Raw genomic sequence first — 102,744 nt, 5'->3', positions numbered from 1 at the left:
AAGCTAAGCCTTTCAGCGCCGATGGTACTGCAGGGGGGACCCTGTGGGAGAGTAGGACGCCGCCGAACAAATTTTGAAAAAGCCTCGTCCCGAGTTGAAGTAATTCAACTCGGGACGAGGCTTTTTTGCGTTTAGGGTCAGGGGTATGCGCTATGACCTGGTCATCTTCGACAACGATGGCGTCCTCGTCGACAGCGAGCCCCTGTCGAACACCATCCTGGCCGGCTATCTCACCGAGCTCGGGCACCCCACTTCGTACGAGGAATCGATACGCGACTACATGGGCTCGGCGATGCACCGTATTCACGACATCGTCCTGGAGCGGACCGGGCGGCGGCTGCCGGAGGACTTCGACGAGGTTTTTCACCGGCGGGTCTTCGCGGCTTTTGAGCGGGAGTTGCAGCCGGTGCCGGGAGCGACGGACGTCTTGGAGAAGCTGGCCGCGGACGGCATTCGGTACTGCGTCGGTTCGTCCGGGAGTCATGAGCGGATCCGGGTGGGGCACCGGACGACGGGGCTGGACCGGTGGTTCGCGCCGGAGCGGGTCTTCTCCTCGCAGGACGTGGGGCGGGGGAAGCCGGCGCCGGATCTCTTTCTGCACGCGGCGCGTGAGATGGGTGTGGCGCCCGAGCGGTGTGCGGTGGTCGAGGACAGCCCGCTGGGGGTGCAGGCGGCGGTTGCCGCGGGGATGGACGTCTACGGCTACACGGCGATGACGCCGGCGGCGAAGCTGGCGGAGGCCGGAGCGACCGCGCTGTTCGGCGGGATGGCGGAGCTGCCGGATCTGCTGTGACGCGGCATCACCCGCCGGACATAGGTCGGAATTGATGGTGTGATCCATCTACCCAGCGGTAGCCGGGAGTTCTACGCTGAGCGGCCATGACGGCCCCTCTGGCACCGGGAGCGCAGCTGCGGCACGGCCGGGTTTCGCTCGCCCTCAGCTTCTTCGTCCAGGGTGCGGTCTTCGCCCTCCTCGTGACACGCATACCGGCGATCCAGGACCGGTACGGGATTTCGGACGGGCTGCTGCCGGTGTTCCTGGCGGCGGTGCCGGTGCTGGCCGGCGTCGGCAGCATCGTCATCGAGCAGCTGGTGAAGCGGGTGCGGCCGAGCCGGGTGCTGCGGTGCGTACAGCCGGTGGTGTGTCTGGCGTTGCTGGCCGTCGGGTCGGTCGGGTCGATGACGCAGGTGGCCGTGGCGCTGGCGGCGTTCGGGCTGGCGGTGGGGGCACTGGACGCCTCGATGAACATGCTCGGGGTGAGTCTGCAGCGCGCGTACGGGCGGAGCATCATGCTCGGCTTCCACGCCGCGTACAGCCTCGGCGGCATCGTGGGGGCGTCGCTGGCCTGGGCGGGGGCGCACTGGGGGCTGTCGTTGGGAGTGCTGTACGGGCCCGTGGTGGCGGTGCTGGTGCCGTTGGCGGTGGTCGTGGGCCGATGGTTCGTGGACCAGCGGAACGTGGCCGGGCCCGGGAAGCCGGAGCTCGCGCAGCCGGCGGAGGCCATGCCCGGCGGCCCCGGCACCCCAGGCGCCCCCGCCGCAACCTCCGTATCCCCAGCTCCCGCGGCCTCTGCCGTGCCGGTCACTCCCGTCGCGATGCGGCTGCTGTTGCCGTTGTGTCTGGTGATGGCGTTCGCCTATATAGGCGACTCGACGGTGTCCAACTGGAGCGCCAAGTATCTGCAGGACGTCCTGGGGAGTTCCGAGCAGCTCGCCACGGTGCCGTACAACGTCTACATGGTCACCACGTTGCTCGGGCGGGCGGTGGGGGACCTGGGGGTGCGGCGCTTCGGTGCGGTTCCGGTGGTGCGGTGCGGGACGGTGGTGGCGGCGGGCGGCTTCGCGGTGGTGGCCGCGGCGCCGGGGGCCTGGGCGGGCATGGCGGGGTTCACGCTGCTGGGGCTGGGGCTGTGTGTGATCGTGCCGCAGACGTTCGCGGCGGCCGGGCGGTACGCGTACGACAGTCAGGGCGCCGGGGCTTCGGACATGGCCGTCGCGCGGCTGAACATCTTCAATTACGTGGGCTTTCTGATCGGTTCTCCGTTGGTGGGGGCGCTGGGCGACGCCTGGAGCTATCGGGGGGCGATGCTGGTGCCGATGGCGCTGGTGCTGGTGACGCTCGTGTATGCCCGCTCGTTCGGTGCGCCGCGGGCCGGATACGGTGACAGGCATGAGCGGCCGCGCACAGCTGATGTGGGATGAGGCAGTAACGGGCTACAACTTCGGGCCCGGGCACCCGATGGACCCGGTCAGGCTCGCGCTGACCATGCGTCTGGTCGAGGCGTTCGAGCTGGACCGTGGGCCGTTGGAGGTGGTCGCGGCCAAGCCGGCCGGGGACTCCACGCTGCGGCTGGTGCACCGCCCGGACTACATCGAGGCGGTCCGCCGGGCGTCGGCGGATCCGGCCGCCGCGGACCTCTCGTACGGGCTGGGGACGGCCGACGATCCGGCGTTCGCGGGTATGCACGAGGTGTCCGCGCTGATCGCCGGGCAGTCGGTCGGCGCCGCGGAGGCGGTCTGGCGTGGTGACGCGGTGCACGCCGTGAACTTCGCCGGCGGGCTGCACCACGGGATGCCGGGCGGCGCGTCCGGATTCTGCATCTACAACGACGCGTCGCTGGCGATCGCCCGGCTGCTGGAGCTGGGCGCCGAGCGGATCGCGTACGTCGATGTGGACGTCCACCACGGCGATGGTGTGCAGGCGGCCTTCTGGGACGATCCGCGGGTCCTGACGATCTCGCTGCACGAGCATCCGCGGACGCTGTTCCCGCAGACCGGCTGGCCGGAGGAGACCGGCGGGGAGGGCGCGGCCGGCAGTGCGGTGAACGTGGCGCTGCCCGCCGGGACCGGGGACGAGGGCTGGCTGCGGGCCTTCCACGCCGTGGTGCCGGAGCTGCTGGGCGCGTTCCGCCCGCAGGTGCTGGTGACGCAGCACGGCGCCGACACGCACTTCGAGGACCCGCTGGCGCACCTCGCGGTGAGCCTGGACGCCCAGCGGGCGGTGGCCGAGTCCTGTCACTCGCTGGCGCACGAGCACGCGGACGGGCGGTGGGTCGCGCTCGGAGGCGGCGGCTATGCCGTGGTGGACGTGGTGCCGCGCAGCTGGACGCATCTGACGGCGATCGCGGCCGGGCGGCCGATCGAGCCGACCACCCCGGTGCCGGAGTCCTGGCGGCACGAAGTGTTCCGGCGGACGCGCCAGTTGGCGCCGCAGCGGATGACGGACGGCCGGACGCCGCGGTGGCGGGATTTCCTGGACGGCGGTTACGACCCGGCCGACCGGCTGGACCAGGCGGTGCTGGCCACCCGGCGGGCGGTCTTCCCGGCACACGGTCTGCTGCCGTAGCGGAGGCCGACGGAACGGGCCGGCGGGCGGATGCGCCCGGATGTGTGACTACCCGTCGGTTGGGGCATCGACCGGCCGGCCAACGGGTGAGCATGGGCGGCGTGTTGGCCACCGGGGAGCTGCGGGCGCATTTGGTCGGGGCGCGGCTGGCGGGGACGATCGCGACGACCCGGGAGCAGAGCCTGGGGCGCTACCGGCTCTTCGCGGCGCGCGATCCCCGGGTGCTGCTGGGGCTGGACCCTGAACGGGAGTGGCCGCTCAGTGCACTCCTGCGACTGATGGGACAGAAGTGCGGTGTTTCGGCCGATCCCGCGCACATTTCCGGCCCGGACGTGATCGATCCGGATCGTACGATCGCGGCGCTCGACCGGTTCGCCGACCGGATCGGCGTCGCCGCGGGCCGGGCGGAGCCGGTGCTGCTGGGCACCGGACATCCGCAGGCGTTACTGGAGTTCTACGCCGGCCTCGCAGACGCCCTCTCGGCGGCGGGCTGCCCCGTCCTCACCCCGGCGTATGGCGTCCGTGTCGACATAGCGACCCGGTTCGGCGTACGTACCCGGGCCCTGGGCTACGTACGGGGAGTCGCGATGTTGCGAGAGACCGGCGTGCGGGGCGCGTCCGGGGCGGGGGGCGTACACACCCATTCGCCGCTGCCGGTACGGACCGTTCTGGCGGCCGCCGCGGACGCCGGAGGGCCGCTTCCCGGGCTGGTGATCGGGGACCACGGATGGGCCTGCGGGGCAGGTCAGCTGGGTATTGAGGCGATCGCGCTGGCGGATTCGGACGACCCGGCTCCGTTCGTCGGACAGGCCGAGGGACGGCTCTCGGAGGTGGTGCCGCTCGACGATGCCGTCCCGGCCGCGTCCTACCGGCCGCTCATGCGGTACGTCCTGAAACGTGTCGGTCTGTCATATTAGGCGGCTGTTCGCTGCTCCTCTTCCCCACTCGCATCACCCGCCCCTAATCTGGGGAGTGAGCGCATAGCGACGAAGAGTCACCGGAGGGGAAGCCGGTGACCGTCTTATGCGGAAGGTGCAGGTGTGTTCATGGCTGCTGACCAGAGGCCTCTGAACGAGGTCGTGTTCCTTACGGTGGCGGAAGTCGCCACGGTGATGCGAGTGTCCAAGATGACCGTGTACCGCTTGGTGCACAGCGGTCATCTGCCCGCGATTCGGGTGGGGAGGTCGTTCCGGGTTCCGGAGCAGGCGGTGCACGACTACCTCCGGGAGTCCTACGTGGGGGTGGAATCGGCCTGACGGACACCCTCGCCGACCCTCGGATTACGCCGTTCGCCCGGCGCCGGGTAGGCTGGCCCGATGTAGGTAGTGTGGGCTCGGACGCCCCGCACCGAGTGATTCGAAGTGAGCGAGGGTAGTCGTGGGCTCTGTTATCAAGAAGCGGCGCAAGCGGATGGCCAAGAAGAAGCACCGCAAGCTGCTCAAGCGCACCCGTGTTCAGCGTCGTAACAAGAAGTAAGCGACGCTGATCGCGATTTCGCAGCCCCCCATCGCCTTGGTGCGGTCGGGGGCTGCGGCGCGTTGTGGGCCGTATGGACGGTGGTGGGACGGAAATGTCGTCGTGGGCATCCCGTGGTCATCACTGCGCAACACCGACCCGATAGCGTTGACCGCACAGCTGGGCTACGCGCAGGTCGCGGCGGGAAGGTAGGGCTGATCTTGGGCAAGGTCGTGCTCGTCACGGGAGTCGCACGGCAGCTGGGCGGCAGATTCGTCCGCCGGATCCGGCGCGATCCGGACGTCGAGCGGGTGATCGGGGTCGACGCGGTGGCACCCGAGCACCATCTGGGCGGCGCCGAATTCCTCAGGGCCGACATCCGGCACCCGGCGATCGCCAGGGTCCTGGCCGAAACCCGCGTCGACACCGTGGTCCATATGGACATCAACGGGACGCCGTTGGGCAAGCGCGGCGGCCGCGCCTCGGTGAAGGAAACCAACGTCATCGGGACGATGCAGCTGCTGGGCGCCTGCCAGAAGGCCCCGACCGTCGAGCGCGTGGTCATCAAGTCCAGCACCAGCGTCTACGGCTCCGCGCCCCGCGATCCGGCCGTCTTCACCGAGACCACCACCCCGAAGTCGCTGCCCAGCGGAGGCTTCGCCAAGGACATCGTCGAGGTCGAAGGGTACGTCCGCGGCTTCGCCCGGCGCCGGCCCGACGTGGCCGTCTGCATCCTGCGGTTCGCCAACATCCTCGGGCCGTGCGCGGATTCCCCGCTCGCCGAGTACTTCTCGCTGCCCGTCCTGCCCACCGTCCTCGGTTACGACCCGCGGCTGCAGTTCGTCCATGAGGACGACGCCCTCGACGTGCTGCGGATCGCCGCCGCCGCGCCGCGCCGCGGCACGCTCAACAGCGGCACCTTCAACATCGCCGGCGACGGCGTCCTGCTGCTCTCGCAGACCTCCCGGCGGCTCGGCCGGCCCACCCTGCCGCTCTTCCTGCCGACGGTGACCTGGGCCGGCACCGCGCTGCGGTCCGTCGGCATCACGGACTTCTCGCCGGAACAGATCCGGCTGCTCACGCACGGCAGGGTCGTCGAGACGACGCAGATGCGCGAGACACTGGGGTTCCACCCCAAGTACACGACGGCGGAGGCCTTCGCGGAATTCGCCCGCAGCCGCGGACCCGGGCTACTGCCGCCCGAGGCCCTCGCCCGCACCGTCGACCGGCTCGCCGGCGTGCTCACCGCACGCCGGACCCCGGCCCAGTGAGGAGGTCACCCACCATGGCGGACGCCAAGGTCATTCCCTTCGGCGAGGAGCCCCGGGCGCGCCGGAAGGCCCGGCGGGCCGGGCGCGGCGGGCGCGGTGCCGCGCTGGCGCCCGTACCGGAGGCCCGGACCGAGCACCCGCCGGCGGCACCCCCGCCGCCCCGGCCGCGGTCCCTGGACGAGCGGATCGCGGGCGGACTGGCGTTCCTGCGCCGCCGGATCACCGGCGACTACGAGGTCGACGACTTCGGCTACGACGAGGAGCTGACCGACCAGGTCCTGATGTCGCTGCTGCGGCCCTTCGCCGAGAAGTACTTCCGGGTCGAGGTCAAGGGCATCGAGAACATCCCCGCGGACGGCGGGGCGCTGGTCGTCGCCAACCACTCCGGGACGCTGCCGCTGGACGGCCTGATGCTGCAGGTCGCGGTGCACGACAACCACCCGGCGCAGCGTCACCTGCGGCTGCTGGCGGCCGATTTGGTGTTCGTGCTGCCGGTGATAAACGAGCTGGCGCGCAAGGCGGGGCACACCCTCGCCTGTGCGGAGGACGCCCAGCGGCTGCTGGAGCGCGGCGAGATCGTCGGGGTGATGCCGGAGGGCTTCAAGGGCATCGGCAAGCCCTTCGCGGACCGCTACAAGCTGCAGCGCTTCGGGCGGGGCGGCTTCGTCTCGACGGCGCTGAAGGCCGGGGTGCCGATCGTGCCGTGCTCGATCGTGGGCGCCGAGGAGATCTACCCGATGATCGGGAACGCCAAGACCCTGGCGCGGGTGCTGGGGCTGCCGTACTTCCCGATCACGCCGACGTTCCCGTGGCTGGGCCCGCTGGGCGCGGTGCCGCTGCCGACGAAGTGGACGATCCAGTTCGGCGAGCCGATCGCGACCGACGGCTATCCGCCGGAGGCGGCGGACGACCCGATGCTGATGTTCAACCTCACCGACCAGGTGCGTGAAACGATTCAGCACACCCTCTACAAGCTGCTGGTGCAGCGGCGTTCGGTGTTTTTCTGAGCTTGGGCAAGCTGCTGGTGCGGCGTGGCGTTACTTCGGGAGGTCCTGGCCGTCGATGCCCAGGCCGGGCAGCAGGCCCGGGAGCAGCGGGGGCAGGGTGACGTCGGGATGGCCGCCGGGGTGGCCTCCCGTGCGGTGGCCGGGGTCGTGCGGGGACGGGCTGCCGGCCTTGTCCTGCGGGTCGAGCAGACCGCCCGTGCTGCCGCCGAGCAGACCGTCCTCCTGGGACGGGGAGGCCGACGGGCGGGGGGCGTGCGGGCCCGCGGAGTGGCCCGTGGCGGCGGAGCCGTGGCCGGAGGGGGCCGGGCGGCCGTCGGGGCCGGAACCGGTGCCCGTGGAGGCCGGGGTGTTGCGCGGGTGGCTCTTGCCGTCGGGGGCCTGCGGCAGCAGCGAACGGAGCGGACCGACCTCTTGGTCTATGGCGTCGAAGACCGAGCTGACCTGGTCGCGAACGTCCATGAGCTGCACCGGGAGCTTGTCGCGCAGCTGCGACCACGTGCTGCGGTGGGACCGGGTGAAGGAGTTCAGCGCCTGGATGGGGCCGAGCGAGCCGTCCCGCTCGTACGCCGCGTGCAGCAGGCGGTGCCCTTCGCCCGCGTCGTGCTTCACCCCGGACAGGGCGCGGCGGACCTCACCGAGCGACTCGTGGTCGAGGTCGGAGACCCGGGCCCGCTCCATCAGGCGGCGCGCCTCGAACATGCGCGTGGACGCCTGGTCGAGGTAGAGCCGGCCGCGGTCGGAGTCGTCGTCGGCCATGTCGAGCTTGAGGTCCTCCATGCCCCGCTTGAGGCCGTAGAGGGAGTCACCGGGCAGGGCGTCGGAGCTGGCCGCGGCGACCCCGGTGAAGGCTCCGGCCGCGACGCCGACGGTCAGTCCGCCGGCGGCCAGCCCTTTGGAGAGCCGGGAGCGCGGCCGCAGCCGGCCGATCGATTTGTCGGCGCGGTGCGCGCCCTTGTGTTCGCGCTGCTCGGGCACCCTGGCACCCTCGGACGGAGTGCCTTCGGCGAAGGCGGACTCCATCGCGGCGAGGAGCTGGGCGCGCTGGACAGTCTTGACCTCGGCGGCCATCTCCGGCCGTGGAAGCCTCCCGAGACCGTCGGCGACCGCCAACAGCCGTGCCTCGCCCGGCGCCTGTGCCGGATTGTCGACCTGTTCCTCGGCCGCCGTGCCCTTGAGGACCTGCTCCTCCAGGGTCTGGGCGAAGGCGTTGGCCCGCCGGTGCACCGAGACATTCGCGATCACGGGCGGCACCTCCTCTCATCATCCCGCTCGACTCCCCGGACTGGCTTTGACTATCCAGACGGGCCGGACGGTTGCACACCGATGTCCGCGGCCACTCGATCGAGTGAGAGGCAGCGGGCATGGCGTGACCGCATGGAGCCTGCACTCCGCACAACGAGCGGCGCGGCACTCGGGTTACGCACTCACGATGATCTGACCGACCGGGCACGGCCGATCACCAGGCGTGAGCATGGTGCGGCGCGCGGAGGGGCGGAGAAGCACGGAAGAGGGGGGTGGTCAGCGGGCGTCTTCGGGGAGGAGGCGCGCGAGGGTGCGGACGGCGCGGTACTGGAGGGTCTTGATGGCGCCCTCGTTCTTGCCCATGACGCGGGCGGTCTCGGCGACCGAGAGGCCCTGCAGGAACCGCAGCGTGACGCATTCCTGCTGTTGGGGGTTGAGCTTGCGTACCGCCTCCAGGAGGGCGGCGTTGGAGAGGGACTCGAGGACCGACTCCTCGGGGCTGCGCTCGACCTCGTTGGCGTCGAGCATCTCTCCGGTGGTGACTTCCAGGCGGAAGCGCGAGGACTTGAAGTGGTCGGCGACGAGGTTGCGGGCGATGGTCACCAGCCAGGCGCCGAAATCACGGCCCTGCCAGGTGAAGGTGCCGATGCGGCGCAGGGCGCGCAGGAACGTCTCACTGGTGAGGTCCTCGGCCGTGGCGCGGCCGCCCACGCGGTAGTAGATGTAGCGGTAGACGGTGTCGGCGTACTGGTCGTAGAGGCGGCCGAAGGCCTCGGCCTCGCCGGCCTGGGCGCGTTCGACGAGGTCCATCATGCGACGGCTGTCGCTGTCGGCGGGTCGACGGGCGGTGGTCGTGCCGGCGCCCGCGCGGCGGGTTCTGCCGGCGGCCTTGCCGACCGCAGCGCTCCCGTCGGCCAGGGCGTAGCAGGGTCCGGCGGCGGGGACGGCTGAGGCGAATGCGGGGACGGCGTACGCGGTGGGGACGAAACTGCGCAGGTGGTCGACGAGTGTCGTACGCAGCGTAGCCAGGCCCGAGGCGTCAACCCCGACGTGTGGGTACACGGGACTCCCAGAGGCAGAGCTTCCATCACGTGCAGTGCGGGACCGTTCACTCGTCGTAGGGACGTGTGGGTTCCGGATTGCGTCTGAGGAGAATAACGCTTCGTACAGGCAGCGCTACACCCAGTTGCTCAAATCATCGATTACTTACGGTCCGTGGTGGATTGGTGACGGATCAAGTATCGAATACTGAGCAACTATTGATCGGAAGGGAACGCAATCTGCCTGGTTGGAGGGCGTGTTGTGGTTGTCCCGCGGCAAGGGGACTGACCGGGAGCCCGTGGGGGTAGGGAGTGTGGATGGCCCGCCGCGCCGACGGGCGATCAGCCCTGGTCAGCGGCGGCGGCGCTGGAGCGCGACCGCGGCCGCGGCACCGCCCGCGAGGGCGCCCACTCCGGCCGCCGCGGGGATGCCGATCTTGGCCGCCTTGCGGCCGGTGCGGTAGTCGCGCAGCCGCCATCCGTGTGCCCGGGCGTGCTTGCGCAGTCGGCTGTCCGGGTTGATGGCGTACGGGTGACCGACCAGCGACAGCATCGGGATGTCGTTGGCGGAGTCGCTGTAGGCGGCGCAGTGCGACAGGTCCAGGCCCTCGGCGGCGGCCAGCGCGCGGACCGCCTCGGCCTTGGCCGGGCCGTGCAGCGGCTCGCCGACCAGCTTGCCCGTGTAGATCCCGCCCACGGACTCGGCGACGGTGCCCAGTGCGCCGGTCAGGCCCAGCCGGCGGGCGATGATCGTCGCGGTCTCCACCGGGGCGGCGGTCACCAGCCAGACCTTCTGGCCGGCGTCGAGGTGCGCCTGGGCCAGCGCGCGGGTGCCCGGCCAGACGCGTTCGGCCATGTACTCGTCGTAGATCTCCTCGCCGATGGACATCAGCTCGGAGACGCGGTGGCCCTGGACGATGGACAGCGCGCTGTTGCGGACGTCCGCCATGTGCTCGGGGTTCTCCGAGCCGGCCAGCCGGAAGTAGATCTGCTGCCAGGCGAAACGGGCCAGGTCGCGCTTGTGGAAGAAGTGCCGCTTGTACAGGCCGCGGCCGAAGTGGAACAGCGCGGCACCCTGCATGACGGTGTTGTCGAGGTCGAAGAAGGCGGCGGCCGCGGTGTCCCCGACGACCGGGAACTCCGGTTCGGCCGGGGCCTCCTCGACGGCCTGGGCCTCCTCGACCTCCTGCGAGGTCTTCCGGGCGGCCTCGGCGGCGGCCTCGCCGGCCAGCACGCTGCGGGCGGTGGCGGGGCGTCGGCGGCGGGGGATCCAGCCCAGGTCGAAGAGCGCCCCGGAGGGCATCCAGCCGGATCGGCGAGCGGGCGAGGGGCGGGCGGCCATGGCGCTAGCGTAGCCAGTTTGTTCGGTGCTTCCGGTTACGGGCGCGTGTCCGGTGGGCCGGGAGCCGTCGACGGTCGCATTACGGCCGACTCGCGGGCGGGCCCGGCCGCCCCGGGGGCGGCTCAGGCGCCCAGGGCCGTCCGCAGCCGCTGCGGGTCGACCCGCCAGAAGTCGTGCTGGGCGCCGTCGATCAGGACGACCGGAATCTGCTCCCAGTACTTGCGGTGCAGTTCGGCGTCCTCGGTGATGTCCTTCTTCTCCCAGGACGCTCCGGTCTCGGCGCAGACCTTCTCGATCACCGCTTGGGCGTCGTCGCAGAGGTGGCAGCCGGGCTTGCCGACGAGGGTGACCAGCCGGTCGGCGGGGCGCTTGCGGGGGCTGCGGCTGAACAAGGGGGCCATGGAGCCATTGTGCCGGGTCGGCGGGGAGGCGAGGGGGCGGCGGGACGGGGGCCGGGCGGGCCGGGGTCGCTTACCATCGATGGACGATTTGTAGGTTTCCGGGGGGATAGCGACAAGGAGTGCACGCGCGTGTCCCCGTCGGTGCTGCCGTGTTGTGCGGGTGGCGCGAGTGAACGGTGTGACGTGGGAGTTGGTTCCACGGAGGGCCGGAAAGGGCGCGTGACCCCCATCACTTTGGCCGGACAAAGCGGACACCATCTTTGTGCACGCGTTCACAAAGACATAGCCTGCAGTAGACAGGGCGGTCGGGTTCCATACGGTCGCCCGCAGCCCCGCTCTACCCGCAGGAGCACCGTGGCAACTGGCCGAACTCACCGACCGGCGACCCGAAGCCGAGGCATCCCCGAGGCCACCGTCGCCCGGCTTCCGTTGTATCTGCGCGCACTGACCGCGCTCTCCGAGCGCTCGGTGCCCACGGTCTCGTCCGAGGAACTCGCGGCCGCGGCGGGGGTCAACTCCGCCAAGCTCCGCAAGGACTTCTCCTACCTCGGCTCCTACGGGACCCGCGGCGTGGGCTACGACGTGGAGTACCTCGTCTACCAGATCTCGCGCGAGCTGGGCCTGACCCAGGACTGGCCGGTCGTCATCGTCGGTATCGGTAACCTCGGCGCCGCCCTCGCCAACTACGGCGGCTTCGCCTCCCGCGGGTTCCGCGTCGCCGCGCTGATCGACGCGGACCCGGCCATGGCCGGCAAGCCGGTCGCCGGCATCGCGGTCCAGCACACCGACGAGCTGGAGCACATCATCGAGAGCAACGGCGTCTCGATCGGCGTGATCGCCACGCCGGCCGGCGCCGCCCAGCAGGTCTGCGACCGCCTGGTCGCGGCCGGCGTCACCTCGATCCTCAACTTCGCGCCGACCGTGCTGACCGTCCCCGACGGGGTCGACGTCCGCAAGGTCGACCTGTCGATAGAACTGCAGATCCTCGCCTTCCACGAGCAGCGCAAGGCCGGCGAGGAAACCCCCGAGGGCGGCGCCCCGGCCACCTCCGGCCGTGCCGCCGCCGTCGCGGCCGCGGCCGAAGCCGCCGCCGCGGCCGACCGCAAGGGACCGGACGGGGACGTGCCCGCCGTGATGCCGGCATGAGTCTCCTGGTCGTAGGACTGAGCCACCGCAGTGCGCCGGTGAGCGTGCTGGAGCGGGCCGCGCTCGCCCCGGAGGCGCGCGGCAAGCTGCTGCAGGACGCGGTGTCGGCCGAGCCGGTCACCGAGTCCGCGGTGCTGTCCACCTGCAACCGCATCGAGCTCTACGCCGACGTGGACAAGTTCCACGCCGGTGTCGCCGAGCTGTCCACCCTCCTGGCCCGCCACAGCGGCGTCGACCTGGAGGAGCTGACCCCCTACCTCTACGTCCACTACGAGGACCGCGCCGTCCACCACCTCTTGTCGGTGGCCTGCGGCCTGGACTCGATGGTCGTCGGCGAGGGCCAGATCCTCGGGCAGATCAAGGACGCGCTGGCCGTCGCGCAGGAACAGCACACCGCCGGACGGCTGCTCAACGACCTCTTCCAGCAGGCCCTGCGGGTCGGCAAGCGCGCCCACAGCGAGACCGGCATCGACAAGGCCGGCCAGTCGCTGGTCACCTTCGGCCTGGAGCAGCTCGCGGCCGGCCGGGACGTCGAGGGCTGGGCGCACGGCAAGCGGGCGCTGGTCATCGGCGCCGGCTCGATGTCGTCGCTGGCCGCCACCACCCTCGTCCGCAACGGCATCGGCGAGCTGGCGGTCGCCAACCGCACCGTCGAGCGCGCCGAGCGGCTGGTGGCCATCCTCACCGAGCCCGGCGGGCCCGGCGCGGCCAACAACCTGACCGCCCGCGCGGTGGCGATGTCCGGTGTCGAGGACGAGCTCGCGCTCGCCGACATCGTGGTGTCCTGTACCGGCGCGACCGGCCTGGTCCTCACGGGCGGGACGGTCGCCGCCGCCCGCGCCGGCCGCACCGCGCCGCTGGCGCTGCTCGACCTCGCCATGCCGCGCGACATCGACGCCGCGGTCCACCGCATCGAGGGCGCCCATCTCGTCGACATCGAGTCGCTCGCCGACGCCTCCGCGGACGCCCCGATGGCGGCCGACGTGGACAAGGTGCGCGGCATCGTCTCCGACGAGGTCGCCGCCTTCGGCGCCGCCCAGCGGGCCGCGCACATCACCCCCACCGTGGTCGCCCTGCGCACCATGGCCGCGGACGTCGTCACGAGCGAGATCGCCCGGCTCGACGGCCGCCTCCCCGACCTGGACGACAAGCAGCGCGCCGAGATCACCCAGACCGTGCGCCGCGTCGTCGACAAGCTCCTGCACGCGCCCACCGTGCGGGTCAAGCAGCTCGCCAGCGAACCCGGCGGCGCCGGGTACGCGGACGCGCTGCGCGAACTCTTCGATCTCGACCCCCAGACTGTCGCCGCCGTCAGCCGGGCCGATACCCGCGGCGGCAGTCATGAAGTACGGGAGCGGGCATGAAAGACAGCACCAACAGACCACTGCGGCTGGGCACGCGCCGCAGTGCGCTCGCCATGGCCCAGTCCGGGCAGGTCGCCGAGGCGGTGCGCGAGCTCACCGGCCGCCCCGTCGAGCTGGTGGAGATCACCACGTACGGCGACACCTCCCGCGAGCACCTCGCGCAGATCGGCGGCACCGGCGTCTTCGTCTCCGCGCTGCGCGACGCGCTGCTCGACGGGGACATCGACTTCGCCGTCCACTCGCTCAAGGACCTGCCCACCACGCAGCCCGAGTCGCTCGTCCTGGCCGCGATCCCCGTACGGGAAGACCCCCGTGACGCGCTGATCGCCCGGGACCGGCTCACCTTCGAGGAGCTCACCGCCGACCCGGACCGCGTCGCCCGCATCGGCACCGGCTCCCCCCGGCGGATGGCGCAGCTCAACGCGTGGGCCCGCGCGCTGGGCCGGCACATCGAGACGGTGCCGATACGCGGGAACATCGACACCCGCATCGGTTTCGTCGAGAAGGGCGAACTGGACGCGGTCGTGCTGGCCGCGGCCGGCCTCACCCGCATCGGCCGGATCGACGAGGCGGCGCAGCTGCTGTCGCCCGACGTGGTTCTGCCCGCCCCCGGCCAGGGGGCACTGGCGATCGAGTGCAGGGCCGGGCACACCGCCCAGGACGCTGCCCTCGTCGCCACGCTCGCCGAGCTCGACGACCCGGACACCCGGGCCGCCGTGACCGCCGAGCGTTCCCTGCTCGCCGCCCTGGAGGCCGGCTGTTCCGCACCCGTCGGGGCGCTGGCCGACCTTTCCCCGAGCTCTCGACTTCGGTCGAGCAGGGGAGGCTCCCAGGCTGACGAGCAGGCTGTCACCGAATTGCACCTGCGTGGTGTCGTCGGCACGACCGACGGCAGCACGCTCGTGCAACTGTCCACCACCGGGCACGTACCCGCCTCTCCCGACGTGACGTCGGTTCCGCAGCAGCTGGGCCGCGAACTCGCCGCCGAGATGCTCGCCAAGGGTGCGGCCGGTCTTATGGGGGAGCGAGCACTTTGAACCCCACCGCCCCGAACCACTCCACCTCCGGTCAGGTCACCTTCCTGGGTGCCGGGCCGGGTGACCCGGGTCTGCTGACGTTGCGTGCCGTGGAGGCGCTGGCCTCCGCGGACGTACTGATCGCCGACCCGCAGGTGCTCGACGTCGTGCGTGTGCATACCCGCGCGCAGGTGGACACACCACTGCAGGCGTCAGCTGACGAGGCGTCAATCCCCGCCGACATCCCCACCCTTAGGGACGCCGCCAATCTTGTCATGGCGGCCGCCCGGGCGGGCAAGCGGGTCGTCCGGGCGGTCACCGGCGACCCCGGTCTGGACGGGAACGTCGCCGAGGAGATGCTGGCCTGCGCCGCCGAGGGCGTCGTCTTCGAGGTGGTGCCCGGCATCGCCGCGGCCGTCGGCGTGCCCGCCTACGCCGGTGTGCCGCTGCGCGACGCCGAGGGCACCGACGTGCGCTTCGTCGACGCCCGCAGCGCCGATGACCGCTGCTGGTCGGAGCTGGGCACCAGCGACGCCACCGCGGTCGTCTCCACCACCCTCGACGCGGTGGCCGCGGCCGCCGGCGAGCTGGTCACCGCGGGCCGCAAGCCCGACACCCCGATGACCGTCACCGTCGCCGGCACCACCACCCGCCAGCGCACCTGGACCGCCACCCTCGGGTCGGTCGCCCAGGTGCTCAAGGCCGCCAAGGTGCTGCCGTCGCCGGACGGCGGCCAGCCGGTCATAGCCGTGGTCGGTGAGCGCAGTGCCGCCGCGCAGCGCGACCAGCTCTCGTGGTTCGAGTCCAAGCCGCTGTTCGGCTGGCGGGTGCTCGTACCGCGGACGAAGGAGCAGGCCGCGTCGCTCTCCGACCAGCTCGTCTCGTACGGCGCGGTGCCGCACGAGGTCCCGACCATCGCCGTCGAACCGCCGCGCACCCCGCAGCAGATGGAGCGCGCGGTCAAGGGCCTGGTCACCGGCCGCTACGAGTGGATCGCCTTCACGTCGGTCAACGCCGTCAAGGCGGTCCGTGAGAAGTTCGAGGAGTACGGGCTCGACGCCCGGGCCTTCGCGGGCATCAAGGTCGCCGCGGTGGGCGAGCAGACCGCCAAGGCGCTGGTCGCCTTCGGCGTGAAGCCCGACCTGGTCCCGTCGGGCGAGCAGTCCGCCGCCGGTCTGCTGGAGGACTGGCCGCCGTACGACCCCGTCTTCGACCCGATCGACCGGGTCTTCCTGCCGCGGGCCGACATCGCCACCGAGACCCTGGTGGCCGGCCTGATCGAGCTGGGCTGGGAGGTCGACGACGTCACCGCCTACCGGACCGTGCGGGCCTCGCCGCCGCCGGCCGAGACCCGCGAGGCGATCAAGGGCGGCGGCTTCGACGCCGTGCTCTTCACCTCCTCGTCGACCGTGCGGAACCTCGTCGGCATCGCCGGCAAGCCGCACAACGTGACCGTGATCGCCTGCATCGGCCCGGCCACCGCCAAGACGGCCGAGGAGCACGGGCTGCGCGTCGACGTGATGTCGCCGGAGCCGTCCGTGCACAAGCTGGCCGAGGCGCTCGCGGACTTCGGCGCGGCGCGCCGGGACGCCGCGATCGAGGCCGGCGACCCGGTCACCCGCCCCAGCGAGCGCCGGCCGGGCTCCCGCCGCCGGGCCCGCAGCTGACGGCGGTACGTCCGCGCTACGGCAGCGGATGAGCAGCGGTCCGACAGCGTTTCGCGCCCCGCGCCCGGTGATCCGGGCGCGGGGCGCGGCGCGTTGGGGCCCGCGGGGGGCGCCGCGGCCGCCGGGCGGCTGCCGACGATGCGTCGGCAAAGGCGGGTGCGGGTCGGGCGTAGCGTGGTGGGCATGACGAAGTACGGAAGCTTCCCCGGTGCGCGGCCGCGGCGGCTGCGCACCACCCCGGCGATGCGCCGGATGGTCGCCGAGTACCGGCTGCATCCGGCCGACTTGATCCTCCCGGCGTTCGTCCGGGAGGGCATCGGCGAGCCGGTGCCGATCTCCGCGATGCCGGGAGTCGTCCAGCACACCCGCGACACCCTCCGCAAGGCCGCCGTCGAGGCGGTGGAGGCGGGGGTCGCCGGGATCATGCTGTTCGGCGTGCCGCTGGACGAGAAGAAGGACGCCGCGGGCACCGCCGGCACCGACCCCGACGGCATCCTGCAGGTCGCCATCCGGGACGTCCGTGCCGAGGTCGGCGACGACCTGGTGATCATGTCGGACCTGTGCCTGGACGAGTACACCGACCACGGCCACTGCGGTGTCCTGGACGCCGCCGGGCGGGTCGACAACGACGCGACGCTGGAGCGCTACGCGGAGATGGCGCAGGTCCAGGCCGACGCGGGCGTCCACGTCGTGGGCCCCAGCGGCATGATGGACGGGCAGGTCGGCGTGGTCCGGGACGCCCTGGACCAGACCGGCCACGAGGACGTGTCGATCCTCGCCTACACGGCGAAGTACTCCTCGGCGTTCTACGGCCCGTTCCGCGAGGCGGTGGGCTCGTCGCTGAAGGGCGACCGCAAGACGTACCAGCAGGACCCGGCGAACCTCCGTGAGTCGCTGCGCGAGCTGGCGCTCGACCTGGACGAGGGCGCCGACATGGTCATGGTCAAGCCGGCGCTGCCCTACCTGGACGTACTGGCGAAGATCGCCGACGCGGTGGACGTGCCGGTGGCCGCGTACCAGATCTCCGGCGAGTACGCGATGGTCGAGGCGGCCGCCGAGAAGGGCTGGATCGACCGCGACAAGGCGATCCTGGAGACCCTGACGGGCATCAAGCGGGCCGGCGCGAACATGATCCTCACGTACTGGGCGACGGAGGCCGCGCGGGGCCTGTGAGGTGCCCGGCGCCTCCCCTTCCTGAGAACGAGCTCCCGCCCCGGGTTCCGGTGCGGGAGCTTTGTCTTGCTTGTCAGGTTTTGACTGCCGTAGGCGGGGCACGGACTCGATGTTGACGAAGACCGCGACTGAGCGAGGAGCGGGTCACCGTGACTGCCAAGGACACCATGCGGGCCAAGGGCGCCCAGGTCATCGGCACCATGAAGGAGGTCGTCGGCAAGGCGACCCACAACCGCAAGCTGCAGGCCGAAGGCAAGGCCGAGAAGACGGCCGGGCACGGGCTGGACGCGAAGGAGAAGGCGACGCATCGGCTGCGTAGGCATTGACCGCCCACGTACCCGACTGTCCCGCCGTCGGGGTTGCTCGCCGTTGCGCTTTGCGGCGCCTCGTACGTAGCTGTCTGTCCCGCCGCGGTGGTTGCTCGCCGTTGCGCCTGCGGCGGGCTGGGTTTGTGGTGGGTGCGGTGACGGGCCTGCGGGGCCGGTGTTGGGGACTGCTGTCGCTTTACGTCCCCAACACCGGCCCCTCCGGCCCGTCCCCTCCCGTTGGGGGGAAGGAAAAGGCCGGTGGGGGTGCATGTGATGCCTACGCACGTGCGGGTAACGGATGAGGCCTGCCGCCAGGCGTAACGGCGGGCAACAACCGCGGCGCTGCAGCCGAGTACGTGGGCGAGGCCCCTACAGGCGCTCGGGGGTGCGGATGCCCAGCAGGGCCATGCCCTGGTGGAGGGTGCGGGCCGTCAGGTCGCAGAGGAAGAGGCGGTTGGCCACCTGGTCGGGGCCGGACTCGGCCTTCAGGACCGGGCACTGGTCGTAGAAGGTGGTGAAGAGGGAGGCGAGGCCGTAGAGGTACGCGGCGACCTTGTGCGGCTCGTACGACGCGGCGGCCTCGATGACGGTCTCGCCGAACTGGTCGAGGTGCAGGCCCAGCGCCCGCTCCGCGGGTGCCAGCGCCAGCTCCGGGTGCGCCTCGGGACGCGCGTCGCCGGCCTTGCGGAAGATCGAGCGGATCCGGGCGTAGGCGTACTGGAGGTAGACGGACGTGTCGCCGTTGAGCGACACCATCTGGTCCAGGTCGAACTTGTAGTCCCGGCTCGGCGACGTCGACAGGTCCGCGTACTTCACCGCGCCGATGCCCACCTGCACACCGTTCTCGGTGATCTCCTGCTCGGTCAGGCCGATCGGCTCGCCCTTCTCCCGCACCACCGCCGTCGCCCGCTCGGTCGCCTCGTCGAGGAGGTCCTCCAGGCGGACCGTCTCGCCCGCGCGGGTCTTGAACGGCTTGCCGTCCGCGCCCAGCACCGTGCCGTAGCCCATGTTGTGCGCGGTGACGCCGTCGTTCAGCCAGCCCGCCCGGCGGGCCGTCTCGAAGACCATCCGGAAGTGGAGGGACTGGCGGACGTCGACGACGTACAGGAGCGTCGTCGCCTTCAGGTCGAAGACGCGGTTGCGGATCGCGGAGAGGTCGGAGGCCGCGTAGCCGAAGCCGCCGTCCGCCTTCTGCACGATCAGCGGCACCGGCTGGTCGTCCTTGCCGCGGATCTCGTCGAAGAAGACGACGAGCGCACCCTCGGAACGGACCGCGACACCGGACTCCTCAAGGAGCCGTGCGGTCTCGGCCATCATGTCGTTGTACGCGGACTCGCCGACGATCTCGTCGTCGCGGATCTCCATGTCCAGCTTCTCGAAGACCGAGTAGAAGTAGACCTTCGACTCGTCCACGAACCGCTGCCACAGGGCGAGGGTCTCCTTGTCACCGGACTGGAGGGCGACGACCCGCTTTCGGGCCCGCTCCTTGAACTCCTCGTCGGAGTCGAAGACCGCGCGCGAGGCCTTGTAGACCCGGTTGAGGTTGCTCATCGCCTGCTCGCCGTCGACGTCGGCCGCCGGGGCCAGCTCGCCGGGGTTCTCGATCAGGTACTGGATGAGCATGCCGAACTGGGTGCCCCAGTCGCCGATGTGGTGCCGGCCGATCGTCCGCTCGCCGGTGAAGTCCAGCATGTGGCGCAGCGCGTCGCCGATGACCGCCGAGCGCAGGTGCCCGACGTGCATCTCTTTCGCCACGTTCGGCTGGGCGTAGTCGATGACGGTGAGGCCCGGGTTGTCCTTCAGGGGCACGCCGAGCCGGTCGCCGTCGGCGGCGCGGGCGGCGAGCGTCTCGGTGATCGCCTTGTCGGCGATCGTGATGTTCAAGAAGCCCGGTCCGGAGACCTCGACGTCCTGGAGGAGCTCGCTGTCGCCGATCGCGTCGACGACCTTGGTGGCCAGCTCCCGGGGGTTGCCCTTCAGCTTCTTCGCCAGGGCCAGCAGGCCGTTGGCCTGGAAATCGGCCCGGTCACTACGTCGCAGCAGCGGGTCCGCGGCGCCGGCCTCCGGCAGGGCTGCCGAGAGGGCGTCCGCGAGGCGCTGGTGGACCGAAGCTGCGAGGGAAGGGACCGAGGCCATGAAGCTGCGCTCTCTTCTAGACGAAGGTGTCTTTGAAGGGGAAAGGGTTTGCCACTGAGTATCCCACGGCGTTACCACTGAATTTCCGGACGGCGGGCGTCTGGGACAATGGCACCGTCAGGCTTTGTGCGTCGCGCGCGCAAGACGGCGCAGTCGAGGAAGCACCAGGAAGAGGAAGGGCCGATCGTGGCTCAGCAGAGCACCGAGACCGACTGGGTCTCCAGGTTCGCGGACGAGGTCATTGCCGAGGCGGAGCGCCGCGCCGCCGGCAAAGTGGCATCAGGTGCCTCCGCACCGGTGATCGTCTGCGCCTCGGGCCTGAGCCCCTCCGGCCCGATCCACCTCGGCAACCTCCGCGAGGTCATGACCCCGCACCTGGTCGCCGACGAGATCCGCCGTCGTGGCCACGAGGTCCGGCACCTCATCTCCTGGGACGACTACGACCGGTACCGCAAGGTCCCGGAGGGTGTCGAGGGCGTCGACAAGTCCTGGGCCGAGCACATCGGCAAGCCGCTGACCTCGGTTCCGGCGCCGGCCGGCTCGGCGTACCCGAACTGGGCGGAGCACTTCAAGGCCGCCATGACCGAGGCACTGGCCGAGCTGGGCGTCGAGTACGACGGCATCAGCCAGACCGAGCAGTACACCTCCGGCGTGTACCGCGACCAGGTCCTGCACGCGATGAAGCACCGCGCGGACATCGACGCGATCCTCGCCCAGTACCGCACCAAGAAGGCCCCCGCGAAGAAGTCCCAGAAGCCCGTCGACGAGGCGGAGCTGGAGGCGGCCGAGGGGTCCGGCGCGGCCAGCGAGGACGACGGCAGCGGCGGTTCGGCGGGCTACTTCCCGTACAAGCCGTACTGCGGCCAGTGCGAGAAGGACCTCACCACCGTCACCTCGTACGGCGACGAGACCACCGAGCTGACCTACACCTGCACCGCCTGCGGCTTCGGGGAAACGGTCCGGCTGAGCGAGTTCCACCGCGGCAAGCTGGTCTGGAAGGTCGACTGGCCGATGCGCTGGGCGTACGAGGGCGTGATCTTCGAGCCGTCCGGTGTCGACCACTCCTCGCCCGGTTCGTCCTTCGTCGTCGGCGGGCAGATCGTCCGGGAGATCTTCGACGGCGCGCAGCCGATCGGCCCGATGTACGCCTTCGTCGGCATCAGCGGCATGGCCAAGATGTCCTCGTCGCGCGGCGGCGTGCCGACCCCGGGTGACGCGCTGCAGATCATGGAGGCGCCGCTGCTGCGCTGGCTGTACGCCCGCCGCAAGCCCAACCAGTCCTTCAAGATCGCCTTCGACCAGGAGATCCAGCGGCTCTACGACGAGTGGGACAAGCTGGAGGGCAAGGTCGCCGACGGCACCGCGCTGCCCGCCGACGCGGCCGCCCACTCCCGCGCGGTCCGCACCGCCGCGGGCGAGCTGCCCCGCACGCCCCGCCCGCTGCCGTACCGCACCCTCGCCTCCGTCGCGGACATCACCGCCGGCCACGACGAGCAGACCCTGCGGATCCTCGGTGAGCTGGACCCGGCCAACCCCGTCACGTCCCTGGACGAGACCCGGCCCCGGCTCGACAAGGCCGAGCACTGGATCAACACCCAGGTCCCGGCCGACCAGCGCACCATCGTCCGCGAGGAGCCGGACGCCGAGCTGCTGGCCTCGCTGGACGGCCAGGCCCGCGAATCGCTGCGGCTGCTGCTCGACGGCCTGGACGAGCACTGGTCGCTGGACGGCCTGACCACGCTCGTCTACGGCGTGCCGAAGGTCCAGGCGGGCCTGGCCCCGGACGCCAAGCCGACGCCCGAGCTGAAGGTCGCCCAGCGTGCCTTCTTCGCGCTGCTCTACCACCTGCTGGTCGGCCGGGACACCGGGCCGCGGCTGCCCACGCTGCTGCTGGCGGTCGGCGCCGACCGGGTGCGCAAGCTGCTCGGCGGCTGACGGCGCCGCCTGGTCGTAGACGCCGCGCCGGCTCTGCGACTCAAGGGTGAGAACGGGTTCGGCCCCGGGGAGGAGGATCCCCGGGGCCGAACCCGTCACGCTGGGAGCCATGAGGGGGATCATCGGCTTCATCGCCATGCTGCAAGGAGCGCTCGGCTTCATCGGCAAGACGTTCTTCGACGGTGCCTGGGGGCTGCTGGCCCACTGGTTCGACCTGCCGTCGGTTGCCTACCTCGGCCTGTTCCTGGCCGGCGCGGCGCTGGCCGTATGGGGCGACACGGACAAGAAGCGGAAGGCGGAGCGGGTGTAGGGCCGGGCGGGCTGCCTCCCCGGTCCACGCGTCCACGGGAGGTGCTCGCCCCCCGGCGCGTTACGCGATGTGCTCGTCCATGAGCTCGGCGTTGAGGCGGTCGGTGAACTGGTCCATGTAGCGGTTCAGTTCGCGCGACCGCAGACGGATCCCGTACTGCGCCTCCATGTTGGCCGCGAACGCGCCCGGCGTCGGCATGCCCTCGCCTTCGATCGAGCGCCGGAACACCTGGTAGACGTCCTCGTCGTGGGGAACCGCGGCCGGAACCTCGGCGGGCTGCGGGTCGGCCTCCGCGACGCCCTTGCCGAGCGGACGCGTTCCGCCTGCCCCGTTCGGCACCGGGACCTGCGGCGCCGGCTCGGGCTCCGCCGCGCGCGGCGCCGGCAGCGGGACCTGCTCGCCCGTCGTCACCTGCGGCTGCTCGTCGTACGGGGGCTGGGGCTCCGGGTCCGGGATGTACGTCGGGTCGTAGTCCCCCTGGTACGCCGCCTGCGGCGACGCCGCGAACCACTGGTTGGGCAGCTGCTCGTCGGGCAGCGGCTCGGTGGGCAGCTGCCCGGCCGGCTCCTGGGCCCGCGGCGCCAGAGCGGGCTTCACCGACTGCTGCGGCGCCGGCAGCAACTGCGGCTCGATGCCCGCCGCGGCGAGCCCCGCGGGAGCGGTCTCCGCCAGCGGCACCCCGTACCGCGCGAGCCGCAGCGGCATCAGGGACTCCACCGGAGCCTTGCGGCGCCAGGCACGCCCGAAGCGCGAACGCAGGCGCGCCTGGTACACCAGCCGTTCCTGCTCCAGCTTGATCACCGCGTCGTACGACCGCAGTTCCCACAGCTTCATCCGCCGCCACAACAGGAACGTCGGGATCGGCGACAACAGCCACCGCGTGATGCGCACACCCTCCATGTGCTTGTCCGCCGTGATGTCGGCGATGCGGCCGATCGCGTGCCGGGCGGCCTCGACGGCGACCACGAACAGGACCGGGATCACCGCGTGCATGCCCACGCCCAGCGGGTCGGGCCAGGCCGCCGCGCCGTTGAAGGCGATCGTCGCCGCCGTCAGCAGCCAGGCGGTCTGCCGCAGCAGCGGGAACGGGATGCGGATCCAGGTGAGGAGGAGGTCCAGGGAGAGCAGGACACAGATCCCGGCGTCGATGCCGATCGGGAACACGTAGGAGAAGTTCCCGAAGCCCTTCTTGATGGCCAACTCACGGACCGCCGAGTAGGAGCCCGTGAAGCCGATGCCTGCGATCACTGCCGCACCGGCGATGACCACACCGATGAGGATGCGGTGGGTACGAGTCAACTGCGCCGTCTTCGTCGCGGACACCCGCGGTCCCTCCCCGGCTCGGCGAAATGGCGCGCCTAGCCTGGCACACCGTCCGCCGGGCCCCGCCGGGAGGTGCCCGGAGGGGCTGGGCGGGCCGGTGGGGAACGTCAGGCCGCCGTCAGGCCGGCGTCAGATCGACGTCAGTGGTTCGCCTTGAGGGCGGCGGCGACCGCTTCCTTCGCGGCGGCCTGGGCCTTCTTCAGCAGGTCGGCGCCCTTGGGGGTGTCCGCGCCGGCCAGGCCCGCGCCGTTGTAGTTGATCGTCACGACGATGTTGGAGGCGCGGGCGACGATCGTGGTGTTCTTGAAATCGTTGCCCTCCTTCTTCACGTCGTAGGTGATCGCGGTGGCCTCGTCGCCGGTGCCGCCGGTCTGGGCGGCCTTGAGCTTCTTGGCGCCCTTGGCGGCCTTCGCGTCGCTGACCTGCTTGGTGTAGAAGTCGGTGGCGCGCTTCTCGCCGGAGCCGATGCCCGGGTCCGAGTCGTAGCGCTGGTAGCCGATGTCCAGCCAGCGGAACTGGGTGCCGTCGACGCCCTGCTCGTCGGAGCTGTTCCAGGAGCAGGTGCCGTGCGAGGCGTTGTCCGTGGACTGGCCCTGGTCGCCGGCGGCGTCCTTCACCTTGGGCAGCAGCTTCTTGATGGTGTCCTTGGAGAACGCCGAGCAGGGGTTCGGCAGCTTCTTGTACTTCGCGGGCTCCACGGTCGGTGACGGCTGGGCGGAGCGGCTGGGCGCGGCGGAGGAGGCGTCACCGGAACCGGAGTCCGAGCTGCCGCCGTCCGAGCCGGAGCAGCCGGCGACGAGCAGCACCGGGACTGCTGCGCAGGTGAGGAGGCTGGCGAGGCGCTTGGCTGAACGGTGCATGGTTCCTTCGCTGTTCGTCGTCGTGCGTCGGCGTCGTGTTGTCGGCGTCGTGCGGCGTTCGGCGTGGTCAGTCGTCGTGCGTCGTCGGTTCGCTAGAGGGCACGGTACGCGGAGCGGCGAGGTGGGTGACCGTTTCGTACCGGTGAGTACGAGGGGCGAAACGGGCATACATCTCTGTCCGGACGATCGGCCCGTCTCGCTCAACTCGGGCTATTCGGCGAGGCGGTCGGCCAGCTCATCGGCCAGCGAACGGGCCTTGTCCTGCAGTTCCTGGCTCTCCGGCAACATCGACTTGTCCGTGGACCACTGGTCGTAGGTGATCGTCACGATCACGTTCGACGTGCGAAAGACCACAGTGACGTCGCGGTGCACACCGGAGTCCGCGGTGATCAACTTGTCGTTGAGGAACGCCGCGTCCGCCAGGCCGTCGAGCACGCGCGGGGCGGTGGAGGCGCCGGCGCCCGTACTCGGGTCCGCGGTCGGCGGCGTGGTCGAGGCCGTGCTCTTGTCCCCGCTCGCGTCCCCACCAGGGCTCGCGCTCGGGTCCGCGCTCGCGTCGGTGCCGGGCTTGCCCGAGGCGCTGGCCTTTCCGGCGGGGGCCTTTGTGGGATTCTTCCCCGCGGCGGCCGCCCCGCCCTTCGCGCCCCCCGTACCCTCCGTGCCCTTCGAGCTCCCTGTGCCCTTTGTGTCCTTCGACGGGGGAGCGGTGGGGGAGGAGCCGGTGCCGCCGGACGGGATCTGTGCGGCCAGTTCCTTGCTGTCGTAGATCCCCTGCGCCTTGTCGTCATCGCTGACGGCGGCGTCGTACGAGACCACGCGCTGGATGTCGAGGCTCAGATGGCGGGTGCCGGCGTCGGTCTCGCGGGTCCAGTGGCAGCCGACCCGGCGGTCCGTGTCGTACGTGATGTCGGCCTGACCGCCGTAGAGCTTGTCGGCCTCGGCGCTGGAGAGGTGCTGGCCGTCACCGGGCAGCATGCCGCGGACGGTGCTGCGCGAGGGCAGCCCGCACGCCTCCGGGAGGGTCTGGTAGCGGCCCGGTTCGGCGGACTGGCTCGTCGCGGCGGGGTCGCCGCCCTTGGCGTCGGCGGCGTCACCGTCGGTGCCGGGGCCGCCGGTGCAGCCGGCGAGGCCGACGGCCAGCGCCGCGACGGCCACCAGCGCGGCACCGGGTGCGAACGGTTTGCGGGGCATCGTTCGCGGCTCCTTCCCTCAAGAAATGCGGTTGCCGCCGGGCGGCGGCCGATGGACACAATGTCTATCGCACGTCTTGCCGCGCACGCCGGTTCACCGTCCAAGATCAGGTATTTTGTCCGGCTTTTGCGTTTTTCAGTTTTTCGGGGGAATGAGGAAGTTATGTCGTACGTCGAGGTGCCCGGCGCCCAGGTGCCCATCCGGATGTGGACCGACCCGGCCACGGTCGAGGACGTGGCGATGCAGCAACTGCGCAACGTCGCCACCCTCCCGTGGATCAAGGGCCTGGCCGTGATGCCCGACGTGCACTACGGCAAGGGCGCCACGGTCGGTTCGGTGATCGCGATGCGCGGGGCGGTCTGCCCGGCGGCGGTCGGCGTCGACATCGGCTGCGGAATGAGCGCGGTGAAGACCTCGCTCACCGCCAACGACCTGCCCGGCGACCTGTCCCGGCTGCGCTCGAAGATCGAGCAGGCCATTCCGGTGGGCCGGGGCATGCATGACGACCCCGTCGACCCCGGCCGGCTGCACGGTTTCCCGACGGCCGGGTGGGAGGACTTCTGGGCGCGGTTCGACGGGGTGGCGGATGCCGTCAAGTTCCGTCGCGAGCGGGCCGTCAAGCAGATGGGAACGCTCGGCAGCGGCAACCACTTCCACGAGATCTGCATCGACGAGGACCAGTCCGTGTGGATCATGCTGCACTCCGGGTCGCGCAACATCGGCAAGGAACTCGCCGATCACCACATGGGCGTGGCCCAGAAACTGCCGCAGAACCAGGGCCTGGTCGACCGCGACCTCGCCGTCTTCATCGCGGACACCCCGCAGATGGCGGCGTACCGCAACGACCTCTTCTGGGCGCAGGAGTACGCCAAGCACAACCGCGAGATCATGATGGCGCTCACCCAGGACGTCGTCCGCCGGGAGTTCAAGAAGGCCAGGGTGACCTTCGGCGAGGTCATCTCCTGCCACCACAACTACGTGGCGGAGGAGCGGTACGACGGCATGGACCTGCTGGTGACCCGTAAGGGCGCGATCCGGGCCGGCGGCGGGGAGTACGGCATCATCCCCGGCTCGATGGGCACCGGCTCGTACATCGTCCGCGGCCTGGGGAACCCGGCGTCCTTCAACTCCGCCTCGCACGGCGCCGGCCGCAAGATGAGCCGGAACGCCGCCAAGAAGCGCTTCACCACGCGCGACCTGGCGGAGCAGACGCGGGGCGTGGAGTGCCGCAAGGACTCCGGGGTGATCGACGAGATCCCGGGCGCCTACAAGCCGATCGAGAAGGTCATCGAGCAGCAGCGCGACCTGGTGGAGGTCGTCGCGCACCTCAAGCAGGTGGTGTGCGTGAAGGGCTGAGGGGCTAGGGGCGGGGGCTGGCTGCCTGGTTCGATGGCTCGGTTGAGGGGCGGCGTGGCGCATGGTGCGCCACGCCGCTCTGCGTTGGGCTGCTCTTTCGTTGCGCCGCTTTGCGTTAGGCCGCTCTGTGTTGGGCTGCTCTGCGTTATGCCGCTTCGCGTTCGGCCTTACGCCGCCTGGCGTGGCGGGGCGGGGTGTGACGCGGTCCGGCTGAGCCGGCTCAGGGGGTGCGAGTGCGGTGCACCTTCGTGTTGGAAGCCTGGGCGCGGGGCCGGACCACCAGGAGGTCGATGTTGACGTGGGAGGGGCGGGTGATCGCCCAGGCGATGGTGTCGGCGACGTCCTCCGCGCTGAGCGGCTGCTCCACGCCCTCGTAGACCTTGGCGGCCTTCTCGGTGTCCCCACGGAAGCGGGTGGTGGCGAACTCGTCGGTCTTCACCATGCCCGGCGCGACCTCGATGACGCGCACCGGCTCACCGCACAGCTCAAGCCGCAGCGTCTCGGCGATCACATGCGCACCGTGCTTGGCCGCGACATATCCGCCGCCGCCCTCGTACGTGCCATGACCCGCGGTGGAGGACAGGACGACGACGGTGCCGTCCCCGGAGGCCGTGAGCCGGGGCAGCAGCGCCTGGGTCATGTGCAGCACGCCGAGCACATTGACCTCGTACATGGCGCGCCAGTCGGCGGGGTCGCCGGTGGCCACCGGTTCCGCACCGAACGCGCCACCGGCGTTGTTGACCAGGACGTCGACGGACGGCAGCTCGTCGAGCGAGGCCACGAAGGCGTCGACGGCGGCACGGTCGGTGACATCCAGCGCATGGGCCTGGGCGTTCGGCAGCTCGGCGGCGAGCGCCTCGATGCGGTCCTTCCGGCGGGCGGTGAGCACGACGCGGTAGCCGGCGGCAGCCAGCGCCCGCGCGGTCGCGGCCCCGATGCCGCTGCTCGCTCCGGTGACAACGGCGGTACGGGCCTCGGCGCTGGGCGTTCGGGCGCTACGGGTATCGGCGCTACGGGCATCGGCGGTCATGACGCTCTCCTCGGAGCCGGTGGGACGGCGGGACTGCGGGACGGCGGATCGGCGCGCGTCGGCGTGACCGTTGTGCGGTCTGGCCGCGGTCGCGGTGTGGCCAGGATATGCAGCGCCTGATCAACTGTTGATCAATTACTGGTGAGCACCTGATCAACGACTGGCCGAGCCCTGGCGGTCGGTGGGGCCGTCATGACCGTGGGCTGCCTGCCGCATGACCGGTGGGGCTGCCCGCCAGAAGTAGGGCCGGGGAGGCGAGGGGAAGCGGGGAAGCCGGGGAGCGGGGCAAGTCGTGAAGCCGTAAGAAGCCGTAAGAAGTCGGGAGAGGCGCGCGGAGACGGAGGAAGATGCGCAGGTGACCGTTCGGACGGGCCCGAACGGTCAGCGGGTCCTGGGGCCGTACATGATCACTGCCATTCCGGCCAGGCAGATCAGCGCGCCGATGACGTCCCACCGGTCGGGGCGATAGCCGTCGGCCACCATTCCCCAGGCCAGCGATCCGGCGACGAAGACCCCGCCGTACGCGGCAAGGATGCGCCCGAAGTTGGCGTCGGGCTGGAGCGTGGCCACGAAGCCGTACACCCCGAGGGCGATCACGCCGGCCCCGATCCATGCCCAGCCGCGGTGTTCGCGGATCCCCTGCCACACCAGCCACGCCCCGCCGATCTCGAACAGCGCGGCAACGACGAACAGGGCAGCGGAACGCGCGATAAGCATGCGGCGAGCGTAAGCCCGGCCGACCCCGCCGGTGCACGAGAGCCTCTCCGGAGGTGCCGTAGGCGAGCGCCTGCCAAGGCATGCCCCCCGCGGCGGCCGGCAGACCGTGACCGTCAGTGGTACATGAGAGCTTCGAGTCATGCTGATTGAACGGGCTTATCTGGACCTTCCGACGGGGACGGGGGCGGCCGAGGACGGCTGGCCGTGGACGGTGCCCTGTGTCCGGCAGCTGGCCGCCGAAGGGCTTGCCTTCCGTGCGCCCGTGACCTTCCTGGTGGGCGAGAACGGTTCGGGGAAGTCCACGCTCGCCGAGGCGCTGGCGGAAGGCTTCGGGCTGGATTCGTACGGCGGGTCGGCGGGCTACAAGTACGCCTCCTCTCGTGAGGCTTCGTTGTTGGGCGGTCTGCTGCGGTTCGATCCGACGCGGGAGGGGCGACGGATGGTGCGGGGGCCGCGGACGCGTCGCCGCGGCTTCTTCCTCCGGGCCGAAACGGCGCTGGAAGCACTGAACGGCGAGAGGAGTACCCGGCGGCTCTCCCAGGGCCCGGACGAGATGAGCCACGGCGAGAGTTTCCTGCTGGCCTTCCGCGAACGGTTCGCCGAGCGCGGCCTGTACGTGATGGACGAGCCGGAGGCGGCGCTGTCCTTCTCCTCCTGTCTGGAACTGGTCGGGCTGATGGACGAGTTGGCGCGGAGAGGCGCTCAGGTCGTGTGCGCCACCCACTCACCGCTGCTGACGGCTCTGCCCGGCGCGGAGATCGTGGAGGTCGGCGAGCACGGCATGCGGTCGGTGGAGTGGGCGGAGCTGGGCCTCGTCGATCACTGGCGGCGATACCTCAGCGACCCGCGGGCGTATCTGCGGCACGTGCTGGCATCGGGCTGAGCCGAGGCGAGCTCCCACGCCAACCGCACTCCACCGCGAACCGTGCTCTGGCGCTCGCCGCGTCCTTGCGCTCGCCGTGCTCTGGTGCCAACCGAGCTCTGAGGCTCACCGAGCTCCGATGCCCACCGCGCTCATACCCACCGAGCTCCGACGCTCGCCGCGCTCTCATGCCCACCGCGCAGCCACCCGCCCCTGCGCAGTCGTCCGCCTCCCCGCAGCCCTCGGCCCCGCTTAGCCGTTCGCCGGTGCGGCGCCGGTCCACCGTATGAGTGCGCTGCGCAGTGCCGCGGCACGTTCGGCGGGGGCCGTGGAGTCGGTGGCCCAGGCGATATAGCCGTCGGGGCGTATCAGCAGGGCGGTGCGGCGGTCGCTTTCCCAGGCGGCCGGGATGGCGCGGTCGTCGTCCGGACGCAGGCTGGTGGGCTCGTCGGCGGGGGTGACGAGGACGAACTTCCCCTGCCGCAGGAGTTCGTAGAGCCGGCCGCCGCCGGCCAGGCGGATGTCCGGGGCGCGGTGGCCGGCGAGCCGATGGGCACCCGGCCCGGCCGGGTAGCTGATGCCGATACCGGACAGCGTGCGTATCGCACGGCGGGACACCGGCCGCAGATGGTTGATGATCCGCGCGGCGACTCCCCGGACCGCACGCCCGGGAGGGGAGTGCATCAGGGCCACCCGCAGGATGGCGCCGCTGCTGCGCAGCACCGACTTGCCGACGGGATGCCGCTCGGCCTGATAGCTGTCCAGCAGGGACTCGGGGGAGTGGCCGCGTATCACGGCGGCCAGCTTCCAGCTGAGGTTGGCGGCGTCCTGAAGGCCGGTGTTCATGCCCTGACCGCCCGCGGGGGAGTGGACATGCGCGGCGTCCCCGGCGAGGAAGACCCGACCGACGCGGTACTGCGGGGCCTGGCGTTCGTCGCTGTGGAAGCGGGAGATCCAGCGGGCGTCCCGCATGCCGTAGTCCGTGCCGAGCGCGAGCCGGGTGACCTCGCGGGCCTCCTCGAGATCGGCGGGCGCGCTGTCGTCGGCCTGGCGGTGGCGGTTCCAGCCGATGACGCGGTACCAGCCGTCCCCGAACGAGCCGATCAACGCGAATGCGTCCCCCGTGGCGTTGACGGTGAAGGGGGACGGCGGCGTCTCGTCCAGCCGGACGTCGGCGAGGATCACCGAGCGGATCACGGACTTCCCGGGGAAGGGCAGGCCCACGGCCTCCCGGATCGTGCTGCGCACGCCGTCGGTGCCGACGAGGTAGGCGGCGCGGGCGCTGCCGATGCCGTGGGCGGTACGCAGCTTCACCGTCACCCCCTCCTCGTCCTGGTCGAGACCGAGCACCTCCGAGTCGTACCGGAACACCACACCGGCCTTCCGCGCCCGCCGCTCCAGCAGCCGTTCGACCTCGAACTGGGGAGTGATCAGGACGAAGGGGAAGCGGCTGGCGAGCTGGGTGGGGTCGAGAGTGGCCACCCCGAAGAGCCGGAGGCGGGGGATCGGATGGCCGCCGGCGACCAGCTCATCGGCGAGCCCCCGGGCGTCGAGCTGCTCGAGTGTGCGCGCATGGACGGCGAGGGCGCGGGTGAGGTTGCTGGTGGTGTCGGTGCGGCGTTCGAGAAGCGTGACGGACAGGCCGGCCTCGGCGAGGTCCCCGGCCAGCAGCAGTCCGGTGGGCCCGGCGCCGACGACGAGGACATCCGCGGTGTCCGTCATGTCTCCGGCATCCGTGCGGTCCGTGCCGGGGGCGAGGTGTGCGGCGCCTTCCGGGGCGTCTCTGACCTCGGCCTCCCGGGCCGTGCTGAGCCCCTGGTCCCGGGTGCCGGACTGGTCCGGTGTGCGGTTCATGGCGTCCATGGCTTCCGCCTCCTCTGCGTGCGCCTGGGCCTATGCCAACGCATGTTGGTCAACGCTTGTTGGCAACCGTAAGGCGCGTCGGCTTGGCATGTCAACAGGCGTTGGCCTACAGTTGTTGACATGCCGCACGATCGCCCTCTTACTACTGCTGAGCCCGACGCCCCCGCCGAATCTGCGGCCTCGGACACCGGCGCTGACGCCGCTGCCGGCGTCCCGTCCGCCGGTCCCGCGGACCCGCCCCGCCGGTCCGCCGCGACCCGGGCCGCGATCCTGGCCGCCGCCCGTGACCGCTTCGCCGCGGACGGCTATGAGCGCGCCACGATCCGCGCCATCGCGCGCGAAGCGGGCATCGACCCGTCGATGGTCATGCGCTACTACGGCAACAAGGCCGGTCTCTTCGCGGCCGCCTCTGAGATCGAGGTGCACGCGCCCGACCTGAGCCACGTACCGCGAGAAGAAGCCGGCGCCCGGCTCGTACGCCACTTCCTTGAGCGGTGGGAGGGCGATGAGGTGCTGACCGGCATGTTGCGCGTCGGTGCGACGAACGAAGCAGGCGCGGAGCGGATGCGCGGGGTGTTCGCCGAACAGATCAGGCCGGTGCTCACGGCGGTGTGCCCGGTCCCCGAGGAGGCCCCGAAGCGCGCGGCGTTGATCGCCTCCCAGATACTCGGCATGGCGCTGTGTCGCTACGTACTGCACCTCGCGCCGGCCGTCGCCCTCAGCAATGAGGAGGTCATCGCCTGGCTGGCGCCCACGATCCAGCGCTATCTGACGGCGGAGCAGCCGTAGGGCGGGCGGTTGCCGAGGGAGGGTGTTCAGTCCGCGGACAGCGGCCGCGGCACCCGCCCGGCGACCCGCCCCATATTTCCTTCGAAGACCTGCCGCGCCTCCGGAGTCAGCGTCCGGAGCGCCACCATCGCCGTGAGGATCACATCGCACAGCTCGCTGTGCACGTCGTCCCAGGTGTGGCTGTGACCCTTGCGCGGGTTCTGGCCGGTGGCGCCGATCACGGCCTGCGCGACCTCGCCCGCCTCCTCGGAGAGCTTCAGGATGCGCAGCAGCCGCTCCTGTTCCGGTGGCAGCGTGCTTTCGCTGTCGAGCCAGCGCACCAGGTGGTCGACGGTTTCCCAGATGGCTGACGGGGAGTCGGCCGGAGGCACGGACGAGGTGTCGACGGGCGGAGGCGTATCGGACATGGCCCGATTGTGCCCGTGTCCGGTGGCGTACGCGCCTAGTGTGGATGAACCGCCGTATGTGAAGCCCGGCATGTGCACCGCCTTAGGTGAAACGCCGACGACGAATCGCTCCGCGTACGAACTGCCGTGCACGAACTCGCCGTGCACAACGCCCGTATTGCTGCTGGCTGGTGGGAAGGGGCACGCTGCAGATGGCCGAGCACCGCACGTCCCGCGATCCGCTCCCCGAGGAGCTGGTCGATTTCTACGGCCTGGTGCCGTTGCCGCGTGAGGGCGGGCGGTTCCGGCCTACGTGGGCGGGCCCGCCCCGGTCCGACGGACGGCCCGAGGGTACGGCGATCGTGATGCTGCTGACCGCCGAGCCGGGCGACTACTGCGCCCTGCACCGGCTGCCCACCGACGAGATCTGGCACTTCTACCGGGGCGATCCGCTCACCCTCTTCCTGCTGACCGAAGGGCCCGAGGGAGACGGGCAGCCCCAGGGGACCGAGGGCTGCGGGGCGAGCACTCCGGATGGCCGCGCGGCCCGTACGGTCGTCCTCGGGCCGGACGTCCTGGGTGGGCAGCACGTTCAGTTCACCGTTCCGGCCGGGACGTGGATGGCCGCCGAGGTCGCCGACGGCGGCTCCTGGACGCTGTTCGGCTGCACGATGGCGCCCGGTTTCACCTTCGAGGACTACGAGCACGGGGACGCCGCCGAATTGGCCGCGCGGTTTCCCCGGGAGGCAGCGCGGATCGCCGCGCTGAGCCGGCCATGACAGGGGAGCGGGCCCCTTTCAGCCTGAACGGTGGTGGGGTGGCGACTACTCCCGGTGACGGCGGTGGACCGGCCGGATCCGGCCAGGCCGGCTGGGACGGCTGGGACGGTCAGGGCTGTCCGGGCTGCCCGGACAGCCCGAATAGACGGGATGGCCCGGACAGTCGGGACGGCCGGGAGGGCCTGAATGGTTCGGACGGTCACAACAGCGCGGATGGTCCGTATGGTCAGGCCAGCGCGGATGGTTCGCACGGTCAAGCCAGCGAGGATGGTCAGGGCAGCCAGGTCAACGAGAACGGCGCGGCGCACGGATTGGGCATGGCCACAGGTCAGCCCCAGCCCCAGCCGCAGCCCGATCCCCAGTCCCCTCGCCAGCCGCAGAGTGGCCCCCATCTTCATCCCAAGAGCCAGGCCCATCCTCATCCTCAGAGCCACCCCCATCCTCATCCTCAGAGCCAGCCCCAACCTCATTCCCGGAGCCGGCCCCACCTCCCCGATCTTTCGGGGCACGTGGTGCTCGTTACCGGGGCCGCGGGTGGGGTCGGGCAAGGGATTGCGGTGCGGTTCGCGGAGGCCGGCGCGGCGGTGGTGGTGCATTACCGGACCGGCGCAGAGGCGGCGCGGGCGCTGGTGGGGCGGATCGAGGACGGCGGCGGGAGCGCGCTGGCGCTGGCGGCCGATCTGGCCGTCGAGGAGGAGTGCCACCGGCTGGTGGCCGAGGCGGCCGGCTGGCGCGGGCGGCTCACCGCGCTGGTGAACAACGCCGGGGTGCAGCCGACGCAGGAGCTGGCGGGGATGTCGCTCACCGACTGGCGGGCGGTGGCGGACCTCAACGTGCACTCGGTGTTCGCCTGCACCCAGGCCGCGGTGGCCGTGATGCGGGAGGGCAGCGGCGGGTCGGTGACGCATATCGCGTCGATCGAGGCGGACCGCCCGGCGCCGCAGCACGCCCACTACTGCGCGTCCAAGGCGTCGGTGGTGATGCATGCCCGCGCTGCCGCGCTGGAGTACGGCCGGTACGGCATCCGTGTCAACAGCGTCTCGCCGGGCCTGATCGACCGGCCCGGGCTGGCCGAGGACTGGCCCGACGGAGTACGGCGCTGGCACGCGGCGGCGCCCACCGGGCGGTTGGGGCGGCCGGAGGACGTGGGCGACGCCTGTGTGTTCCTCGCCTCACCGATGGCGTCGTGGATCACCGGACAGAATCTCGTGGTGGACGGCGGAGTCTCCGCCCGTCCTACCTGGTGAGCCCCAGCGCCCTACGAGCCCTGGCCACCCACCAGCTCACCAACCGACCAGCTCAGCAACCCACCGGCTCACCAACCCACCGGCTCAGCAACCCGCCGGCCACCGGCACGTCCCGCCCCGTCCGGACGCCACCCGCACCCCGCCGAACCGTTACGCCCACGCCGAGCAACAAGCCACCGAACCGCTACGGCCACACCAAGCAGTAAGCCTGGTGCCCCGCCTCGTGGAGGCGGTGGCTGAAGTCCTGCCATTCGTGGAGGAGCTGGTAGACGGCGAAGGCGTCGCGGGGGCCGCCGCGGTCGGGGACCGTGGACCAGATGAAGGCGGCCGCGCCGACCGATTCCTCGCCGATGCCGCGCAGCGGGTCGACCACGGTCATGGGGAGCTTGACGACGGCGTAGTCGGGGTGGAGGACGACGAGTTCGAGCGGCGGAACCTTATGGAGGGGTATGCCCTCTATACCGGTGAGGACCATGGCGGCCATGGTCTCCGGCTTGATCTTGGTGAACATCCCGCCCATGCCGAGCTCGTCACCGCCGAGTTCCTCAGGGCGCATGGAGATCGGGACCCGGGCCGCCGTCGCGCCGTTGGGCGCGCCGAAGTACTTGTAGGTCACCCCCATGCGGCCGCCCCTGATGTCCCCACCCTTGATGCCTTCGGTCTCGCGCCGGTGACGGCCGCGCTGGGCGCGCCCGGAACCCCGGTCATCGGTTCCTTCGCCCAGTTCGCCACCGCGATGCATATCTCCACCCGACCACTCGCAGCCCCAGCCGCGCAACCCGATCATCGTCTCAGAGACCTCCCCCGTCACCGGCGCGCGAAACGCCCGGCCGCACGCCCCCGTGCGCCTCTGAGACCATTGCTTGCGTGACTTACTCGTCCGTCGCCCCAGTTTCGCAGACAAGCGGGGGCTGACGCCCGGTCGAAAGCGAGAGGAATCAAAAAAGGATCGAGTGGGAACCGCGCGGCGCCTTAGGTGGTCCAAGCGGGGATTCCCATGCCGTTGTCAGCCGGGGCCGTGCCCGTACGCCGCCGCCCTCCCCGTTTATGCAGGTCAGGATCACAGTGTCTTTTCCGTATGAAGCCCCTGTTTCGCAGTCGCTGTTCGAGCGCGCCTCCGTGGTGACGCCCGGTGGCGTCAATTCACCGGTGCGGGCGTTCCGCGCCGTCGGCGGTACGCCCCGTTTCATGGTGTCCGGTACCGGTCCGTACCTCACTGACGCCGACGGCCGTGAGTACGTCGACCTCGTGTGCTCGTGGGGGCCGATGATCCTCGGGCACTCGCACCCCGAGGTGATCGCGGCGGTCCAGGAGGCGGTCGCGCGCGGCACGTCCTTCGGTACGCCCGGCGCGGGCGAGGTCGAGCTGGCCGAGGAGATCGTGGCCCGGATCGAGCCGGTCGAGCAGGTGCGCCTGGTGTCGTCCGGCACCGAGGCGACGATGTCGGCGATCCGTCTGGCGCGCGGGTTCACCGGTCGCCCCAAGGTGGTCAAGTTCGCCGGCTGCTACCACGGGCACGTGGACGCGCTGCTGGCCGCGGCCGGTTCGGGCGTGGCGACCTTCGGGCTGCCCGACACGCCCGGCGTGACCGGCGCGCAGGCCGGCGACACGATCGTGCTGCCGTACAACGATCTGGAAGCGGTGCGGGCCGCGTTCGCCGCGCACCCGGGCGAGATCGCCTGTGTGATCACCGAGGCGTCGCCCGGCAACATGGGCGTGGTGCCGCCGCTGCCGGGCTTCAACCAGGGCCTCGCGGACCTGTGCTCGGCCAACGGCGCGCTGTACATCTCCGACGAGGTGATGACCGGCTTCCGCGTCAGCAAGGCCGGTTGGTACGGGATTGATGGGGTTCGTCCGGATCTGATGACCTTCGGCAAGGTCATGGGCGGTGGCTTCCCGGCGGCGGCGTTCGGCGGCCGCGCCGATGTCATGGCGCATCTTGCCCCGGCCGGCCCGGTCTACCAGGCGGGCACCCTGTCCGGGAACCCGATCGCCACCGCCGCCGGTGTCGCGCAGCTGCGGCTGCTGGACGACGCCGCGTACGAGAAGGTCGACGCGGTCTCCGCCGAGCTGCGCTCGCTGGTCGGCGGGGCGCTGGCCAAGGAGGGCGTGGCGCACCGGCTCCAGGTGGCGGGGAACATGTTCTCCGTCTTCTTCACCGAGCGGGACGTCACCAACTACGACGAGGCGAAGGCGCAGGAGTCCTTCCGCTTCACCGCGTTCTTCCACTCGATGCTGTCCCAGGGTGTCTACCTCCCGCCGTCCGCGTTCGAGTCGTGGTTCGTCTCGACCGCGCACGACACCGCGGCCGTCGAGCGGATCGCGGCCGCGCTGCCGGCCGCCGCCCGGGCCGCCGCCGAAGCGACGGAATGAGGGGAAATGAACCAGAGCAGCAGCGACGTCTCCGCCGCCGACAACGGTGACGACATCACCGTCGTCCACCTCATGCGGCACGGCGAGGTGCACAACCCGGAGGGCGTGCTGTACGGGCGCCGGCCCGGCTACCACCTCTCCGAGCTGGGGCGGAAGATGGCCGACCGGGTCGCCGAGCACCTCGCGGACCGGGACATCACCCATGTCGTCGCCTCGCCGCTGGAGCGTGCGCAGGAGACCGCGACGCCGATCGCCGCGGCGCACGGTCTCGACCTGGCCACCGACGAGCGGCTGATCGAGGCGGCCAACGTCTTCGAGGGCAAGACCTTCGGGGTCGGTGACGGGGCGCTCAAGAAGCCCGGCAACTGGAAGTACCTGACGAATCCGTTCCGGCCCTCGTGGGGCGAGCCGTATCTGGAACAGGTCGTACGGATGATGGCGGCGCTCGGCGCGGCACGGGACGCGGCGCGCGGGCACGAGGCGGTGGCGGTCAGCCACCAGCTGCCGATCTGGATCGTCCGCAGCTTCGCGGAGCGGCGGCGGCTGTGGCACGACCCGCGGAAGCGGCAGTGCACGCTGGCCTCGCTGACGTCGTTCACGTTCCACGGCGACAAGATCATTTCGGTGGGGTACAGCGAACCGGCGCGCGACCTGGTTCCCTCCCACCTCCTGGCCGGCGCCAAACCGGCGAAGGGGAAGAGCAAGGCGTACGGGGCCTGACTCTGCATCAGGTGGCGGAACGTCAAAGCCAAGTAAAAATGGAATATCCGGGCGATTAACCCGGAGTCCCGGTGCTCAACATGCCCACTTCTCGATTGTCCGTTTATATGGATATTGAGTTCGGCGAGCACGGATGGGGACGAGGGCATGCGCGCGATCAGTCGGCGAAACCTGCTGGGCCTGGGAGTTGGAGCAGCCGCGGCCCTGGGTGTCGCCGGCTGCTCCACCTCCGGCCCGCAGGTCGGCGTCGACAAGCGGAAGGTCAAAAGCTCCGTCCAGGCCCGCCCCAAGCTCATCGGTGACGGCTCGACGGCGAATTACGGCGCGCAGCCGAACCAGCCGAAAGCACCCGAACGGCTGGAGCCCGGACAGACCCCGCCGCAGTTCGTGGTCTTTTCCTGGGACGGCGCGGGAGAGGTCGGAAACGGCCTCTTCCCCCGCTTTCTCCAGCTCGCCAAGGATCACGGCGCGGCCATGACCTTCTTCCTCTCCGGCCTCTATCTCCTGCCGGAAACCCAAAAGCACCTCTACGAGCCGCCGAACAACCCGCCCGGCGCCTCCGCCATCGGTTACCTCGCCGACGACCACATCAGGGAGACGCTCACGTACGTCCGCCAGGCCTGGCTGGACGGCCACGAGATCGGCACCCACTTCAACGGCCACTTCTGCGGCGACGCCCCGACCTCCGTCAAATACTGGACCCCCCGCCAGTGGTACTCCGAGATTGACCAGGCGATGGACTTCGTCACCAAATGGCGGACCAATACCGGATTCGCCGAAGTCGACCCGCTGCCTTTCGACTACCGGCAGGAACTGGTCGGTGGCCGCACACCCTGTCTGCTCGGCCAGAGAAATCTGCTGCCCGCCGCCCGGGCACTCGGCTGGCGCTACGACGCCAGCTCGCCCGGCGGCCTCCAGACGTGGCCGAAGAAGAAGTTCGGCCTCTGGGACTTCCCGCTCCAGCAGATTCCCTTCCCGGGGCACTCTTTCGAGGTGCTCTCGATGGACTACAACATCCTCGCCAACCAGTCCAAGAACTCCACCAAGGCCCCGCCGGCCAACTATCCCGGCTGGCGGCAGCAGGCCACCGACGCATATATCTCCGGATTCCGCCGCGCCTACGAGACCAACCGCGCTCCCCTCTTCATCGGCAACCACTTCGAGGAGTGGAACGGCGGCATTTATATGGACGCCGTCGAGGACGCCCTCAAGTACATCGCCAACGAGCAGAACCGCGATGTCCGTCTGGTGTCGTTCCGGCAGCTCACCGACTGGCTCGACGCCCAGGACCCCGAGGTGCTGCGCAGGCTCCAGGAGGTGCCGGTCGGCGCGCGGCCCGCCGAGGGCTGGAAGGAGTACCTCTCGACCGCGTGACCGCGTGACCGCGTGACCGCGTGACCGCGTGACCGCGTGACCGCGTGACCGCGTGACCGCGTGACCGCGTGACCGCGCACCGTACCGGTCCGGCCCCGCGCGCACGCCACCCCGCCGCCTGACATGCCCCTTCGGTCGGGGACAGGCCGGGCGAGGGGGGCGCGGAAGATCCGGAATCGGCCCATGCGAAACTTTTCACATGAGTGCTGACGCCCCACGCCGCCGCACGCGCCGCCACCGGATCCTGCTGTTCGCCGCAGGGGCCGCGGCCGCCTCGCTGTGCTTGAGCGCCTGCGGGGACGGTGCTTCCGGAGGCTCGGCCCAGACCCGTTTCGTCCAGGGCAAGGACGGCGTCGACACCGTCAAGAAGGCCGACCGGCAGCCCGCCCCCGACCTGTCCGGCGAGACCACCACCGGCAAGCAGCTCGACGTCGCCGACTACAAGGGCAAGGTCGTCATCCTCAACGTCTGGGGCTCGTGGTGCGGCCCCTGCATCGCCGAGGCGCCCAACTTCGCCAAGGTGGCCAAGGAGACCAAGGGCAAGGGCGTCCAGTTCCTCGGCATCAACACCCGCGACTCCCAGAAGTCCCAGGCCACCAGCTTCGAGGAAGAGCACAAGGTGCCCTACCCGAGCCTGTTCGACCCCACCGGCCGGCTCATGCTGCGCTTCCCCAAGGGCAGCCTCAACCCGCAGTCCATCCCCTCCACGATCGCCATCGACCGGCACGGCAAGATCGCCGCCCGCTCGATCGGCCCGCTCACCGAGGACGAACTGCGCAGCATGGTCAAGCCGCTGATCGCCGAGAAGTGATCCCGCCAGAGATGGAACTCACCCAGCTCGCCGTCGCCGCCGACCACACCGTCGTCTCCGGCACCCTCCTCGCCGCCGTCCCCCTCGCGCTCCTCGCCGGCCTCGTCTCCTTCTTCTCCCCCTGCGTCCTGCCGCTGGTCCCCGGCTACATGTCGTACGTGACCGGGGTCACCGGCACCGACCTCGGCGAGGCCCGCCGCGGCCGGATGCTCGCCGGCGCCGGCCTCTTCATCCTCGGATTCACCGCCGTCTTCGTCTCCGGCGGCGCCCTCTTCGGCTTCTTCGGCAAGACCCTGCTGGAGTACAAGGACGTCATCTCCCGCGTCCTCGGCGCCTTGCTGATCCTCTTCGGCCTGACCTTCGCCGGCGTCCTGCAACGCTTCGGGCAGCGCGAATTCCGCTTCCACAAGAAGCCCGCCATGGGCCTGGCCGGCGCGCCGCTCCTCGGCGTCCTCTTCGGCGTCGGCTGGACCCCCTGCCTCGGCCCCACCTTCGCCGCCGTCCAGACCCTCTCCTTCTACGACGCCAGCGCCGGCCGTGGCGCCCTGCTCACCGTCGCCTACTGCTTCGGCCTCGGCGTGCCGTTCATCGCCGTCGCCCTGGCCTTCCGTCGCGTCCTCGGCGCCTTCGGCTGGGTCAAACGGCACTACCAGTGGGTGATGCGGATCGGCGGCGGCATGATGGTCGCCCTCGGCGTCCTCCTCGTCACCGGCATCTGGGACAGCCTGATGTCCGAGCTCCAGAGCTGGACCCAAAGCTCCACCGTTGGGATCTGATCGATGTCCACCAAGACCGACACCCCCCGCGACCCCGGCGCGCCCGGCGCCGACGACGCGGGCGCCGACCTCGGCGCGGCCGGCTCCCAGCTCTCCACGGCGCCCCGCGAAGACGTCACCCTGCCCTCGCTCGGCCCGGTCGGCTGGGCCCGCTGGTTCTGGCGGCAGCTGACCTCCATGCGGGTCGCGCTGCTGCTGCTCTTCCTGCTGTCGGTCGGCGCCATCCCCGGCTCGCTGATCCCGCAGACCAGCATCGACCCCGTCAAGGTCGACCAGTTCAAGGCCGACCACCCCACCCTCGGCGACGTCTACGACAAGCTGGGGATGTTCCACGTCTACAGCTCGGTGTGGTTCTCCGCCATCTACCTGCTGCTGTTCATCTCCCTGATCGGCTGCATCGTCCCGCGCAGCTGGCAGTTCGTCGGCCAGCTCCGCGGCCGCCCCCCGGCCGCGCCCCGCCGGCTGACCCGGCTGCCCGCGTACACCACCTGGCGCACCGACGCCGCACCCGACGACGTGCTCGCCGCCGCCGAGCGGATGCTGAAGAAGCGCCGCTTCCGCGCCCACCGGGCCGGCACCGCGGTCGCCGCCGAGAAGGGCTACCTGCGCGAGGTCGGCAACCTCGTCTTCCACGTCGCGCTGATCGTGATGCTCGTCGCGTTCGCCGTCGGCAGCCTGTGGAAGTCCGAAGGCGGCAAGCTGATCACCGAGGGCGACGGCTTCGCCAACAGCCTCACCCAGTACGACGACTTCAAATCCGGTGCCTTCTTCGACACCGACACCATGGAGCCGTTCGGCTTCACCCTCGACAAGTTCGACGCGACCTACGAACGCACCGGCCCGCAGAAGGGCACCCCGCGGATCTTCCGCGCCCATATCCGGTACTTCTCCGGCGCCGACGGCAAGGAACACAAGACCACCATCGAGGTGAACACCCCCCTCGACATCGCCGGCTCCAAGGTCTACCTGCTCTCCCACGGCTACGCGCCCGACGTCACCGTCAAGGACGGCCGCGGCAAGACCGTCTACAACGGCGCCGTCCCCTTCCTCCCCCAGGACCCGAAGAACTTCACCTCCACCGGTGTCGTCAAGGTCCCCGGCGCCCGGACGAAGGACGACAGGCCCAACCAGCTCGGCTTCCAGGGCTTCTTCGTCCCCACCTTCGGCGGCAAGGGCTCCGGCTCGATGTTCTCCACCTTCCCGGCGCTCGACAATCCCCGCCTGGTGCTCACCGCGTACCACGGCGACCTGGGCGTCGCCTCCGGGCTGCCGCAGAACGTCTACCAGCTCGACAAGAAGAACCTGAAGCAGTACAAGATCGACGGCCGGGCGGTCGCCCAGATGATGAAGCCCGGCGAGACCATGAAGCTCCCCGGCGGCGACGGCAGCATCACCTTCCACGGCGTCAAGACCTGGGCCAGCTTCAAGATCAGCCACCAGCCCGGCAACGGCCTCGCCCTCACCGGCGCGGTCGCCGCCCTGCTCGGCCTGGCCGGCTCCCTCTTCATTCAGCGGCGCCGCGTCTGGGTCCGCGCCGAGCGCGGGGAGAACGGCGTCACCGTCGTCGAGATGGCCGGACTCGGCCGCAGCGAGTCCGCCCGCCTCCCCGAGGAACTCGGCGACCTCGCCGCGGCCCTGGAGCCCGACGCCCCGCTCGCCCCGCACCCCGACCCGGACGCCGAAACCACCCGGGACCCCGAGGCCACCCCGGACCCCGGGACTGCCCCCGCCACCCCCTCCGAAGACCCCGCGGAGCCCACCGACTCTGACGGTCCTGCTGATCCCTCCGAAGGAGCGCGCGCGTGAACCTCGCCGCCGCAGCCAACGAGACACTGGCGCACAACAGCAATGTCCTGGTCTATTCGGCCATGGCGATCTACACCCTCGCCTTCGTCGCGCACATGGCCGAGTGGGTGTTCGGCAGCCGCAGCAAGGTCGGCCGCACCGCCGCCGCCCTCACCCCGAACGCCACCGCCTCGGCGCCCGCCACCGTCACGGCCCGGCAGAGCGGCGGCACCGCCGTACTGGAACGGCCCAAGGTCATCACCAAGTCCGCGGCCGGCAGCCGCGACGTCCCCGACGGCCCCGGCGCCGCCGGCGGCACCGAGAAGGGCGACCTCTACGGCCGCATCGCCATCTCGCTGACCGTCCTCGCCTGGGCGCTCCACGTCGGCGGCGTCGTCACCCGTGCCCTGTCCGTACAGCGTGCCCCCTGGGGCAACATGTACGAGTTCTCCACCACCTTCGCCGCCGTCGCCACCGGCATCTACCTGCTGCTGCTCGTCCTGGGGAAGAACGTCCGGTGGATCGGCCTGCCCCTGGTCACCACCGTCCTGCTCGATCTCGGCCTCGCCGTCTCCGTGCTCTACACCGCCAGCGACCAGCTCGTCCCCGCGCTGCACTCGTACTGGCTGTGGATCCACGTCAGCTGCGCGATCCTCTCCGGCGCCGTCCTCTACCTCGGCGCCGTCGCCACCCTGCTGTTCCTCTTCCGTGACCGCCACGAGGCCAAGCTCGCCGACCCCGCCGGCAAGCAGCCCGGCGCCTTCGCCGCCTCCGTCCTGGAGCGGCTGCCCTCCGCCGCGTCCCTCGACAAGTTCGCCTACCGCGTCAACGCCACCGTCTTCCCCCTGTGGACGTTCACGATCATCGCGGGTGCCATCTGGGCCGAGGCCGCCTGGGGCCGCTACTGGGGCTGGGACCCCAAGGAGGTCTGGTCCTTCATCACCTGGGTCGCCTACGCCTGCTACCTGCACGCCCGCGCCACCGCCGGCTGGAAGGGCCGCAAGGCCGCCTGGCTCGGCCTGATCGCCTTCGCCTGCTACCTCTTCAACTACTACGGCGTGAACATCTTCGTCACCGGCCTGCACTCCTACGCCGGCGTCTGAACCACCCGCATCCCACCCGGTGCCGTACGGAAAGCCCTCGGGCGAACCCGTACGGCACCGTCGTCCTCGCGGCCGGAACCCGGCCCGGCTTCCGCCCCGGCCCGTCCGCGCCGCCGGCCACGACCTCACCGCCGCCTGCGCCGCCCCCGCTCCTGCCGTGGCGGCACCTGCCCGGCCCCCGGCAGCGTCGGTTTCGGCAGATGCGCCACCTCCCACTGCGCCTCCGCCAGCTGCTCCGCCGTGTCGTCCGGCAGCCACGGCGGCCGGCGCGCCGCGTGCCGGAAGCCGAATGCCGACGTCAGATCGCCGAACGCCGCCCGCCGCCAGTCACTGATGTTCGGCTCCTGCACACCCGTCCAGCGCTCCAGGAACTGCAGCACCGACGTGTGGTCGAACGGGTCACCGGCCGCCCAGCCGCCCACCGTCCACGGCGACACGATCAGACACGGCACCCGGAAGCCACCGCCGATCGGCAGCCCCCCGACGAACTCGTCCCTGGTCCCCGGCGGCGGCACCGGCGGCGGCACATGGTCGAAGAGCCCGTCGTTCTCGTCGTAGTTGAGGATGAAGACCGTCTTCGCCCACACCCGCGGATTCGACGCGATCGCCTCCAGCTTCTGCGCCACATAGTCCGCGCCGGCCGCCGGCAGATAGTCCGGGTGTTCCGACTGGTGACTCGTCGGGATCAGCCACGACACCGCCGGCAGCCGGTCGTTGCGGGCGTCGTCCTCGAACGTGCCGGCCGGCTGCGGCCGCACCCCCCGCTCGTACAGCGGATCACCCGGCTGGGAGTCCCGGAACGTCTGGAACTGCTCCAGCAGGTTGCAGCCGTAGTCGTCCTCCTCCTGGTACACCTTCCAGCTGATCCCCGCGGCCTCCAACCGCTCCGCGTACGTCGTCCAGCGGTACGGCTTCGGCGCGGTGTTGTTCAGCACCGGCCCGCCCATCGTGCCGCCCGGGTCCAGCGTGCCGGTCATCCAGTACAGCCGGTTCGGCCAGGTCGGCCCGAAGACCGAGCAGAAGTAGTTGTCGCACAGCGTGAACGCCTCCGCCAGCGCGAACTGGAAGGGGATGTCCTCCCGTGTGTGATAGCCCATCACATACGGGCCGTTGACCCCGTCCGCCTTGCGGTGCGCCGGCAGCCAGCGGTCCATCTTCCCGCCGTTCCACGCCTCGTGCTGCACCGACCAGGCATGACTCGTGGAGGGAATGGCCTGCGCGCTGGACGTGTGGGTGTTGAGCCGGAACGGCAGCAGATAGCCGTCCGGATTCTCCGCGTCCGGCTGGTGGAAGACGTCACGGCCGTCCGGGAGCGTCAGCGCGTCCGGGTCGGCGAAACCACGGACCCCGCGCAGTGTGCCGAAGTAGTGGTCGAACGACCGGTTTTCCTGCATGAGCATGACGACGTGCTCGACGTCGTGCAGCGAACCGTGACGTGCGGGTCCGGCGGCGACGGCCTTTTGAACGCTGGGCGGCAGCAGAGTCAGCGCGGCGGCGCCACCGACCGCGCCGGCCGCGGAGCCGAGGAGTCTGCGTCGGGTCATGTCGGGCATATGTGCCACTCTCCCTGAGTCGCGTGAGCCCTCAGTGGGCCGACATGACTGTGGCGGCGGGGGAGTTTCCCGGGCAGGGGGAGGCGTCTGTACGGTCCGTCAATTGGCCATGAACAGCCGTGAGTTGGCCAGACCGCGCTACGTCCCATACGCCACACGAAGCAGTCCCCCACGGACCGCGCGGTGGCCGGAATTACGCGTTTGCCGGGCCGCCTCAGGACACGCGGCCGAGCCCCGGAGTTCCCTCGGGTGCAGGGTACGGACGCTCCTCGGGCAGCAACCCGGCCGCCCCCGTCACGTCCCCCGCGGCCATGCGCGCCCGCACCTCACGCGCCAGCTCCGTCACGTCCGTGATCCCCACCGTCCACTCGTCCGCGTAACCCCGCGACGCCTCCCCCGCCAGCCCCAGCTGCAGCGAACGGTACGGCAGCGCCCGCAACCACAGATCGCGCTCCGGGTCCCACTGCACCCGCGCCGGCGACTCCCGCAACTGCCGCCGCCAGGCATCCCGGTCCGCGTGCTCGTCCCGGTCGTAGTGCGACAGACACGCATGCCCGAGCGCCCAGTCAAAACCCGCCCGGTCGATCTCGACCGCCAGCACCGTCTCCTGCCCGGCCTTGGACGCCCAGCCGCAGCGGTACATCATCCACAGGAACGACGGCTTGATCCACGTCATCCGCTCCCGCTTCCACGCCACCGGGAACCGCCCGTCCCGCGCCGCCGGCAGCCCCAGCTCCGGTGCGTACGCCTGATAGACGGTGACGGTCCGTTCGGTGTAACGGGCGCGGATACGACAGACGGGCTCGGCGCTGTGGTGCGGGACGGTGCTCATGAGCGGTCATCCTGGCCGACGCCGCAGCGGCGGAGCCACCGAATTGACGGCCCGGGAGACCCTGGAAGCGTCCTAGTGGTCCTTCGCCGGCGGCGGCGTGTCCCCGTTGGTGCCGTTGTTGCCCTCCGACGCCTCGCCGCTCTTGCGCCGCAGCTCCTCCTCGCGGCGCCGCAGATCCGCCTCCCAGTCCTTCAGCAGCGCCTCGTCCTTCTTGTTCTCCTCCTTGAGGGAACGCAGGAACTCCGGATTGTCGTCCGGCGCCACCCACTTCGTGCTGTGGTTGCGGTGCCACTCCGAGGGCGTACTGCCGCCCCCGCCCGCCACCGGGTACCGCTGCTTGCCCGCCACCAGCCACGCGATCGGACCGATCAGCACCTCGCCGAAGAGCAGGATGACGATCACCCAGATCACCTTCGGCAGCCCGCGGACCTGCGATTCGGGGGTGTTGAGGCAGTCGATGAACGCGTAGATCCACAGTGCCAGCACCAGAAGGAACGGCAGATACCTGAGCATTGCGGAACGGGCCCCCTGCGGACGACGGCGGGCCCTCGGCAGGGCCCGGTGACCCGCTCAGGGTAGTGCGTACCTGATACTGGAACGCATGGCTTACGACGATCTCCGCTCGTTCCTGCGCGCTCTTGAGCGGGAAGGCGACCTCAAGCGCATCAAGGCCGAGGTCGACCCGTATCTCGAAGTCGGCGAGATCGTGGACCGGGTGCAGAAGGCCGGCGGCCCCGCGCTGCTCTTCGAGAACGTCAAGGGCACGGCGATGCCCCTCGCCATGAACGTCTACGGCACCGACCGCCGCCTCCTCAAGGCCCTCGGCCTCAAGGCGTACGAGGACATCAGCGCCAAGATCGGCGGCCTGCTCAAGCCCGAACTGCCGCACGGCTTCGTGGGGATCCGCGAGGCGTTCGGCAAGCTCGCCGGCATGACGCACGTGCCGCCGAAGAAGGTCAAGGGCGAGAGCGCCCCCGTCCAGGAGGTCGTGCTCACCGGCGACGACGTCGACCTGGACCAGCTCCCCGCCCTCTTCACCTGGCCCAAGGACGGCGGCTCGTTCTTCAACCTCGGCCTCACCCACACCAAGCACCCCGAAACCGGCGTCCGCAACCTCGGCCTCTACCGCCTCCAGCGCCACGACAAGCGCACCATCGGGATGCACTGGCAGATCCACAAGGACAGCCGCAACCACTACCAGGTGGCCGCCAAGCGCGGTGAGAAGCTGCCGGTCGCCATCGCCTTCGGCTGCCCGCCGGCCGTCACCTACGCCTCCACCGCCCCGCTCCCCGGCGACATCGACGAATACCTCTTCGCCGGCTTCCTCCAGGGCAAGCGCATCGAGATGGTCGACTGCAAGACCGTCCCGCTCCAGGTCCCGGCGCACGCCGAGGTCGTCATCGAGGGCTGGCTGGAGCCCGGCGAGATGCTCCCGGAGGGCCCGTTCGGCGACCACACCGGCTTCTACACGCCGCAGGAGCCGTTCCCGGCGCTGACCATCGACTGCGTGACGATGCGCAAGCGGCCGCTGCTCCAGTCGATCGTCGTCGGCCGCCCGCCGACCGAGGACGGCCCACTCGGCCGCGCGACGGAACGCTTCTTCCTCCCCCTGCTCAAGATCATCGTCCCGGACATCGTGGACTACCACCTCCCCGAGTCCGGCGGTTTCCACAACTGCGCGATCGTCTCGATCGACAAGAAGTACCCCAAGCACGCACAGAAGGTCATGCACGCCATCTGGGGCGCCCACATGATGTCGCTGACCAAGCTGATCGTGGTCGTGGACGCCGACTGCGACGTCCACGACCTCCACGAGGTCTCCTGGCGGGCCCTCGGCAACACCGACTACGCCCGCGACCTGACCGTCGTCGAAGGCCCCGTCGACCACCTCGACCACGCCTCCTACCAGCAGTTCTGGGGCGGCAAGGCGGGCATCGACGCGACGAAGAAGTGGCCCGAGGAGGGCTACACGAGGGACGGGGGCTGGCCGGACATGGTCGAGTCCGACCCGCGCACGGCGGCCCTCGTGGACCGCCGCTGGAAGGAGTACGGCCTCTGATGACCAGCGCCTCCGCCGCCCTCCCGCAGCCCGGCCGCACCAAGGCCTTCCTGCGCCTCGTCATGATCGAGCACTCGGTCTTCGCGCTCCCCTTCGCCTACATCGCGTCCCTGACCGCGATGTACCAGCGCGACAAGCGCATCGACTGGCTCCTGCTGCTCCTCGTCACCGTCTGCATGGTCGGCCTGCGCACCTTCGCGATGGCCGCCAACCGGATCATCGACCGCGAGATCGACGCCCGTAACCCGCGCACCGCCCACCGCGAACTGGTCACCGGCGCGGTGTCGGTGAAGTCCGCCTGGACGGGTGCGCTGATCGCCCTGGTCGTCTTCCTCGGCGCGGCCGCCCTGCTCAACCCCCTCTGCCTGGCGCTCGCCCCGGTCGCCGTCGTGCCGATGGTGGTCTATCCGTACGGCAAGCGCTTCACCAACTTCCCCCAGGCCATCCTCGGCCTCGCCCAGGCCATGGGCCCGATCGGCGCCTGGATCGCCATCACGGGCACCTGGTCCTGGGACGCCGTGATCCTCGGCCTCGCGGTCGGCATCTGGATCGGCGGCTTCGACCTGATCTACGCCTGCCAGGACGTCGACACCGACCGTGAGATCGGCGTCCGGTCCGTCCCGGCCCGCTTCGGCATCCCCGCCGCGATCTGGGGCGCCCGCGGCTGCCACCTCGTCACCACGGCGCTCTTTGCCTGGTACGCGCTGGCCACCGGCGCCGGCCCGTTCTTCTGGCTCGGCCTGCTGATCGTGGCCGCGGCCTTCCTCTACGAGCACTCCATCGTCCGCCCGCACGACCTTACCCGCCTCAACCGGGCCTTCTTCCAGGTCAACGGCTTCATCGGCATCGCGCTGTTCGTGTGCGCCCTGCTGGACCTGGTGGTGCGGGGGCTGTCGGTCTGAACGGCCCCGGCGTGAGCCGTTAGCGGGCGCTGCCCATGGTGCGGTCGGCGCTGGAGCCCTGGAGCAGCAGGGTGGTCTCCTCGATGCGGCGGAAGCGGCCGTCCGCTGCCAGGTCGGCGAAGACGTAGACCTCCATCCGCACGCTCGTGCCGTCCTTCTTCGTGAGGTGGGCGGTGTGCCGGTCGGCGTACTTGCTGCCGTCGTACAGCTCCTCGTGGATCTCGACGTGGCCGTCGGCGACGAGGGTGCGCAGGTGGGCGATGTGCTCCAGGAACTCGGTGCGGTCCGCCCACTGCCCGTCGGTGCGCTGACGGTACTCGGGGGCGAAGTCGCGGTCGGCTGCCTCCTGCAGGGTGAGGTCGCCGTTGAAGAGCAGGTCGGTCAGGGCGGCCTCGATGCCGGTGCGGGTCCCGGTCGGCGGGGTCCGGTTCGCGCCGGATGAGGCTGGCGTCCTCCAGCCGGGAGGCCCGGCGTGTGACGCCGGAGCCGCGCCCTAGATGTTCGTGGGGAGCGAGGGGCCCGGGAGGGCGGGGTGCGGGCGGGTGCGGAGGGTGAAGGCTGCGGTGATGCCGCCCAGGAGGCCGAAGAGGTGGGCCTGCCAGCTGACCTGGCCGGCGGTCATGGGGAGGGCGCCCCAGAGGATCGAGCCGTAGACCGCGCCGACGGCGAGGCCGATGACGATGTCAAGGGCGGAGCGCTCGATGAAGCCGCGCACCAGGAGGTAGCCGAAGAGGCCGAAGATCACGCCGGAGGCGCCCGCGGTGTTGCTGCCGGTGGCGGCGGTGAGCCACACGCCCAGACCGCTGACCAGGGTGATCAGGAGCACGACGGCCAGGAAGCGGCGGATGCCGCTGCGCAGGGCGGCGAGGAGGCCGAGCAGCAGCAACGGCAGGGTGTTGGCGGCCAGGTGGCCGAAGCCGAAGTGGAGGAAGGCGGCCGGTACGACGTCGACGAGCTCGGAGGGCTCGCGCGGCTCTATGCCGAAGGTGTCCAGTGCGCCGCTGGTGAGGACGTCGACGCCTTCCAGCAGCCAGAGCAGCGCGACCCAGCCCAGCATCAGCGCCAGGCACGTGGTCAGCTTCGCCCGGTCCTGTCGCATCGCAGTTCGTCCCGTCCCCGTCATCCCTGCCCGCCTCCCCGTCATCCTGCCCGCCTCCCCGTCATCCTGCCCGCCTTCCCGCCCTCGCTGCCCGTCCGTCGGTCGTCCGGCAGCCGTCGCGGTTGCCCGTTCCGCGCCCGCTCGGCCCCCACCTCAGAGCTAAGAACGGCCGTGACCGGGTTCCTGGTTCCGCCGGATAGGCTCGATGCGTGGAGCCGCCGCACAACAACACCAGCAACGCCAGTCACGACACGGGTCGCAAGGGCGCCGAGCGCCGTCGGCCCTGGGTCGTCGGGGTCTCCGGGGCGTCCGGGACGCCGTATGCGGCGTCCGTGTTGCGGGGGCTGCTCGCTGCCGGTGAGGCGGTGGACCTGGTTGTGAGCCGGGCGTCGCGGTTGACGTTGCTGGATGAGACCAAGATCGCCTTCCGGGACGCGCATTGGCGTGCTGACCTGCGGGAATGGCTGGCGCGCGGGGCGGACGGGAAGCCGGGGACGTTTCCGGTGACGGACGCGGAGCTGGCGCGGGTGCGCTACTGGGCGGCCGGAGACCTGGCGGCGGGGCCGTCGTCGGGGTCGTACCCGGTGAAGGGGATGCTGATCGTCCCCGCCAGTACGGCGTGCGTGGCCGGGGTGGCGCTGGGGCTGTCGAAGGACCTGCTGCAGCGGGTGGCGAGCGTGACGCTCAAGGAGCGGCGTCGGCTGGTGGTGGCGGTGCGGGAGACTCCGCTGAACGGTCCGACGCTGAAGCATCTGGTGACGCTCGACGAGGCGGGCGCGATCGTGCTGCCCGCCTCGCCGGCGTTCTATGCGGGAGCGACGCACATCCAGGATCTGGTGGATTTCGTCGCGGGCCGGGTGCTCGATGCGGCGGAGGTGCCGCACGGGTTGTACCGGCGTTGGGAGGGGGAGCTTCGGGGTGGCTCCAAGGACGAGGAGGAGGCCCCGGACGCTCCTTAGCGCTTCTTCGCCGCGGCGGCGCGCCCGAAGCGGCGCCGGGCCCGCGGCTCGGCGGGCTTGTGGGCACGTGAACGATTGGCCTGGTCCTGCAGCTCGCGCATGCGGGCGTAGGCCATCTCGATCGAGTACACGGTGACAACTCCTGTGAGATCGTCTTTGATCGCTTGAAAATCGCAGGGACTAGGCCCTGTGTGCCTTAGATTCTACATGCAGAACTCGAAATTGCGTAAAGATTGGAAGGCTTGAGGGCATGGACGCGGTGGATAGGCAGCTCATCCAGGCACTGCGCGAGAACGGCCGGGCCTCGTACGCGGAGCTCGGCCGGCTCGTCGGCCTCTCCGGGCCCAGCGTCACCGACCGGATCAACCGCCTCGAAGCGGCCGGAGTGATCACCGGTTACCGCGCGACGGTCAACGCCGCCTCGCTCGGCCTCGGCGTCACCGCCCTGGTCGGCATCTCGCTGTCGGACGCGGCCGACCACGAGGACGTCGCCCGCCGGCTGCGCGACCTCGAAGAGATCGAGGACTGCTGGTTCATCGCGGGCGACGACTCGTACATGCTCAAGGTGCGGGTCGGTGACGTCGACGGGCTGGAGCGCACCATCCGGCGGCTGTCCGGCACCAAGGGCGTCTCCCGTACGCGCACCACGATCGTGCTGTCCACCAAGTGGGAGAACCGCGTCGGGGAACTGCCCGAAGAGGCCGAGTAGGACGGGGCGAGTGGGGCGGGGCCGAGCGAGCCACCGGGGGCCGCCCCGGCCCCGGACTCGCCAAGGGCGCCCCGTCCGCGCCGATTACGGGGGAGTACGCTCGACGAAGCCCGTTTCCGGCACCGAGACCGTGCCGCGGGTCGGCACAGATACGGCAGAGACTGGGAGGCGACCGGATGGCTGCGTCGATGGATGTGGGCCTCAAGCGTGAGCTGGAGGCGAAGGTCCACGCCGGGGAGCGGCTGACCCGCGAGGACGGCATCGCCCTCTACGAGTCCGACGACCTGGCCTGGCTGGGCGGTCTCGCCCACGAGGTGCGCACCCGCAAGAACGGTGACGTCGTCCACTTCAACGTCAACCGTCACCTCAACATGACGAACGTGTGCACCGCCTCCTGCGCGTACTGCTCCTTCCAGCGCAAGCCGGGCGAGAAGGACGCGTACACGATGCGCATCGAGGAGGCCGTCCGCCTCGCCAAGGCGATGGAGAACGAGAACCTCACCGAGCTGCACATCGTCAACGGCCTGCACCCGACCCTTCCGTGGCGCTACTACCCGCGCTCACTGCGCGAGTTGAAGAAGGCGCTGCCGAACGTCTCCCTCAAGGCGTTCACGGCGACCGAGATCCACCACTTCGAGACCATCTCGGGCCTGTCCGCCTCGGAAATCCTCGACGAGCTGATCGACGCCGGGCTGGAGTCGCTCACCGGCGGCGGCGCCGAGATCTTCGACTGGGAGGTCCGGCAGCACATCGTCGACCACCGCACCCACTGGGAGGACTGGTCGCGGATCCACCGCCTGGCGCACGAGAAGGGCCTCAAGACCCCCTCGACGATGCTCTACGGCCACATCGAGGAGCCCCGGCACCGCGTCGACCACGTGCTGCGGCTGCGTGAACTCCAGGACGAGACCGGCGGTTTCCAGGTCTTCATTCCGCTGCGCTACCAGCACGACTTCGTCGACATGCAGGACGGCAAGGTCCGCAACCGCCTCCAGGCGCGCACGACCATGGCCACCGGTGCCGAGGCGCTGAAGGTCTTCGCGGTCTCCCGCCTCCTCTTCGACAACGTCCCGCACGTCAAGTGCTTCTGGGTGATGCACGGCCTGCAGACCACCCAGCTCGCCCTGCAGCACGGCGCGGACGACATGGACGGCTCGGTCGTCGAGTACAAGATCACGCACGACGCGGACAACTACGGCACGCCGAACAAGCTGACCCGCGAGGACCTGCTGGAGCTGATCCGCGACGCCGGTTTCCGTCCCGTCGAGCGCAACACCCGCTACGAGGCGATCCGCGAGTACCCGGGCCCGGACCCGGACCGCCGCGAGTCGCCCCAGCCGATGCGCGTCTGAGCACGACAGGCGCAGGGCAAGCGCCCGATGGCATGCGGCAGGGGCCCGGAAGATCGCCCCTGCCGCTGTGCTTGACTGGAGGCGACCCTTTCGGTTGCCGTTGAGAAGAAGGTCCCGTCCGTGAGTAGCCACAAGTTCGCCACGCTCCGCTACACCGCCCTTCGCCTCGGCCTGTTCGTCGCCTGCTTCGCGGTGGTGTGGGCGCTGGCCTACTTCGGGATCATCCCGCTCGCGGTCGGCGCGTCGAACACCGTCTGGATGCTGCTGCTCGCCATCGTGATCTCCGCGCCGCTCAGCTTCGTTCTGCTGCGCAAGCAGCGGGACGCGATGTCCGAGCAGATCGTCGCCAAGGTCGACCGCCAGCGCGAGCGCATCGCGGCCAACGCGGGCCAGGAGGACGACCTCGTCTGACCCCGCCGCCCGGCGCCGACCTCACCGGCGCCCGCGGCCGTAAGACACCCCGCGGCAGTGAGACACCTCACGCCCCCTCATCCGTCCGGCAGGCGCCGGTCCGTGGAGCTTCCCGCCACGGACCGGCGCCTGCCGCGTTGTTGACGCCCGTTCCGTTGCCGGCTCCCCGGGGAACCTCCATGGAACCCAAAGATTTTCTTTGGGTTCCTCAAAGTTCGAGTGTTAACGTACTTGCCATGAAGACAGCAGCTGCGCCCTCGTCCCCCATGAGCGTTCCGCTCGTGGTGCGCCTGCACGTCGATCTTTGCCGCTGTATGTCCGCGGCCTGTCGTCGCCGCTGAACGACCTCATCCAGCGGCCGGAGATCCTGCCTCTTCCGTACGGACCTCCTGGCGCTTTTTCACGCCTTTTCCCGATGTCTTACCTGTTCCCGGAGTGTGTCCGTTGTCCACGTCGTCCGCGCCGTCCGAGTCGTCCACGAAGACGCCGAGGTCCTCCCGCATACCCAAGGTCCCGTTCTGGGCCCAGATCCTGGCGGGTCTCGCCCTGGGTGTGCTGCTCGGCTGGATAGCCAAGAGCAATGACCTCGGCTGGCTCACCTCGACGCTCCAGCACATCGGCGACCTCTTCGTCCAGCTGCTGAAGCTGGCCGTCGCCCCGCTGGTGTTCTTCGCGATCCTGGTGTCGATCACCAACCTGCGGCAGGTCAACAACGCCGCGCGGCTCGCCACCCGCACCCTGCTGTGGTTCATGGCCACGTCGCTGATCGCGGTGGCGATCGGCCTGGCCATCGGCCTGCTCACCCACCCCGGCGCGGGCACCGGCCTCACCCCCAAGGACGGCAAGCTCCCCGAGCACGCCGGCTCCTGGATCGACTTCCTGACCGGCATCGTCCCGACGGACGTCATCACCCCCTTCACCGAGCTGAACGTCCTGCAGATCGTCTTCATGGCGGCCGTCGCCGGTATCGCCGCGCTCCAGCTCGGCGAGAAGGCCGAGCCGGTCCTGCGGCTCAGCCGCTCGGTCCTCGAACTGCTGCAGAAGGCCCTGTGGTGGGTCATCCGCCTCGCCCCGATCGGCACCGTCGGCCTCATCGGCAACGCCATCGCCACGTACGGCTGGAACCTGATCGGCAAGTACGCGACCTTCACCGTCGACATCTACGTCGGCTGCGCGATCGTCCTCTTCGGCGTCTACCCGCTGCTGCTGGCGACCGTCGCCAAGGCCAACCCGCTGCAGTTCTTCCGCGGCGCCTGGCCCGCCATCCAGCTGGCCTTCGTCTCCCGCTCCTCGGTCGGCACCATGCCGGTCACCCAGCAGGTCACCGAGCGCCTCGGCGTGCCGCGCGAGTACGCCTCCTTCGCGGTGCCGTTCGGCTCGACGACCAAGATGGACGGCTGCGCCTCGATCTACCCGGCGATCGCCGCGATCTTCATCGCCCAGATCTTCGACGTCCACCTCGCCGTCGGCGACTACATCCTGATCGCGTTCGTCTCCGTCATCGGCTCGGCCGCCACCGCCGGCCTCACCGGCGCGACGGTCATGCTGACCCTGACCCTCTCCACCCTGGGCCTGCCCCTGGAGGGCGTCGGCCTGCTGATGGCCATCGACCCGATCCTGGACATGATGCGGACGGCCACCAACGTCGCCGGTCAGTCGGTCATCCCGATCCTGGTCTCCGCCAAGGAAAAGATCCTGGACCGCGAGGCGTACAACAGCGCGAAGAGCATCAGCCTGGGCTCGGCCACTGCTGAGGGCGCGGAGGAGCAGCTCTCCGTGCCGGCTGCGGCATAGCCTGAGCTTGTCTTCCGGCTGCGCCCCGATCTCCTTGAGGTCGGGGCGCAGGCGTTCCTGCCGGTCACGGAACGAACCGGTCGCAGAGCGAACCGGTCACCGAATGAACCGGTCACGGAACTGGCCGGCGGGTTGTCCGGCTGGGTTATCCGGCTCTCTTCTCGGTGCCGGCCGGTCGTGGTTCGCCGACTTCCGGTACGCGCAGCGAGAACCAGCCGGCCCGGTACCCGAACAGCCACACCACGCCCAGGTACAGCCCCGGGCCGACTTCGCGGATTTCGTCGCGAATACCGCGGGCCGCCAGGGAGATCTTCGAGTAGTCGACGACGATGCACTCCCGGTCGTCCAGCAGGCTCGGCCCTCGGTAGACCTGGGCGACGATGGCGAGAATGTCGAACGTGGTCAGTCGATTGCTCACGTAGCCCTGCTCGAAGACCTTGCCCCGCCACACGGCCAGGCGCACCAGCCGGGCGAGCGACCGGGCCACCTTGGCGCCTCCCCACCGGACGATGGCCGTGCCCTCCAGTGGCCCCGCGGGAATGTCGCCGGGCGGGCTTTCGCGGAAGAGCTCCAACAACCGGGCATCCCCGGCCTTGAGCAGATCCGCCTCGCTGACCGCCACGATCATCCTCCGCGATGCTCCTCCGTGATCCTCCTCCATGGCCATCCTCCTGACGCAGGATCACCAGGGTCACCACCGGCCACCCGGGCCCCAGGGCAACCACTGGTCACCAGGGCCACAGAGCCATCACCGGCCACCAGGGCCACCTGGCCACCAGGACTGCCAAGGCCCCACGCCGCCCACGGGTGGTCCCTCCGGCCCACTCTGGACGCCCCGCAGGGATCCCACCATCGCTGCCGGGCCGAACGGGGGAGCCCGTGCCGTCGCAGGAGGGAGCCGGAAGACGCCTAGCTGCGCTGGCGGACCCGGCGGGCCGTGGGGCCCGGGCCGGGGGCGGGGGTGCCGAGGGGGCCGGTGGCGAGGTGGGTCAGCAGGCGGAGGAACGTCTGCCGGTCCGCGTCCGGTAGTGACGCGAGAGCCCGTTCGTGCACCGCGTCCACGATCTGCTGGCTGCGCTCGGCGGTGCGTGCGCCCTCTTCCGTGACGGCGATGATCCGGGCCCGCCGGTCGGTGCTGGAGGGGCGGCGCTCGGCGAGTCCGGCCTTCTCCAGGGCGTCGACGGTGACCACCATCGTGGTCTTGTCCATGTCGCCGATCTCGGCGAGCTGGATCTGGGTGCGTTCCTCCTCCAGCGCGTGCACCAGGACGCAGTGCATGCGCGCGGTGAGCCCGATCTCGGCGAGCGCCGCCGCCATCTGGGTGCGCAGCACATGTCCGGTGTGGTCCAGCAGGTAGGAGAGGTCCGGCTGGGTGCGGGTCGGGGGCGGCGACATGGCGGTCATGGCTCCAGCGTAAGCCACGATCGATCCGAAAAATATAGTCTGCAACGGAACTATCTGTTACGGTCCCTCTATCTCGTCGCCGGCCGGCATCCATCTGCTCACGCCGTCCGGCGCGCCTCCCGTACGTACTGCGACAGGAGGGCCACCGTGCCCAAGTCCCGTTCCGTGCCCCCGCGTTCACCGCGCCGCGGCCTCGCCCTCGTCGTCATCGCCGCCAGCACGCTGATGATCGTGCTGGACGGCTCCATCGTCACCGTGGCCATGCCGGCCATCCAGCACGACCTCGGGTTCAGCCCCGAGGGCCTGAGCTGGGTCGTCAACGCCTATCTCGTCGCCTTCGGCAGCCTGCTGCTCCTCGCCGGGCGGCTCGGCGACCTCCTCGGGCGCAAGCGGATGTTCGTCGCCGGCACCGCCGTCTTCACCGCCTCCTCGCTCCTGGCGGGTCTCGCCTCCGGGCCCGCGGTGCTGCTGGCCGCCCGTTTCCTGCAGGGCGTCGGCAGCGCCATGACGGCGGCCGTGGGTCTCGGCATCCTCGCCGCCCTCTACCCCGAGGGACGCGAACGGGCCCGCGCCCTGGCGGTGTTCAGCTTCACCGGTGCCGCCGGCGCCTCGATCGGCCAGGTGCTCGGCGGCCTGCTGACCGACGCACTGGACTGGCACGGGATCTTCCTGATCAACCTGCCCATCGGGGCCGCCGTCCTCGCCCTGGCCCGACCCGCACTGCCCGCCGGCCGGGGGCTCGGCCTGCGGGCCGGGGCCGACGCCTGGGGCGCGCTCCTGATCACCGCAGGTCTCATGGCGACGCTCTACGGCATCGTCAACACCGCGACGTACGGCTGGACTTCACCGCGCGCGCTGGTTCCGGCATCCGTCGGTACGGCGCTGGTCGTCGCCTTCCACCTGCGCCAGGCCCGGGCCCGCACCCCGCTGCTGCCGCTGCGCATGCTGCGCTCGCGCGCCGTGGTCACCGCCAACCTCGTCCAAATCCTCATGATTGCCGCCCTGTTCGCCTTCCAGGTGCTGGTGGCGCTCTACCTGCAGGGCGTACTCCGCTACGACGCCGCCCGTACCGGACTGGCGATGCTCCCCGCCGCCCTGGCCATCGGCGCCACCTCGCTGGTCGTCTCCGCCCGGCTGATCGCCCGCTATGGGGAGCGCGCCGTACTGCGGACCGCCCTCGTCCCGCTGATCGCTGCCCTCGCCCTGCTCACCCGGCTGCCCGTGCACGCCGCCTACGTCACCGATCTGCTGCCCGTGATGCTGCTGGTGGCCGGCTTCGGCCTGGCCCTGCCCGCGCTCACCGCACTCGGCATGTCCGGCGTCGACAGCCAGGACGCCGGACTGGCCTCGGGCCTGTTCAACACCACCCAGCAGCTCGGCTCGGCGCTCGGCGTCGCGGTGCTGTCCACGCTGGCGGCCGGCCGCACCGACACCCTCACGGGGCAGGGCAGCCCGCGCCCCGAAGCCCTCACCGCCGGCTACCACGTGGCCTTCGCCGCCGGCGCGGGACTGCTCGCCCTGGCACTGCTGGCCGCCACGGTGCTGCTACGGCGGCCCCGGGTGGCGGAGGTGGCCGTGCTGACCGTGGTGGAGGGGCCGGCAGAAGGGCGGGGGCCCGCGCAGCACACCGCGCCGACCGCGGTTCCGTCCGCCTGACCCGACCCCCGCCCCCCGCCCGCCCCACACACACCAGACGCCCCTGAACTACCGCCCCCCACACCCGAACGACCTCCACCCGCCCCCGAACGACTTCCACCCGCCCCCCGTACCCGGACCCACCCACCGAAAGAGAGCCCCTCATGCCCGGCCCCGCCCCGCGCGTCCTCACCGAGACCGAACTCGACGGCATCCTTCAGGAGCAGCAGTTCGGCGTGCTCGCCAGCGTCCGCAAGACCGGCCACCCACACCTCGCCACGGTCCTGTACCGCTGGGACCCGGCGGAGCGGATCGTGCGGATCTCCAGCACGCAGGACCGCCTCAAGCCCCGCCACCTGCGCGCCGACCCGCACGCCGCCCTGCACGTCAGCCGCGATGTGTGGGCCTACGCGGTCGCCGAGGGCGAGGTCGAGGTCTCGTCCCCCACCACCGTCCCCGGCGACGCGGTCGGCCGCGAACTGCTCGCCATGGCGGCCGCGGGCGGAGCCCCGCTGGACGAGGACGCCTTCCTGGCGGAGGCCGTCACCGAACGGCGCGTCGTCCTCCGCCTCAAGGTGACCCGCCTCTACGGCACGGCACTGGACGTCACCGAGGGTTCCTAGGGACGGCTCCTAGGGACGGGGGATCTGCCGCGGGGGAGTGGCGAGCGGGCCCCCGTCAGGCCGCCGTCACCGCCCCCGTGTGCGCCAGGATCGCCTCCGCCAGCGGACCCTGTACGGCCGGCGGCAGCGCATGCCCCATCCCCGGGATCTCGACGACGTACGCACCGCCGATGCACTGCGCGAGGTGCTGCGGATGCGGCGGCGGGAACACCGGCTCGGCGGGCGCCGCGATCACCAGCGTGGGCACCTCGTTCCTCGCCAGCTCCTCCGTACGCAGCATCCCGCTGTCGTCCGCCCGGCCGTGCGCGGTGCCCACCCGGTGGTGCCCGGTGTGCGCGATGACCCGCCGCTCCAGAGCCGCGTAGTGGTCGGCGTCGAACGGCAGTTGACCACCGGCGAGTACCCGCCAGTGTTCGAGCCGCCGCGCCACCTCCGCCTCCGGGCCGTGGTCCTCGACCGGGCGGGCCCACAACTCCAGGACCTCGGGCCTGATGCCGGGGAGTTCACCGACCGGGACGAGGGAGCCGTCCGGTGCGGTGTAGGGGGTGGTGCTGAGGGCCATGGTGCCGATGAGAGTGGCGCCGATCCATCGGTCGGGGTGGTCGGCGAGCGCCATCTGGGCCAGCATGCCGCCCAATGACATGCCGACGAGATGCGCACGCTCGATGCCCAGCCCGTCCAGGACGGCGATCACGTCGTCCGCGAGATCGGCGATCCGGTACGGATGGTCGTCAAAGCACCAGCTGGAGCGACCGGTGTCCCGGTGGTCGTAGCGGATCACCCGGTGGTGTGCGGCCAGCGCGTCGACCAGCCCGTCCGGCCAGCCGACGCCGGTCGCCTGGGCCCCCATGACGAGCAGCAGCGGGGGCGCGTCGGCGGCGCCGCGCTGTTCGGTCCACAGGCGGATGCCGGGGGCGACGTCGAGGAACTGCTGCACGGTGATGTCCTCCAGGAAGAGCGGGGTGAAGGGGTAGCCCTTCGAACCCGGCCAATGGAACGAGACGTATCGTCTCGTCACCCGCCTGTGGCTGTCAACTCACCGGCCGGCCGGCCGGCAGTCGGTAGTTGGTAGTCGGCATTTGGCATTCGGCGGCCGGCAACCGTGTCCGGCTGTCAGCTCCCGTGCGACTGCCCGTCAACTCCCGTGCAGCCGCCAAGAAAACGAGGAGGAAAACATGCTGTCGGTGCTGCCCATTGGATGGCGGGAAGCCGTCGGAAAACCGGCCCCGGAAGGCGAAGATCGTAAACTTACTTTGCGGTAAAGGGGCGGGGTGGAGGGATATTCAGGGTGGGAGCTGTGAAGAGCAAGCGGGTGCCGAGGGCCGTCCGGGAGCAGCAGATGCTCGATGCCGCGGTGCGGACCTTCGCCCGGCGCGGCTACCGAGCGGCGTCGATGGACGAGATCGCTGAGGTGGCCGGGGTCTCGAAACCGCTGGTCTACCTCTATCTGAACTCGAAGGAAGAGCTGTTCAGCGCGGTCATCCGGCGCGAGGCGGCGGCGCTGGTGACGGCCGTGACCGCGGCCGTGGAACCCCGGGCGGCAGCCGACCGCCAGCTGTGCAGCGGTCTGCGCGGCTTCTTCGCGCACACCGCCGCGCACCCGGACGGCTGGGCCGTGCTCCACCAGCAGGCCCGCACGCACGGCGAGCCGTTCGCGCGCGAGGTGGCCGCCATGCGCGCGGAGATCGTCGCCTTCGTCACGGACCTGATCGGCGTCGCCGCGAAGGAGGCGGGCTGCGCCGGTGAACTGGCCGAACGCGAGGTGGCCGGGCTCGCGCATGCCCTGGTCGGCGCGGCCGAGTCGCTCGCGGAATGGGCCAACGTCCGTACCGACGAAGGGCCTTCGGGGGAATGCGTGCATCCGACGGCGAAGGACGCCGCGGCCACGATGATGAACTTCGCCTGGGCCGGCCTGGGCCGGATGATGGCCGGTGAGCGCTGGGCGCCGAACGGGCCAGCCGACCCGGCCGACCTGGCCGACCCCTCCGGCGACCTTGCCGACCCCTCCGATCCGGCCGACCCACCCGGCGCCTACGGGTGAGCGTTCCCCGGCCCTACCCGTACCCCTACTCCTCCCCCCGCCCGCACCCCTACCCCTCCTGCTCCCGCGGCTGTTGGTCCCGCCGCGTGGCGACCAAAGATCCCGCTGTACGAGCATTGGCCGGCCCGAACTCCTCGCGTAAATTTACTTCGCAGTAAGGTTACTGCCGGGTCAGGGGATGGAATACGGGGCCCAACTCCGCGCTGACACACGGCAGTTGGACCACGCGGGCGCGAGACCAGGCGGCCGGCGCGGTCCCGACCACGCTGCAGCACTCCACAGGAGAAACAGCACTCCACCGGAGAAACGAGGAGCCGCTCGTGTCCCACCAGGGAAGTGCCCCTGTCCCCACCCACGCCCACACCCCCGCCCCCGCCCTCGTCGAGCCCCGCAAGGCGACCCTGCCCGACGGCACCGTCCGCGAGGTCTTCGTCCCCCCGCTCGTCCCGCCCGTGACCCACGGTTCCCTCGGCGACCTCCCCTTCGCCAACGCCGCCGAGGCCCCCGCCGACGTCGTCCTGGCCCGCAAACAGCCCAGCGGCGCCTGGCGCGACATCGCCGCCGCCGAATTCGCCGCCGAGGTCCGCGCCGTCGCCAAGGGCCTGATCGCCCACGGCCTGAACCCCGGCGACCGGCTCGCCATCATGGCCCGCACCACCTACGAGTGGACCCTCCTCGACTTCGCCGCCTGGGCCGCCGGCCTGGTCACCGTCCCCCTCTACCCGACCTCCTCCGCCCACCAGGCGGAATGGATCCTGAACGACTCCGGCGCCCGCGCCTGCGTCGTCGAGGACGTCGACGAAACCCGCCTGATCAGCGGCATCCGCGGCCGGCTGCCCGCCCTCGACCACCTCTGGCAGTTCAACACCGGCGCCGTCCCCCAACTCACCGCCGCCGGCCGCGACCTCCCCGACGAGGCCGTCGACGCCCGCCGCGCCGCCACCGGCCCGCACGCCCTCGCCACCCTCATCTACACCTCCGGCACCACCGGCCGCCCCAAGGGCTGCGCCCTCACCCACGGCAACTTCTTCGCCGAGGTCGACAACGCCGTCGAACTCCTCCACCCGGTCTTCCGATCCGTCAGCCAGGAGCCCGCTGCCACCCTCCTCTTCCTCCCCCTCTCCCACGTCTTCGGCCGGATGGTCGCCGTCGGCTGCCTCCGCGCCCGGGTCCGCCTCGGCCACGCCCCCAGCATCCAGACCGACGACCTCCTCGCCGACCTCGCCGGATTCCGCCCGACCTTCCTCCTCGCCATCCCCTACGTCCTGGAGAAGGTCTTCAACACCGGCCGCGCCACCGCCGAGAAGATGGGCCGCGCCGCTTCCTTCGACCGCGCCGCCCGCATCGCCCGCGCCTACGGCGAAGCCGTCGAAGCCGAGGAACGCTCGGCCTCCGAAGGCCGGTCAAAGAGCCGAGGCGGAGCGAAGCGGAGCGGCACGGGCCCCGGCCCCGGCGTCGCCCTCAAGGCCGCCCGCAAGCTCTACGACCCCCTCGTCTACCGCCGCATCCGCGCCGCCCTCGGGGGCAGGGTCCGCCACGTGATCTGCGGCGGCTCCCCCCTCGGCCACCGCCTCGCCGCCTTCTACTCCGGCGCCGGCATCGAGATCTTCGAGGGCTACGGCCTGACCGAGACCACCGCCGCCGCCACCGTCACCCCGCCCCTGCGCCCCCGCATCGGCACCGTCGGCTGGCCGCTCCCCGGCACCGCCGTCCGGATCGCCGACGACGGCGAGATCCTCCTCCACGGCGGCCACGTCTTCGCCGGCTACTGGGACGCCGCCCTCGGCGCCGCCCGCCCCGCCACCGACGCCGACGGCTGGCTGCCCACCGGCGACCTGGGCGCCCTCGACGCGGACGGCTACCTCACCATCACCGGCCGCAAGAAGGAGATGATCGTGACCACGGGCGGCAAGAACGTCGCCCCCGCGCCCCTGGAGGACCGCCTCCGGTCCCACCCCCTCGTAGGCCAGTGCATGGTCATCGGCGACAACCGCCCCTACATCACCGCCCTGCTCACCCTCGAACCGGACGGCCTCGCCCACTGGCGCCAGATGCACAAGAAGACGGACGTCCCGCTGGAGGACCTCGTTCGGGACCCGCGGCTCCTCGCCGACCTCCAGCGCGCCGTCGACGACGCCAACGCGCTCGTCTCCCGCGCCGAGTCCATCCGCCGCTTCGCGGTCCTCCCCGCGGAATTCAGCGACCGGACCGGACATCTCACCCCCTCCCTGAAGCTGCGGCGGGCCGCCGTGGCGCGAGATTTCGCCAAAGACATAGAAGCCCTTTACGAAAGGACGTGACCCCCCTCTGGAGCCAGGGCCGTTCGCGCGTCAAACTGGAACCCCGTGTCACCTCTGTGGGGGAGGTGGCACGGGGCCTTAGTGCTGCCTTTGCGCTGCCCGGGACCGTTCACCGGCCCCCGGCCCGGCTCTAGGCGGTAGTGACCCCGCCGATCCCGCCGACCTCACACCACACGGTCTTCCGGCCCGCCCCCTGCCGTACACCCCACCGCACCGCGACCGCGTCCAGCAGCGCCATCCCGCGCCCGCCCTCCGCGTCCTCCGCCGCCCGGACCAGCACCGGCAGCGCCCCCGGACCGGGATCGGTCACCTCCACCCGGGTCCGGCCCCCGGCCGCGGACCTGATGTGCACCGTCACCGGCGTGCCCTCCCCCAGGTGCCGGATCACGTTCCCCACTATTTCGCTCACGCACAGCTGCACGTCCGCACACGGCCCGCCCAGATGCGCCCGCACGGCCCGGCGCAGCTCCGGCACCTCCTTCGGTACGGCGAGCAGTTCCAGGGTGAGCGGCCCGCCCGGAGGTTCGCCCGGCGCTCTCACCGCGCGGCCGCCTTCCGCAGCGCCTCGGCCAGCCGGCGGGCGGTCTCGGTGTTGCAGTTGCCGAGCGCCACGAGCGGCAGCGCGTAACTGCCCGCGAACCCCGGCAGATCGACGCCGAGCGACGGCAACGTGATGTCGTTGTCCCGCAGCGCGCTCCGCAGCAGCTCGGTGCAGTCGTGGACCTCGTCGTGGAGGTGGCTGGGCATGGTGATACGCCTTCCTGTGCCGGCCTGTACGTATGGTGACGAACTCCTCACAGCGTGACGTCACCCGGCGTAACGTTGAAGGGGTTCGGACCCCACTGCGCGAACCGTGGAACGGTGAACCATGCCCGCACGCAAAGACGTTGACGGCTCGGCGAGCGTCCCCGCCTTCTACGGCGCCGAGCTGCGCTGGAAGCGGGAGGCCGCGGGCCGCACGCTCCAGGAAACGGTCGACGGCAGCTTCTACGGGGCGAGCTACCTCAGCGAGATCGAGCGGGGGACCCGGCGGATGCCGTTGGACCTCGCCCGGCATGTCGATCGCGTGCTGGACACGGACGGGTTCTTCGAGCGGCGGTGCGAGGATGCGCGGAAGGCGCGGCGGAGCGGGCATGCGGAGTACTTCGAGAAGATCCTGGAGGCTGAGAAGCACGCGGACCTCATCGAGGAATGGTGCCCCAGCCTCATCCCCGGTCTGTTGCAGACCGACGCATACGCGCGGGCGGTCATCCGGGCCACGCATCCCGTGGAGCCACTTGAGGAGACGGACGCCAAGGTCAATGCCCGACTGGCGCGAGCCAGGCTCTTCGACGACCCGGTCAGGCCCGAGTACTGGGTGATCCTGCACGAATCGCTGCTACGGCTGCCGATCCTCCCGGCGGACGCGATGGCCGAACAGCTCGACCACATCTCCGCGTTGGCCCGGCGCTGTCGCATCACTCCACAGGTGCTCCCGTGGAACTGCGGGGCGCATCCGTTCATGCTCGGTACCGCCATGATCATGACGTTCTCCGACGCCCCGCCGCTGGTCTACACCGAGTCGCTCCACACCGGTGACACCATCGACGATCCGGCTCTCGTGAAGGAGTACCGCAGGTCGTACGATCGGCTCAGGGCCGCCGCACTGCCGCCTGAGGCGTCCCTCGCCCTTGTCGAGGATGCGGCTGAGGATCTCCGAAATGGCCATCAACCAGCCTGACTTGCGCACAGCACACTGGAGGAAGAGCAGCTACAGCAACGGTTCCGGGGGGAACTGCATCGAAGTGGCGGAAGGCTTCGTGGGCGCCGCGCAGTGGCGTAAATCCAGTTACAGCAACGGCAGCGGTGGAGACTGCATCGAAGTGGCGGAGGGGTTCAGGGGCGCTGCCCAGTGGCGTAAGTCGAGCCATAGCAACGGCGATGGCGGCGAATGCATCGAGGTCGCCGATGGTTTTCCCGGTGCTGCCCGCTGGCGTAAGGCCAGCTACAGCAACGTATCCGGAGGGGATTGCCTCGAAGTCGCCGACACCGCAACCGGCGGCCTCGTCCCCGTCCGTGACTCCAAGAACCCCGCCGGCCCCGCCCTGCTCATCCAGGCGGATGCCTGGACCGGCTTCGTGGCGGCGGTCAAATCCGCAACGTTTTCGCCTCGTGGAGCGCGGTGACGCGGCGGCGCGTCAGCTGGGGTACGTCCTTCACCGCCTGGTGGAACGCCCGGTGGTCGGCCTCGCCCGCCAGCCAGTCGTCGAGGGTCTGCCAGGCCGCCGCGTAGCCCGTGGCCAGCCGCTGGACCAGCTTCGCGTCCAGCCGGGTCACCCCGTCCGCCGCGGCCTCCCGCAGCACCCGCTGGCCCTGCTGGCAGTTCGCGTAAGGCCGGGCGAGAGGACCGTTCGCGCGGGCGAGCAGCCGTCGCAATTCCAGGTCGTGCTGGAGCGTGGTCAGCCGTTCCTCGATCGTGCGCGAATCGAGGTTACCGTTCTGCGTGGCCGTTTCCTCCCGAACCAGCGGGGGCGGGAAACCCAGCGTGGACGCCGCCACGGGCTGGCAGTTCGCCTGCAGGTAGCGGATGAAACTCACCCGGTCCTGCCATCTGCGTCTGCTGCCCGGATCGGCGATTTCCCATACGGACTTCCAGATGCTGCGCTCGGTCCGAAGCCATTCCGTCGCACGCTGAATATCCGCGGCCCCCTGCTCGCAGCGCCGGTTCCAGACCTCCTGCATGAGCTTGGCGATCTCTTCGAGAAGCTGGTAGTCGTAGGCCCGCAACTGCGCTTCGGTACGGCTGCTGGGCGCGCTCTGCTCGAACGTCTCCGCGCTCGGGTACATCGTCCGCACGAAGTTGGTGAAGAGCTGGTTCCCAGGGCTCTCCCGGTCCCGCAGCAACGCCAGGTCCGGGTCCTCCTCGACCAGCCAGGACCGCTCGACGGTGGCGGCCTTGCCCCGGGTGGCCTGGACCGCATGGTCGAGACGGGCGATGGCCCGCCCGACAAGCTTCCCCTGGTCGGCCGCGTCCCAGTGGGTCGCGTTCAGGGCCACGGCATACACGCATGCGGCGTTGTAGTGCGTGTGCCAGTCGCGACGGGCCCAGAGGAGCGCCGAGAGACTGAGCCGCCAACGGAGGGACCAGATGTTCAGCTGCGCCCAGTCGAGCCGGCTGACCGGGAGACGCCAGGTGTAGGGCCACCGCCACTTGTACGGGGGCGTGGTCCGGGGGCCCTGCTCGATGGAGGCGTCGTACGCGTGGGTCGCCCAGGTCAGCTGCAGCGGCGCCCACACCCTGCGGTTGATGTGGAAGGCGCCGCGGGTGACGGGCGAGGGCGCCCCGCGCACGCTCTGGTAGTAGGAGGCCGGCCAGAAGAACCGGATCCAACTCCACAACCGGCCCGGCCAGTACAGCCAGATGCGGGCCCAGGCGTCATCCGCGGCGAGGCGTGCCGTCTCCTGCAGCGCGATGCGCTGCATCACGACCCGGATTTCCGCCGGATTCTCTCTCCGCAACGTCTTTTCGAGCGAATTCTGGGCCGCCTCTTTCCGCTCCTTCCGCGGTTTCCGGCGCAGCGGAATGCGCGGGGCCACTCCGAGGGCCGCCGGCCAGTAGCGCTCCACGAACAGCGGAATCAGGTTCTCGCAGGTCTGCCAGCCGTGGGCGCCCGCTCCCGCGACCCATTGCCGGGCGGTCGTCTCGGCCGTTCCCAGAATGATCGAATTGCGGTACCGGAGGCCGATCAGTTCCCGGTACAGGCGCGGGTGCAGGAAGTAGCGCAGCCGCCGCGGATGCGGATTCCAGTGGCTCAGCCACAGCCGTTTGCGGTATCCGCGCACGCTCTGCCCGTCGAGGGTGAGCGCACGCTGGCAGGTGTCCAGCGCATCGATGTGCAGGCCCATCTTCTCCTGGGTCTCGGCCAGTTCGGCCCGGAGGTAGGGATTGACCGGATCCAGGCGTACGGCGGTGAAGTACTGCTCCAGCGCCTCGTGGTGGCGGCCCGCGCGGCTCAGCGCGTTCGCCTCCTGGTACGCCTCGTACAGCTCGGGTTTGATCTCCTGGCCCCACCAGCGGCGCCAGGGCGGCAGCCGGCCCGCGCGGGTGACCGGCAGCAGCGTGCTGATGGTCCAGCTGCCCGCCTTGCGGATGACGTCGTCCCAGTCGCTGCCCCAGACGTCCTTCGCCCGTGAGCCGCCGAAGAGGAATGCGGTGACCGTGACCGTCATGCCGTACGGGTCCGGCCGGCCTTGGTGGTACTGCAGGACGCCGCTGACGCGGTAGGCCAGCTTGGGGCGCAGCCGGCTGAGCAGCTTCGGCAGCGCGGTGCCCAGCTTGTCGGGGTCGATCTCGACGTCGCCGAGCAGTTCCAGGAAGGACTCGGCGGGGGCCTGGGCAGGGAGTGTGGCCGGCGGGTACATGCTGCTGTCGGAGAGGCGGCGGCGGAGCCTGGCGGTGAGGTCCACATCGCTCGGCTTCGGCGTGCCCTCCGGGGTGGCGTCCTCCAACTGCTGGACGTCCACGGCGCCGGGCTTGTACGCCAGCCATGCGCGCGTCGCCCGCCACAGGAAATACAGCAGCACCAGCAGGATCAGAAGGAACGCCAGTCGCGAGCCGATCGAGGCGCCACCGGGCTTCGTCGGCTTGAAGACCGCGCCGACGCCACCGAAGACCTGGCCCACGAAGCCGACGAGGCCGCCGCCCGCCCATGCCGGCCGGCCCTCACCCGCCTGCCACAGGGCGGCCGTCAGCCCCGCGAAGCCGAGGCCGCTCCACCACCACCAGCCCACGTACCGGGGCGCCGGCAGCGGCGCCGACAGGCTGTGCTCGGAATCTGCTCGGCTGTTGAACATGGCGGAGGCGTAACGGCTCGTGCGGATCGTGTCAGGCTCAGGTCATGCCTTACGGCCCACGCTACCCGCGGAGCGGGTGGTAGACAGGGCAACCAACGGGGCAGCCGCGACCCCGTGGCGACCTGAAGGTCGCCCCGTTACTGCGGCGGCAGTGCCACCGCCGTCTGCATCTCGCAGGAGTTGCACCAGAACGCCCAGCCGTTCGCGTCCACGGCCCGCGAACCGCACGCCAGACACGGATCACCCACGAAACTCGCGGCGACCCAGCCGCCGGCCGTCGCCGCCCGCCGGCCGACCGCGGCGCACTCGTCGGCGTAACACGGGATGCACACCCCGCCCTGACGCCCGGGCAGCTTCATCGACCGTATGCCGCAGTGGCAGCACGGCAGCCTGCCGACGTACTGCGCGTCCAGCCCGACCGGCTTCCCGTTCCTGCCGAAGGCCGCTGATGATCCTGCTGGCATGACGTCGCCTTCGTCTCCTCTACGCAAGGACGGTGCCGGTGCCGCCGCACCCGGAGCACTGCGTGGTGACCTTGTCGCCGGCCGGTGTTTCCCAGTCCACGGTTCCTCTGCCGCAGCAGTCGGGGCAGGGCTTCTGCGGAGGCAACTGCTCGCTCATTCTGCCCACGGTAGGGCGCGTCATGTTGTCATGTGACCACTTTCCGTGATCACTTTGGCGTGCATTTATCGCACATTTGTTTGCCGCGTGTCGGCTGCCCTCGGATGGGCGCGCCGGTACCCGCCTCGCCTGGCGCTCCAAGGCCATCGGGCGTAATGCCCGCGCCGGGAAAAGTTCATCAACATGCCATGAGTGACTGCCGGAAAGGCGCCGCAGGCGGCCGCATTCGGGCACGCGGCCGGCCGTATTCAGAGGTGCGGCGGAGGGGCGGCGGCATTCGGGCATGCGGCCGCATTCGGGTGCGCGCCGAGATTCGGGGTGCGGCGGCATTCAGAGGTGACATGTATGCGCCATGAACCCTCGGCGCACAATGTCAGGGAGAAGGTGGTGCATAGGTGGTGCATAAGGCAGGAGCCCCGCTCGCCACCGAAGTGGCGGAGCAGGGCTCCTTGGGTACTACGTTGAAGCGACCTGGAAGAATTCCGGGCCGGGCAACTTAGACCGGCGTGACGTTCTCCGCCTGCGGACCCTTCGGGCCCTGCGTGACGTCGAAGTTCACCTGCTGGTTCTCCTCCAGGGAGCGGAAACCAGAGGCGTTGATCGCCGAGTAGTGGACGAAGACATCCGGGCCGCCGCCGTCCTGGGCGATGAAGCCGAAGCCCTTTTCAGCGTTGAACCACTTGACGGTTCCGGTAGCCATAAGCCCTCCTTGGGCCAAAGGGTTGCCCTGCTCCAGAACCTGCAAAGAAGTCTGAAACTACAAGAGCCCGCGGGTCACATGCTCCGCAGGCTCTGTACTGCAAGGGAAACCAAACTGCAACTTGCGCTGAGCGTAGCATGGTGGACTCGTGAGGCGGAAGAGCCAAAGATCACGTTTAACCGTCAGCACTAACGTCCATACGCCGCCCCCGGCGCCCCGGTCCACCACCGCCGGGTCTAGCCTCCGCATGTGGACAATTCAACCTTCGAAGACGCACCCGCAGGAGCCGACGCCGACCACCGTCGCAGCCGGCCGCGGGTGGGCCACATCCAGTTCCTGAACTGCCTGCCCCTCTACTGGGGCCTCGCCCGCACCGGCACCCTCCTCGATCTGGACCTCAGCAAGGACACGCCGGAGAAGCTCAGCGAGCAGCTGATCCGCGGCGAACTCGACATCGCCCCCGTCACCCTCGTCGAATTCCTCCGCGCCGCCGACGACCTCGTCGCCTTCCCCGACCTCGCGGTCGGCTGCGACGGCCCGGTGATGTCCTGCGTGATCGTCACGCAGAAGCCGCTGGAGCAGCTGGACGGCGCCCGCATCGCCCTCGGCTCCACCTCGCGGACGTCCGTACGCCTCGCGCAGCTCCTGCTGGCCGAGAAGATCGGCGTACGGCCCGACTACTACACCTGCCCGCCGGACCTCGGCCTGATGATGCAGGAGGCCGACGCCGCCGTACTGATCGGCGACGCCGCACTGCGCGCCAACCTCCACGACGGCCCGCGGCTCGGCCTGGAGGTCCACGACCTCGGCCAGATGTGGAAGGACTGGACGGGCCTGCCGTTCGTCTTCGCCGTATGGGCGACGCGGCGCGACTACCTGGAGCGCGAACCGCTCGTGGTGCAGAAGGTGCACGAGGCGTTCCTCGCCTCCCGCGACCTCTCCCTGGAGGAGGTCGGCAAGGTCGCCGAGCAGGCCGCCCGCTGGGAGACCTTCACCGAGCCCGTACTGGAGCGCTACTTCACCACCCTGGACTTCCGCTTCGGCCCCGACCAGCTGCGCGGCGTCACCGAATTCGCCCGGCGGGTCGGCCCGACGACCGGATTCCCGGCGGACGTGAAGGTGGAACTGCTGGGTGCGGCGGGTTAACCGCTGAACCGAGGCCCTTGCCCCGGTGCCCCGTGTCCCGGTGCCCGTGCCCTCCTCCCGGGTGCCTGTGCCCTCCTCCCGGGTGCCTGCGCCCTCCGCCCTGGTGCCCCGTGCTCCGTGCCCACCGCCCCGCCGCCCCGGGGTCCTAAGCTGGGGCCGCCGTATCGAGGGGGAGGCGGGGCCATGGAGCCGCTGTCAGGGGACGATCCGCGGGTACTGGGCGGGTACCGGCTGCTCGGCCGGCTCGGCGCGGGCGGTATGGGGCGGGTCTATCTGGGCCGCAGCGCCGGCGGCCGCACGGTCGCCGTGAAGGTCGTGCACGCCCACTTCGCCGTCGACGACCAGTTCCGCGCCCGCTTCCGGCGGGAGATCGAGTCGGCGCGGCGGGTCGGCGGCGCCTGGACCGCGCCCGTACTGGACGCCGACCCGGACGCCGCCGTCCCCTGGGTCGCCACCGGCTACGTCGCCGGGCCGTCGCTCACCCAGGCCGTCACCGAGTACGGGCCGCTGGCCGAACGCTCCGTACGGGTGCTGGGCGCCGGACTGGCCGAGGCCCTGGCCGCCGTCCACGCGCTCGGCCTCGTCCACCGGGACGTCAAACCGTCCAACGTGCTGCTGACGCTGGACGGCCCGGTACTGATCGACTTCGGCATCGCGCGGGCCACGGAGGGCACCGCATCCCTCACCACCACCGGGGTCTCGGTGGGATCCCCCGGCTACATGGCGCCGGAACAGATCCTCGGGAAGGACGCGGCGGGCGCCGCCGACGTCTTCTCGCTGGGCGCGGTCCTCGCGTACGCGGCGACCGGCACCAGCCCCTTCCCGGGCGACTCCTCCGCCGCCCTGCTCTACAAGGTCGTCCACGAGGAACCCGAACTCGGACCCCAACTGGACGGTGAACTGCGGGAGTTGGTCACCCGCTGCCTCGCCAAGAACCCGGCGGACCGCCCCGCCCCGGCCGACCTCGCGGCCCGCCTCACGGGCGAGGGCAGCGGCGGCGCGGTGGACCTCGTACGAGCCGGCTGGCTGCCCGGCCCCCTGGTCGAACGGGTCAGCCGCCGGGCCGTGGAACTGCTGAACCTCGACCTGAACTTTGATGCGGGGGACGGTGGGGCGGGGACGGCCGGGGCGGGGGCGGCTGTGTCCGGAGGGGCCGGGGCGGCTGTGTCCGGAGGAGCGGGGGCGGCTGTGTCAGGAGGGGCCGGGGCGCGGGAGGCCGGGTCCGGGCTGGTGCCGTTCGAGGACCTGCCGGCGCAGGGGCCGGGGGCCGGCTACTCCGGCGGGACCCACCTCCCGACCGCCCCCGACCTCGCCGGCCTACCGACCGACACGGGCGGCGGTACGGGCGGCGGCGCGGGCCGCAGCGGGGGCGGCGGTGCGGGCAGTGGCACGGGTAATGGCGTGGGCGGTGGCGCGGGTGGTCTCCTCCCGGGGCAGCCTGGTGCACAGGCCGGTGCACAGGCCGGTCCGCAGCCCCTGGCGCCGCCCTTTGCCCAGCCCGTTCCGAAGGAGCGGCGGGTCGCGCTCACCGGGGCGGTCGGCGGCAAGGACCCGGACCGTCCGCGCCGCGTGAGCTGCACGCTCGTCCTCTCGGTGGCCGGTGCGGTGGCCGCCGCGACGACCGCGGCCTTCGTCTTCACCCTGCTGCCCAAGACGGGCGGTGACGCCGCCGGCGGCAACCAGGCCGGCGCCAAGCCGCCGGCAACCACCCACACACCGTCCGGCCGCCCCACCGACCCCGGTGGCTACGACGGCCCGCTCGCCGTCGCCAAGCCGTTCCTCGGCACCTGGACGGGCAGCATCACCACGTCGCACGGCATCCCCAACGGCACCATGACCAGCACCATCACCGCCGGTGGCAAGGGCGACTACGTCATCCACACCACCTACGACGCGGTCCTGGTGGTCTGCGAGGTCAAGGCGAAACTGGAATCCGCGACCGACCAGCGCCTGATCCTCCTGGAGCGCCCCGACGGCAAACAGGGACCGGGCTGCACCGGCAACAAGTCCCGGGTGACGTACACGCTCGCCAAGGACGGCACCACGATCGCGTTCACCTCGGACGACCCGGGGGGCGGCACACCGAAGGCCACACTGACGAAGAAGTGAGCGACCCGGTCCGAAGGAGTGAGCGCCCCGGCCTGAAGCATTGAGCGCCCCGGCCCGAAGAAGTGAAGGGCGAGGCCACCGGGCCGCCGCGTGGTCGGACCAGCGACCAGACCAGCGGTCAGGCCAGCGGCCAGGCCAACGACCAGACCAGCGGCCAGCTCAGTGGCCTCGGTGGCCAGCTCGGTGACCAGGGCAGTCGTCAGGTCAGTCGTCAGGGGCTGCCAAGGGGCTGTCGGTGGGCTGACGTACGCTGGGTCCGTCGTGATGCCCGCCTGCGAAAGGGAAGCCCCGGTGACCGAGAACGCCGACCTCCAGTCCGTACTCGACCGCGCCGCGCAGGGCGGCCGCATCACGCCGGAGGAAGCGCTCGACCTGTACCGCTCCGCGCCGCTGCACGCGCTGGGCCGGGCCGCCGACGCCGTACGCCGCCGCCGCTACGCCGGCACCGAGCACATCGCGACGTACATCATCGAACGCAACATCAACTACACCAACGTGTGCGTGACGGCCTGCAAGTTCTGCGCCTTCTACGCCGCGCCCAAGGACACCGCCAAGGGGTGGACGCGGGACCTGGACGACATCCTGCGGCGCTGCGCGGAGACGGTGGAGCTGGGCGGCACCCAGATCATGTTCCAGGGCGGCCACCACCCCGACTACGGCGTCGAGTACTACGAGAAGCACTTCTCGGCCATCAAGAAGGAATTCCCGCAGCTGGTCATCCACTCCCTCGGCGCCTCCGAGGTCGAGCACATGGCCCGCATCTCCGGGGTGTCGATCGAGGAGGCGATCCAGCGGATCCACGCCGCCGGCCTCGACTCCTTCGCCGGCGCCGGTGCCGAACTGCTCCCCGCCCGCCCCCGTAAGGCCATCGCTCCCCTGAAGGAGTCCGGCGAGCGCTGGCTGGAAATCATGGAGGCGGCCCACAACCTGGGCGTCGAATCGACCTCCACGATGCTCATGGGCACCGGCGAGACCAACGCCGAGCGGATCGAGCACCTCCGGATGATCCGCGACGTCCAGGACCGTACGGGCGGCTTCCGCGCCTTCATCCCGTACACCTACCAGCCCGAGAACAACCACCTGAAGGGCCAGACGCAGGCCACGATCTTCGAGTACCTGCGGATGATCGCGCTCGCCCGGATCTTCTTCGACAACGTCGCCCACATCCAGGGCTCCTGGCTGACCACCGGCAAGGAGATCGGCCAGCTGTCGCTCCACTACGGCGCGGACGATCTGGGCTCCATCATGCTGGAGGAGAACGTCGTCTCCTCGGCCGGTGCGAAGCACCGCTCCAACCGCATGGAGATCATCGACCTGATCCGCAAGGCGGGCCGGGTCCCGGCGCAGCGCGCGACGACTTACGAGCACCTGGTCGTCCACGAGGACCCCGCCAACGACCCGATCGACGAGCGCGTCGTCTCCCACCTCTCCTCGACGGCCATCGAGGGCGGCACCGCCCACCCCGAACTGAAGCTCATCGAAGCCAAGTAGGCCCCCATGCTGACACTTCACCGAGCCCGGCGAGGTGTCCACCTCACCAACACCAGCGACACGGCGTTCGCCGACAGCGGTGCGGCAGTTGATGCCAGCGACGCGGCGGTCGACGAAGTCAGCGTGCCCACTGGCGACAGCAGCGCGCCCGTCGGCGAGAGTGGCGCGGTAGTCGATGTCAGTGGCGCGGCGGGTGGGGGCAGTGGTGCGGTAGTCGACGTCAGCGGCGCGGTGGGTGTCGGCAGTGGTGGGGTAGTTGATGTCGCCGGCGAAGTCAGCGTGCTCATCGGTGACAGCGGCGTGGTCGTCGACGGATCCCGCATCGCCGCCATCGGCCCGTACGACGAACTCTCCGCGACCTACGGCGACCGCGCCCGCCTCCGCGAATGGAACGGCACTCTCACCCCCGGCCGCTACGAACCCCACGGCGCCGCCCTGCTCGAGGCGGCCTACCACCCGGACCCGCGCGAGGCCGACGAACTCGGCACTGAACCCCTCACGGGCGAGGCCCTCGAAGCTCTCCACATGACCGAGGCCCGCTGGGGCGCCAGCGCCCGCCGCGGCCTGCAACGCCTCCTGGCCACCGGCACAACGGCCCTGACCGGCCCCTTCACCCGCCCCGCGGTCCGCACCGCCGTCCAACGCTCCGGCCTCGAAGAACTCCCCGCCCCCCGCCCCCGGACCCTGCACGTAGGCGGCCCCGCCACCTTCGCCATCTTCGCCCCCGACGGCACCACCGTGGCCACCGTCCTCGCCGGCCGCCTACTCCACCGCCGCCACTAGCCAACTCTCCTTACTCTGTGTAACGATACGGGGAACTAATAACTCTCCGTAATCGTTGCCTGAACAAGGAAGGAGGCAAGCGGCAAGGCACCCAGGCCCAGGTCCCCAGGTCCCCGGGTCCCCGAGCATCCCGGCCCACCAACCAACCGCGCAGCCCACCGCGACCCCAACAAGCCCCCACGGCTGGCTCCGACAAGCCCCGCGGGCTCCCGCGCTGGCTCCAACAAGCCCCCGCGGCTGGACGAGGTGCCGCGGGCCCCGCGAGCTTTAGCGGCTGGAGGGGGCACCGAGGGCCAGCCGGGGAACTCAACCCCCCGCGCCGGATAACCCCTCCTCGCGGCTAGGAGGGCTGGGAGCGGGCGGCCGGTGGGTGGGCCTTCCGGTACCAGGGGCGTGCCCCGGGCGGGGTGCGGGTGGGGGACGGTGGAGAATGGCCGGGTGACCCGAGCATCCCTGGACAAGCAGCCGCACGAAGTCGCCGCGATGTTCGACGACGTGGCGGCGCGGTACGACCTCACCAACGACGTGCTCTCCCTGGGGCAGGCGCGGCTGTGGCGCAAGGAAGTGGAACGCGCGGTGGCCGCGCGGCCGGCCGAGCGGGTGCTCGACCTCGCGGCCGGGACCGGCACTTCCTCGCTGCCGTTCGCCCGGACCGGTGCGTTCGTCGTGCCGTGCGACTTCTCCGTGGGCATGCTGACCGAGGGTAAGAAGCGGCACCCGTGGTTGCCGTTCACCGCGGGGGACGGCACTCGGCTGCCGTTCGCGGATGGGGTGTTCGACGCGGTCACCATCTCCTTCGGGCTGCGCAACATCCGGGACACCGACACGGCGTTGGCGGAGCTGTACCGGGTCACCAAGCCCGGTGGGCGGGTCGTCATTTGTGAGTTCAGCGAGCCGACCTGGGCGCCGTTCCGGACCGTGTACACCGAGTACCTGATGCGGGCGCTGCCGCCCGTTGCGCGGGCGGTCAGCAGCAACCCGGACGCCTACGTCTACCTGGCCGAGTCCATCCGTACCTGGCCCAACCAGCCCGAGCTCGCCGCGCGGCTGCAGGGTGCGGGGTGGACCAAGGTGGCGTGGCGGAACCTGACCGGCGGGATCGTGGCGATGCACCGGGGCACCAAGCCGGCGTAGGTGGCGAGCGGCCTGGGATTCGAGCCGCGGTACGCGTCGAGTCGGCCTGGACGCATTGGCCTGCGGCCCGGACGCATTGGCCTGTCGGCATGGGCGTGTTGGCATGAGGGCTCTCCCTGAGGGGGAGTCCTCAGGGGGCCCTCGGGCCGGTGCCGCACCTCGGAGCGGCGCGGGGGCCCTGGCTGGTGCTGTGCCTCATGGGGGATGGGGAACCAGGGGTGGCGGGGTGGTGTCTGTAGGTTACGGTCGCTCGCGGTAGGCGCGGGCGATGTTTCCTTGACCTTCCCGGAGTCCGTCTTGTCGTCGTTCTGTCCGGATTGTGGTTCCGCCTCGCCGCCGGAGGCCCGTTTTTGTATGGGCTGTGGGCGGGAGCGGCAGGGTGCCGCCGCATCGTCATCCCCATCATCGTCATTGTCATCGTCTCCGTCGCCTGGGGCGGGGGCTGATGGTGGTGGTGTGTCAGCTGCGGTGGCTGGTGCGGGTGGGGCGGATGGTGCTTCCGTGCCGGCTGTGCCTGGTGCGCCACCTGTGCCTTCTGCGGCCCCGTCTGTGTCTTCTGCTGTGCCACCCGTTCCTTCTGCGCCGCCCGTCCCGGGGGCGCCGCCCGTGCCGGGGGGAGCCCCTGCCGCCTCGGGCCTTGGGGGGCTGCTGGTTCGGGTGGCCAAGGGGGACTGGCTGGCGGCGGCGAAGGTTGCCGTGTGGCCGACGCTGTTGTTGCTGGTGCTCGCCGGTGTGGCGGCGATGTTCTTCACTGACGACGGGCACGATGCGCACTCGGGTGAGCCCGGGTGGGGCGTACGGATGCGGATCGCGCTGGCGTTGCTGCTGCAGAGCGTCGGCGGTGGCGTCACGATATCGGGCAACATGTCTGAATCGTTCGGGCCGTTCGGTGGTCGGATCGGGGGTGAGGCGACGCTGTCGCTGGTGCCGCTGGTGGTGACGGCCGCCTGGGCCGGAGTGCTGGTGTTCGCCGCTCGGCGGGTTCTGTTGCGGTCGGTCGGTGGTGCCACCGGTGTTTCCACCAGTGGTTCCACGGCCCTGGGTAGTTCTGCAGGGGGCCCGGGGGTCGGCATGGCTGGTACGCCCGGTGCGGTTGGTGTGGCCGGTGTGGTGGAAGCGGTGCTGCGGGTTGCGGTGCTGTGTGGTGCGGGGAGTTTTGTGCTGGGGTTGCTGGCGCAGCCTTCGTACGACGGTGTGGAGTTGTCGTCGGCGCCGTTCCTCTCGCTGCTGTGGTCGTTCCTGCTGGCGGCCGTGGTTGCCGGGGTGGCGACGGCCCGGGCCGGGGCGGGGGCGTGGCTCGCTGCCCGGCCCGCGTGGCAACTCGCCGTCGGCGCCCTGCGTACCGCGCTGCTCGCGCTGCTGATCGTGGCCACCCTGGCCGGGATCGTCACCGTCGTGACGCTGCTCGCCACGGCGGAGCAGGACATCAGCGGTGGTGCTGTAGTGGCGATGCTGGTGCTGCTGCCCAACATCGGTGCGCTGGCCCTCGCGGTGGCCTGGGGCGCGCCGCTGAACGCGGAGTGGACCCTTCCCGACATCCCGTTCCTCGATCCCTCCGGCCGGCAGTCGATCGGCTACGGCGAGTTGGCGGACCAGGGCGGCGGCTGGGTGCTGTTCGGGGTCATCGTCGGCGGGCTGGTCTGTGCGCTGCTGGTCGGTTTCCTGGTCGTACGGCGCAGCGCCGACCGTCGTGAACAGCTGCTGTCCGCGGGCCTCTTCGTGGCTTCTCTGATGGCGCTGGTGCTGGTCGCGGGGGCGAGCGCGAGCGCGGCGTTCCAGGCGGGCGGTGGCTACGGCAGTGGCTATGGCGAGGGCTACGGCGGTTACGGCGGTGGGTACGGCGGCGGCGATGCCCTGGGCGCTCATGGCGAGATCGGTGTGGGCGGTGCGGAGACGCTGCTGTTCGCGCTGCTGTGGGTGTTCGGGGCGGTGTTGGTCGTTCCGTACCTGCGGAGGATGACGGGGGCCGGGGCCGGGGCTGCGGCTGGGACCGGAGTCGGGGCCGGAGTCGGGGCTGTGGGGGCGCCGCCCCTGATGCCCCCGACGTCCCTGATGCCCCCGACGTCCCCTGGGCCGGGTGCGGCTCCCGGGGCTGCGGCGTTCGTTCCGTCTCCGGCGGCGGGTGATACCCCCGCCCCGGCCGCGGCAGCGAGTCATACTCCTGCCCCCGCCCCGGCCCCGGCACCGGGCGGTGCTCCCGCCTCGTCCCCTGCCCCGCCGACCGCTGCCCCCTCCGCTGCCCCGCCCACCGACGTCCCGCCCACCGACGTCCCGCCCACCCACGCCCCACCAACCAGCGCCCCGTCATCCGATGTCCCGCCTACCGACGCCCCAGCCCAGGCGCGGACGCGGTCACGGGGCGTGAAGTGGGTGGCGCTGGCGTTGGCCGCGTTCCTGGTCGGTGGGGGTGCGACGGCGGGAGCGCTGTATTTCCTGGCTCATCGGGACGCCGGCAACCATCAGGACGCCGGGAAGCCGAAGGACGGCAGCGACCAGAAGGGCGGCAGCAACCAGAAGGATGCCGGCGGCCCCCAGTCGGACACTGCCGGCGAGGCCGGTGGGGGGTCGGACTCGACGTCCCCGTCGCCGTCCCCCGCCCCCACGGCCACCGGTGACCCCACGGGAGGCCCCACCCCGGGCCCGACCGCCGGCCTTCCCGACGGGTTCGTCCAGAAGTACGACCCGTACGGGTTCTCGCTCGCCGTGAGGAGCGACTGGACGCGTTCGGTGAAGGGCACCCAGGTCGACTACACGGCCCCGGTCGGCAAGCAGTACCTGCGCATCGGCGTCATCGCGCACGCCCCGTCCTCGTCGTACGGGAACTTCGTGAATCTGGAGAAGGGCGCCAAGAAGCGGACGAACTACCAGCGGGTGGAGCTCAAGAAGAACACCTTTGCCCATCGCCCGGGCGCCCGCTGGGAGTTCACGTACGTCAACGACACCGGGAACACCGTGCACGCCATCGACCAGGCGTACGTGGCCGAGGACGGGACCGAGTACAGCGTCTACTACGAGTGCCTGGAAGCGCTGTACGACCCCGAGAACGACAAGGTCTTCAGCACGGCGCTCAGCACGTGGTCCGTCAGCGACGTGGACGTCGACTAGTCGACCAGCGGTGAAGGACGGGGGCAGGGCCCGGCACGCCAACCCTGCCCCCGCCCCCGCCCCCTCGTCCTCTTCGGCCCCCGGCCCCCTCGGGCCCGTTCCCCCGGCCCCCTCACGCCCCTTCCGCCCCATCGCCCCCTCGCGCGCGTCCCCCCGCCCCTCATACCTCCAGTCGGTAGCAGTGCGTCGTGCGCCCGCTCCCCGGCCTGAGCAGGGTTTCGGCGTGGTGCATGCCCAGGCGGCGGGCGACCGCGATCGAGCGGGTGTTGCGGGCGTCGATCACGGCGACGACGTGGCGTACGCCCGCTGTGCGTACGGTTTCCACGCCCGCCGTGCGTACGGTTTCCACGCCCGCCGTGCGTACGGTTTCCACGCCCGCTGTGCGTACGGTTTCCACGCCCGCCGTGCGTACCGTTTCCAGGCCCGCCGTGCGTACGGTTTCCAGGGCCGTGGTGGCCGCGGTGGTGGCGTAGCCCTTGCCCCAGTACGCGCGGCCGAGGCGCCAGCCGATCTCGATCTCGCCCACCGGGCCCCAGTCCCGGGGCCAGGGCTGGGCGCCGGTGAAGCCCATGACGGCGCCGTCGGCCGGGTCGAGCAACGTGTAGAGGCAGAAGCCGAGTTCGGCGTGGTGGCGGCGCTGGCGGGCGGTGAGTTCTTCGTAGACGGAGAGTTCGGCGGGGGCGCCGCCGTGGAATTCCATGACCTCCGGATCGTTGAAGACCCGGTGCCAGTGCAGCGCGTCCTCGTCGGTGGGCACGCGGAGTTCGACGGCGGGCAGCGGCCGGTCCGGGCGCGGCCCGCCAGGCACGGCCGACGGGTTCCGGGAGGTGGTCGGGGGGTACGGGGCGCGGTCGGCGGGATCTGGGACGTCATGGCACAACCCTTCGGCTTCACGGCACAACCCTTCGGCTTCATGGGACAACCCTTCAGGAGTTGATCACCAAGGCCCCCATAGACTGCACGTGCCCGGTGCCGGTCGGCACCCAGATATCCAGATATCGACTTCCGGGAGACACCGCCGTGACCGAGTCCGCGTCCGAGCCCGCGCCCGAGTCCGAGTCCGCGTCCGGGCCCGCGACCGATTCCGTGACCACTGCCGCCTCGGAGAACACCGTCCTTTCGGAGAACACCGCGGATGTGATCGTCGTCGGTGCCGGCCCGGCCGGTTCGGCCACCGCGTATCACCTCGCCAAGTCCGGTCTGGACGTGCTGCTGCTGGAGAAGACCGCGTTCCCGCGGGAGAAGGTCTGCGGTGACGGGCTGACGCCCCGCGCGACCAAGCAGCTGGTGGCGATGGGCATCGACATCTCGGAGGAAGCGGGCTGGCTGCGCAACAAGGGGCTGCGGATCATCGGTGGCGGCTCCCGGCTCCAGCTGGACTGGCCGGAACTCGCCTCCTTCCCGGACTACGGGCTCGTCCGCAAGCGGGACGATTTCGACGAGCAGCTGGCGCGGCAGGCGCAGAAGGCGGGCGCGCGGCTGTACGAGCGCTGCAACGTGGGCGCGCCGATCGTGAACGAGCTGACCGGCCACATCACCGGTGTGCACGCCAAGCTGGGTGAGGAGAAGACCCCGGTCACCTTCCATGCCCCGCTCGTGGTCGCGGCCGACGGCAATTCCACCCGGCTCTCGCTGGCGATGGGCCTGCACCGCCGCGAGGACCGTCCGATGGGCGTCGCGGTCCGTACGTACTTCACGTCGCCGCGGCACGACGACGACTACCTGGAGTCCTGGCTGGAGCTGTGGGACCGGCGCGGGGCGCAGGACCGGCTGCTGCCGGGTTACGGCTGGATCTTCGGCATGGGCGACGGGACGAGCAACGTCGGGCTGGGCGTGCTGAACACCTCCGCGTCGTTCCGGGAGCTGGACTGGCGGGAGATCCTCAAGGCGTGGTGCGCGTCGATGCCGGAGGAGTGGGGGTACACGCCGGAGAACATGACCGGCCCGATCCGCGGCGCGGCGCTGCCGATGGCCTTCAACCGCCAGCCGCACTACACCAAGGGGCTGCTGCTGGTCGGTGACGCGGGCGGCCTGGTCAATCCGTTCAACGGTGAGGGCATCGCGTACGCCATGGAGTCGGGGGCGATCGCGGCGGAGGTGATCGTGCAGGCGCAGGCGCGCGCCACGTACGCGCAGCGGGAGCTGGCCCTGCAGCGGTACCCGAAGGTCCTCAAGGACACCTACGGCGGCTACTACTCGCTCGGGCGCGCCTTCGTGAAGCTGATCGGCAACCCGAAGGTCATGCAGATCGCGGCCCAGCGCGGGCTGACCCATCCGCTGCTGATGCGCTTCACGCTGAAGATGCTGGCCAACCTCACCGACCCCACGGGCGGCGACGCGATGGACCGGATCATCAACGGGCTGAGCAAGGTGGCGCCGAAGTCGTAGCGGGGGGACGCGTACCGCGTGCGCGACTGCCTCGGGGCGGCCGGAATTGTTTCCGGCCGCCCGTCCCATTCTCCGGCCGGATCCGTCAGCGCGCCGACGAAGGTCTTCCGAGCGTCCCTTCACGCGAGCATTCCTTGACGCGAGTGCCCCTTGACGCGAGTGCCCCTCGATTCCGGCGTCGCGCCCGTGCCCCTGGGGTGCGCAGGTGCGCACCATGACCTCATGGGTAATTGAGCCGCCCGCAGTCCGCCGCGAAGCTTGTGTGCGTCAAGGACACCGGGCGGCAGGGGCCGCTCACAGCGGGGAGGAAGCGGCATGTTCTTCGAGACGCACGACGGTACGCAGCTGTGGTACGAGGAGTACGGCACGGGCGAGACGCTGGTGTTCGTGGCGAGCTCGATGCTGAACACCGAGATGTGGGAGTACCAGCTCCCGTTCTTCGCGGAGAACGGCTTCCGCTGTGTGGCGTTCGACCGGCGTGGTCACGGCCGTTCGGACCGGCCCTCCGGCGGGTACGACATCGACTCCACCGCTGACGACCTGGCCGCGCTGCTCGACCACCTCGACCTGCGGAACGTCACCCTCATCGGGCACTCGCTCGGCGGCGCGGAGATCGCGCGCTATCTGGCGCGGCACGGCTCGGAGCGGGTCAGCCGGGCGGTGCTGATCGCGGCGATGCTGCCGTTCCTGGCCGGTACCGACGACAACCCGGACGGGGTGCCGGAGGCGGCGGTGGCGGCGACGATGGCGCAGCTGCGGGCGGACCGGCCCAAGTGGCTGACCCGTCAGGCGCAGGCGTTCTTCGCCACCCACCTGGGCAACGAGGTTTCCCCGGCCCTGGTGGAGCACACCCTGGCGCAGTGTCTGTCGGCCTCGCCGTGGGCGACGCTCCAGGCGCAGCGGGAGTCGCTGTTCAACGATCAGCGGGCCACGCTGCCGGAGATCGATGTGCCGGTTCTCGTCATCCACGGTGCGGCCGACGCCTCCGCCCCGGTGGAGCTCACCGGCCGGCGGACCGCCCGGCTGATCCCCGGCGCGGTCTACGAGGAGTACCCGACGGCCGGGCACGGCATCTACGCCAGCCACCACGAGCAGCTCAACGCGGACGTGCTGGCCTTCGTGAAGGGGTGAGGCACGCGCAGGGGTGAGGTACCCGCGGGGTGAGGTACCCGCAGGGGCGACGCAGGGGCGACGAGGGGGCGGCGCGGGGTACGCGTACGCGAGCCGGCCGGGGCATGGGCCCGGCCGGCTCGGCCCGTCAGCGCACTGTGCCCGGATTGATCCCAATGGGGCAGTATTTAGTGCGAGTTCACCGGATCCAGGCTCGGGCTCGGCTCCGGGTCGCGCCTCGGTCCGGGGTCCCGGTTCGGGTCCGGCAGGCGGCGGGCCGGGTCGGGGGAGAGCCGGCGGGACGGGGCGGTCAGCCGTTCCGCGCCGGGTGGGAGCGGCACCGCCGCGAAGATCGCGTTCTGCTTCTCCTGGAGCTCGCGGACCTTCTCGGGCGGGGTGCCGGGCAGCCGCTGCTCCTCGTAGAGCTTGTGCGTCTCCAGCTGGGCGGCCTTGCTCTGCGGGGTGTGGAACTGGACCTCGAAGAGCTGGTGGGAGCGGGGGGCGCGCCAGGCGGAGTTGATCGCCTTGTAGCCGTCGGTGCGGCCCCAGGTGTTGGACCAGCGGGTGGAGTCGTTGCCCCAGGCGGACAGCAGCGCGGAGGCGGTGGTGACGCCCTGGCTGTATTTCGCGTCCGGCCACTGGAGTGTGAACCGGACCGCGTCGTTGATCGTGCCGAGCGACGCGTCGACGGTCCGTCCCGGGGTCTGCCGCATCGCGGTGGCGACCTTCCGCTTCAGCGAGTCCGGTGACTTCAGCCGGTGGTCGAACCCGACGAGTTCGGCGTGGCTGATCTTGGCGGCGGCGCGGACCTGGGGGCTGATGGAGCGCTCGGCGCGGCGGGCGCGGGCCACGAAGGCGTCCACCTTCTTGTTGTCGGCGGCGTTCAGCGACAGGCCGTCCTGGTGCCAGCCGCCGTCGTGGTCGGTACCGGCGGCGGTCGCGGCGGGGACGGCGCCGAGGCCGAGGGCGCCGGCGAGGATGGCGGCGGTGGCGGCCCGGCCGACGAGGCGGTGGCTGGGGTGGCCCGGGTGGCGGGCGGTACGCGGGTGGGTCGTCCGGAGGGGCGGGTGGATGGTCGTACGGATGGTCGGGCGCGTGGTCATCGGTGCGCGGGATCCCTCTCTCGTGCCCCGGTGCGGGGTACGGACATGGCGAGAGATGCAACGGCGCGCACCGCCCCTCGGTGACGCGCGATACGGACGACCAACCCGAATTCCGGACAACCGTCCTCCGGTGCCGCGTGAAAGGCCGCCTCTTGCCACGCAAAGGGCCGCCTCTTGCCGCGCAAAAGCCCCCCTGCCACGCAAAGGACCGCCCCTCCCGAAGGAGAGGCGGTCCTCGTACGGTCCTCGTACGTGCTGGTGCTGCCGGAGCCGATGGCTCGACGGGGTCCTACAGAACGCGCACCGCGCCGGTCGGCATGTCGTAGCTGAGCGGGCGCTCGACGATGCCGGTGCTCGGGTTCTGGGCGCCGATGAAGTTGCCGTTCCCGACGTAGACGGCGACGTGGTAGGCGCTGCCGGAGCTGCCCCAGTAGAGGATGTCGCCGACCTGGAGGTTGTCGAGGCCGACCTGGGTGCCCTGGGTCGACTGGTCCTGCGACACGCGCGGCAGGTCGATGCCGATCTGGCTGAAGGCGGCCTGGGTGAGGCCGGAGCAGTCGTACGAGGAGGGGCCGCTGGCTCCCAGGACGTACGCCTTGCCCAGCTGGGCCTTGAGGAAGGAGACGAGGGTGGCGGTGGAGCCGGTGGCGTGGGACGTCGCCGACAGGGCGGTCCGCTCGGCGGAGCGCGAGGCCCGGGCCTGGGCGGCCTCCTTGGCCTTGCGGGCCTCCTCGGCCTTCTTCTTCGCCTCGGCCTTGGCCTTCTTCACGGCCTCGGCCTTGTGCTTCTCCGCTGCCTTGGCGGCGTGGGAGAGGGCACTGTCCTGGAGCGCCTGGCGCTCGTAGTTGAACGCGACCTGCTCGGCGGTGTCGGCGCTCTGGGCGGCGCTGGTGGCCAGCGCCGTCGTGATCGTCGGCATCTCCTGGGTCTCGGAGACGGGCTTTTCCGCGGCGTTGGCCGGCACGGTCGCGCCGGTCACCGCGAGGGTGAGGAAGCCACCGGTCACACCCGCGCGCAGCGCCCGGGAGGACGCGGAAGGACGGCGGGGCTTCCGGTGGCTGGGTATGAGTGCGTTCGGGGACATGGCCCAACGGCTATCAGGAGGCGCTGGTTGCTGCCAACAAGAGTGCAGTGCGCCACACTTGACGCGTACGCGATGAATAAAAGGGGCTTTTTGCCGACGGCGGCCCCGCCGGCGTGATGTCCGAATTTCGCGATCATGTTCCTACGCACGGCATTTGAGGGTCCGTAGGGGCTCCGAGGGGGCTTACCACTTCCCTACGCGCCACGCCAAGGCTTCCCAGGCGTCAAGGACTTAGTGCGCGAAATAGCGTGGGATAGGTCACTCTTGAGTGTCCGTTATGTTCCCGTGATCCGGTCCGTTATGTCCCCGTGACCCGACGGTGGCCGGAGTTCGTGAACGCGGGCACGTGCCGGCGATCACGACGGGGTCACGAGCGAGTCACGGCCACGAGGCGGCCCGCCTATATCAGTTGAGGCGACCCCGCGCCAATTTGCCCTGGGCGGACACCACTTGATATTGGCCAATCCGCGCTGACCAGCGGTAACCCGTGTGAATGTCACCTCTGGTGATCACTCGCGTGCTTCACGTATGAAGATCACCGCTCATCCGGCTTCATGATCCTTCGCCGGGTGGTGAAGATCACAAAGGCGTTGTTCACCCCCGTGTCGCAGATCACAGACCAGCAGGCATAAGATGCAGGCGGTTCGGGCTTGTGAACTGCCTCACATGTGCACGATCTCCGAGGGGCGGCGAGCGGGCCCGGGCGGACCGCCATCCAGTCATCGTCGACTGAAGGGAGCGAGGACGGTGAACGCTTACGCGCCCATCCTCGTACTAGGGGCCCTCGGGGCAGGCTTTGCGATCTTCTCCGTCGTCATGGCCACGCTCGTCGGGCCCAGGCGCTACAACCGGGCCAAGCTCGAGGCGTACGAATGCGGGATCGAGCCGACGCCACAACCGTCCGGTGGCGGTCGCTTCCCGATCAAGTACTACCTGACGGCGATGCTCTTCATCGTCTTCGACATCGAGATCGTCTTCCTCTATCCCTGGGCCGTCACCTTCGACGCCCTGGGACTGTTCGGGCTCGTCGAGATGCTCCTCTTCGCGCTCACCGTCTTCGTCGCCTACGCCTACGTATGGCGTCGCGGCGGCCTGGAATGGGACTAGGGGCCACCCATGGGACTTGAAGAGAAACTGCCCAGCGGCTTCCTGCTGACCACCGTCGAACAGGCCGCCGGCTGGGTGCGCAAGTCATCGGTCTTCCCGGCGACCTTCGGGCTGGCCTGCTGCGCCATCGAGATGATGACGACCGGCGCCGGCCGCTACGACCTGGCCCGCTTCGGCATGGAGGTCTTCCGCGGCTCCCCGCGGCAGGCGGACCTGATGATCGTGGCCGGCCGGGTCAGCCAGAAGATGGCCCCCGTGCTGCGGCAGGTCTACGACCAGATGCCGAACCCGAAGTGGGTGATCTCCATGGGGGTTTGCGCCTCCTCGGGCGGCATGTTCAACAACTACGCGATCGTGCAGGGCGTCGACCACATCGTGCCCGTCGACATCTATCTCCCGGGCTGCCCGCCGCGCCCCGAAATGCTGATGGACGCCATCCTCAAGCTGCACGACAAGATCCAGCACACCAAGCTCGGGGTGAACCAGCAGCAGGCCGCCCGCGAGGCCGAGGAAGCGGCGCTCAAGGCGCTCCCGCTGATCGAGATGCCTCTTTCGTCCGAAAAGAAAGGGCTGCTGCGGTGAGTGAGCAGAAGAACCCCGAGCGTCCGGACGACGAGCCGCACGGCGGCAACGCCAACGACGACGCCGTACCGGCGCAGCGCGACGACACCGGCGAGGTGATTGCCACCCGCCGCGGGATGTTCGGTGCCAACAACGGCGGTGACACCAGCGGCTACGGCGGCCTGGTCCGCACCGTCCGGCTGCCCGGCGCGACCTCCCGGCCGTACGGCGGGCCCGGCGCCCCGGGGGCGTACGGCGACTTCGACGAGATCGCCGACGAACTCGAAGGCGCCCTCGACGAACAGGGCCTGGTCCCCGAGAACGTCATCGACAAGACCGTCGTCGACCGCGGCGAGCTGACCTTCCACATCGAGCGGGAGTACCTGCCGGCGGTCGCCCGGATCCTGCGCGACGACCCGGCGCTCCGCTTCGAGCTGTGTACCGGCGTCAGCGGCGTCCACTTCCCCGGCGACAAGGGCCGCGAGCTGCACGCCGTCTACCACCTGCGCTCGATCACCCACAACCGGCTGATCCGGCTGGAGGTCTCCGCCCCGGACGCGGACCCGCACATCCCCTCGCTCGTCGAGGTCTACCCGACCAACGACTGGCACGAGCGCGAGACCTACGACTTCTTCGGCCTGGTCTTCGACGGCCATCCCGCGCTGACCCGGATCATGATGCCGGACGACTGGCAGGGCTTCCCGCAGCGCAAGGACTACCCGCTCGGCGGCATTCCCGTCGAGTACAAGGGCGCCCAGATCCCGGCTCCCGACCAGCGGAGGTCGTACAGCTGATGACTACTGCACCGCACTCCCACTCCCCGAACGACCACCGCACGTCCAGCGACTTCGACACCACCGAGTCGCTCGCCCGGGAGACCACCGAGGGCACCGTCTACAACGTCACCGGCGGCGACTGGGACGAGGTCGCGGCGTCCGCGGCGAAGTCCGACGACGAGCGGATCATCGTCAACATGGGGCCGCAGCACCCGTCCACGCACGGCGTGCTCCGGCTGATCCTGGAGATCGACGGGGAGACCGTCACCGAGGCCCGCTGCGGCATCGGCTATCTGCACACCGGCATCGAGAAGAACCTCGAATACCGGACCTGGACGCAGGGCACCACCTTCGTCACGAGGATGGATTACCTCACCCCCTTCTTCAACGAGACGGCCTACTGCCTGGCCGTGGAGAAGCTGCTCGGCATCACCGACGACATCCCCGACCGGGCCTCGGTCGTCCGCGTGATGCTGATGGAACTCAACCGGCTCTCCTCCCACCTGGTGTGCATCGCCACCGGCGGCATGGAGCTGGGCGCCACCACGATCATGATCTACGGCTTCCGGGACCGCGAGCTGATCCTCGACATCTACGAGCTGATCACCGGCCTGCGGATGAACCACGCCTACATCCGGCCCGGCGGCCTGGCCCAGGACCTGCCCCCGGGCGCGGTCGACCAGGTGCGCGCCTTCGTCAAGAAGATGCGCAAGAACCTCCCCGAGTACGACAAGCTCGCCACCGGCAATCCGGTCTTCAAGGGCCGCATGGAAGGCATCGGCTACCTCGACCTGGCCGGCTGCATGGCCACCGGCGCCACCGGGCCGATCGTGCGCTCCGCCGGCCTGCCGCACGACCTGCGCAAGACCCAGCCGTACTGCGGTTATGAGGACTACGAGTTCGACATCCCGACCGCCGACACCTGCGACGCCTACGGGCGCTTCCTGGTCCGGCTGGAGGAGATGCGGCAGTCGCTGCGGATCATCGAGCAGTGCCTGGACCGGCTCGAACCCGGGCCGGTGATGGTCGCCGACAAGAAGATCGCCTGGCCCGCCCAGCTGGCCCTCGGGCCGGACGGCCTGGGCAACTCCCTCGACCACATCAAGAAGATCATGGGCACCTCGATGGAGGCCCTGATCCACCACTTCAAGCTCGTGACCGAGGGCTTCCGGGTCCCGCCCGGACAGGCCTACGCGGCCGTCGAGTCCCCCAAGGGTGAGCTGGGCGTGCACGCGGTCAGCGACGGCGGCACCCGCCCCTACCGGGTGCACTTCCGCGACCCGTCCTTCACCAACCTGCAGGCCATGGCGGCGATGTGCGAAGGCGGCCAGGTCGCCGACGTCATCGTCGCCGTCGCGTCCATCGACCCCGTGATGGGAGGCGTCGACCGGTGACCACTGCGTCTTCTCCGCAGGGAGCCCCCGCAAGCCCCACCAGTCTGGGGATGCCCGCGCTCCCCGCCCCCGACTACCCGGCCGACGTCCGGGCCCGGCTGGAGGCGGACGCCAAGGAGGTGATCGCCCGCTACCCCGGCCCGCGCTCGGCGCTGCTGCCGCTGCTGCACCTCGTCCAGGCCGAGGACGGGCACGTCACCCGCACCGGCATCCGCTTCTGCGCCGAACTGCTGGACCTGACCACCGCCGAGGTCACCGCCGTCTCGACCTTCTACTCCATGTACCGGCGCAAGGCCGGCGGCGACTACCAGGTCGGGGTCTGCACCAACACGCTGTGCGCGGTGATGGGCGGCGACGCCATCTTCGAGGAGCTCCAGGAGCACCTCGGCGTCGGCAACGGCGAGACCACCGAGGACGGCGCCGTCACCCTCGAACACATCGAGTGCAACGCCGCCTGCGACTTCGCGCCCGTCGTGATGGTCAACTGGGAGTTCTTCGACAACCAGACGCCGGAGTCCGCCCGGCAGCTCGTCGACGACCTGCGGGCCGGCCGGCCCGTCGAGCCCACCCGCGGCGCGCCGCTGTGCACCTTCAAGGAGACCGCCCGCATCCTCGCCGGATTCCCCGACGAGCGGCCGGGCGCCACCGCCGCCACCGGGAGCGCCGGCCCCGCCTCGCTGATCGGGCTCCGCCTGGCCAAGGGCGAGGCCGCGCCCGGCCCCGGCGCCGGCGCCGATCACGTCGTCTCGCCCCGTGCCGGCGAGGGCGGCCGTCCCGAGGAGGGCACCGCCGGCGAACCCCCCGGCGGCCACCCCGGCGAGCAGGCACCCGCGGGACACCCCAGCTCCCACGACGCCCCGCAGGAAACCTCGGCCTCCGACACGGCCCACCCGTCTCCCACCACCGCCCCGGACGGAGGGGCTCCGCCCCGCGGCGACGATACGGCCGGGCCCACCGCAGAGGAGGGGGAGTGATGACCGTGGCAGCCGAATACGGGGGCTCCTCCCGGCCACCGGCCGGGGGAGAGACCAGCCCCGAGAAGCTCCTCGTGCCCGTCCTGTCCGCCTTCTGGGACCAGCCCGAGGCCTGGACGCTGGAAACCTACCGCCGGCACGAGGGCTACGAGGGCCTGCGCAAGGCGCTCGCGATGTCCCCCGACGACGTCATCGCCTACGTCAAGGACTCCGGTCTGCGCGGCCGCGGCGGCGCGGGCTTCCCCACCGGAATGAAATGGCAGTTCATTCCGCAGGGCGACGGCAAACCGCACTATCTCGTTGTCAACGCCGACGAATCGGAGCCGGGGACCTGCAAGGACATCCCCCTCCTCTTCGCGAACCCGCATGCCCTCATCGAAGGGATCGTGATCGCCTGTCACGCGATCCGTGCGCACCACGCCTTCATCTATCTGCGCGGTGAGGTCGTACCCGTGCTGCGCCGGCTGCACGAAGCCGTGCGCGAGGCCTACGCGGCGGGCTTGCTCGGAAAGAACATCCTGGGGTCGGGACTCGACCTGGACGTGATCGTGCACGCGGGCGCCGGCGCGTACATCTGCGGTGAGGAAACCGCGCTGCTCGATTCCCTGGAGGGCCGTCGCGGACAGCCCCGGCTGCGTCCTCCCTTCCCGGCGGTGGCCGGCCTCTACGCCTGCCCCACTGTCGTCAACAACGTCGAATCCATCGCGTCGGTTCCCGCGATCCTGAACAAGGGCAAGGACTGGTTCAGGTCGATGGGCAGTGAGAAGTCCCCGGGCTTCACGCTCTACTCGCTCAGCGGCCACGTCGCCAACCCGGGCCAGTACGAAGCCCCGTTGGGCATCACCCTGCGCCAGCTGCTCGACATGAGCGGCGGGATGCGCCGCGGCCACCGGCTGAAGTTCTGGACGCCCGGCGGCTCCTCCACGCCGATGTTCACCGGCGAGCACCTCGACGTGCCCCTCGACTACGAGGGCGTCGGCGCGGCCGGCTCGATGCTCGGCACCAAGGCGCTGCAGTGCTTCGACGAGACCACCTGTGTCGTGCGGGCGGTCACCCGCTGGACCGAGTTCTACGCGCACGAGTCCTGCGGCAAGTGCACACCGTGCCGTGAAGGGACGTACTGGCTGGTGCAGTTGCTGCGCGACATCGAGGCGGGCAGGGCCCGCATGACCGACCTCGACAAGATCGCCGACATCGCCGACAACATCAACGGCAAGTCGTTCTGCGCGCTCGGCGACGGCGCCGCCTCGCCGATCTTCTCCTCGCTCACGTACTTCCGCGAGGAGTACGAGCAGCACATCACCGGCAAGGGCTGCCCGTTCGACCCCGCCAAGTCGACCCTGTGGGCCGACAACGACGCTCACCTGGGGGTGAATGCATGACCGTCACCACTACGGGGTCGAGCGGCGGCTCCGCCGCCATCCCCCCGGAGGACCTCGTCACCCTGACGATCGACGGCATCGAGATCTCCGTCCCCAAGGGGACGCTGGTCATCCGCGCCGCCGAACTCCTCGGCATCGAGATCCCGCGCTTCTGCGACCACCCGCTGCTGGACCCCGCGGGCGCCTGCCGGCAGTGCATCGTCGAGGTCGAGGGCCAGCGCAAGCCGATGGCGTCCTGCACGATCACCTGCACCGACGGCATGGTCGTCAAGTCGCAGCTGACGTCCCCGGTGGCCGAGAAGGCGCAGCGCGGCGTGATGGAGCTGCTGCTGATCAACCACCCGCTGGACTGCCCGGTCTGCGACAAGGGCGGCGAGTGCCCGCTGCAGAACCAGGCGATGCAGGTCGGCGACCCGGACTCGCGCTTCGAGGGAAAGAAGCGCACGTTCGCCAAGCCGGTGCCGATCTCCACCCAGGTGCTGCTGGACCGCGAGCGCTGCGTGCTGTGTGCGCGGTGCACCCGCTTCAGCAACCAGATCGCCGGCGACCCGATGATCGAGCTGGTCGAGCGCGGTGCGCTCCAGCAGGTCGGCACGGGGGAAGGCGACCCCTTCCAGTCGTACTTCTCCGGCAACACCATCCAGATCTGCCCGGTCGGCGCGCTCACCTCGGCCGCCTACCGCTTCCGCTCCCGCCCCTTCGACCTGGTGTCGTCGCCGTCGGTGTGCGAGCACTGCGCGGGCGGCTGCGCGACGCGTACCGACCACCGGCGCGGCAAGGTCATGCGGCGGCTGGCCGCCCACGACCCGGAGGTCAACGAGGAGTGGGTCTGCGACAAGGGGCGCTTCGCCTTCCGGTACGCGCAGCAGCGTGACCGGCTGGAGCACCCGTTGGTGCGCAATGCCGAGTCCGGGGAACTGGAGCCGGCGAGCTGGCCGGTGGCCCTGGACGCCGCGGCCCGCGGACTGGCCGCGGCCAAGGGCCGTACGGGTGTGCTGACCGGCGGCCGGCTCACCGTCGAGGACGCCTACGCGTACGCCAAGTTCGCCCGGATCGCGCTGCACACCAACGACATCGACTTCCGGGCGCGGGTGCACAGCGCCGAGGAGGCGGACTTCCTGGCCGCCCGGGTCGCCGGCCGCGGCCGTGACCTCGGGGGCGACGGGGTCACGTACACCGCCCTGGAGAAGGCGCCGGCCGTGCTGCTGGCGGGCATCGAGGCGGAGGAGGAGGCACCCGGCGTCTTCCTGCGGCTGCGCAAGGCCCACCGCAAGTACGGGCAGCGCACCTTCGGGCTCGCCGCCTACGCCTCCCGCGGGCTGATCAAGGCCGGCGGGACGCTGCTGCCGGCCGCGCCCGGCACCGAAACGGAATGGCTGGACGCGCTGGCCGGCGGCGCCGACCTCTCGGGTGCGGGGCACGCCGCGGCCGAGGCGCTGCGCGCGGCCGGCGCGGTGATCGTCGTCGGTGAGCGGCTGGCGGCGGTGCCGGGCGCGCTGACCGCCGCGGCGCGCGCCGCCGACGCGACCGGCGCGCAGCTGGTGTGGATCCCGCGGCGGGCGGGCGAACGCGGCGCCGTGGAGGCGGGCGCGCTGCCGGGCCTGCTGCCCGGCGGCCGGCCGGCCACCGACCCGCGGGCCCGCGACGAGGTCGCCGCCGCCTGGGGCGTCGCCGCGCTGCCGCACCGGCACGGCCGGGACACCGGCCAGATCATCGAGGCCGCGGCGACCGGTGAGCTGAGCGCGCTGCTGGTGGCCGGTGTCGAGGTCGCCGACCTGCCGGACCCGGCCCGGGCGCTGACCGCCCTGGACGAGGTCGGTTTCCTGGTCAGCCTGGAGCTGCGGCCCTCCGCGGTCACCGAGCGGGCCGATGTGGTCCTCCCGGTGGCGGCCGTGGTGGAGAAGGCCGGAACGTTTCTGAACTGGGAGGGCCGGGCCCGGCTGTTCGACGCCGCGCTCAAGCCCGACCAGATGACCCGCCGCCATCTGCTGCCGGACTCCCGGGTGCTGCACATGCTCGCCGACGCCCTCGACGTCCACCTGGCACTGCCGGACGTCGCCTCCGTACGCCGCGAGCTGACCCGGCTCGGCAGCTGGGACGGCCCGTACGCGGGCGACCCGCTGGAGAGCGGGCGGCCGCTGCCCCGGCCCGGCACCGGCGAGGCGGTGCTCGCCGGGCACCGGCTGCTGCTGGACCAGGGCGTCCTCCAGGAAGGCGACGAGGCGTTGGCCGGCACCCGGCACGCCGCCGTCGCCCGGCTGTCGGAGGCCACCGCCGCCGAGACCGGCGTCAAGGACGGCGACCTGCTGGCGGTCAGCGGGCCGGCCGGCTCGGTGCGGCTGCCGCTCGCGGTCACGCCGATGCCCGACCGGGTGGTGTGGCTGCCGCTGAACTCCACGGGCGGGGGCGTCGCCGCCGACACCGGTGCGCGCCCCGGCGAACTGGTGAGGATCTCCGCCGCCCCGGGCACGCCGGAGCCGGCCAAGGAGGTGGACGCATGATGCAGCTCGGTCAACTGGCCGCCGCGCAGACCGCGCTGGCCCAGGAGGACCTGTCGATGTTCGGCCGCGACCCGTGGTGGCTGGTCGTCGTCAAGGCGGTCTTCTGCTTCGCGTTCCTGATGCTGACGGTGCTGTTCTCCATCGTGTGGGAGCGCAAGGTCGTCGCCTGGATGCAGCTGCGCATCGGCCCCAACCGGCACGGGCCCTGGGGCATGCTCCAGTCGCTCGCCGACGGCATCAAGCTGATGCTGAAGGAGGACCTGGTCGTCCGGCGGGCCGACAAGGTCGTCTACGTCCTCGCGCCGATCGTGGCGGCCATCCCGGCGTTCATGGCGATCGCGGTGATCCCGTTCGGCCCGGCCGGCAACGAGGTCTCGATCTTCGGGCAGCGCACCACGATGCAGCTGACCGACCTGCCCATCGGCATCCTGTACATCCTGGCCACCGCGTCGATCGGCATCTACGGCATCGTGCTGGCGGGCTGGTCCTCCGGCTCGACGTACCCGCTGCTCGGCGGTCTCCGCTCGTGCGCGCAGATGATCTCGTACGAGATCGCGATGGGCGCCGCCTTCGCCTCGGTCTTCCTGTACTCCGGGTCGATGTCGACCTCCACCATCGTGGAGTCGCAGGCGAACAGGTGGTACATCCTGCTGCTGCCGGTGTCGTTCCTCATCTACATCGCGACGATGGTGGGGGAGACCAACCGGGCGCCGTTCGACATGCCGGAGTCCGAGGGCGACCTCGTCGGCGGCTTCAACACCGAGTACTCGTCCATCAAGTTCGCGATGTTCATGCTCGCCGAGTACGTGAACATGGTGACGGTCTCGGCGGTCGCGACCACCCTCTTCCTCGGCGGCTGGCGGGCCCCGTACCCGATCTCGGCGTTCTGGGAGGGCGCGAACCACGGCTGGTGGCCGATGCTGTGGTTCACGATCAAGGTGCAGCTGCTGCTGTTCTTCTTCATCTGGCTGCGCGGCACGCTCCCCCGCGTGCGCTACGACCAGCTGATGAAGCTGGGCTGGAAGGTCCTCATCCCGATCTCGCTGGTCTGGCTGATGCTCGTCGCCACCGTCCGGGCGCTGAAGAACGAGGGCTACGACTTCTCCCAGATCGTGCTCTACGTCGCCGGCGGCGCGGTCGCGCTGCTGCTGATCTCCCTGCTGGTGGACTTCTTCCGGCGCGGCGAGAAGGAGGAGGAGCCGGACGGCGAGGGGGCGTTCGACCCGATGGCCGGCGGGTTCCCGGTGCCACCGCTGCCCGGACAGAGCCTGCCGCCGGTGCCGCGCCGGCGCCCGCGCGGGGGAGACCGCGAGTTGATTGTCAGTGGCCAGGTGGACACTGTCAGTGACGGAAACGCAATCGACGGAAAGGGGGGCGACGGTGCCTGAGTTCCAGAACCCCGTGGCCGGCTTCGGCGTGACCTTCAAGGCCATGTTCAAGAAGCGGCTGACCGAGCAGTACCCGGAGGAGAAGAAGCCGACGGCGCCGCGCTTCCACGGCCGCCATCAGCTCAACCGCCACCCCGACGGGCTGGAGAAGTGCGTCGGCTGCGAGCTGTGCGCCTGGGCCTGCCCGGCCGACGCGATCTACGTCGAGGGCGCGGACAACACCGACGAGGAGCGCTACTCCCCCGGCGAGCGCTACGGCCGCGTCTACCAGATCAACTACCTGCGCTGCATCCTGTGCGGCCTGTGCGTGGAGGCCTGCCCCACCCGCGCACTGACCATGACCAATGAGTACGAACTCGCCGACCGGTCCCGCGCCTCGCTCATCTACACCAAGGAGGAGCTGCTCGCCGGCCTGGAGGACACGATGGTCGACACGCCGCACGCCATCCACCCCGGCATGACGGAGAAGGACTACTACAGCGGCCTGGTGACCGAGGCCGCCCCGGGGACGGTCCGCCAAGTGGCCCGCTCCAAGGGCGAGAAGCCCCAGGAGGCCGCGGCCACGACCGGTCCGCAGGAGCCCGCCGCGGGGGAGGTGACCGAGCGATGATCTCCCTCGCCGCCGCGGCCTCCACCGGCGAGGCCGTCCAGTTCTGGCTCCTGGGCATCGTCGCCGTCGTCGGCGCCCTCGGCACGATCCTGATGAAGCGGGCCGTGCACAGCGCCCTGTCGCTCGCCGGCACCATGATCGTCCTGGCGGTCTTCTACCTCGCCAACGGCGCGTACTTCCTCGGCGTCGTGCAGATCGTCGTCTACACCGGCGCGATCATGATGCTGTTCCTGTTCGTCGTCATGCTCGTCGGCGTCACCGCCGCGGACTCCCTCAAGGAGACGCTCAAGGGCCAGCGCTGGCTCGCCGCCGGACTGGGCCTCGGCTTCGGCATCCTGCTGATCGCCGGCATCGGCAACGCCTCCCTCAAGGAGTTCAACGGCCTGGGCGAGGCCAACGCCGGAGGCAACGTCCAGGGCCTGGCCGCGCTCATCTTCACCAAGTACGTCTTCGCCTTCGAAGTCACCGGCGCCCTGCTGATCACCGCGGCCGTCGGCGCGATGGTGCTCACCCACCGGGAGCGCACCGAGCGCGCCAGGACCCAGCGCGAGCAGTCCGAGGCCCGCGTCCGCGAAGGCAAGCAGGTGCCGCCGCTGCCCGCCCCCGGCGTCTACGCCCGGCACAACGCCGTGGACATCCCCGGCCTGCTGCCCGACGGCACCCCGTCCGAGCTGACCGTCAATCCGACACTGCGCGCCCGCGGCCAGATCCGGGACGTCTCCCGCGAGTCGCTCGCCGAGCTGAAGGCGCTGGAGCGGCGCTCCGAGGACTGGCTCGGCCGCGGCTCCGGCGAGCAGCCCGAAGCCCCGCCGTCCGGTGGCGCGTCGCCGAAGGAGCACAAGGAGGGGGCCAAGAAATGAACCCGGTCTACTACCTCTATCTCGCCGCCCTGCTGTTCACCATCGGCGCGGCCGGGGTGCTGATCAGGCGGAACGCCATCGTGGTGTTCATGTGCATCGAGCTGATGCTCAACGCCTGCAACCTCGCCTTCGTCACCTTCTCCCGCCTGCACGGGAATCTGGACGGCCAGATCATCGCCTTCTTCACGATGGTCGTCGCCGCGGCCGAGGTCGTGGTCGGCCTGGCGATCATCGTGACGATCTTCCGCACCCGTCATACGGCCTCGGTCGACGACGCCAGCCTGATGAAGCTGTAAGGGGTCGCCCAAAGTGGAGAACTTGATCGCGCTGCTCGTCGCGGCACCGCTGGTCGGTGCGGCCCTGCTGCTGTGCGGCGGAAAACGGCTCGACCGCACCGGCCACTGGCTCGGCACCCTCTTCGCGGCGGCGTCGTTCGCCGTCGGGGTGGCGCTCTTCGCCGACATGCTCGGCAGGAGCGCCGACCACCGGGCGCTGCACCAGCACCTGTTCACCTGGATCCCGGTCGGCGGCTTCCGTGCCGACGTCGCCTTCCAGCTCGACCAGCTGTCCATGACCTTCGTCCTGTTGATCACCGGCGTCGGCTCACTGATCCACGTCTACTCGATCGGCTACATGGAGCACGACGAACGGCGCCGCCGCTTCTTCGGCTACCTCAACCTCTTCCTCGCGGCGATGCTGCTGCTCGTCCTCGCCGACAACTACCTCCTGCTGTACGTCGGTTGGGAGGGCGTCGGCCTCGCCTCGTACCTCCTCATCGGCTTCTGGCAGCACAAGCCGAGCGCGGCCACCGCCGCCAAGAAGGCGTTCCTCGTCAACCGCGTCGGCGACATGGGCCTGTCCATTGCGATCATGCTGATGTTCACGACGTTCGGGACGTTCGCGTTCGGCCCGGTGCTCGCCTCCACCGGCGCCACCTCCGAGGGCAAGCTCACCGCCATCGGGCTGATGCTGCTGCTGGCCGCCTGCGGCAAGTCCGCCCAGGTACCGCTGCAGTCCTGGCTCGGGGACGCCATGGAGGGCCCCACCCCGGTCTCCGCCCTGATCCACGCCGCCACGATGGTCACCGCCGGCGTGTATCTGATCACCCGCTCCGGGGCGATCTTCAACGCCGCACCGGACGCCCAGACCGCCGTCGTCGCGGTCGGCGCGGTCACCCTCCTCTTCGGTGCGATCGTCGGTTGCGCCAAGGACGACATCAAGAAGGCCCTCGCCGGCTCGACGATGTCGCAGATCGGCTACATGATCCTGGCCGCCGGCCTGGGCCCGATCGGCTACGCCTTCGCGATCATGCACCTGGTCACCCACGGCTTCTTCAAGGCGGGCCTCTTCCTCGGCGCCGGCTCGGTGATGCACGGCATGAACGACGAGGTGGACATGCGCCGTTACGGCGGCCTGCGCAAGTACATGCCGGTCACCTTCGTCACCTTCGGCCTCGGCTATCTCGCGATCATCGGCTTCCCCGGCCTGTCCGGCTTCTTCTCCAAGGACAAGATCATCGAGGCGGCGTTCGCCAAGGGCGGCACAGAGGGCTGGATCCTCGGCGGCGCGGCCCTCCTGGGCGCCGCGATCACCGCGTTCTACATGACCCGGGTGATGCTGATGACCTTCTTCGGCGAGGAGCGCTGGCGCAAGGCACCCACCCCGTCGCCCGACCAGCCCTCCGTCGAGCCCGCGGCCGAGACCAGGGGCGAGTACGCTCCGCCGCACCCGCACGAGTCGCCGAAGGTCATGACCCTCCCCATGATCGTGCTGGCCATCGGATCGGTCTTCGCCGGCGGCCTGTTCAGCCTCAACGAGGCCTTCGTGAAGTGGCTGGAGCCCGTCACCTCCTTCGCGCACGGTCACCCCCCGGTCAGCGCCACGACCGTTACCGCCGCCACCATCGCCGTCCTCCTCCTCGGCGTCGGCGTCGCCTGGCTGATGTACGGCCGCCGGCCGGTCCCGTCGCTCGCCCCCCGCGGCTCGCTGCTCACCCGCGCCGCCCGCCGCGACCTCCTCCAGGACGACTTCAACGACATCGTCTTCGTCCGCGGCGGCGGCCACCTGACCACCACCCTCGTCCAGCTCGACCACACCCTGGTGGACGGCGCGGTCAACGGCACGGCCGCCTCCATGGGCGGACTCTCCGGCCTGCTCCGCCAGTTGCAGAGCGGCTTCGTCCGCTCCTACGCGGTCCAGATGCTGGGCGGGGCCGCCGTACTCGTCGCCGCGACCCTGCTGATGAGGGGTGTCTGAGCCATGTCGTTTCCCCTGCTGACGGCGACGGCCGTGGTACCGGCGATCGGCGCGATCGCCACCGCCGCGCTGCCCGCCGCCAAGCGCACCGCGGCCAAATGGCTCGCGCTGCTCTTCTCCCTCCTCACCTTCGCGCTCGCCCTGGTCGTCGCGTTCCGCTTCGACCCCGGCGCCAAGGGCCCCTTCCAGCTCACCGAATCGCACGCCTGGATCCGCGACTTCGGGGTCCGCTACGAACTCGGCGTCGACGGCATCGCGGTCGCCCTGATCGCGCTGACCGCCCTGCTCGTCCCGTTCGTCATCCTGGCCGGCTGGCACGACGCCGACACGCTGGAGGAGGCAACGCCCAACCGGCGCTGGCGGCCCACCCAGGGCTTCTTCGCCCTGATCCTCGCCGTCGAGGCGATGGTGGTGATCTCCTTCGAGGCCACCGACGTCTTCCTCTTCTACATCTTCTTCGAAGCCATGCTGATCCCGATGTACTTCCTCATCGGAGGCTTCGGGGACCGCGCCGGCGCCGACGGCGAGGAACGCTCCGCGGGCCGCAGGTCGCAGGCGGCGGTGAAGTTCCTGCTCTACAACCTCGCCGGCGGACTGATCATGCTGGCCGCGGTCATCGGGCTGTACGCCGTCACCGCCGACCAGCTCGGCACCGGCACCTTCTCCCTGACGCAGATCGTCGACGCCCGCGCGGCCGGGCAGCTGGACCTCGGCACCACCACCGAACGCCTGCTGTTCCTCGGCTTCTTCTTCGCCTTCGCCGTCAAGGCCCCGCTCTGGCCGCTGCACACCTGGCTGCCCGGCGCCATGAGCGAATCGACCGCCCCCGTCGCCGTCCTGATCACCGCCGTGGTCGACAAGGTCGGCACCTTCGCCATGCTCCGCTTCTGCCTCCAGCTCTTCCCGCAGGCCAGCAGCTGGGCCACCCCCGTCATCCTGATCCTCGCCCTGATCAGCATCGTCTACGGCGCCCTGCTCGCGGTCGCCCAGCGCGACATCAAGCGGCTGATCGCCTACGCCTCGATCTCCCACTTCGGCTTCATCATCCTGGGCATCTTCGCCATGACGTCCCAGGGCCAGGGCGGCGCCACGCTCTACATGGTCAACCACGGCATCTCGACCGCCGCCCTGATGCTGGTCGCCGGCTTCCTCATCAGCCGCCGCGGCTCCCGGCTCATCGCGGACTTCGGCGGCGTCCAGAAGGTCGCCCCCATGCTCGCCGGCACGTTCCTGATCGGCGGCCTGGCCACCCTCTCCCTGCCCGGCCTGGCCCCGTTCGTCAGCGAATTCCTCGTCCTGGTCGGCACGTTCAGCCGCCACCCGGTCATCGGCGTCATCGCCACCCTCGGCATCGTCCTCGCCGCGCTCTACGTCCTCGTCCTCTACCAGCGGACGATGACCGGGCCGGTGAAGAGCGAGGTCAGCGCCATGCCCGACCTGCGGGCCCGGGAACTGGTGGTGGTCGCGCCGCTGATCGCGCTGCTGCTCTTCCTCGGCGTGTACCCCAAACCGCTCACCGACCTCGTCAACCCGGCGGTCGAGCACACCCTGTCCGTCGTGGACAAGAAGGACCCCAAGCCCACTGCGCAGGTGAACGCCGTGCCCGGCAGCGGCCGGACCGGTCACGCCGCGAGTGATCAAGATGTGGAGGCCGCGAAGTGAGTTCCGTGGCAAGTGTCCACAGCCTGTGGACAGCGGCGGCCGGAGCACCGGGCAAGATCCCGGGGCCGCACATCGAGTACGCCCAGCTCTCGCCCACCCTGATCGTCCTCGGGGCCGCGGTGCTCGGCATCATGATCGAAGCCTTCGTCCCGCGCCGCAGCCGCTACTACTCCCAGCTGCTGCTGTCCCTGGTGGCGCTGGCCGCCGCGTTCGCCGCGGTGATCGGCCTGGCAGCCGCCGGCTTCGGCTCGTCCAAGGCCCATGTCGCCGCGATGGGTGCCGTCGCCGTGGACGGCCCCGCGCTGTTCCTCCAGGGCACGATCCTGCTGGTCTCCCTGATCGCCGTCTTCACCTTCGCCGAGCGTCGGCTCGACCCGGCGGCACACGGCAGACACGTGGACTCCTTCGCCGCCCAGCCCGCGGCCGTCCCCGGCGGCGCCGCCGAACAGGCCGCCGTCAAGGCCGGGTTCACCACCACCGAGGTCTTCCCGATCCTGCTCTTCGCGGTCGGCGGCATGCTGATCTTCCCGGCGGCCAACGACCTGCTGACGCTCTTCGTCGCGCTGGAGGTCTTCTCCCTCCCGCTGTACATCCTGTGCGCTCTCGCCCGCCGCCAGCGGCTGCTGTCGCAGGAGTCCGCGCTCAAGTACTTCCTCCTCGGCGCGTTTTCCTCCGCCTTCCTCCTGTTCGGCGTCGCCCTGCTCTACGGATACGCGGGCACGGTGACGTACGCCGGGATCGCCGAGGTCGTCTCGGACGGCGCCAAGCAGATCGACCCGGCCCTGGCCGGCACGATGAGCAACGACGCACTGCTGCTGATCGGCGGGGCGCTGGTGCTGATGGGCCTGCTGTTCAAGGTCGGCGCGGTCCCGTTCCACATGTGGACCCCGGACGTCTACCAGGGCGCCCCGACGCCGGTCACCGGCTTCATGGCGGCCGCCACCAAGGTCGCCGCGTTCGGTGCGCTGCTGCGGGTGCTGTATGTCGTCCTGCCCGGCATGCGCTGGGACTGGCGGCCGGTGATGTGGGGCGTCGCGATCATCACGATGCTGGGCGGCGCGATCGTCGCCATCACCCAGACCGACATCAAGCGGCTGCTGGCGTACTCCTCCATCGCGCACGCCGGGTTCATCCTCGCCGGTGTCATCGCCACGAGTAAGGACGGCGTCTCCTCGGTGCTGTTCTACCTGGGCGCCTACTCCTTCGTGACGCTCGGCGCGTTCGCCGTCGTCACCCTGGTGCGGGACGCGGGCGGCGAGGCCACCCAGCTGTCCAAGTGGGCCGGCCTCGGCCGGCGTTCGCCGCTGGTCGCCGCGGTCTTCGCGGTGTTCCTGCTGGCCTTCGCCGGCATCCCGCTGACCTCCGGTTTCGCCGGGAAGTTCGCGGTCTTCAAGGCGGCCGCGCAGAGCGGCGCGGGCTGGCTGGTGGTGGTCGGTGTGATCTCCTCCGCCATCGCCGCGTTCTTCTACATCCGCGTCATCGTCGTGATGTTCTTCAACGAGCCCAAGGCCGAAGGCCCGACCGTGGCGGTGCCCAGCCCGTTGACCTCCACAGCCATCGCCGTCGGCGTCACCGCCACCCTGGTCCTGGGCCTGGCGCCGCAGTACTTCCTCGACCTGGCAGGGCATGCGGGAGTCTTCGTGCGCTGAACGGCGGTCGGCCGGCCTCGGCCCGGCCGACCGCCGGACCGGAACCGCGGATGCGTTCGCGGTGCTCGCATCACCCCATGCGGCAACGGCCGCCGTCCGGAGCCCTCGGGGGGTTCCGGACGGCGGCCGTTCGCCGTGCACGGCGGCCGACCCACCAGCGGTCGGTCCGGCGGGGTGGGCGGTCAGCTCTTGGGCATCCCGCTCGGCAGCTCGGGCATGTCGGGGATCTTCATGCTGCCGTCGCCGGTCTTGGTGTACTTCTCGGTGGGGCCGTTCTTCCAGTCGACGGTCAGGGTCTTGCCGTCCGACCCGGCCTTGAGCGTGCCCATGGTGCGGGTGGTGTCCCCGTCGGTGCACTTGAGGGCGGCCATGGTCATCCCGGCCATCTCCTGGACCTTGCCCAGACACGCGGACTTGTGTCCGTTGCTGAACGCGACCGTGCCCTTGGTGATCACCAGGACGAGCGGGCTGCTGTCCGTACCGGCCTTCCAGGCCCCCTCGACCGCCTTCGGGCTCGCGGGCTTGTCCGCACCTCCCGGAGTCGACGTCGGAGCCTCCGGCGTCTTGCTCGGCTTGCTGTCGCTGCCGTTGCCGCCGCTGCTTCCGCAACCGCTGAGCAGCATCGCGGCGATGGCTGCCGCCCCGGCGATCTGTGCTGCCTTGCGCACGTACGTCTCCTCCGTTGTGGGTCAGGGACCGTGAGGCTAACAGCGCCCCGCCCCACCGTCCGCCCCGTCATCGCTCTTGCATCAACGCCGGTACGCAGTTGGTGTGGGGCCTGTCTCTTATACACATCTCCGAGCCCACGAGACGGACTCCTATCTCGTATGCCGTCTTCTG

General features: G+C 70.7%; 95 protein-coding genes. 63 read left to right on the top strand and 32 right to left on the bottom strand.

Annotation, left to right across the window (positions count from 1 at the left end; all coding sequences use genetic code 11):
- The first annotated feature begins 145 nt into the window (after window positions 1–145).
- From IG62_RS0118935 to IG62_RS0118905, 8 genes are all read left to right on the top strand, one after another.
- Window positions 146–793, top strand: coding sequence for an HAD family hydrolase (locus IG62_RS0118935; protein ID WP_030804039.1), 648 nt, complete (start codon window positions 146–148; stop codon window positions 791–793).
- Between the two features lie 86 nt (window positions 794–879).
- Complete coding sequence (locus tag IG62_RS0118930; RefSeq protein WP_030804036.1) at window positions 880–2,202, top strand: MFS transporter; 1,323 nt, start codon at window positions 880–882, stop codon at window positions 2,200–2,202.
- Window positions 2,171–3,346, top strand: a complete 1,176-nt coding sequence (locus IG62_RS0118925; protein ID WP_030804033.1) for an acetoin utilization protein AcuC — start codon at window positions 2,171–2,173, stop codon at window positions 3,344–3,346. Before IG62_RS0118930 ends, IG62_RS0118925 begins: the two co-directional genes overlap by 32 nt.
- A gap of 101 nt (window positions 3,347–3,447) precedes the next feature.
- Window positions 3,448–4,263, top strand: a complete 816-nt coding sequence (locus IG62_RS0118920) for a phosphatase (protein WP_030804028.1) — start codon at window positions 3,448–3,450, stop codon at window positions 4,261–4,263.
- A gap of 129 nt (window positions 4,264–4,392) precedes the next feature.
- Window positions 4,393–4,602, top strand: a complete 210-nt coding sequence (locus IG62_RS0118915; protein WP_014144137.1) for a helix-turn-helix domain-containing protein — start codon at window positions 4,393–4,395, stop codon at window positions 4,600–4,602.
- 121 nt (window positions 4,603–4,723) lie between these two features.
- Window positions 4,724–4,822, top strand: coding sequence for a 30S ribosomal protein bS22 (locus IG62_RS44840; protein WP_003948845.1), 99 nt, complete (start codon window positions 4,724–4,726; stop codon window positions 4,820–4,822).
- A 200-nt stretch (window positions 4,823–5,022) separates the two neighbouring features.
- Window positions 5,023–6,072, top strand: coding sequence for an NAD-dependent epimerase/dehydratase family protein (locus IG62_RS0118910; RefSeq protein WP_030804023.1), 1,050 nt, complete (start codon window positions 5,023–5,025; stop codon window positions 6,070–6,072).
- A 14-nt stretch (window positions 6,073–6,086) separates the two neighbouring features.
- Window positions 6,087–7,079, top strand: a complete 993-nt coding sequence (locus IG62_RS0118905) for a lysophospholipid acyltransferase family protein (protein ID WP_030804019.1) — start codon at window positions 6,087–6,089, stop codon at window positions 7,077–7,079.
- Between the two features lie 30 nt (window positions 7,080–7,109).
- On the opposite strand, the gene IG62_RS0118900 is transcribed toward IG62_RS0118905, so the two are convergent.
- The 4 genes from IG62_RS0118900 to IG62_RS0118885 all read right to left on the bottom strand — a co-directional run bounded on the left by IG62_RS0118900 (window position 7,110) and on the right by IG62_RS0118885 (window position 11,104).
- The gene (locus IG62_RS0118900) at window positions 7,110–8,321 is read right to left on the bottom strand and encodes a DUF5667 domain-containing protein (RefSeq protein WP_030804015.1); all 1,212 of its coding nucleotides are present in this window, start codon (window positions 8,319–8,321) and stop codon (window positions 7,110–7,112) included.
- Window positions 8,322–8,597: 276 nt separating this feature from the next.
- Window positions 8,598–9,383 carry an ECF subfamily RNA polymerase sigma factor, BldN family gene (locus IG62_RS0118895; RefSeq protein ID WP_030416665.1) on the bottom strand — a complete coding sequence of 262 codons (786 nt, stop codon included), beginning with the start codon at window positions 9,381–9,383 and terminating at the stop codon, window positions 8,598–8,600.
- A gap of 330 nt (window positions 9,384–9,713) precedes the next feature.
- Complete coding sequence (locus IG62_RS0118890) at window positions 9,714–10,664, bottom strand: HAD family hydrolase (protein ID WP_030416664.1); 951 nt, start codon at window positions 10,662–10,664, stop codon at window positions 9,714–9,716.
- Window positions 10,665–10,825: 161 nt separating this feature from the next.
- Window positions 10,826–11,104: a glutaredoxin family protein gene (locus IG62_RS0118885; RefSeq protein ID WP_030804011.1), complete on the bottom strand. Its 279-nt coding sequence runs from the start codon at window positions 11,102–11,104 to the stop codon at window positions 10,826–10,828.
- A 354-nt stretch (window positions 11,105–11,458) separates the two neighbouring features.
- On the opposite strand from IG62_RS0118885, the gene IG62_RS0118880 reads away from it, so the two are divergent.
- From IG62_RS0118880 to IG62_RS44835, 6 genes are all read left to right on the top strand, one after another.
- Window positions 11,459–12,250, top strand: coding sequence for a redox-sensing transcriptional repressor Rex (locus tag IG62_RS0118880; protein ID WP_030416662.1), 792 nt, complete (start codon window positions 11,459–11,461; stop codon window positions 12,248–12,250).
- Window positions 12,247–13,614, top strand: a complete 1,368-nt coding sequence (locus tag IG62_RS0118875; protein WP_030804006.1) for a glutamyl-tRNA reductase — start codon at window positions 12,247–12,249, stop codon at window positions 13,612–13,614. The genes IG62_RS0118880 and IG62_RS0118875 overlap by 4 nt, the downstream gene beginning before the upstream one ends.
- Window positions 13,611–14,651 carry a hydroxymethylbilane synthase gene (gene hemC, locus IG62_RS0118870; protein ID WP_030804004.1) on the top strand — a complete coding sequence of 347 codons (1,041 nt, stop codon included), beginning with the start codon at window positions 13,611–13,613 and terminating at the stop codon, window positions 14,649–14,651. Before IG62_RS0118875 ends, hemC begins: the two co-directional genes overlap by 4 nt.
- On the top strand, window positions 14,648–16,297 hold the full coding sequence (locus IG62_RS0118865) for a uroporphyrinogen-III synthase (RefSeq protein WP_030804001.1): 1,650 nt from the start codon (window positions 14,648–14,650) through the stop codon (window positions 16,295–16,297). The genes hemC and IG62_RS0118865 overlap by 4 nt, the downstream gene beginning before the upstream one ends.
- 183 nt (window positions 16,298–16,480) lie before the next feature.
- A complete protein-coding gene (hemB, locus tag IG62_RS0118860; RefSeq protein ID WP_030803996.1) occupies window positions 16,481–17,470 on the top strand; it encodes a porphobilinogen synthase in 990 nt (329 codons plus the stop codon).
- 149 nt (window positions 17,471–17,619) lie between these two features.
- Window positions 17,620–17,796 (top strand): CsbD family protein, encoded by a 177-nt coding sequence (locus tag IG62_RS44835; RefSeq protein WP_078872079.1) that lies wholly within the window; start codon window positions 17,620–17,622, stop codon window positions 17,794–17,796.
- Between the two features lie 351 nt (window positions 17,797–18,147).
- Here IG62_RS44835 and argS read toward each other — a convergent pair whose 3' ends face one another.
- Window positions 18,148–19,914, bottom strand: coding sequence for an arginine--tRNA ligase (gene argS, locus IG62_RS0118850; protein ID WP_030803993.1), 1,767 nt, complete (start codon window positions 19,912–19,914; stop codon window positions 18,148–18,150).
- A gap of 186 nt (window positions 19,915–20,100) precedes the next feature.
- Between argS and lysS the strand changes: the two genes are divergently transcribed.
- Both lysS and IG62_RS0118840 read left to right on the top strand, forming a co-directional pair.
- Complete coding sequence (gene lysS / locus IG62_RS0118845) at window positions 20,101–21,849, top strand: lysine--tRNA ligase (RefSeq protein WP_030803990.1); 1,749 nt, start codon at window positions 20,101–20,103, stop codon at window positions 21,847–21,849.
- A 109-nt stretch (window positions 21,850–21,958) separates the two neighbouring features.
- Window positions 21,959–22,159, top strand: coding sequence for a hypothetical protein (locus tag IG62_RS0118840; RefSeq protein ID WP_030416812.1), 201 nt, complete (start codon window positions 21,959–21,961; stop codon window positions 22,157–22,159).
- A 60-nt stretch (window positions 22,160–22,219) separates the two neighbouring features.
- Here IG62_RS0118840 and IG62_RS0118835 read toward each other — a convergent pair whose 3' ends face one another.
- The 3 genes from IG62_RS0118835 to IG62_RS0118825 form a co-directional block, all read right to left on the bottom strand.
- The gene (locus IG62_RS0118835; RefSeq protein ID WP_234326609.1) at window positions 22,220–23,482 is read right to left on the bottom strand and encodes a DUF2637 domain-containing protein; all 1,263 of its coding nucleotides are present in this window, start codon (window positions 23,480–23,482) and stop codon (window positions 22,220–22,222) included.
- Between the two features lie 140 nt (window positions 23,483–23,622).
- Window positions 23,623–24,342, bottom strand: a complete 720-nt coding sequence (locus IG62_RS0118830; RefSeq protein ID WP_030803981.1) for a DUF3558 family protein — start codon at window positions 24,340–24,342, stop codon at window positions 23,623–23,625.
- A 210-nt stretch (window positions 24,343–24,552) separates the two neighbouring features.
- Window positions 24,553–25,533, bottom strand: coding sequence for a hypothetical protein (locus IG62_RS0118825; RefSeq protein ID WP_030803978.1), 981 nt, complete (start codon window positions 25,531–25,533; stop codon window positions 24,553–24,555).
- Window positions 25,534–25,695: 162 nt separating this feature from the next.
- Here IG62_RS0118825 and IG62_RS0118820 point away from each other — a divergent pair, with 162 nt between their 5' ends.
- Window positions 25,696–26,889 carry an RtcB family protein gene (locus IG62_RS0118820; RefSeq protein WP_030803976.1) on the top strand — a complete coding sequence of 398 codons (1,194 nt, stop codon included), beginning with the start codon at window positions 25,696–25,698 and terminating at the stop codon, window positions 26,887–26,889.
- Window positions 26,890–27,109: 220 nt separating this feature from the next.
- On the opposite strand, the gene IG62_RS0118815 is transcribed toward IG62_RS0118820, so the two are convergent.
- Both IG62_RS0118815 and IG62_RS0118810 read right to left on the bottom strand, forming a co-directional pair.
- On the bottom strand, window positions 27,110–27,919 hold the full coding sequence (locus IG62_RS0118815) for an SDR family NAD(P)-dependent oxidoreductase (protein WP_030803974.1): 810 nt from the start codon (window positions 27,917–27,919) through the stop codon (window positions 27,110–27,112).
- A 381-nt stretch (window positions 27,920–28,300) separates the two neighbouring features.
- The gene (locus tag IG62_RS0118810) at window positions 28,301–28,636 is read right to left on the bottom strand and encodes a YnfA family protein (RefSeq protein WP_030803973.1); all 336 of its coding nucleotides are present in this window, start codon (window positions 28,634–28,636) and stop codon (window positions 28,301–28,303) included.
- 139 nt (window positions 28,637–28,775) lie between these two features.
- Here IG62_RS0118810 and IG62_RS0118805 point away from each other — a divergent pair, with 139 nt between their 5' ends.
- Window positions 28,776–29,519, top strand: coding sequence for an AAA family ATPase (locus IG62_RS0118805; protein ID WP_030803972.1), 744 nt, complete (start codon window positions 28,776–28,778; stop codon window positions 29,517–29,519).
- A 231-nt stretch (window positions 29,520–29,750) separates the two neighbouring features.
- Here the strand turns inward: IG62_RS0118805 and IG62_RS0118800 are convergent, their stop codons facing one another.
- A complete protein-coding gene (locus tag IG62_RS0118800; protein WP_051798234.1) occupies window positions 29,751–31,361 on the bottom strand; it encodes an FAD-dependent oxidoreductase in 1,611 nt (536 codons plus the stop codon).
- A 120-nt stretch (window positions 31,362–31,481) separates the two neighbouring features.
- Between IG62_RS0118800 and IG62_RS0118795 the strand changes: the two genes are divergently transcribed.
- Window positions 31,482–32,150, top strand: a complete 669-nt coding sequence (locus IG62_RS0118795) for a TetR family transcriptional regulator (protein ID WP_030803968.1) — start codon at window positions 31,482–31,484, stop codon at window positions 32,148–32,150.
- A gap of 26 nt (window positions 32,151–32,176) precedes the next feature.
- Here IG62_RS0118795 and IG62_RS0118790 read toward each other — a convergent pair whose 3' ends face one another.
- Entirely contained in the window at window positions 32,177–32,557 is a 381-nt protein-coding gene (locus IG62_RS0118790; RefSeq protein ID WP_030803967.1) for a MazG-like family protein, read from the bottom strand.
- Window positions 32,558–32,748: 191 nt separating this feature from the next.
- Here IG62_RS0118790 and IG62_RS0118785 point away from each other — a divergent pair, with 191 nt between their 5' ends.
- Window positions 32,749–33,315 carry a cupin domain-containing protein gene (locus tag IG62_RS0118785; RefSeq protein ID WP_030803966.1) on the top strand — a complete coding sequence of 189 codons (567 nt, stop codon included), beginning with the start codon at window positions 32,749–32,751 and terminating at the stop codon, window positions 33,313–33,315.
- Between the two features lie 509 nt (window positions 33,316–33,824).
- The gene (locus IG62_RS0118775) at window positions 33,825–34,562 is read left to right on the top strand and encodes an SDR family NAD(P)-dependent oxidoreductase (protein ID WP_030803961.1); all 738 of its coding nucleotides are present in this window, start codon (window positions 33,825–33,827) and stop codon (window positions 34,560–34,562) included.
- 184 nt (window positions 34,563–34,746) lie between these two features.
- On the opposite strand, the gene IG62_RS0118770 is transcribed toward IG62_RS0118775, so the two are convergent.
- Window positions 34,747–35,304 (bottom strand): hypothetical protein, encoded by a 558-nt coding sequence (locus tag IG62_RS0118770; protein WP_078866473.1) that lies wholly within the window; start codon window positions 35,302–35,304, stop codon window positions 34,747–34,749.
- Window positions 35,305–35,627: 323 nt separating this feature from the next.
- Between IG62_RS0118770 and hemL the strand changes: the two genes are divergently transcribed.
- The 7 genes from hemL (at window position 35,628) to ccsB (ending at window position 43,504) form a co-directional block, all read left to right on the top strand.
- On the top strand, window positions 35,628–36,935 hold the full coding sequence (gene hemL / locus IG62_RS0118765) for a glutamate-1-semialdehyde 2,1-aminomutase (protein WP_078872077.1): 1,308 nt from the start codon (window positions 35,628–35,630) through the stop codon (window positions 36,933–36,935).
- 6 nt (window positions 36,936–36,941) lie between these two features.
- Complete coding sequence (locus IG62_RS0118760; protein ID WP_030803955.1) at window positions 36,942–37,655, top strand: histidine phosphatase family protein; 714 nt, start codon at window positions 36,942–36,944, stop codon at window positions 37,653–37,655.
- Window positions 37,656–37,802: 147 nt separating this feature from the next.
- The gene (locus IG62_RS0118755; RefSeq protein ID WP_030803954.1) at window positions 37,803–39,029 is read left to right on the top strand and encodes a hypothetical protein; all 1,227 of its coding nucleotides are present in this window, start codon (window positions 37,803–37,805) and stop codon (window positions 39,027–39,029) included.
- 199 nt (window positions 39,030–39,228) lie between these two features.
- Window positions 39,229–39,840 (top strand): TlpA family protein disulfide reductase, encoded by a 612-nt coding sequence (locus tag IG62_RS0118750; RefSeq protein WP_030803952.1) that lies wholly within the window; start codon window positions 39,229–39,231, stop codon window positions 39,838–39,840.
- A gap of 11 nt (window positions 39,841–39,851) precedes the next feature.
- Window positions 39,852–40,616, top strand: a complete 765-nt coding sequence (locus tag IG62_RS0118745; protein ID WP_030803950.1) for a cytochrome c biogenesis CcdA family protein — start codon at window positions 39,852–39,854, stop codon at window positions 40,614–40,616.
- Window positions 40,617–40,619: 3 nt separating this feature from the next.
- Window positions 40,620–42,422: a cytochrome c biogenesis protein ResB gene (locus IG62_RS0118740; RefSeq protein ID WP_030803948.1), complete on the top strand. Its 1,803-nt coding sequence runs from the start codon at window positions 40,620–40,622 to the stop codon at window positions 42,420–42,422.
- Window positions 42,419–43,504 (top strand): c-type cytochrome biogenesis protein CcsB, encoded by a 1,086-nt coding sequence (gene ccsB / locus IG62_RS0118735; protein ID WP_030803946.1) that lies wholly within the window; start codon window positions 42,419–42,421, stop codon window positions 43,502–43,504. The genes IG62_RS0118740 and ccsB overlap by 4 nt, the downstream gene beginning before the upstream one ends.
- A 125-nt stretch (window positions 43,505–43,629) precedes the next feature.
- Here the strand turns inward: ccsB and IG62_RS0118730 are convergent, their stop codons facing one another.
- The 3 genes from IG62_RS0118730 to IG62_RS0118720 form a co-directional block, all read right to left on the bottom strand.
- Window positions 43,630–45,057: an alkaline phosphatase family protein gene (locus tag IG62_RS0118730; RefSeq protein WP_030803943.1), complete on the bottom strand. Its 1,428-nt coding sequence runs from the start codon at window positions 45,055–45,057 to the stop codon at window positions 43,630–43,632.
- A gap of 214 nt (window positions 45,058–45,271) precedes the next feature.
- Window positions 45,272–45,889, bottom strand: a complete 618-nt coding sequence (locus IG62_RS0118725) for a DUF4291 domain-containing protein (RefSeq protein ID WP_030803939.1) — start codon at window positions 45,887–45,889, stop codon at window positions 45,272–45,274.
- A 72-nt stretch (window positions 45,890–45,961) separates the two neighbouring features.
- The gene (locus IG62_RS0118720) at window positions 45,962–46,402 is read right to left on the bottom strand and encodes a PLD nuclease N-terminal domain-containing protein (protein WP_037838579.1); all 441 of its coding nucleotides are present in this window, start codon (window positions 46,400–46,402) and stop codon (window positions 45,962–45,964) included.
- Between the two features lie 88 nt (window positions 46,403–46,490).
- Here IG62_RS0118720 and IG62_RS0118715 point away from each other — a divergent pair, with 88 nt between their 5' ends.
- Both IG62_RS0118715 and mqnP read left to right on the top strand, forming a co-directional pair.
- The gene (locus IG62_RS0118715) at window positions 46,491–47,948 is read left to right on the top strand and encodes a menaquinone biosynthesis decarboxylase (protein ID WP_030803932.1); all 1,458 of its coding nucleotides are present in this window, start codon (window positions 46,491–46,493) and stop codon (window positions 47,946–47,948) included.
- The gene (mqnP, locus tag IG62_RS0118710; RefSeq protein WP_030803929.1) at window positions 47,948–48,850 is read left to right on the top strand and encodes a menaquinone biosynthesis prenyltransferase MqnP; all 903 of its coding nucleotides are present in this window, start codon (window positions 47,948–47,950) and stop codon (window positions 48,848–48,850) included. Before IG62_RS0118715 ends, mqnP begins: the two co-directional genes overlap by 1 nt.
- Window positions 48,851–48,869: 19 nt before the next feature.
- Here mqnP and IG62_RS0118705 read toward each other — a convergent pair whose 3' ends face one another.
- Window positions 48,870–49,247, bottom strand: a complete 378-nt coding sequence (locus IG62_RS0118705) for a nuclear transport factor 2 family protein (RefSeq protein ID WP_030803925.1) — start codon at window positions 49,245–49,247, stop codon at window positions 48,870–48,872.
- 96 nt (window positions 49,248–49,343) lie between these two features.
- Window positions 49,344–49,949, bottom strand: a complete 606-nt coding sequence (locus tag IG62_RS0118695) for a rhomboid family intramembrane serine protease (RefSeq protein WP_030803918.1) — start codon at window positions 49,947–49,949, stop codon at window positions 49,344–49,346.
- A 209-nt stretch (window positions 49,950–50,158) separates the two neighbouring features.
- Here IG62_RS0118695 and IG62_RS0118690 point away from each other — a divergent pair, with 209 nt between their 5' ends.
- Window positions 50,159–50,908: a UbiX family flavin prenyltransferase gene (locus IG62_RS0118690; protein ID WP_030803915.1), complete on the top strand. Its 750-nt coding sequence runs from the start codon at window positions 50,159–50,161 to the stop codon at window positions 50,906–50,908.
- Here the strand turns inward: IG62_RS0118690 and IG62_RS49560 are convergent.
- The gene (locus IG62_RS49560; protein ID WP_267881512.1) at window positions 50,905–51,039 is read right to left on the bottom strand and encodes a hypothetical protein; all 135 of its coding nucleotides are present in this window, start codon (window positions 51,037–51,039) and stop codon (window positions 50,905–50,907) included. The genes IG62_RS0118690 and IG62_RS49560 overlap by 4 nt on opposite strands.
- A gap of 119 nt (window positions 51,040–51,158) precedes the next feature.
- Between IG62_RS49560 and IG62_RS0118680 the strand changes: the two genes are divergently transcribed.
- The 4 genes from IG62_RS0118680 to IG62_RS0118665 all read left to right on the top strand — a co-directional run bounded on the left by IG62_RS0118680 (window position 51,159) and on the right by IG62_RS0118665 (window position 55,174).
- On the top strand, window positions 51,159–51,617 hold the full coding sequence (locus IG62_RS0118680) for an Lrp/AsnC family transcriptional regulator (protein ID WP_030416168.1): 459 nt from the start codon (window positions 51,159–51,161) through the stop codon (window positions 51,615–51,617).
- 188 nt (window positions 51,618–51,805) lie between these two features.
- Window positions 51,806–52,969: an aminofutalosine synthase MqnE gene (gene mqnE, locus IG62_RS0118675; protein WP_030803912.1), complete on the top strand. Its 1,164-nt coding sequence runs from the start codon at window positions 51,806–51,808 to the stop codon at window positions 52,967–52,969.
- Window positions 52,970–53,089: 120 nt separating this feature from the next.
- Window positions 53,090–53,380, top strand: coding sequence for a DUF4229 domain-containing protein (locus tag IG62_RS0118670; RefSeq protein ID WP_030803909.1), 291 nt, complete (start codon window positions 53,090–53,092; stop codon window positions 53,378–53,380).
- A 444-nt stretch (window positions 53,381–53,824) separates the two neighbouring features.
- Window positions 53,825–55,174, top strand: a complete 1,350-nt coding sequence (locus IG62_RS0118665) for a dicarboxylate/amino acid:cation symporter (protein WP_030803906.1) — start codon at window positions 53,825–53,827, stop codon at window positions 55,172–55,174.
- A 145-nt stretch (window positions 55,175–55,319) separates the two neighbouring features.
- On the opposite strand, the gene IG62_RS0118660 is transcribed toward IG62_RS0118665, so the two are convergent.
- Together IG62_RS0118660 and IG62_RS0118655 are read right to left on the bottom strand one after the other, a co-directional pair.
- Window positions 55,320–55,802 (bottom strand): hypothetical protein, encoded by a 483-nt coding sequence (locus IG62_RS0118660; RefSeq protein ID WP_234326607.1) that lies wholly within the window; start codon window positions 55,800–55,802, stop codon window positions 55,320–55,322.
- A 281-nt stretch (window positions 55,803–56,083) separates the two neighbouring features.
- Entirely contained in the window at window positions 56,084–56,578 is a 495-nt protein-coding gene (locus IG62_RS0118655) for a MarR family winged helix-turn-helix transcriptional regulator (protein WP_030803900.1), read from the bottom strand.
- 225 nt (window positions 56,579–56,803) lie between these two features.
- On the opposite strand from IG62_RS0118655, the gene IG62_RS0118650 reads away from it, so the two are divergent.
- The gene (locus IG62_RS0118650; RefSeq protein ID WP_078872080.1) at window positions 56,804–58,234 is read left to right on the top strand and encodes an MFS transporter; all 1,431 of its coding nucleotides are present in this window, start codon (window positions 56,804–56,806) and stop codon (window positions 58,232–58,234) included.
- 143 nt (window positions 58,235–58,377) lie between these two features.
- Entirely contained in the window at window positions 58,378–58,836 is a 459-nt protein-coding gene (locus tag IG62_RS0118645) for a TIGR03618 family F420-dependent PPOX class oxidoreductase (protein ID WP_030803894.1), read from the top strand.
- Window positions 58,837–58,891: 55 nt separating this feature from the next.
- Here IG62_RS0118645 and IG62_RS0118640 read toward each other — a convergent pair whose 3' ends face one another.
- Complete coding sequence (locus tag IG62_RS0118640) at window positions 58,892–59,773, bottom strand: alpha/beta fold hydrolase (protein ID WP_030803890.1); 882 nt, start codon at window positions 59,771–59,773, stop codon at window positions 58,892–58,894.
- A 351-nt stretch (window positions 59,774–60,124) separates the two neighbouring features.
- On the opposite strand from IG62_RS0118640, the gene IG62_RS0118635 reads away from it, so the two are divergent.
- A complete protein-coding gene (locus IG62_RS0118635) occupies window positions 60,125–60,877 on the top strand; it encodes a TetR/AcrR family transcriptional regulator (RefSeq protein ID WP_030803886.1) in 753 nt (250 codons plus the stop codon).
- 320 nt (window positions 60,878–61,197) lie between these two features.
- Window positions 61,198–63,177 carry an AMP-dependent synthetase/ligase gene (locus IG62_RS0118630; protein ID WP_030803882.1) on the top strand — a complete coding sequence of 660 codons (1,980 nt, stop codon included), beginning with the start codon at window positions 61,198–61,200 and terminating at the stop codon, window positions 63,175–63,177.
- Window positions 63,178–63,307: 130 nt separating this feature from the next.
- Here IG62_RS0118630 and IG62_RS0118625 read toward each other — a convergent pair whose 3' ends face one another.
- On the bottom strand, window positions 63,308–63,718 hold the full coding sequence (locus IG62_RS0118625; protein WP_030803879.1) for an ATP-binding protein: 411 nt from the start codon (window positions 63,716–63,718) through the stop codon (window positions 63,308–63,310).
- Entirely contained in the window at window positions 63,715–63,924 is a 210-nt protein-coding gene (locus tag IG62_RS0118620; protein ID WP_030803876.1) for a hypothetical protein, read from the bottom strand. The genes IG62_RS0118625 and IG62_RS0118620 overlap by 4 nt, the downstream gene beginning before the upstream one ends.
- Before the next feature lie 121 nt (window positions 63,925–64,045).
- Between IG62_RS0118620 and IG62_RS48780 the strand changes: the two genes are divergently transcribed.
- Both IG62_RS48780 and IG62_RS44830 read left to right on the top strand, forming a co-directional pair.
- Window positions 64,046–64,897 (top strand): helix-turn-helix domain-containing protein, encoded by an 852-nt coding sequence (locus IG62_RS48780; RefSeq protein ID WP_030803873.1) that lies wholly within the window; start codon window positions 64,046–64,048, stop codon window positions 64,895–64,897.
- Entirely contained in the window at window positions 64,878–65,342 is a 465-nt protein-coding gene (locus IG62_RS44830; protein WP_078872076.1) for a DUF397 domain-containing protein, read from the top strand. Before IG62_RS48780 ends, IG62_RS44830 begins: the two co-directional genes overlap by 20 nt.
- Here IG62_RS44830 and IG62_RS0118610 read toward each other — a convergent pair.
- From IG62_RS0118610 to IG62_RS0118600, 4 genes are all read right to left on the bottom strand, one after another.
- Window positions 65,305–68,010 carry a tetratricopeptide repeat protein gene (locus tag IG62_RS0118610; RefSeq protein ID WP_030803870.1) on the bottom strand — a complete coding sequence of 902 codons (2,706 nt, stop codon included), beginning with the start codon at window positions 68,008–68,010 and terminating at the stop codon, window positions 65,305–65,307. The two genes, IG62_RS44830 and IG62_RS0118610, sit on opposite strands and share 38 nt — an antisense overlap.
- Window positions 68,011–68,147: 137 nt before the next feature.
- Window positions 68,148–68,474 (bottom strand): hypothetical protein, encoded by a 327-nt coding sequence (locus IG62_RS0118605; RefSeq protein ID WP_030803866.1) that lies wholly within the window; start codon window positions 68,472–68,474, stop codon window positions 68,148–68,150.
- Between the two features lie 19 nt (window positions 68,475–68,493).
- Window positions 68,494–68,631, bottom strand: a complete 138-nt coding sequence (locus IG62_RS47280) for a hypothetical protein (RefSeq protein WP_158745259.1) — start codon at window positions 68,629–68,631, stop codon at window positions 68,494–68,496.
- Window positions 68,632–69,127: 496 nt separating this feature from the next.
- A complete protein-coding gene (locus IG62_RS0118600) occupies window positions 69,128–69,331 on the bottom strand; it encodes a cold-shock protein (RefSeq protein WP_003984261.1) in 204 nt (67 codons plus the stop codon).
- Window positions 69,332–69,580: 249 nt separating this feature from the next.
- On the opposite strand from IG62_RS0118600, the gene IG62_RS0118595 reads away from it, so the two are divergent.
- From IG62_RS0118595 to IG62_RS47275, 6 genes are all read left to right on the top strand, one after another.
- The gene (locus tag IG62_RS0118595) at window positions 69,581–70,477 is read left to right on the top strand and encodes a menaquinone biosynthetic enzyme MqnA/MqnD family protein (protein ID WP_051798232.1); all 897 of its coding nucleotides are present in this window, start codon (window positions 69,581–69,583) and stop codon (window positions 70,475–70,477) included.
- Between the two features lie 183 nt (window positions 70,478–70,660).
- Window positions 70,661–72,586, top strand: coding sequence for a serine/threonine-protein kinase (locus tag IG62_RS0118590; RefSeq protein WP_030803859.1), 1,926 nt, complete (start codon window positions 70,661–70,663; stop codon window positions 72,584–72,586).
- Between the two features lie 291 nt (window positions 72,587–72,877).
- The gene (mqnC, locus tag IG62_RS0118585; RefSeq protein ID WP_030803856.1) at window positions 72,878–74,077 is read left to right on the top strand and encodes a cyclic dehypoxanthinyl futalosine synthase; all 1,200 of its coding nucleotides are present in this window, start codon (window positions 72,878–72,880) and stop codon (window positions 74,075–74,077) included.
- A gap of 279 nt (window positions 74,078–74,356) precedes the next feature.
- Window positions 74,357–74,860 (top strand): imidazolonepropionase-like domain-containing protein, encoded by a 504-nt coding sequence (locus IG62_RS0118580; RefSeq protein ID WP_030803853.1) that lies wholly within the window; start codon window positions 74,357–74,359, stop codon window positions 74,858–74,860.
- 438 nt (window positions 74,861–75,298) lie between these two features.
- A complete protein-coding gene (locus tag IG62_RS0118575) occupies window positions 75,299–75,994 on the top strand; it encodes a demethylmenaquinone methyltransferase (RefSeq protein ID WP_030803849.1) in 696 nt (231 codons plus the stop codon).
- Window positions 75,995–76,651: 657 nt separating this feature from the next.
- Window positions 76,652–79,099 (top strand): hypothetical protein, encoded by a 2,448-nt coding sequence (locus IG62_RS47275; protein ID WP_030803847.1) that lies wholly within the window; start codon window positions 76,652–76,654, stop codon window positions 79,097–79,099.
- A gap of 160 nt (window positions 79,100–79,259) precedes the next feature.
- On the opposite strand, the gene IG62_RS42000 is transcribed toward IG62_RS47275, so the two are convergent.
- The gene (locus IG62_RS42000; RefSeq protein ID WP_037838574.1) at window positions 79,260–79,907 is read right to left on the bottom strand and encodes a GNAT family N-acetyltransferase; all 648 of its coding nucleotides are present in this window, start codon (window positions 79,905–79,907) and stop codon (window positions 79,260–79,262) included.
- 278 nt (window positions 79,908–80,185) lie between these two features.
- Here IG62_RS42000 and IG62_RS0118560 point away from each other — a divergent pair, with 278 nt between their 5' ends.
- Together IG62_RS0118560 and IG62_RS0118555 are read left to right on the top strand one after the other, a co-directional pair.
- Window positions 80,186–81,487: a geranylgeranyl reductase family protein gene (locus IG62_RS0118560; protein WP_030803839.1), complete on the top strand. Its 1,302-nt coding sequence runs from the start codon at window positions 80,186–80,188 to the stop codon at window positions 81,485–81,487.
- Window positions 81,488–81,802: 315 nt separating this feature from the next.
- The gene (locus IG62_RS0118555; RefSeq protein WP_030803835.1) at window positions 81,803–82,618 is read left to right on the top strand and encodes an alpha/beta fold hydrolase; all 816 of its coding nucleotides are present in this window, start codon (window positions 81,803–81,805) and stop codon (window positions 82,616–82,618) included.
- Window positions 82,619–82,785: 167 nt separating this feature from the next.
- Here the strand turns inward: IG62_RS0118555 and IG62_RS0118550 are convergent, their stop codons facing one another.
- Together IG62_RS0118550 and IG62_RS0118545 are read right to left on the bottom strand one after the other, a co-directional pair.
- The gene (locus tag IG62_RS0118550) at window positions 82,786–83,700 is read right to left on the bottom strand and encodes an ATP nucleotide 3'-pyrophosphokinase (protein WP_234326605.1); all 915 of its coding nucleotides are present in this window, start codon (window positions 83,698–83,700) and stop codon (window positions 82,786–82,788) included.
- A 289-nt stretch (window positions 83,701–83,989) separates the two neighbouring features.
- Window positions 83,990–84,784 (bottom strand): C40 family peptidase, encoded by a 795-nt coding sequence (locus IG62_RS0118545; protein ID WP_030803828.1) that lies wholly within the window; start codon window positions 84,782–84,784, stop codon window positions 83,990–83,992.
- Between the two features lie 747 nt (window positions 84,785–85,531).
- On the opposite strand from IG62_RS0118545, the gene IG62_RS0118540 reads away from it, so the two are divergent.
- The 14 genes from IG62_RS0118540 to nuoN are packed head-to-tail and all read left to right on the top strand — an operon-like array spanning window position 85,532 to window position 101,904.
- Complete coding sequence (locus IG62_RS0118540; RefSeq protein ID WP_030262580.1) at window positions 85,532–85,891, top strand: NADH-quinone oxidoreductase subunit A; 360 nt, start codon at window positions 85,532–85,534, stop codon at window positions 85,889–85,891.
- 9 nt (window positions 85,892–85,900) lie between these two features.
- Window positions 85,901–86,473, top strand: coding sequence for a NuoB/complex I 20 kDa subunit family protein (locus tag IG62_RS0118535; RefSeq protein WP_030803825.1), 573 nt, complete (start codon window positions 85,901–85,903; stop codon window positions 86,471–86,473).
- Window positions 86,470–87,246, top strand: a complete 777-nt coding sequence (locus tag IG62_RS0118530) for an NADH-quinone oxidoreductase subunit C (protein ID WP_030803822.1) — start codon at window positions 86,470–86,472, stop codon at window positions 87,244–87,246. Before IG62_RS0118535 ends, IG62_RS0118530 begins: the two co-directional genes overlap by 4 nt.
- Window positions 87,246–88,622 (top strand): NADH-quinone oxidoreductase subunit D, encoded by a 1,377-nt coding sequence (locus IG62_RS0118525; RefSeq protein ID WP_030803817.1) that lies wholly within the window; start codon window positions 87,246–87,248, stop codon window positions 88,620–88,622. The genes IG62_RS0118530 and IG62_RS0118525 overlap by 1 nt, the downstream gene beginning before the upstream one ends.
- Entirely contained in the window at window positions 88,619–89,596 is a 978-nt protein-coding gene (gene nuoE, locus IG62_RS0118520; protein WP_030803813.1) for an NADH-quinone oxidoreductase subunit NuoE, read from the top strand. Before IG62_RS0118525 ends, nuoE begins: the two co-directional genes overlap by 4 nt.
- Window positions 89,596–90,978, top strand: coding sequence for an NADH-quinone oxidoreductase subunit NuoF (nuoF, locus tag IG62_RS0118515; protein WP_030803810.1), 1,383 nt, complete (start codon window positions 89,596–89,598; stop codon window positions 90,976–90,978). Before nuoE ends, nuoF begins: the two co-directional genes overlap by 1 nt.
- Window positions 90,975–93,479, top strand: coding sequence for an NADH-quinone oxidoreductase subunit G (locus IG62_RS0118510; RefSeq protein WP_030803807.1), 2,505 nt, complete (start codon window positions 90,975–90,977; stop codon window positions 93,477–93,479). The genes nuoF and IG62_RS0118510 overlap by 4 nt, the downstream gene beginning before the upstream one ends.
- Window positions 93,476–94,867: an NADH-quinone oxidoreductase subunit NuoH gene (nuoH, locus tag IG62_RS0118505; RefSeq protein WP_030803804.1), complete on the top strand. Its 1,392-nt coding sequence runs from the start codon at window positions 93,476–93,478 to the stop codon at window positions 94,865–94,867. The genes IG62_RS0118510 and nuoH overlap by 4 nt, the downstream gene beginning before the upstream one ends.
- Complete coding sequence (gene nuoI, locus IG62_RS0118500; protein ID WP_030803801.1) at window positions 94,860–95,477, top strand: NADH-quinone oxidoreductase subunit NuoI; 618 nt, start codon at window positions 94,860–94,862, stop codon at window positions 95,475–95,477. Before nuoH ends, nuoI begins: the two co-directional genes overlap by 8 nt.
- Window positions 95,474–96,337 carry an NADH-quinone oxidoreductase subunit J gene (locus tag IG62_RS0118495; protein WP_030803797.1) on the top strand — a complete coding sequence of 288 codons (864 nt, stop codon included), beginning with the start codon at window positions 95,474–95,476 and terminating at the stop codon, window positions 96,335–96,337. The genes nuoI and IG62_RS0118495 overlap by 4 nt, the downstream gene beginning before the upstream one ends.
- Window positions 96,334–96,633, top strand: coding sequence for an NADH-quinone oxidoreductase subunit NuoK (gene nuoK / locus IG62_RS0118490; protein ID WP_030283548.1), 300 nt, complete (start codon window positions 96,334–96,336; stop codon window positions 96,631–96,633). Before IG62_RS0118495 ends, nuoK begins: the two co-directional genes overlap by 4 nt.
- A gap of 13 nt (window positions 96,634–96,646) precedes the next feature.
- Window positions 96,647–98,593, top strand: a complete 1,947-nt coding sequence (gene nuoL / locus IG62_RS0118485; protein WP_030803793.1) for an NADH-quinone oxidoreductase subunit L — start codon at window positions 96,647–96,649, stop codon at window positions 98,591–98,593.
- Window positions 98,594–98,596: 3 nt separating this feature from the next.
- Window positions 98,597–100,255: an NADH-quinone oxidoreductase subunit M gene (locus IG62_RS0118480; protein ID WP_030803790.1), complete on the top strand. Its 1,659-nt coding sequence runs from the start codon at window positions 98,597–98,599 to the stop codon at window positions 100,253–100,255.
- Window positions 100,252–101,904, top strand: a complete 1,653-nt coding sequence (nuoN, locus tag IG62_RS0118475) for an NADH-quinone oxidoreductase subunit NuoN (RefSeq protein WP_030803786.1) — start codon at window positions 100,252–100,254, stop codon at window positions 101,902–101,904. Before IG62_RS0118480 ends, nuoN begins: the two co-directional genes overlap by 4 nt.
- A 182-nt stretch (window positions 101,905–102,086) precedes the next feature.
- Here the strand turns inward: nuoN and IG62_RS0118470 are convergent, their stop codons facing one another.
- Complete coding sequence (locus IG62_RS0118470) at window positions 102,087–102,572, bottom strand: hypothetical protein (RefSeq protein ID WP_030803783.1); 486 nt, start codon at window positions 102,570–102,572, stop codon at window positions 102,087–102,089.
- Window positions 102,573–102,744: the final 172 nt, after the last annotated feature.

This window comes from Streptomyces sp. NRRL S-337 (assembly GCF_000720175.1).
Lineage (GTDB): Bacteria > Actinomycetota > Actinomycetes > Streptomycetales > Streptomycetaceae > Streptomyces > Streptomyces siderophoricus.
The sequence above is the reverse complement of the archived record's forward strand: the minus strand, read 5'-3'. Positions and strand labels throughout refer to the sequence as shown.

Coding starts and splice junctions, on each gene's coding strand:
- IG62_RS0118935 (WP_030804039.1), top strand. CDS start 146: ATGCGCTATGACCTGGTCATCTTCGACAACGATGGCGTCCTCGTCGAC.
- IG62_RS0118930 (WP_030804036.1), top strand. CDS start 880: ATGACGGCCCCTCTGGCACCGGGAGCGCAGCTGCGGCACGGCCGGGTT.
- IG62_RS0118925 (WP_030804033.1), top strand. CDS start 2,171: ATGAGCGGCCGCGCACAGCTGATGTGGGATGAGGCAGTAACGGGCTAC.
- IG62_RS0118915 (WP_014144137.1), top strand. CDS start 4,393: ATGGCTGCTGACCAGAGGCCTCTGAACGAGGTCGTGTTCCTTACGGTG.
- IG62_RS0118905 (WP_030804019.1), top strand. CDS start 6,087: ATGGCGGACGCCAAGGTCATTCCCTTCGGCGAGGAGCCCCGGGCGCGC.
- IG62_RS0118890 (WP_030416664.1), bottom strand. CDS start 10,664: ATGCCCTCCGGGGCGCTCTTCGACCTGGGCTGGATCCCCCGCCGCCGA.
- IG62_RS0118885 (WP_030804011.1), bottom strand. CDS start 11,104: ATGGCCCCCTTGTTCAGCCGCAGCCCCCGCAAGCGCCCCGCCGACCGG.
- IG62_RS0118875 (WP_030804006.1), top strand. CDS start 12,247: ATGAGTCTCCTGGTCGTAGGACTGAGCCACCGCAGTGCGCCGGTGAGC.
- hemC (WP_030804004.1), top strand. CDS start 13,611: ATGAAAGACAGCACCAACAGACCACTGCGGCTGGGCACGCGCCGCAGT.
- hemB (WP_030803996.1), top strand. CDS start 16,481: ATGACGAAGTACGGAAGCTTCCCCGGTGCGCGGCCGCGGCGGCTGCGC.
- argS (WP_030803993.1), bottom strand. CDS start 19,914: ATGGCCTCGGTCCCTTCCCTCGCAGCTTCGGTCCACCAGCGCCTCGCG.
- IG62_RS0118840 (WP_030416812.1), top strand. CDS start 21,959: ATGAGGGGGATCATCGGCTTCATCGCCATGCTGCAAGGAGCGCTCGGC.
- IG62_RS0118830 (WP_030803981.1), bottom strand. CDS start 24,342: ATGCACCGTTCAGCCAAGCGCCTCGCCAGCCTCCTCACCTGCGCAGCA.
- IG62_RS0118825 (WP_030803978.1), bottom strand. CDS start 25,533: ATGCCCCGCAAACCGTTCGCACCCGGTGCCGCGCTGGTGGCCGTCGCG.
- IG62_RS0118820 (WP_030803976.1), top strand. CDS start 25,696: ATGTCGTACGTCGAGGTGCCCGGCGCCCAGGTGCCCATCCGGATGTGG.
- IG62_RS0118815 (WP_030803974.1), bottom strand. CDS start 27,919: ATGACCGCCGATGCCCGTAGCGCCGATACCCGTAGCGCCCGAACGCCC.
- IG62_RS0118810 (WP_030803973.1), bottom strand. CDS start 28,636: ATGCTTATCGCGCGTTCCGCTGCCCTGTTCGTCGTTGCCGCGCTGTTC.
- IG62_RS0118805 (WP_030803972.1), top strand. CDS start 28,776: ATGCTGATTGAACGGGCTTATCTGGACCTTCCGACGGGGACGGGGGCG.
- IG62_RS0118800 (WP_051798234.1), bottom strand. CDS start 31,361: ATGGACGCCATGAACCGCACACCGGACCAGTCCGGCACCCGGGACCAG.
- IG62_RS0118795 (WP_030803968.1), top strand. CDS start 31,482: ATGCCGCACGATCGCCCTCTTACTACTGCTGAGCCCGACGCCCCCGCC.
- IG62_RS0118790 (WP_030803967.1), bottom strand. CDS start 32,557: ATGTCCGATACGCCTCCGCCCGTCGACACCTCGTCCGTGCCTCCGGCC.
- IG62_RS0118785 (WP_030803966.1), top strand. CDS start 32,749: ATGGCCGAGCACCGCACGTCCCGCGATCCGCTCCCCGAGGAGCTGGTC.
- IG62_RS0118770 (WP_078866473.1), bottom strand. CDS start 35,304: ATGCATCGCGGTGGCGAACTGGGCGAAGGAACCGATGACCGGGGTTCC.
- IG62_RS0118760 (WP_030803955.1), top strand. CDS start 36,942: ATGAACCAGAGCAGCAGCGACGTCTCCGCCGCCGACAACGGTGACGAC.
- IG62_RS0118755 (WP_030803954.1), top strand. CDS start 37,803: ATGCGCGCGATCAGTCGGCGAAACCTGCTGGGCCTGGGAGTTGGAGCA.
- IG62_RS0118750 (WP_030803952.1), top strand. CDS start 39,229: ATGAGTGCTGACGCCCCACGCCGCCGCACGCGCCGCCACCGGATCCTG.
- IG62_RS0118745 (WP_030803950.1), top strand. CDS start 39,852: ATGGAACTCACCCAGCTCGCCGTCGCCGCCGACCACACCGTCGTCTCC.
- IG62_RS0118740 (WP_030803948.1), top strand. CDS start 40,620: ATGTCCACCAAGACCGACACCCCCCGCGACCCCGGCGCGCCCGGCGCC.
- IG62_RS0118730 (WP_030803943.1), bottom strand. CDS start 45,057: ATGCCCGACATGACCCGACGCAGACTCCTCGGCTCCGCGGCCGGCGCG.
- IG62_RS0118725 (WP_030803939.1), bottom strand. CDS start 45,889: ATGAGCACCGTCCCGCACCACAGCGCCGAGCCCGTCTGTCGTATCCGC.
- IG62_RS0118720 (WP_037838579.1), bottom strand. CDS start 46,402: ATGCTCAGGTATCTGCCGTTCCTTCTGGTGCTGGCACTGTGGATCTAC.
- IG62_RS0118715 (WP_030803932.1), top strand. CDS start 46,491: ATGGCTTACGACGATCTCCGCTCGTTCCTGCGCGCTCTTGAGCGGGAA.
- mqnP (WP_030803929.1), top strand. CDS start 47,948: ATGACCAGCGCCTCCGCCGCCCTCCCGCAGCCCGGCCGCACCAAGGCC.
- IG62_RS0118695 (WP_030803918.1), bottom strand. CDS start 49,949: ATGCGACAGGACCGGGCGAAGCTGACCACGTGCCTGGCGCTGATGCTG.
- IG62_RS0118680 (WP_030416168.1), top strand. CDS start 51,159: ATGGACGCGGTGGATAGGCAGCTCATCCAGGCACTGCGCGAGAACGGC.
- mqnE (WP_030803912.1), top strand. CDS start 51,806: ATGGATGTGGGCCTCAAGCGTGAGCTGGAGGCGAAGGTCCACGCCGGG.
- IG62_RS0118660 (WP_234326607.1), bottom strand. CDS start 55,802: ATGATCGTGGCGGTCAGCGAGGCGGATCTGCTCAAGGCCGGGGATGCC.
- IG62_RS0118655 (WP_030803900.1), bottom strand. CDS start 56,578: ATGACCGCCATGTCGCCGCCCCCGACCCGCACCCAGCCGGACCTCTCC.
- IG62_RS0118650 (WP_078872080.1), top strand. CDS start 56,804: ATGATCGTGCTGGACGGCTCCATCGTCACCGTGGCCATGCCGGCCATC.
- IG62_RS0118645 (WP_030803894.1), top strand. CDS start 58,378: ATGCCCGGCCCCGCCCCGCGCGTCCTCACCGAGACCGAACTCGACGGC.
- IG62_RS0118620 (WP_030803876.1), bottom strand. CDS start 63,924: ATGCCCAGCCACCTCCACGACGAGGTCCACGACTGCACCGAGCTGCTG.
- IG62_RS48780 (WP_030803873.1), top strand. CDS start 64,046: ATGCCCGCACGCAAAGACGTTGACGGCTCGGCGAGCGTCCCCGCCTTC.
- IG62_RS44830 (WP_078872076.1), top strand. CDS start 64,878: ATGGCCATCAACCAGCCTGACTTGCGCACAGCACACTGGAGGAAGAGC.
- IG62_RS0118610 (WP_030803870.1), bottom strand. CDS start 68,010: ATGTTCAACAGCCGAGCAGATTCCGAGCACAGCCTGTCGGCGCCGCTG.
- IG62_RS0118605 (WP_030803866.1), bottom strand. CDS start 68,474: ATGCCAGCAGGATCATCAGCGGCCTTCGGCAGGAACGGGAAGCCGGTC.
- IG62_RS47280 (WP_158745259.1), bottom strand. CDS start 68,631: ATGAGCGAGCAGTTGCCTCCGCAGAAGCCCTGCCCCGACTGCTGCGGC.
- IG62_RS0118600 (WP_003984261.1), bottom strand. CDS start 69,331: ATGGCTACCGGAACCGTCAAGTGGTTCAACGCTGAAAAGGGCTTCGGC.
- IG62_RS0118590 (WP_030803859.1), top strand. CDS start 70,661: ATGGAGCCGCTGTCAGGGGACGATCCGCGGGTACTGGGCGGGTACCGG.
- IG62_RS0118555 (WP_030803835.1), top strand. CDS start 81,803: ATGTTCTTCGAGACGCACGACGGTACGCAGCTGTGGTACGAGGAGTAC.
- IG62_RS0118550 (WP_234326605.1), bottom strand. CDS start 83,700: ATGACCACGCGCCCGACCATCCGTACGACCATCCACCCGCCCCTCCGG.
- IG62_RS0118545 (WP_030803828.1), bottom strand. CDS start 84,784: ATGTCCCCGAACGCACTCATACCCAGCCACCGGAAGCCCCGCCGTCCT.
- IG62_RS0118535 (WP_030803825.1), top strand. CDS start 85,901: ATGGGACTTGAAGAGAAACTGCCCAGCGGCTTCCTGCTGACCACCGTC.
- IG62_RS0118525 (WP_030803817.1), top strand. CDS start 87,246: ATGACTACTGCACCGCACTCCCACTCCCCGAACGACCACCGCACGTCC.
- nuoF (WP_030803810.1), top strand. CDS start 89,596: ATGACCGTGGCAGCCGAATACGGGGGCTCCTCCCGGCCACCGGCCGGG.
- IG62_RS0118510 (WP_030803807.1), top strand. CDS start 90,975: ATGACCGTCACCACTACGGGGTCGAGCGGCGGCTCCGCCGCCATCCCC.
- nuoH (WP_030803804.1), top strand. CDS start 93,476: ATGATGCAGCTCGGTCAACTGGCCGCCGCGCAGACCGCGCTGGCCCAG.
- IG62_RS0118495 (WP_030803797.1), top strand. CDS start 95,474: ATGATCTCCCTCGCCGCCGCGGCCTCCACCGGCGAGGCCGTCCAGTTC.
- nuoK (WP_030283548.1), top strand. CDS start 96,334: ATGAACCCGGTCTACTACCTCTATCTCGCCGCCCTGCTGTTCACCATC.
- IG62_RS0118480 (WP_030803790.1), top strand. CDS start 98,597: ATGTCGTTTCCCCTGCTGACGGCGACGGCCGTGGTACCGGCGATCGGC.